We start from the raw sequence: 115,343 nt of genomic DNA, 5'->3' as shown, positions 1-115,343 counted from the left end.
CGCAGCCGCCGGCCCCCGGCGAAGCGCCCAGCTGTGCCGAAATCGGGGTGTTGGGCGTGCTGCCGGGCCTCATTGGCACCATGCAGGCCAACGAAGCGCTGAAAATTATTCTGGAAATAGGGGAGGTGCTGAGCGGCCGGCTGCTGCTGGTGAATGCGCTGGACATGCGGTTCCAAACCATCCGCTTCCGGGCCGTGGCGGCCAACCAGCAGCGCACGGCGCTGGCCTCCGACTACGCCGCCTTCTGCGGCGAAGCGCCGCTGGAAGCCGTGCCCGGCCGCGCCCCCGAAATTTCGGCCGATGAGCTGAAGGCGTGGCAGCGAAGCACCCGGCCCGTGCAGCTACTCGATGTACGCGAGCCGCACGAGCACGCCCGGCGCAGCATCGGCGGGCAGCTGATTCCGCTGGGGCAGCTGGCGGCCCGGCTGGCCGAGGTAGCGCCCGAAGTGCCCGTGGTGGTGCATTGCGCCAGCGGCGTGCGCAGCCAGCAGGCGGCCCGGCTGCTGCTGGCCAACGGCTTTGCGGAGGTGTATTCGCTCCGCAGCGGCCTGGCCGATTACTGAGCGCCGGGCCAATTGGCCAGCCGGGCCCGAATCTGTTCCAGCTGGGCTTGCTTGGGCGCGGCGCGGCGCGCGCGGGCGGTGGCCGTCCAGTAGTGGTGGCTGGTCAGGAAACGCTCCTGTAGCTGAAACCAGGCGTGCTCGTCGGCAATGAGCTGCTGGGCGGTGAGCTCGTGAAACAGGCTGGTGGAAATGGGCTCAAAATCGGGCCGGCCAAGGTAGTCGAGGTCGGCATCGCAGAGAAGCTGGGCGAGGTGGTCGGCGGGCTGCTGCGGGTATTGGGTGGCCATTATGAGGGCACACACCTGCTCTACCTGCGCGGCCGAGTAGCCAAAGCCGGGCAGCGTGGCCCGCACCAGCTCGCTGCCCCGGGCCTCGTGCTGCTGGTAGGTGTAGAGAAAGCCGGCATCGTGGTAGAGGGCGGCGGTGCGCAGCAGGGCCAGGGTTTCGGCGTCGGTCACGCCTTCGGCGGCGGCCAGGCTGCTGGCGGCCAGGGCCACGTCGAGGGTGTGGGCCAGGCCGTGGTAGGTGAGGGCGGGGGCCAGGCCGCGCCGCAGCTCGTTCAGGATAAAGTCTTCGGCGGCTTGCAGGTGCATGGGCGGGAGATGGCCGGTGGGAAAGCCCTGTTTATACGAAAAACCGCCGGCTTCGGACCGAAGATAAGCACAGCGGCTGCCACCCTTTGCAGGCTGGGCCCGGGCGTGCGGCAACCGTTTGCTCAGGCTCGGGGCGCGCGCCATGTTATGGCCAGGTTAAGCGGTTGCAGCGGGCGCGGTGAATTGTTAGCTTTGTAGAAAAAAATCAAAATAAATAAATTTTAGCGGCCTCTTTTTTCAGTTTTCACAATTGCCTGCCCGCAGGCAGCCTTTGCACGAGCCGCTCAGTCATTGGGGCGGGCGTTCGGGGGCCGGAGCCGGGCCGGCAGCAGGCGGTGAAGACGCAAGCGGCCGGCCGGTACCCGTGGTTTCCGGCGAATACTTCAGCTTTTCTACCTCAGAACGCTTTATGCCGCATGCCGTTACATGGTTTCTGCACGGGCCCGGGCCCCGCAGCCAGAGCGGCCAGCCCCGGGTAGAGCCCTCATGGTTGGTTACCAAGCCCGCGCCTTGCCCATGAGATGGATAGTAATGGTGCTGGCTGTCTGGTTGATAAGCGGCACGGCGCAGGCCCGCTCCGGCTATTGGGATGCCGACTACGACTCGCTGACCCGCGCGCTGCCCTTGCAGCGCAGCGACACGGCCCGCCTGCGGCTGGTGCAGCACCTGCTCGACCTGCACCCCACCAACGCCCAGGCCGTGCCCCTGCTCGACCAGCTGCTGGCCCTCAACCAGCGGATGCAGGCCCTGAACGATGCGCCCTACCGCCGCCTGCGCGCCGGAGTGGCCCTCTGGCACCGGGGCGATGCCGATGCCGCCGCCCTCGACAGCATGAAGGCGGCCGTGGCGGCGTTCGACCAAACGGGTCGTCCCATTCCGTGGGTGCTGATTGACCTGGTGACGCTCTACAACCGCCTGAGCCGGATGGATGCCCGCAAGCAGTACTACGACGAAAAGCTGGCCTATTACCGCCTGCACGGCGCCACCGAAAACGTGGCCGCCTGCTACGTGTCGCAGGGCGGCTACTACCGGCGCATGGGCGACCACAACCGCACCCTCAACAGCCTGCTGCGCGCCGCCGACCTGGTGAAGGGCTACGACCAGCGCCTCTACCTGCGCGAGCTGCTGGTGGCCGGCGATGTGTATGCCGAATGGGGCAACCGCGCCAAAGCCATGAAATACCTGCGCCAGGCCCAGCGGCTGCCCGATTTCCGGCGGCTGCAGGGCATGGAGCGCGTGTTTACCTTCCTGGCCCTGTCGCGGCTCTACATGGAAGGCAATAACACCTCCATGGCCCTGCACATGGTCGATTCTGTGCTGCTGGGCCGCGTGAGCGACCCCGCCGAGCAGCAGGTCAGCCAGGCCTATGCGCTGGTGCAGAAGGCCCTGGTGCTGCTGCATACCGGGCAGACAGATGTCGCCGGGCGCTTGCTGGCCCAGGCCCAGGCCCTCGACGACGAGCTGCACATTCCGATGTCGGGCAAGCCCGGCGAATTTGAGCTGGACGCCGCCTGGGCCCGCTACTACACGGCCCGCCAGCAGCCGGCCCGGGCCGAGCAGCATTGGCTGGCGGCCTACCGCAAAGCCACCGCGCTGCGCGTTGACCGGCTGCGCCCCAAATACCTGCGGCAGCTGGCTGAGTTCTACGATGCCCGCCAGCGGCCGGCCGATGCCCAGCGCTACTCCCGCGCCTACATTGCCCTCACCGATACCCTGAACGCGGCGCAGAACACCTTTCACATTGCCCAGTACGAAAGTGAGCGGGTAGAGCAGGCCCAGTACGCCCAGATAGCCGACCTGCGCCAGGCCCAGGCCGTGCAGGCCGTGCGCCTGCGCGCCGGCAACCGGCTGCTGCTCGGGGCCCTGCTGACCGTGCTGCTGGTTTCGGGGCTGGGGGTGTTCATCTACCGGCAGCTGCAGGTGAACCGCCGCAACCTGGCCCGGCTGCGCGAAACGCAGTCGCAGCTGGTGCAGGCCGAGAAAATGGCGTTTCTGGGCGAGCTCACGGCCGGCATTGCCCACGAGCTGCAAAACCCGCTCAACTTCATGAAGAACTTTGCCGAAGTGAGCACTACCCTGGTCGAAGACATGAAGGGCAACGACCGGCCCGCCAACCTGGAGCAGGAAATTCTGGTGGGCCTGAAGCAGAACCTGCAGCAAATCAGCCAGCACGGCCAGCGGGCTTCCTCCATCATCAAAGACATGCTGGAACACTCGCGCACCGGCACCGGCCAGCGCGTGGCCAGCGACCTCAACGCCCTGGCCGAAGAGTCGCTCCACCTGGCCTACCAGTCTTTCTGCACCACCGACAAAGACTTTCGCGCCACGCTGGGCAAGAACCTCGACCCCCAGCTGGGCAGTGTGGCGGTGGTGACGCAGGACATGGGTCGGGTGTTGATAAACCTGTGCACCAATGCCTTGCACGCCGTGCGCGAGCGCCAGCGGGCATTGGCCGGCAACAGCTGCGATGCCGGCCCCTACGAGCCCACCGTGACCGTGAGCACGCACCGGCCCACGGCCCGGACAGTGGAAATCCGGGTGCGTGACAACGGCACGGGGATGCCCGAGCAGGTGAAAAGCCGGATTTTTCAGCCCTTCTTCACCACCAAGCCGGCGGGCGAGGGCACGGGCCTGGGCCTGTCGCTGAGCCACGACATCGTGACCAAGGGCCACGGCGGCACCCTCACCGTGGAAAGCCGAGAGGGCGAAGGAACCGAATTCCTCATCATTCTGTCGGCATAAGCGGTGGAAGTGGCTAAGCGGTTTATGACGTCAATTGCGGCTGAGTGGGGGCCGGCGCTGCGCCGGGCGGCCCTGGTTTGCCTGCTGGGAGGCGGCCTGCCCGCGCTGGTGCGCGCGCAGGCCCACCCGGTCGATAGCCTGCGGCTGGACCTGCGCCGTTACTCCCGGCCCGATACTGCCCGCAACAACCGCCTCAACAACCTGGCCATGGCCCTGCGCAACAACGCGCCCGAAGAGTCGGCGGCCTTGTTTCGGGAAGCCCGGCAGCTGGGGCAGGAGCTGGGGTACGCCGCCGGCGAGGCCGAGGCTTCGCTGGGCCTGGGCTTCTACTACCGCCACCGCAGCGAGTACGGCACGGCCGAGGCCTATTCGGAGCAGGCCCGTCAGGGCTTCGAGCAAACCAGCAACCTGCTGGGCCAGACGCGCAGCCTCTACAACCTGTCGTGCATTTACTCCGAGCAGGGCCTCTACAACAAGTCGCTGCAGGCCAACCTGCGTGGCCTGGCCCTGGCCGAAGCCGCGCGCAACCTGAAGTGGCAGGCTTTTCTCAACACCCAGCTGGGCATCAGCAGCACTTACCTGGGCGAGTATGCCACCGCCACCCGCTACCTCAGCCAGGGCCTGCGTCTGGCCAAGGAATCGGGCGACCCGAACAGCATCGGGCACGCCTACGCGGGCCTGGGGGCCCTGTACCGTATGCAGGGCCGCTGGGCCGACGCGCAGCGCAACTACGAAGCCGACGCCGAAATATCGCGGGCGCTGAACGACGAGCCGGGCGTGCTCTTCGAGGAAATCAACATCGGCGACATGGAGCAGCGCCAGGGCCACGTGCCGCAGGCCTTTGCCAACGGCCGCAGCGGCCTGCGGCGGGCCCTGCGCATGAGGGCCGCCGCCGGCGACGTGCCCCGGGCCCAGCTGGTGCTGGCCCGTACCTTTCTGCACACCGGCCAGCTCGACAGCGCCCTTATCTACGCGCAGCGCAGCCTGCAGGCCACCCAGCGCAGCGGCGCGAAGGAATACAGCCGCGATGCCAGCCAGGTGCTGGCCCAGGCCTCGGCCCGGCTGGGCAACTACGCGGCGGCTTACCGCTACGAGCAGCTGTTCGGAGCCTACCGCGACAGCCTCAATAGCAGCGACCTGAAGCGCAGGGCCGCCGTGCTGGAATACCGCGCCGACCTGGCCCGCAAGCAGGCCCAGATTGTGCAGCTCACCAGCACCGGCCAGCTCATTCAGGCCCAGAACCGGCAGCAGCGCTGGGCCCTGCTCAGCGCCCTGCTCGGGCTGGGCGCGGCCGGGGCGCTGAGCGCGGTGCTCTGGCGCAACAACCGCGAAAAGCAGCGCGCCAACGCCCGCCTCAAGCAGCAGCAGCACGAGCTGCAGGCCGCCCAAAGCCAGCTGGTGGCGGCCGAGAAGTGGGCTTTCGTGGGCGAGCTGTCGGCGGGCATTGCCCACGAGCTCCAGAACCCGCTGGCCTTCATGAAAAACTTTGCCGACGTGAGCGTGGCCCTGCTCGACACCGATGGCGCTACGCCGGCCGGCCCGGCCAGCCTGGAGCAGGAAATAATGGCGGGCCTGAAGCAGAACCTGCAGAAAATCAGCCAGCAGGGCCAGCGGGCGTCGTCCATCATCAACGACATGCTGGCCCACGCCCGCAGCGGCCGCAGCGAGCGCACCCCCACCGACCTCAACGCCCTGGCCGCCGAGGCCCTGCACCTGGCCTACCAGGGCGTGTGCGCCCAGGATAAAACCTTCCATGCCACGCTGGTGCAGGACCTGCCGCCGCGCCAGCCCCTGGTGCCCGTCGCCCCGGCCGATATGACCCGGGTGCTGATAAACCTGTGCACCAACGCCCTGCACGCCGTGCGCGAGCGCCTGCTCGAAGCCGGTACGGCCCCCGGCTACCTGCCCACCGTGACGGTGAGCACCCGCTACCCCGACCCCCACAGCATCGAAATCCGGGTGCGCGACAACGGCACGGGGATGCCCGAGCAGGTGAAAAGCCGGATTTTTCAGCCCTTCTTCACCACCAAGCCGGCGGGCGAGGGCACGGGCCTGGGCCTGTCGCTGAGCCACGACATCGTGACCAAGGGCCACGGCGGCACCCTCACCGTGGAAAGCCGAGAGGGCGAAGGAACCGAATTTGTGGTGACGCTGCCGGTCTGACGGGCGGGGCCGAATAGGCGCGGCGGTAGTACATTTCCGCTCTGCAGTGGAATATCGGTTGGGCTTCGGCCAAAATGAGCAAATTTGCGCTGCGGCTGGCTGCTGTTTCATCCTGAAAGATTCTGCCCCGCTACCCTTTTGCTATGGCTCATTCGGCTGATTACGGACAGCTTTTTGTTTTTGCCCCGATGGCCGTGGGCATTGTGCGGGCCATGAGCAAGTTTCTGGACTTGCCGCAGCGCCTGCCCCGCTGGAGCCGGCTGCTGAATTTCATCTGGGTCCCGGCGGCGGTGATGTTCGGAGCAGCGGCCCTGCTCAGGATAAGGGGCCCGCTGTGGGGCGACTGGTACTGGCTGCTGGTATTGCTGGTGGTACTGGCCGTGCTTTTTGCCGTGCGCGACTACCGCCCGGCCCGGACGCTATTCTTCGCCGCGGCTCCGCTGGTGCTCTACACGGGCGTCGAGCTGGTGCTGGAAGACGCCAGCGGCAAAATGCCCAGGAGCTACGATGCCTTTATGGACTCGGCCCAGGCCTTCGTGCTTATCTGGCTGTTTACGTTTGTCCTGATTGCGCGCAGCCAGAAGAAAACCCTGGAAAAGGAGCGCGTGCTGCGCGAGGAAGAGGCCAAAGCCAAGCGCCTCATCGAAGCCCAGAACCAGCAGCTGGAAAGCCTGGTGGCCGAGCGCACCGCCGCCCTCACCAACCAGGCCGAGGAGCTGCAAGCCACCCTCACCGAACTGCGCACCACCCAGGCCCAGCTGGTGCAGAGCGAGAAAATGGCCAGCCTGGGCGAGCTCACGGCCGGCATTGCCCACGAGATTCAGAACCCGCTCAACTTCGTCAATAACTTCGCCGACGTCTCGGCCGAGCTCATTACCGAGCTGGAGGAGGAGCAGCAGAAGCCCGCGCGCGACCTGGAGCTGGAAGCCGAGCTGCTGGCCGACCTCAAGCAGAACCTGCTCAAAATCAGCCAGCACGGCGGACGGGCGGCCAGCATTGTGCGCGGCATGCTGGAGCACTCGCGCACCAGCTCCGGCGAGCGCACCCTCACCGACCTCAACGCCCTGGCCGACGAATACCTGCGCCTGGCCTACCACGGCCTGCGCGCCAAGGACAAAACCTTCAACGCCACGCTTAAGCCCGATTTCGACCCCAGCCTGCGGCCCGTCGAGGTTATTTCGCAGGACCTGGGCCGGGTGCTGCTCAACCTGCTCAACAACGCCTTCTACGCCGTGCGCCAGCGCCAGCAGAAGGGCGAGGCCGGCTACGCGCCCACCGTGAGCATCAGCACCAGGAATCTGGGGAAGGAAGTGGAGTTGCGCGTGCGCGACAACGGCCTGGGCATTCCGGAGGCCGTGCGGGCCAAAATATTCCAGCCCTTCTTCACCACCAAGCCCACCGGCGAGGGCACCGGCCTGGGCCTGTCGCTGAGCTACGACATCATTACCCAGGGCCACGGCGGCACCCTCAGTGTGCAAAGCGAAGAAGGAAGCGGAACCGAATTTGTGATTAGCTTGCCTCTGAATCAGGCAGGTTAGCTGCCGGGATGGGTGTTCCGGGCGTTGTCCTGGTCAGAAACCCGGGACTTCTTCGCCGTATGCCCGCTATGCTGCCCTGCGCCCCGGCCCCCGCTGGTGCCGACGGGGGCCAGTTGAGGAAAACAACTTAATTTGCCAGCCTCAGGTTTTACGCGGTGCTGATGCCCCTGATTCATTATTTAGCTGTTCGCGTGCCGGGTCGGCTGGTCCTGATAATGGGCTTGCTATGGCTGGCCCTGCCCGCGCGGGCCGACGCGGGCGTTGCCCCCTCCAGCTCGGTGGTGGACAGCCTGCGCCACCTGCTGGCCCTGCCCCAAACCGACTACGACCGGGTGGAGCTGCTCTGCCAGGTGAGCGACCAGCTCTGGACGCAGAACACCGACTCGGCCGCCGTGTATGCCAACAAGGCGCTGCTGCTGGCCCGGCGCGCCCACTACCGCCAGGGCGAGGGCGAGGCCCTCAACCGCCTGGGGGCCGCCCTGCGCGAAAGCAACCTGGCGCGGGCGCTGGAAGTGTTTCAGCAGTCGCTGCGCATTGCCGAAGCCACCCGGGACCAGGCCCTGATGGCCCAGAACCTGCGCAGCATCGGCATTATCCATGTGTACCTGCGCGACAAGCCGGCGGCGATGGCCTACTACTTCCGGGCCCTGAAAATTGGCGAGCAGCTGCACGACGACCGCCGCGTGGTCATCGAGCTCAGCAACATTGGCCTGGCCTACGACCTGTTTGGCCCGCTCGACTCGGCCCAGCTCTATCAGCAGCGCGCCCTCAGGCTGGCCCGCCGCCTGCACACGCCCACCAACTACATTCTCTACGGCCTCGGCAACGCCGCCCGCAAGCGCGGCGAAGTGGCCCGGGCCCGCATTTTCTACCGCGAGAGCATTGCCGAATCGAAGAAGGTGCACCACCTGCGCAGCCTCAACTTTGCCTACGTGGGCCTGGCCCAGCTCTACCAGCAAATCGGCCAGCCCGATTCCAGCATCTACTACGCCCGGCTGGGCTGCCAGGCCGCCCGGGCCAACGGCTTTCTGCGCGGCGTGCTCAACGCCAGCACGCTGCTGACCAAGGACTTTAAAGCCCGCGACAATGCCGATAGCGCCCTTAAGTACCAGAGCCTCATGCTGGTGATGAAGGATACGCTGTTTGGGCAGGAGAAGGTGATGCGCCTGCAAACCCTCAACTACCGTGAGCAGCAGCGCACCCGCGAAATGGCCGCCAGCCAGGCCGCGCTGCGGGCCCGCTACCGCACCTACGCCCTGCTGGCCGGCGTGGTGGGCCTGCTGGTGCTGGCCCTGATTCTGGGCCGCCACGGCCGCCAGCAGGAGCGCGCCAAGGAGGCGCTGGAGCAGTCGCTGGCCGAGCTCAAAACCGCGCAGGACCAGCTGGTGCAGCGCGAGAAAATGGCGTTTCTGGGCGAGCTCACGGCCGGCATTGCCCACGAGCTGCAAAACCCGCTCAACTTCGTGAAGAACTTCGCCGAAGTCAGCACCGACCTTGTGGACGAGATAACCGGCGAGCAGCGCGGCGCGGCCCGCAGCGCCGGCCTGGAGCAGGAAATCCTGGCCGGCCTGAAGCAGAATCTGCAGCAAATCAGCCAGCACGGCCAGCGGGCCACGTCCATCATCAAGGGCATGCTGGAACACTCGCGCACGGGCACCGGCCAGCGCAGCTTGCTCGACCTCAACCACCTGGTCGATGACAGCCTGCGGCTGGCCTACCAAGGGCTGCAAGCCAAGGAAAAAGGCTTCACCGCAGCGCTCACCACCGCCTATGCCCCGGACCTGCCCCGCGTTTCGGTGGTGCAGCTGGACATGGGCCGCGTGCTGATAAACCTGTTTACCAATGCCTTCCATGCCGTGCAGGCCCGCCAGCGCCAGCAGCCCGGCGCCGACTACCGGCCCGAGGTGGCGGTGAGCACGCGGGCCGTGCCGGGCGCGGTCGAAATCCGCATCCGCGACAACGGCACCGGCATGCCGGACGCGGTGAAGGCCCGCATTTTCCAGCCCTTCTTCACCACCAAGGCCGTGGGCGAAGGCACCGGCCTGGGCCTCTCGCTGAGCCACGACGTGGTGACCACCGGCCACGGCGGCACCCTCACCGTGGAAAGCCGCGAGGGCGAAGGCACCGAATTTGTGGTGACCCTGCCCGCCTGAGCCGGCCCGGCGGCTACCTTTGGGCCAATTCATCTTCGAAAAAAATCACCCATGCAAATTCTGGTTGTTGACGACGAAACCGATGTGCGCGACCTGTTTCAGCAGCGCTTCCGCCGCGAAATCCGCAGCGGCGAAATGAGCTTCAGCTTCGCCTTCACGGGCGAGGAAGCGCTGGAATTTCTCCGGGCCCATCATTCCGAAGTCCTCATCATTCTCTCCGACATCAACATGCCCGGCATGAGCGGGCTCGACCTGCTGGGCCACGTCAAGGAGGAATTTGACATGCCGCCCACCACCATGATGATGATTACGGCCTACGGCGACAGCGCCAGCTACCAGGAGGCCATTCGGCTGGGCGCCAGCGACTTTCTGACCAAGCCGGTAGATTTTGGCGTGCTCAAGGAAAAGCTGCAGCACCTGCTGGCATAAGGCCCGGCAGGCCCGGCAGCGTGCAAAAGACTTGGCGTAACGCTTCCGCCCATTTCTGCCGTATTTTCGTCCAACTGACGACCACTGACTTCTATGAAAACCAAAATCCTGGTAGTCGACGACGAAGTCGATTTGGAGCTGCTCATCAAGCAGAAATTCCGCCGCAAAATCCGGGAGAGTGTGTACGAGTTTGTGTTCGCGACCAACGGGCAGGAAGCCCTCGAACGCCTCGCCGAGCACCCGGATACGGCCGTCATCCTCAGCGATATCAACATGCCCGTGATGGACGGCCTCACGCTGCTCACGCGCACCCACACCGAGCAGCCGGGCATGAAAACGGTCATCGTCTCGGCCTACGGCGACCTGGCCAACCTGCGCACGGCCATGAACCGGGGCGCGTTCGACTTCGTGGTGAAGCCCGTCGATTTCAACGACCTGGAGCTGACCATTGAAAAAACCGCCGACCAGGTGCGCCAGCTCCAGCAAACCCTGCGCGCCATTCAGGAAAACAACATCCTGAAGATGTACGTGGACGAAACCGTGCTCAACTTCATGACGCGGCCCGACTTCGAAAACCGCCTCCTGGCCTCCGAAACCGTGCAGGCCACCGTGGTTTTTCTCGACGTGTGCGGCTTCACGGCGCTGTCGGAAAAGCTGCCGGCCACCGATGTGGTGAGCCTGCTCAACACCTACTTCGACCTGGTGGTGAAGGAGTTCATTGCCCAGGGCGGCCACGTCGATAAGTTCATGGGCGACGCCGTGATGGCCGTATTCAGAGGCGAGCACCACCTCGACCGGGCCATCGACGCGGCCCTCTCGGCCCGCACCGCGCTGGAGAAAAGCGAAACCCCGCTGCCCGTTGGGTTCGACTACCGCCCCCGCGTCAGCATCGGCGTCAACACCGGCGAAGTCGTGTCCGGCAACATCGGCTCGGCCTCCCTTAAGCGGCTGGACTACACCGTGATTGGCGACGTGGTGAATATGTCGCAGCGCCTGCAGTCGGCCGCCAAAGCCGGCCAGATTATCATCAGCGAAGCCGTGTACCTGCAGGTGAAAGAGTCCTTTCACTGCGAGTACGTGAGCGAGGTAACGCTCAAGAACAAGGCCCAGCCGGTGAAGATTTACGAGGTGGTGGAGTAGCGCTACCCGGCCAGCTCGTGCATCTTCTCATTTTGCCGCCGAATGCGCTGGCAGAGCATGCGCAGGATGTTGCGCAGCACCTCGGCCCGCTCCTCCATCACGTCGTAGAAATCTTCCTGGTCGATGCGGAAAGCCAGCACCTCGCTCAGGGCCACGGCGGTCGCGGAGCGGGGTTCCGCATCGAGCAAAGCCAGCTCGCCGAAGAAGTCGCCGGCCCCGAAAGTGGCCAACTGCTGGCTGCCCGTGAACACGCCCACTTCGCCATCGTGCACGATGAACAGCGACGTGCCGATGTCGCCCTTGGCAAAGATTTCCTCCCCTTCGTGAAAGGTCACCTCCTTCATAATGGGCACCACGCTACTGAGCACGTTCTCGGGGGTTTGGGCAAATAAGGCGGTGTTTTTCAGCACCTCCACCCGCTCCAGGGCGGAGATGCGGGCTTCGGGCGTGGCGTGCGAATGGCTCATGGCATCAGGCAGTTGCAAAGCGGAAATGGGCTGCCCCAGGTGGGCGGCCAGCGCCGTGGCGGCCAGCCGGGCGCTCTCGCGCAGCAGCAGGTAAGGCGATGTAAGGTAGGGGCGCAGCAGGGCCAGCGCATCGGGCTCGGTGGGCTGCCAGTGGCGCAGGGCCACGCTCAGCGTCCAGGAAGTGAAGGCGATGTGGCCGCGCCGCAGCAGCAGCGCCGGCAAGGGCTCCGGCATGAGCGAAACCGCCGACACCTGCGGAACCGGCGCGGCGGCAAAGCCGGCCGCCGCCGCGTTGCCGGCCGGCACGGTCAGGTGGGGCTGGGCCAGCCCATTGGCCGAAAGGCGGGCAAACAACGCTGCCTTGTCGGTGGCCGGGGTGTCGTCGAGCAGCGCCTGCAGGCCCTGGTAAATAGGACGGGGAATGAGGTTGTCGAGGATTTCGAGGGCGTTGGCCTGGCGCTCGCGGGCGGCGTGGGCCACGTTGCGCTGGGCCGTGGCCACCAGCTCGGCATCGTAAAGCTGGGCCAGCAGGCTGAACACACGCTGATGCAGCAGCGTCAGCTCGTAGTCGAGGGTGGCGGCGAGGGCCGGGCGGCCATCGGCCACCACGCCCTGCAGCAGCTGGGTGGCCAGCACAAATTCTTCGTGCAGCAGGCGCTCAAACAGCGGCCGCTCGGCCGTGCGGGCCGGGAAGCGGCGCAGCGCCCGCAGCGCCACCCCGCGCGAAAACAGGTGCGGGTGCTGCGCCAGCTCCACCAGCACGGCGCGGCTGGCCGTGGTGTCGAGGCGTTCCAGCACGGTGGCCAGCCGCTGGGGATGGGCCGGCTCCGCTTCGCGGAACAGGGCCTCCCGCACCAGCGGCAGCACCGCCGGGCCCAGCTTCACGAGGCTGTCGGCGGCCGTGGCCCAGTGGTGCCTGCTGTCGAGCGCGGTGAGCAGGTGGTGGGCCAGGTGCAAGTGGCCGACCGAGCCTGCAGCCACCAGCGCTGCCTGCACAATGGCCGGGTCGGGGCTGGCCAACTGGCTTTCAACCAGGTGTTTCTGGATGTCGAGCGGGAATAGGCCGAGGAGCTGCAGTGCTGCCAGGCTACTGGCCGGGCTGGTGGCGCGGCCGGCCTTGGGCAGCAGCTGATACAGGCTGGTACGGGCCGCTTCGTGCGGCGTGGCCGTTTCCAGGCTGCCCCGGATGGCGCCCTGGCGGGCGGCCATGTCGGGGCCCGTCAGCAGGGCCGTCACGGCGGGCGCGTCGGGAATGGCGGCGGCCAGCTGGCGGGCGGCGGTTTCCCGCACAGCGGGGGCCGGGTCGCGCAGGGCCAGCGCCTGCAGGGCCTCCACGGGCAGGGGGCGGGCTTCGGGCGTGGCCAGCAGGGCCAGCCGCACCCGCTCATCGGCGTGTTCGAGCAGGGTGGGGGCGTGGACGGCCAGGGTAGCGGGCTCGTGCCGGCGCAGCCAGGCCACGGCGTTCAGCACCTCGGTGGGGTGACGGCTGAGCAGGTGCGCCAGCACCACGTGCCGGGCGGCATCGGGCAGGGCCAGCTCGGCCGTTTCGGTGAAGCGGCGGCCCAGGCCTTCCTTCAATTCGGCCAGATAGCTGAGGTAGGTGCGGCGCAAAAACAGCAGCGCCAGCAGCAGCAGCGCCCCCATCCACAGAAAAGGCAGGCCGCTTTCGAGCAGGCCCGAGTAGCGGAACGCGAAGAACAGCAGGCCCGTCAGGCCCATGCCCAGCGGCTCGTAGAAGCCCTTGGCCAGCGTATGAGCGGCCAGCCGCTGCGGCGGGGCCAGCGGCTGAAACAGCACCAGAAACACGGGGTCGAACACGGTCCGGCGCAGCACTTCCAGCAGCAGGTACAGCCCGCAGTAGAAGGCCAGCTGCTCGGTCTGGGTGTAGCCGTGGGCCACTTTCAGCCCGCCAAACACGGCCAGACTGGCCAGCGCCACCACCGGCAGCAGCCGCAGCGACCACTGCACGCCGTAGCGCTCCAGCGCCTGCCGGCTCACCAGCAGCTTGAAGAAAGTTGCCGCCAAGTAAGTGAAGGCCAGAATCCAGCCCACCGATTTGGTGACGTCCTCCGCCTCGTGAAACTTGTGCTTGACGTGGATGAAAAACATGTACTCCACGCCCGAAATCACGGCCGCAATGGCCACCAGGCTCAGGCACATGGCCAGCACCAACTCGCTGCCGCCAAACAGCTGCCGGGTAAGCTTGCCCGGCGCTTTCTGCACCCGGCGCACCGGCCGGGCCGTGGCCTCCACCGTGTGCGAGCTGAGCGTGGAGCGCAGCGTGAGCAGCGCCCCCAGGTAGGCCACAAACGACACGCCCAGCAGAATGGGCAGCTGCGCATCGCCGTGAATTAGGGCCGCCAGAATGGCCCCCAGGGCCTTGGCCGGCATGTCGCCCGCGCTGATGGTGCTGAACAGCCGCTTGCTCTGCCGCACATCAAATACCACCGCCGACACGCCCCAGAACTCCAGATTCGTCAGCAGGTAAATAACCCGGTAGCCCGCCATGATGGCCACGGCCGCCCCGATGGCCGCCGTTTCCGAATAAGCCGCCACCGCGTGCACCCGCGCCACCAGCACGCCCATCACCACGGTGAGGGCCACCACGGCCAGCAGCACCCGCACCGCCAGCTTGCGCAGCAGCAGATGGTGCTCGAAATGCGTGTACACCTTGCCCACGGCCATCATGGCCAGCGCGCCAAAGATGTAGCCCAGCGGCAGGCTGTGCTCGGGGCTGTGCTCGAGCAGCAGCACGTTGGCGGCCACGTACACCAGCACCGAGCCGATGCCGAGCAGGAAGTTATGCAGCAAAAACAACCCCACGGTGCGGGTTTCGCTGGCCTTGATGCCGAAGAGGTTTTGCAGAGAGGTGGCCGAAATCATGCGAAAAAGAAGCCGGCACCACCGGGCACGGCCGTAGTCAAAGATACACGGGCCGGTTTGTAGCGCGGACTTTTAGTCCGCGCGTGGCTTAGCGGTGTGTAATACAGCCCAGGCAAGGCGCGGACTAAAAGTCCATGCTACAGCGTTATCCGCTCCACTACCGGCTGCAGCGTGGCCGATGCCAGCCCCTTGAACTCGATGTATTTCACATTGGGCACCCAGAACGTGCCGCCCTCGATGCGCAGAAACACCCGCTCCAGCTGAATCTGCTTGCCGCCGATGGTGGTGTACACATGAAACGCCTTGTCTACCGGCGACTTCAGCAGGTAAAACCGCACCTTGTTATAGGCCGCAAACTTCAGCTCATACTTATCGGCCGCCAGCTTCTCCGCCGTGAGCCCGTAGGCAAACTTGCGCTGAATGAAGTTCAGGTCCTTGCGCTCGCCGTGCTCGTCGTAGCGAATCCAGAACACGTTAACGGGCTCGTCCTCATCGAGCTTGCCCGCGCGGTCCACGTTCAATTGGTAAATCACCGTGTTGCTGTTCGGGTCGCGCTGCAGGTAGAACAGCTGATTGGTCACCCCGCTGGGCACCGGAAACGTGGTGGCCGGACGCGTGCCCGGGACTACGAAAAGCAGGCTGAAAAACAGCAGTAAAGCCGTTGCCGACATGTTTAACCAGAAAGTAAAATGAGGCCGCAAAGGTACCGTAGCGTGGACTCTGCGAGTCCGCGCATTGGCAACGCTTAAGGCCGGTTATTGTTCGTCCCAACGCGGACTCGCAAAGTCCACGCTACATTTTACTTCATCATCAAAAACTTCCGCTTCATCACCTCCTGCACGGGCACGTTCGAAATCTTGCTTTCCAGCCAGGAAATAATATCCAGATACAGAAACGGCCGGCTCTCGAACGGATTGGCCGCAATCACCATCAGCTTGTCTTTGAGGGAAATGAACGCCTCGCGCATCTGGTGCGGCGCAATGCTGCCCACGTTGCGCAGAAACCGGAAAATCTCGACCTGCATGGGCTGCTGGTCGTCCATGGTGCCCAGGAAGCGGTACACCGAGCGCACCTGGTACTCCAGGCTGGCGTCGTCGCCGGCCTCGTAGTGCGCAATCAGGTTCAGGATGCGGGCGAAGCACTGCAGGTCCTCGCGCAGACTGAGGTCCTTGTGCTGAATAATCAGGTTCAGGTACTCGATGGCCTTGGCAAACTCGCCGCTGCCGAAGTACAGGCTGGCAATCTTGTAGTAAAACACCAGCGTGCGGTGCATGTCGAGCTGCGGCTTGAAATGCTCCAGCTGCTCCAGCAGCTCCGGGATGATGGCCAGTCCCTCGGTGAAGCGCCCTTCGAGGAAATAAGCGTTGATTTTGTTGGTGTAGATGTACTGGAAAAGCAGAATTTCGGTGTTGGGGCTGCTGCGCCGGTCGGGGCTGGCGGCAAAATCTTCCAGGGTTTTTAATACCTGCATGAATTTACTGTAGTACAGCATATTATACAGCGTAGCCAGCAGGTTGTGCATCCCTTTGATGTAGAGCATGGCCTGCAAATCCTTCATGTGCGGGGCCCGCTCAAACAGGTCCACCCACTTCTGCGCGTAGCGGTAGCTGGCCCGGAAATCCTGGTCGAGCGTGTGGTACCACACGTGCGCCTGGTAGAAATACAGCTTCTCAAAAAAGCCCGCGTTGCGGTCGTCCAGCGCCGGCAGGTTTTCCCGGAAAAACGCCGTAATGCGCTCGTGGTCGGCCCGGTTGCGGGCGTGGCCGGCCTTCAGGTACAGGCCGTAGAGGCGCAGCGAGGCGTTGCTCAGCTCGTGCATGCGGGCCAGGTGCTCCACCGTTTCCACGGCCTCGCTGGTCAGGGTTTCGGCGCGGTCCTTCAGGCTGCGGGTGATGTACTGGCTTTCAATCAGCTTCTCAAAATCGAGGGCCAGCAGCACAATGTGCGGCATTTCGACCTGCCGGGCCTGCTGCTTCACGCGCTCCAGCATGCGCAGGGCCTGCTGGTAGAAGCCTTTATTATACAGCACCCGGGCGTAGTCCAGCTGCTCGTGCAGTTGAATGTCAGGGTTTTGGCCGGCGTGGTACACCCGCAGGCTGGACAGCACCTGCCTGTAGAGGTTGGCCTTCAGGTTGGCCAGCTGCACGCGCTTGATGGTGGGCACCAGCGCCAGAATCTGGTTCTCGTCGTAGCTGTCCAGCGCATCGAGGGCATCGAAAAGCCGCAGGAACTTGAGGTCCTCGGCCGCGCCCGGCCGGCTGGTAAACAGCCGGAAATGGCGCTTTTCCGACCGCGTGAGCGACTTTATGAGCTGAAAAACCGGGTCCTGACTCTTATTTGGCATTGTAAGAAATTATTCGATAAAATACTGACCGGTAATGTGTTGTTATTGTGAATTGTTGGTTTGGAAATAGTAGAAATAACTAAAATCTGGTTTTTGCGCCGCACAGCGGGCCGGTACTTACGCTTCCAATTCAAGAACTAAGTCCGGTTATCCAGCCTATTTCAGCATGGCGCAACAGCAAATCCAAATCTTCGATACCACGCTCCGCGACGGCGAACAGGTGCCGGGCTGCAAGCTAAACAGAGACGAGAAGCTTCTGATTGCCCAGCAGCTCGAATTATTGGGCGTCGATGTGATTGAGGCCGGTTTTCCGGTGTCCAGCCCCGGCGATTTTGCCGCCGTGCAGGCCATTGCCGCCCAAACCAAAACCGCCACCGTCTGCGGCCTCTCGCGGGCCGTCGAAAACGACATCCGCACCGCCGCCGAGGCCCTGCGGCCCGCCCGCTACCCGCGCATCCACACCGGCATCGGCACCTCCGATATCCACGTGCTGCACAAGCTCTGCACCACCCGCGACGACGTAATGGACCGCGCCATCAAGGCCGTGAAGCTGGCCAAGAGCTTCGTGGAAGACGTGGAGTTCTACGCCGAAGACGCCGGCCGCACCGACAACGAATTCCTGGCCCGCGTGTGCGAGGCCGCCATCAAGGCCGGGGCCACCGTGCTCAACATCCCCGATACTACCGGCTACTGCCTGCCCGGCGAGTACGGCGCGAAAATCAAATACCTCTACGAAAACGTGGCGGGCATCCAGAATGTGCGCCTCTCCACGCACTGCCACAACGACTTAGGCCTGGCCACTGCCAACTCCATTGCCGGCGTCATGAACGGTGCGCTGCAAATTGAATGCACCATCAACGGCGTGGGCGAGCGCGCCGGCAACACGGCCCTGGAGGAAGTGGTGATGATTCTGCGCCAGCACCCCTACCTCAACCTGCACACCAACATCAACACCCGTCTGCTGGCCGAAACCTCGGCCATGGTGTCGCACCTCATGACCATGCCCGTGCAGCCCAACAAGGCCATTGTGGGCGCCAATGCCTTCTCGCACAGCAGCGGCATCCACCAGGACGGCATCATCAAGCACCGCGAAACCTACGAAATCATCGACCCCAAGGAAGTCGGCGTCGCCGATTCCTCGATTGTGCTCACGGCCCGCTCCGGCCGCGCCGCCCTGGCCTACCGCCTCCAGAAGCTGGGCTACGACTTCGAGAAGCCCGAGCTGAACAAGGCCTACGCCAGCTTCCTGCAGCTCGCCGACCGCCAGCGCGAAGTGGTGGACCACGACCTGCACCAACTGGTGGAGCAGGAGAAGCTCGTTGCCACCAACTAATTATCCACCAATTATTATCGATTATGAATATCTCCGATGACCGCCAGACCGGCACCCCCGAAAACAACCGCCAGCAGGAGCCGCGCGAAGCCCCCAAGCCGCCGCGACATGCCGACTGGATTAGCTACGCCGTGGCTGTGACGCAGCAGCCGCAAACCGTTTCGCAAAACGCCCGCTGAACGGAGTAGAGACGCGACACTTCGCGTCTCGGCATTGAACAACCGAAACCGCGCCGCACCGCACCGCACAAACTAAACAACATCAGCAACGACGAGACGCGAAGTGTCGCGTCTCTACACCCCGCAAAATGGCTAAGTCATTGTTCGATAAAATCTGGGACGCGCACGTGGTGCAATCCGCGCCGGGCGGCCTGGACATCATGTACATCGACCGGCACCTCATCCACGAGGTGACCAGCCCGCAGGCGTTCGACGAGCTTGAGGCCCGCGACCTGCCGCTGTTTCGCCCCAACCGCATCCTGGCCACGGCCGACCACAACGTGCCCACCCGCAACCAGCACCTGCCCATCGCGGAGCCGCTCAGCCGCTCGCAGGTGGATAAGCTGACCGCCAACTGTGAGAAGTACGGCGTGGAACTCTACGGCCTGGGCCACCAGCGCCAGGGCATCGTGCACGTCATCGGGCCGGAACTGGGCCTCACGCTGCCCGGCACCACCATTGTGTGCGGCGACAGCCACACCTCCACGCACGGCGCGTTTGGCGCGGTGGCCTTCGGCATCGGCACCAGCCAGGTGGCGCAGGTGATGGCCACGCAGTGCCTGCTGCTGAGCCGCCCCCGGCGCATGCGCATCACCGTGGACGGTGAGCTGCGGCCCGGCGTCACGGCCAAAGACCTGATTCTCTACGTGATTGCGCAGCTCGGCACGGGCGGCGCCACCGGCTACTTCGTGGAATACGCCGGCAGCGCCGTGCGCAGCCTCAGCATGGAAGGCCGCATGACGGTCTGCAACATGAGCATTGAGATGGGCGCCCGCGGCGGCCTCATCGCGCCCGACGAAACGACGTTCGCCTACGTGAAAGGCCGCCCCTACGCGCCCAAAGCAGCCGCCTGGGACCAGGCCGTAGCCTACTGGCAAACGCTGTATTCGGACGAAGAAACGGTTTTCGACGCTGAGCACCAGTTCAGCGCTCAGGAAATCACGCCCATGATTACCTACGGCACCAACCCCGGCATGGGCATCGCCCTGAACGGCCACATCCCCAGCGAAGTGCCGGCCAGCGAAGCCGAGAGCTTCGATAAGTCGCTGCAGTACATGGGTTTTCAGCGCGGTGAGTCGCTGCTGGGCAAGGAAATCAATTACGTGTTTATCGGCAGCTGCACCAATTCGCGCATCGAGGATTTGCGGGCCGTGGCGGCCTACGTGCAGGGCAAGCAGAAGGCCGGGCACGTCGAGGCCATCATCGTGCCCGGCTCGAAGCAGGTGGAGCAGCAGGCCATTGCCGAAGGCTTGGATAAGATTTTGGCCGAAGCCGGCTTTGAGCTGCGCGAGCCCGGCTGCAGCGCCTGCCTGGCCATGAACGAGGACAAAATCCCGGCCGGGGCCTACTGCGTGGCCACCTCCAACCGCAACTTCGAGGGGCGGCAGGGGCCGGGCTCGCGCACGCTGCTGGCGAGCCCGCTGGTGGCGGCCATCACGGCGGTGCAGGGCCGGATTGTGGACATCACGCAGTATTTGAACTAAGTTAAATCTGTCATCCTGAGCGCAGCGAAGGACCTTATCACGCCTGATATACTTGAGTTGCCGCACACCGTTCTGACCTGATAAGGTCCTTCGCTGCGCTCAGGATGACAGATGATTATGTTGCACCCCACATGGAAAAATTCCAGACCCTGCATTCCAGCGCCGTGCCGCTGCCCTTCGAGAACATTGATACGGACCAGATTATTCCGGCCCGTTTCCTGAAGGCGACCACGCGCGAAGGCTTCGGCGAAAACCTGTTTTGCGACTGGCGGCGCAATGCCGACGGCTCGCCGAAACCGGATTTCGTGCTGAACGACCCCAAATACAGCGGCCAGATTTTGCTGGCGGGCAAGAATTTCGGTTGCGGCTCGAGCCGCGAGCACGCGGCCTGGGCGCTGTACGACGCCGGTTTTCGGGTGGTGATTTCGAGCTACTTCGCCGATATTTTCCGGGGCAACGCGCTGAATACCGGCCTGCTGCCCCTGCAGGTGACCGATGAGGAGCTGAGCCGCCTTTTCGCGCTGGTGGAGCAGGATGCCGATACGCAATTCGTGGTGAACCTGCCCGAGCAGACGCTGCACGTGCCCGCCACCGGCGAGAGCTTTCACTTCGACATCGACGCCTACAAAAAGGAATGCCTGATTAACGGCTACGACGACATCGACTACCTGGTGAGCCGGAAGCCCGCCATTGAAGCCTACGAACAAAACCGAACCTGGAGCTGGTAAAAATTAGACATGAGTATTGGGTAGCAAGTAGTAAGACAGGATTTTGAGCGACTCTATTTGAGCCGTGTCTTATTACTTACTACCCGATACTTGCTACTCACGCAAGACAATGGTAAGCAAGAAAATAGCCGTGTTGCCCGGCGATGGCATCGGGCCGGAAGTGTGCCGGCAGGCCGTGAAAGTGCTGGAGGCCGTAGCGACCCGCTTCGACCACCATTTCGACCTGCAGCGCCACCTGATGGGCGCCTGCGCCATCGACGCCACCGGCAACCCGCTGCCCGACGAAACCCTCGACGCCTGCCGCGCTGCCGATGCCGTGCTGCTCGGCGCCATCGGCGACCCGAAGTACGACAACGACCCCGGCGCCAAAGTGCGCCCCGAGCAGGGCCTGCTGCGCCTGCGCAAGGAGCTGGGCCTGTTTGCCAACATCCGCCCCGTCACGGCCTACGACATCCTGCTGCCCCATTCGCCCCTCAGAACGGAGCGCATCCAAGGCACCGACATGGTCATTTTCCGCGAGTTGACCGGCGGCATCTACTTCGGCGCCAAGGGCCGCACCGAGGATGGCGAGGGCGCTTACGACCACTGCACCTACAGCCGCCACGAAGTGCGCCGCATTGCGCACCTGGCGTTTCAGGCCGCCGCCGGCCGCCGCCGACACCTCACGCTCGTGGACAAAGCCAACGTGCTGGAAACCTCCCGCCTCTGGCGCGAGGAAATCCGCGAAATGGCCGCCCAATACCCCGAGGTGACCGTGGATTACCTGTTCGTGGACAATGCCGCGATGCAGATGATTCTCAACCCGAAGCAGTTCGACGTGATTCTGACCGAGAACATGTTCGGCGACATTATTTCGGACGAGGCTTCGGTCATTGCCGGCTCCATGGGCCTGCTGCCGTCGGCCTCCATCGGCGAGGCGGTGGCGCTGTTCGAGCCCATTCACGGCTCCTACCCGCAGGCCAGGGGCAAGGGCATTGCCAACCCCATTGCCACCATTCTCTCGGCGGCCATGCTGCTGGAGCACCTGGAACTGTACGCCGAAGCCGCCCTGGTGCGCGAGGCCGTGGACGAGGCCCTGAACAACGGCATTCTGACCCAGGAGCTAAACCCCACCGCGCCCTACACCACCGAGGAAGTGGGCAACTACATCGCCTTCTGGATTGCGGATTCCAGCGAGAAGCAGTGGAATAAAAACAACGTGGAAATAGGCACCAGCACGATTATCTGACGGCTTTGCGGCTAGCTGCAACTACCAGAACGTCATGCTGAGCTTGTCGAAGCATCTCTACCACGCAAGTAATCCAATCGAAAGCAGCGAAGCGGTAGAGATGCTTCGACTCCGCTCAGCAGGACGGTGCTAACCACAGTTCTAATGCTCATGAAAAACCTGTTTACCCTAGTCATTAAGGTCATTACTCCTCGCCCGGCGGGCGTTTAGGAACAGCTTGTTGCACCCTGCAAAAGCCTTTCTAAGCCCCGCGCTCAGAAAGGCTTTTTTTCGATATACCCTTCTCTCTTTCAAGTTTTAACGTTTATGTATTTCAATTCCGACACCCTGGCTTTTGTGGATGGTGAGTTCGTGAAAGCCGACGAGGCCGTGGTGGGCGCTTATGCGCAGTCGCTGCACTATGGCTATGCCGTTTTCGAAGGCATCCGGTCGTACGCCACGCCCGGCGGCACCCAGATTTTCAAGGCCCGCGAGCACTACGAGCGGCTGCACTACTCGTGTAGCAGCATCGGCCTGCCCTTCAACTATTCGGTGGAGGAGCTGACCGACATTACCTACCAGCTGCTGGAGAAAAACGGCCTGGCCGACGCCTACATCCGGCCCTTGGTGTACGCCGCTACGCCCAACATGACCCTGAAGCACGCCACCAGCAGCAACCTGCTCATCGCCGTGTGGGACTGGGGCAAATACCTCGGCGACCAGAGTCTGCGCCTCAGCATCTCGCCCTACCAGCGCCCCAACCCCCGGGCCGTGCCCATCGAGGCCAAAGTGGCCGGCCACTACGTCAACTCCATCATTGCCAGCTCCGAAGCCAAGGGCCGCGGCTTCGACGAAGCCCTGCTGCTCGACATGAACGGCTACGTGGCCGAAGGCCCCGGCGCCAACTTCTTCTTCGAGAAAAACGGCGAGCTGTTCACCGCGCCGCAGGGCAGCATCCTGCGCGGCATCACCCGCAATACGATTATCGACCTGGCCCGCGAAGCCGGCATCAGCGTGACGGAGAAATTCTTCACGCCCGAAGAATTGCAGGGTGCTACCGGCGCTTTCTACACCGGCACGGCGGCCGAAGTGGTGGGCATTGCCGCCATCGATGAACTGGAATTCAGCGTGCCATTCGCCGAGACGCTGGGCGCCCAGCTGGCCGAGCGCTACCGCGCCCTGGTGACCGGCGCGACGGTGGCGCAAAATGCCTGACGCCGGAACCTCACCCCCTGACCCCCTCTCCTTGGGGAGAGGGGGAACCGGTTATGCGCTATTGTCAGGCTCCCCTCTCTTTTGGAGAGGGGCCGGGGGTGAGGTTCCGGCGAGCGCAGTGATATACGATTTCCAATCCCACACTCATGATTCTCAATAAATACAGCCGCATCTACACCCAGGACGACAGCCTGCCGGCCTCGCAGGCCATGCTCATCGGCTCGGGGCTGACGGATGCGGACTTGCGCAAGCCGTTCGTGGGCATCTGCTCCACGGGCTTCGAGGGCAATACCTGCAACATGCACCTCGACGCGCTGGCCGACGGCGTGAAAATCGGGGTGCAGGCCCAGGGGCTGGTGGGGCTGCGCTTCAGCACCATCGGCGTGAGCGACGGCATCACGAACGGCACGCCGGGAATGCGGTTTTCGCTGGTGTCGCGCGAGATTATTGCCGACTCCATCGAGGCCATGGCGGGCGCGCACAACTACGACGCCGTGGCTACTGTGGTGGGTTGCGACAAGAACATGCCCGGCGCTTTGATTGCGATGGCGCGGCTGAACCGGCCGAGCCTGATGGTGTACGGCGGCACCATCAAGGGCGGCACGTTTAAGGGGCAGCAGCTCAGCATTGTATCGTGCTTCGAGGCGTATGGGAAGAAGCTGCAAGGCCAGATTTCGGACGAGGATTACAGCGGCATCATCCACAACGCCTGCCCCGGGCCGGGCGCCTGCGGCGGCATGTACACGGCCAATACCATGGCCGCCGCCATCGAGGCGCTGGGCATGAGCGTGCCGTTTTCCTCGTCGCTGCCCGCCGTGAGCGTGGAGAAAAACCAGGAGTGCCTCGACGCCGGCGCTTACCTGCGCCGGCTGCTGGAACTCGACCTCAAGCCCCGCGACATTTTGGTGCGCGAGGCCTTCGAGAATGCGCTGGTGGTCGTCACGGTGCTGGGCGGCTCCACCAACGCCGTGTTGCACCTCATCGCCATCGCCCACGCGGCCGGTGTGCATTTGACGATGGAAGATTTCCAGGCCGTGAGCAACCGCGTGCCAGTGCTGGCCGACCTCAAGCCCAGCGGCAGGTACCTCATGGAAGACCTCTCGGCCCTGGGCGGCGTGCCCGCCGTGATGCGCACCCTGCTCGATGCCGGCCTGCTGCGCGGCGACCTGCTGACCGTGACCGGCCGCACCCTGGCCGAAAACCTCGCCGACGTGCCGCCGCTGGGCGCGGAGCAGGATTTGCTGCGGCCGTTCGACAACCCCATCAAGGCCGACGGCCACATTCAAATTCTCTACGGCAACCTTGCTCCCAAGGGCGCGGTGGCCAAAATCACGGGCAAGGAAGGCCTGCGCTTCGAAGGTCCGGCCAACGTGTTCGACTCGGAAGAGGCGCTGAACGAGGGCATCATGGCCGGCAAAATCAAGGCCGGCGAGGTGGTCGTGATTCGCTACGTGGGGCCGAAGGGCGGGCCGGGTATGCCCGAAATGCTCAAGCCGACTTCGGCCATCATCGGGGCCGGGCTGGGCGATAAGGTGGCCCTGATTACGGACGGGCGCTTCTCGGGCGGTACTCACGGCTTCGTGGTGGGCCACGTCTGCCCCGAGGCGTATGATGGCGGCGGCATCGCGCTGGTCGAAAACGGCGACTGGATTGTGCTGGATGCGGCGGCCAACACCATCGATATTCAAATTGAACCCGCTTTGCTGGAGCTGCGCCGCAGCCAGTGGCAGCGCCCGCGCCCCAACGCCACCCAAGGCGTACTCCTCAAGTACATCCGCACCGTGAGCGACGCCAGCCACGGCTGCATCACCGATTTGCTGGAGGAGGTCGGCCTCCCCGTCAACCTCACCCCCTGACGTTCACCTCACCCCCTGACCCCCTCACCCGCGGAGAGGGGGCACCGGAAATGCCCCAAAGGAAATCGTTCGAAAATCGTCAGGCTCCCCCTCTCCGCGGGAGAGGGGGCCGGGGGGTGAGGTGGCCCGCCAGCAGAACTTAAGCTCAATCCCATGTTAACCAACGAGCAAACAACCGCCATTGCCGAGCCGGAAACCGCCGTTTCTGCCGCTCCAACAGCTCCGGAAGAAGCTGCCCCCGCGCCCAACTCCACGGGGGCCGAGGCGGTGCTGAACATCCTGCTGGCCGAGGGCGTGGATACCGTGTTTGGCTACCCCGGCGGGGCCATTATCCCGATTTACGATGCGCTCTACGACTTCCACGACCGGCTGAACCATGTGCTGGTGCGCCACGAGCAGGGCGGCATCCACGCGGCGCAGGGGTATGCGCGCAGCTCCGGGCGGGTGGGGGTGGTGTTTGCCACCAGCGGGCCGGGCGCCACCAATCTGGTCACGGGGCTGGCCGATGCGCAGATTGACAGCACGCCGCTGGTCTGCATCACGGGGCAGGTGTTTGCGCACCTGCTGGGCACCGATGCGTTTCAGGAAACGGATATTATCAACATCACCACACCCGTTACGAAGTGGAACTACCAGGTGACCAAGGCCGAGGAAATCCCCGAGGCGCTGGCCAAGGCTTTCTACATCGCGCGCAGCGGCCGGCCCGGCCCGGTGCTGATTGACATCACCAAGAACGCGCAGCTGCAGCCGTTCCATTTCGCGCCGTACGTGCCGTGCACGCACATCCGGAGCTACCGGCCCACGCCCATCGTGCGGCCCGAGTACCTGCGCGAGGCGGCGGCCCTCATCAACCGGGCGCAGCGGCCGTTCGTGCTCTGGGGGCAGGGCGTGATTTTGGGCAAGGCCGAGCAGGAGTTCAAAGCCTTCATCGAAAAAAGCGGCATTCCGGCGGCCTGGACCATCCTCGGCGCGGGCGCGCTGCCCACCGGCCACCCGCTGAACGTGGGCATGCTGGGCATGCACGGCAACTACGGCCCCAACGTGCTCACCAACGAGTGCGACGTGCTCATTGCCATCGGCATGCGCTTCGACGACCGGGTGACCGGCCGCCTCGACAAGTACGCCCGCCAGGCCCAGGTCATTCACCTCGACATCGACCCCACCGAAATCGACAAAAACGTGGCCGCCACCGTGCCCGTGTGGGGCGACTGCCGCGAAACCCTGCCGCTGCTCACGGCCCTCATCGAGCCGAAAACGCACCCCGAATGGCTGCAGCGCTTCCAGGACCACCTGGCCGAGGAAGTGGCCGCCGTGATACACGACGAGCTGCACCCCACCGGCGAGGAGCTGACCATGGGCGAGGTGCTGCAGCAGCTCAACGAGCTGACCCAGGGCGAGGCCATCATCGTGACCGACGTGGGCCAGCACCAGATGGTGGCCTGCCGCTACGCCCGCTTCAACCACACCCGCAGCAACATCACCAGCGGCGGGCTGGGCACCATGGGCTTCGCGCTGCCGGCCGCCATCGGGGCCAAGTTTGGCGCGCCCGAGCGGCCGGTGGTGGCCATCATCGGCGACGGGGGCGTGCAGATGACCATTCAGGAGCTGGGCACCATCATGCAAACCGGGGTCGAGGTGAAAATCATCATCCTGAACAACCGCTACCTGGGCATGGTGCGGCAGTGGCAGGAGCTTTTCCACACCCGCCGCTACTCGTTTGTGGATATCCAGAGCCCTGATTACGTGACCGTAGCGGCCGGCTACCGCATTGCCGGCCGGCGCGTGGAAACCCGCGCCGAGCTGGCCCCGGCGCTGCGGCAGCTGCTGGAGCAGCCCGGCTCCTTCCTGCTGGAGGTGATGGTGGCGAAGGAAAACAACATCTTCCCGATGGTGCCGCAGGGCTGCAGCGTGGCGGAAATCCGGCTGCGGTAGCTGCGCTAATTATGAATTAGAAATTATGAATTATGAACTGACGCCAGAATCGTCCTCGGCTTAAAACCGAATGAGGCGGCAGCTGAAAATTCTAAGTCTCAATTCATAATTTCTAATTCATAATTCATAATTCAAAAAATGACCCGCCAGGAATACAACATCACGGCCTACACCGAAAACCAGGTGGGACTGCTCAACCGCATTGCCATCATTTTCTCGCGCCGCAAAATCAACATCGAGAGCCTCAACGTGTCGCCGTCGGAAATCGAGGGCATTCACCGCTTCAACATCGTCATCACCGAAACCGAGGAGGTGGTGAGCAAGCTGGCCCGCCAGATTGAGAAGCAGGTGGAGGTGCTGAAAGTGTACTACAACACCAACGCCGACGTGATTTGGCAGGAAATGGCCCTCTACAAAGTGCCCACCGACGTGATTGCCGAGCGCGCCTCCGTCGAGCGCCTGCTGCGCGAAAACGGCGCCCGCGCCGTGGTCATCCGCAAGGATTACACGGTGTTTGAAACCACCGGCCACCGCGAGGAAACCGATGCGCTCATCAAGGTGCTGCAGCCCTACGGCCTGATTGAATTTGTGCGCAGCGCCCGCATTGCCATCATCAAAGCCAGCGACGGCTTCAACCACAAGCTGCGCGAGTTCGAGCGCCGCGAGCCGGGCGAGGACGTGGCCGAAAACGAGTTCCTGAACAGCCGCGACGCGGTATTTACCATGTAGCGCGGACTTTCAGTCCGCGAGTAAAACGATATTCTTTTAACCCAGGCGCGGACTAAAAGTCCGCGCTACAACCCAACCCCCAACACCCATGGCACAAATCAATTTCGGCGGCGTAAATGAAACCGTCATCACCCGCGACGAATTCCCGCTCGAAAAGGCGCTGGAATACCTCAAAGACGAAACCATTGCCGTTATCGGCTACGGCGTGCAGGGGCCGGGCCAGGCCCTGAACATGCGCGACAACGGCTTCAATGTCATCGTGGGCCAGCGCCAGGGCACACCGTCGTGGGAACGCGCCATCAAGGACGGCTGGGTGGAGGGCGAAACGCTGTTTTCGCTGGAAGAGGCGGCTGAGCGCGGCACCATCATCTGCAACCTGCTGAGCGACGCCGGCCAGATTGCGCTGTGGCCCCTGCTGAAAAGCAAGCTCACGCCCGGCAAAACGCTGTACTTCTCGCACGGCTTCGGCATCACCTTCAACGACCAGACCGGCATCATTCCGCCCGCCGACGTGGACGTGATTCTGGTGGCGCCCAAGGGCAGCGGCACCAGCCTGCGCCGCCTGTTTGTGGCCGGCGGCGGGTTGAACTCGTCGTTTGCCGTGTACCAGGATGCCTCCGGCCGGGCCTGGGAGAAGGCCATTGCCATGGGCATCGGCGTGGGCTCGGGCTATTTGTTCGAAACCGATTTCAAGAAGGAAGTGTACTCCGACCTCACCGGCGAGCGCGGCGTGCTGATGGGCGCCCTGGCCGGCATCATCGAGGCCCAGTACCAGGTGCTGCGCCAGCGCGGCCACTCGCCCTCCGAGGCCTTCAACGAAACCGTGGAAGAGCTCACCCAGAGCCTGGTGCCGCTGGTGGGCGAAAACGGCATGGACTGGATGTTTGCCAACTGCTCCGTCACGGCCCAGCGCGGCGCCCTCGACTGGAAAGGCAAGTTCCGCGAAGCCACCCTGCCGGTGCTCAATGAGCTGTACGACAGCGTGGCCAGCGGCGAGGAAGCCCGCCGCACCATCGAGCGCGGCAGCACGCCCAACTACCGCCAGGAGCTGGAAGCCGAGCTGCAGGAAGTACGCGAGTCGGAGCTGTGGGCCACCGGCGCCACCGTGCGCCAGCTACGCTCGAAAGCGGCCGAAAAGGTAGAGGCGTAAGCGGCGCCGGGCCACCTCACCCCCGGCCCCCTCTCCCGCAGAGAGGGGGCACCGGTTCTGCCCTTGTAGCACATGCTTTAGCTTGTGCCCGTCAGAAGCCGCTTAACGCCGCACAAGCTAAAGCATGTGCTACAAGTCGTCAGGCTCCCCCTCTCCGCAGGAGAGGGGGCCGGGGGGTGAGGTGCCGGCGTCAGGAGTCCGACAACATGTTCTTTTAATCTAATCCAGCCTCCATGCCCAACGCCACCACCGCCCCGCCCGCCGTGCTGCTCAAAAACGTGGAGCGGGCGGCGCGCAACCTCAGGCACGTCATCTACAAAACGCCGCTGCTGCAAAATCACGGCCTCTCGCGCCTCTACGCGGCCACGGTGCTGCTCAAGCGGGAGGACCTGCAGGTGGTGCGCTCCTACAAGATTCGCGGGGCCTACCACAAGATGAGCACGCTGCCGCCCATCGTGGGCGAGCGCGAGATAGTGTGCGCCAGCGCCGGCAACCACGCCCAGGGCGTGGCCTACGCCTGCCAGCTGCTGGGCCTGAAAGGCTACATCTTCATGCCCGCCCAAACGCCCGCCCAGAAGGTGGACAAGGTGCGACTCTTCGGGAAGGAGTTTGTGGAAGTGGTGCTGACCGGCGCCAGCTTCGACGACTCGTTTCGGGCCGCCAGGGAGTTCAGCGACGCGCGGGGCAGCACCTTCATTCACCCCTTCGATGATATGGCCATTGTGGAAGGGCAGGCCACCGTGGGGCTGGAGATTCTGAAAGCAGCCACCGTGGCTATCGACTACTGCTTCCTGCCCATTGGCGGGGGCGGGCTGGCCTCGGGCGTGGGCAGCGTGTTTCGGCTGCTGAGCCCAGCCACGAAGCTCATTGGCGTGCAGCCGCTGGGGGCGCCTTCGATGCACGACGCCATCCAAAACCAGCGGCACGCGGCGCTGGCCAGCATCGACAGCTTCGTGGACGGCGCGGCGGTGAAGTGCCCCGGCCAGCTCACCTACGCGCTGTGCCGCGAGCTGCTCGACGAGGTGGTGCTGGTGCCCGAAGGCCAGGTCTGCCTCGATTTGCTGAAGATGTACAACGAGGAAGGCATGGTGCTGGAGCCGGCCGGTACGCTCACCATCTCGGCCCTGCACCAGTTTGCGGAGCGCATTGCGGGCAAAACCGTGGTGTGCGTGGTGAGCGGCTCCAACAACGACATCACCCGCATGGAGGACATCAAGGAGCGCGCCGCCAAATACCAGGGCCTGAAGCACTACTTCATGGTGAACTTCCACCAGGCGCCCGGGGCCCTGCGCCGCTTCGTGAACCGTGTGCTGGCCGAGGGCGACGACATCATCCACTTCCAGTACATCAAGAAAAACAACAAGGAAAAAGGCCCCGTTTTCGTCGGCATCGAAGTGAAGCAGCCGCACGACGTGGAAGCCATCAAGGCCCGGATGGGGGAGGAGGGCTTCGGCTTCGAGTACCTCAACGGTCAGCCCGATTTCCTGGCGCTGCTGGTGTAGCAGCGCGCACGATGAGACGCAGGTATGCGCCGCTACACCGTGTGTAAAATCACATAGAGCGACACGCTCGAAATCACGACCCACAGCAGCACACCCAGCAGATACGGCCTGGCGCCCACTGCCCGCAAGGTGCTGGCCGACAGCCCGGCGCCGATAAAAAACAGCGTCACCGTGAGGCCGATTTTGGCCAGCTTCACTGCCAGCGGCCCCAGGGGCTGCAGGGCGGGCACGTAAGTGTTCAGCAGCATGGCCACGATGAAGCCGAGGATGAAATACGGAATCTTGATTTTGACGCCCTTCTGCTTGAAAAGCATCGCCGTGCCGATGCTGACCGGGATAATCCAGAGGGCGCGGGCCAGCTTCACGGTGGTGGCCACCTGCAGGGCCTGGTCGCCGTAAACTTTGGCCGCGCCCACCACCGAAGAGGTATCGTGAATGGCAATGGCGCACCACAGGCCGAACTGCTGCTGCGTCAGGGCCAGCGCGTGGCCGATGGGCGGGAAGGCAAACAGGGCAATGGCATTGAGCACGAACACCGTGCCCAGCGCCACCGACATTTCTTCGTCCCTGGCCTTCAATACCGGCCCCACGGCCGCAATGGCGCTGCCCCCGCAAATGGCAGTGCCGCACGAAATAAGGTGCGTTACCTGCCGCCCCAGGCCCAGCCAGCGCCCCACGAAATAGCCCAGAACAAGGGTGCCGAAAATAGAAGCCACCGTGAACAAAATGCCCTCACGCCCGGCCTGCACCGCCGCCTGCGCATTCATGCCAAAGCCCAGGCCTACCACCGAGTATTGCAGCAGTTTGGCCGTGGCGGCCCTGGTCTGGCTGGCAAATGGGTTGCCCAGCGTTTGAGCCAGCACCAGGCCCAGCGCCAGTGCCACCGGCGGCGAGGCCCACGGCGTGAGGCAGAACACCATCAGCAACCCAAACACCACCTGACGCAGGGTAATGGAGTAGCCTAAAACGCGATGAGGCGTGTGGAAATACCGAAAAACGCCTGCTGCCTCGGGTGCGGCGGCAGGCGTTGGAATGGGTGGGGTGAGGGTGGGGGAGGACATGGTAAGAGGCAGATAACTACCCCAAACCTACGATATTGACCTCTTTTTGTGTAATCGAAAAAGGTTATTCAGAATTACCAAAAGTTATATCAATGCGCCAAATGTGCTTGCGCAAAGCTCAGAAACCGCTGTGCCGCCCGCGCCAGCGGCTGGCCCTGCACCCACACGGCCTCAAATTGCCGCATAAGGTGCAGGCCTTCAATCGGCACAATTTCGAGCTGACCACCGGCCAGCTCCCGGGCCAGCGCCCGGCGCGACACAAACCCCAGCGCCTCCGGCGCAGCCTCCAGGTAGCCCTTGATGGCTTCGGTGTTGTCGAAATAAAAAGCCACGCGCAGTGAGCTGAGCGCAACTTTCCGTTCGCGCAACGCAAACTCCAGCACTTCGAGCGTGCCCGAGCCGCGCTCCCGCAGCACCAGCGGGTGGGTCAGGGCTTCGGCCAGCGGTACTGGCGTGGCGGGCGGGCCGGCGGGCGTGGCGCGGCGCACGGCCACCAGCTCGTCGGGCAGCAGCAGCTCGTAGTGCAGGTCGCGGCTTTTGGAGCGGCCTTCCACAAAGCCCAGGTCCAGCTTGCCGCGCAGCAGAGCCTCGGCAATGTGCTCGGAGTTGGCATTGGCCAGCGTTAGCTGCACGTTGGGGTGGCGGGCCTGGAAGGCGGGCAGCAGGCCCGGCAGCACGTACTGGCAGAGGGTGGTGCTGGCCCCCAGGCGCAGGCGGCCGGCGGCCTCGTCGGGGTCGCGCAGGGCCAGGAGCTGGTCGGCCAGCTGCCGGGTGGAGGCGGCCACGGCCTCGGCATGGCTCTGGAGCAGGCGGCCGGCTTCGGTGAGGGCCACGCGGTTGCCGCGCCGCTCCAGCAGGCGCTGGCCGTAGTGCTTTTCCAGCTCATGAATGTGCTTGGTGACGGCGGGCTGCGTCACAAACAGCTCCTGGGCGGCTTTGGTGAAGCTCAGGTGCCGGGCCACGGCTTCAAACACGCGCAAACGGAAATCAGACATGCCCCAAAGTACGCCTAGGGCTGCACTCCAAACGCACAACGCCCCCGCCGAATCCGGCGGGGGCGTTGGCCTCTGGTAGAGTAAAAACCGCTATTCCACACTTAGCGGGCGGGTCAGGCTCACGCCGTCCACGGTCAGGCGGCAGGTGTAGAGGCCGGGGGCCAGCTTCGCGGCGTTCAGCTCGGCGGTGAACTGGCCGGCGGGGCGGGTTTCGTTGTCCATCACCTGCGCCACGCGGCGGCCCACGTTATCGAACACGGCCAGGCTCACCACGGCGGGCTTTTGCAGGCTGAAGGGCAGCTGCGTGAGGCCCGACGTAGGGTTGGGGTAGGCCGGGGCGAAGGCGGCCGACGTGGTTTGCACGGTGCGGATGGCGGTGGGGATGTAGCCCACCAGGCTCGGGCCGGTCCAGTCGTCGATGTACACGCGCTTGCGGGCGAAGGTGTTGGAGGCAATGAGCAGCACGATTTCGTTCAGGCCGGTATTGGGCGTGGCGCTGGGCGTGTTTACGTAGTTGAAGGTCAGGGTTTCCCAGGCGTTGGTGGCCGTGGTGGTGGCGGTGTATTCGGAGTTGCGGCCGGCCGGGTAGTTGCTGCCGTTGGCCACCGTGGAGTCCTGCAGGGTTATCTGAAACGGAATGCCCGGCGCGGGGCTGAACACCTTCATGGTCATGTGCAGGGTGTTGTTTTTGAAGTTCGTGACATCGGCCAGGGCCGCGCCACGGGGCTGCACCACCAAGGCATCGTACTGGTTGGTCGAGCGGGTGTAGCGCGCCACGCGGGTGCTGTTGTTGAGGGTGCTGGGGGCCGGGTTCAAGGTATCCACCTTCAGCCCGCCCGACGATTTGTAGGCGATGTACTTGATGGCGCGGGTGCCCTGGTAGTTGTCGTAGAGCTGGCTCACGGCCAGCGTCGAAGTCGGCCCGGCAATCAGCTCCGGACCCATAATGTCGTCGAGGTAATACGTGGCGGCGTTGTTGGTGCCGGGCGCTACCAGCAGCACCATCTGGTCCACGTCGGTAGCGGCCACGGTGGGGTCGAAATTGCCCGCGCTGGCGGCGGTGTAGGTGAAGGTCAGCGTTTCCCAGGCGTTGGCCACGGTGGTGGTGGCGTTGAAATCGCCGCCGAACTTGCCGTTGGGGTACTGGTTGGTGTTCGATTTGGTGCTGTTCTGAAGCACGGCCTGCACCACCACGCCCACCGCAGGGCTGCGAAATTTCACCGAAATGCGCTTGGTGCCCGCCGCGTAGGGAGCCACGCTGGCCATCACCGCGTTGTTGGGCTTCACCACAATCACAGCGTACTGCTGGGCCCCGTCGCGGGTGTAGAGGGCGCAGGTGCTGCTGCCGTTCACGGCGTTCATGCCGGGGTTGGCCGTGTTCTGGGTGAAGGTGCCCTGCGTGGTGGGGTAGGCCACAATGCGCGTCGCCTCGAAGTTGTCGTACAGCGTCTGGGCCGAAGCCTGGGTGACGCCGGCCAGCAACACGCCGGCCGTAAGCAGCTTGGTAAAAATGTTCATGTGGGAATTGGAAAAATGTGAAGGAATGAGTTGTGGTTTGGCTTGAAAACAGAAAAAAACGGTCGTGCCGAGCGCCGCCGAGGCATCGCGCGTGCAGCAGTAAACCAATCGATTGAGTCACTAGTACACGCGGAATGCCTCGGCGGCGCTCGGCACGACCAGCCTGCGTTCTTGCGGAAGGCTTAGCCCTTTTTCAGCTCGTAAAACCGCACGTAGTCCACCACCATCTGCTGGGGGAAGGCGGCTTCGTCCACGCCCTTCTGGCCGCCCCACTCGCCGCCCACGGCCACGTTCAGCAGCAGGTGGAAGGGCTTGTCCCAGGGCCAGGTTTCCCAGCCGGTGCCTTCGTTGCGATGAGCGAAATAGATTTCGCCGTCCACGTAGGCCGTGATGGTTTCGGGCGTCCACTCCATCGAATAGACGTGGAAAGCCGACGCATCGGCCAGCTTCGTGATGCCGGTTTTCTGGGTGTTGATGCGGAAGTAGTAGGCCTTGCAGTGCGTGGTGGCGTGCACCACGTTGGGGTCGTAGCCCACGTGCTCCATGATGTCGATTTCGCCGTTATCCGGCCAGCCTTTGTTGCCGTAGGTATTCGCGTCAGGCAGCATCCAGATGGCGGGCCAGGTGCCGCGCCCCATCGGAATCCGGGCCCGAATCTCGAAGCGGCCATACAACTGGCTGCCGCCCTTGCCCCTGGAAACCAAGCGGGCCGAGGTGTAGTCGTTGCCGGCCACCAGGGCTTCCTTGCGGGCCTCCACAATGAGGTTGCCGCCCTCCACGCGGGCGTTTTCGCGGCGCTTTTTGGTGTAGTACTGCAGCTCTTTGTTGCCCCAGCCGTGGCCGCCCACGTCGTAGGTCCACTTCGTGGAATCGGGCAGGCCGGTGTAGTTAAACTCGTCGCTCCAGGCCAGCTTCGGGAAAGTGTAGCGGGGCTTGTCGGCGGGCGGGGCTGGTTTTGGAATGCCCGTAGCAAACGCGTTGCTCAGCAGCAGAAACCCGGAAAGTAGCGTTGAAATCATAGGAAGGAATGGTGTGCAGAAAGGTGCCTGGGTGGTGTGGCGGCCCCATCGGGGGCAGCCACCCCTGGCACTCACAAGCCAGGGGTAGCCGCCGCCCTATCCGGCCGGTATAACTTGTTCCCACCAATTTCCCAGCCGGAATGCCGGGGTTTCGTCGTCAGCTGTCAGCTGCCGGCTGACAGCCTTTGTCCTGTCAGCCAAGGGCTATTTGTACTGGAAAAACTTCACGTAGTCCACCTGCATCTGCTGGGGGAAAACGGTGGAGGCATCGGGGTTGCCGAGGAAATCGCCGCCGACGGCCACGTTCAGAATCATGAAGAACGGGTTGTTGAACGGGTAGGGCGACGCGTCGCTGCTCGTGAAGGTGTAGTAGAGCGTGCCGTCCAGGAAAAACCGCATCTGGTCCTTGCTGCGCACCAGGCTGAAGGTGTGGAAGGCATCGGAAAAGTTGCCGTTGGCCAGCACCTGGTCGGGCGAGCCCTTGTAGCGGTGGTCGTTGGCACCGGTGCCGTAGTGCATGGTTGTCAAGAATTTATTGGGCTGCTGGCCGCGCAGCTCCATCATGTCAATCTCGCCGCACACGGGCCAGTTGTTGGTGTCGATGTCGCTGCCCAGCATCCAGATGGCCGGCCAGATGCCCTGGCCCTGCGGCAGCTTGGCGCGCACGTCAATTCGCCCGAACTGAAAGCTCTGCTTGCCCTTCGTGATGAGGCGGGCCGAGGTGTAGTTGCGGTTGACCATCACCTGGCGGTTGGCCTGAATGACGAGGTTGCCGCCCGTCACGAAAGCATTGTCGGGCGAGTTGGTGTAGTATTCCAGCTCGTTGTTGCCCCAGCCGCCGCCGCCGGTTTCGTAGGCCCACTTGCTCTGGTCGAGGGCCCCGCCATTGAACTCGTCGCTCCACACCAGCTCGGTGTAGAGGTTGTAGTCGCGGGCTTCGGCGTTCACCTCCGTGGTGGTTGGGGGCGTTACGGGCGGCGGCCCCGATTTCTTCTCGGTGCAGCCGGCCAGGCTCAGGGCCAGCACGCAGCCGGCCCCGGTCCAGCGGCGGAAAGGAATAGTGGAAAGCAGATTTTTCATAAAGTAGTTAAGCGAATTTCAGCCGGCGCGGTTCAGTCAGCCGCCGCAATGGCACGCTGGCCGGTGTTATTTAACCACCAGCTTCATGGTGAACACCAGTGGCGCCGTAGAGCTGCCCGCCCGCAATACCATGTGCTGGTTATCAATGGAAAGGATGCGGTACACGCGGTCCGGCGCATCGGTAACGCCGATGAACGGCGCGGGCGTGGCCGGTGCCAGCTCAAACTGCGCAAGGCCCGCGCCGGTAGCCGCCCCAAACGTAAAGGGCGTGGTGACCGAGCGGGCGGCCTGGCAGCCGCCGCCGCCGGCCACGAAGGTTTCGGCCATGGCGTTGTACTGGTAGGAGTTGGTCGAGGTGAAGGTGAATTCGTCATCGGCCTGGCAGGCGGGCAGGCTGCCGGCCAGGCCGCCGGCGTAGTAGCCCGTGGGGTCGGCATCGCTGGGGCCCACCACAATGGTGGCGGCCACGCTGTTGTCCAGCTTCCAGGTGCGGGTCGAGCCGCCGGTCAGGAACTGCTTCACGCGGTCCACGGCCGAAATCTGCGGCATGTAGGTCACCACCGTCTTGGTGCCGTCGGGGCTGGTGCCGCGCAGGCGCAGGCGGGTGGCGGTGGCCTCCAGAATTTCGTAGGTTTTGTTCACCACCGTATCGGTGAGGCCGATAAACGACTTGTTGGTGGTCAGGATAATCTGGCCCAGCGTGCCGGCCACGGGCTTGTAGATGAAGCTGGAACTGCCGGGCTTGGCCGGGCCGCAGGTGCCGTTGGCATAGGTCTGGCCCGCGGCGCCGCCCGCGTCGTAGCCGTAGGCGTAGTTGCTGCCGAAGGTGAACTGGTCGTCGAGCAGGCAGGCGGGCAGCTGGGTGCCGGTGGCCGGCAGGGAGCTGAGCACCGTGGTGCCGTTCGAGGCGTACCGGATGATGGCCCCGGGCTGGTCCGAAATGGTCCAGGAAGCGGCTCCGCTGCCGCCGCACGCGGTCAGGAACGAGAAGCCGGCATTGTCGCAGGCCGACGGAATCACCACGGCCTTCTGCCGGCCGGGGCTGGTGCCGCCCCGCCCGGCGGCCGTGAGCAGCACCTGGTAGGTGCCGGGGCGCTGGTAGGTGTGCGTCACATCGGTGCCCGAGCCCAGGGCGGAGTTGTCACCAAAGTTCCACTGGTAAATGAAGCCGTCCTGGCTATTGTTTTTGAAGCTGACCCGCACCGGAAACTGCGAGGCATCGACGGTGGCCGCAAAATCGGCGGTTGGCACGGGGCCTTCCAGAGTATTGTCGTCGCCGGCCTTTTTGCAGGAAGCCAGCAGCAGCGGGACCGTGAGCAGGCCCAGGGTGGTGGCGCGTACTATATTTTTCATGGGAATTCTGAAGGGAAATGATGGGACGGTTTGGGGCTGCTTTAGGTCTTTTGTCATCCTGAGCGCAGCCAAGGACCTGCTCACGTCAAAACGGTTTGTAGCAAGTCATTTTGAGCAAGCGTGAGCAGGTCCTTGGCTGCGTTCCGGATGACAGCCCGGCTGCATTCCCGAACCACATTAATAGCCCGGGTTCTGGGAGAGGTTGGGGTTCACGTCGCGCTCCGACTGCGGAATGGGCAGCACCACGTTGAACGGCTTCACGCCTTTGGCAATGAGCTGGGGCGAGGTGAGCAGCTCGCCGGTGCGCTTCATGTCGAACCAGCGGTCCATCTCGAAGGCCAGCTCGTACTTGCGCTCGCGCCACACCGCCGTTTTAAAATTGGCGGCCGAGATGCCGGCCGGAATGTCGTGCGAGCCGGGCGTGTCCAGGGCCTCGCCAAAGGCACGGCGCCGCACCCGGTTGATGGCGGTCAGGCCCTCGGCGGTCGGCCCCACGGCTTCGGCCAGAATGAGGTAGGCCTCGGCCAGGCGCATCACGGCAATGTTCAGCGGCGAATCCCAGATGTTCGACAACGACTTGTCGGTGTAGAACTTGCGCACGTTGTAGCCGTTGGGCGAGCCGGGCAGCGAAGCCGGCTGCGTGCGGCCGTCGGGGTACACGTCGCCGGGCTTCCAGATGGTGGCATCGCGGCGCAGGTCGCCGGTTTCGTAGCCGGCCACGAAGTCGGGCTCGGGCACGTTGAAGCCGTAGCCGCCCTGGGGCGTGATGCCCATGCCGCGCGGGCCCATAAACTCGTTGCCGCTCCAGCCCGGGCCGTCCTGGCTCCACTGGTTGCGGCCGGCAATGAAGCCCACCTCAAACAGCGACTCCTTGCCGTGCTCGTTGCTCACCTTGAAGTTGTCGGCGTAGCTGGCCCACAGGTCGCGGCCGCTGGCCGGCGTGCCGCCCACGCTGCCGCTGGCGGATACCACCAGGGCGCGGGCCTGAGTGGCGGCTTCGGTCATCTTGTTCTCGGTGAGGTACACTTTGGCCAGCAGGCCCGTGGCGGCCCACTTGGTGGCCCGGCCCAGGTTGTCGCCGGTGTAGGAGGGCGGCAGCTTGGTGATGGCATCGCGCAGGTCGCTCTCAATCAGCGGATAGATTTGAGCCACCGGGGTGCGTGGGATGTTCACCTCGGCCAGCGTGGTGGGCGGCACCGTTATCAGCGGCACGTCGCCGTAGGCCCGCACCAGGTCGAAGTAGAACTTGGCCCGCAGGAACTCGGCCTCGCCGATGCAGCGATTTTTCAGGGCCGGGTCGATGGTCATGTTCGGCACCTTCTGGAGCACGATGTTAGCCGTGCCGATGCCCACGTAGCAGCTGCCCCACAGGCGGCTGGTGAGGGGGTTGGTGGCCGGAATGTTGAAGTTGTCGAGCTGCTGCTGCTCAATGCCGTCGCCGCCGCCGCCGCCGCCGGTGGTGCTCAGGTCCGAGCCAATGTCGCCAATGCCCCACAGCGCCGAGTTGTACTGGCCCAGCGTGGCCAGCTGGCTATACACCGCGTTGGTGGCCTGAATGGCGTCGGTTTCGGTTTTGTAAAAGTTAGCGTCCGTCACCTGGTCGGTCGGGCTTTCGTCCAGAAACGTCTTGCCGCAGCCCGAAAGCAGGGTGAGGGAAAGCAGCGCCGCGCCGCAGGTATATTTCGTGATGGTCAACATCTTCTTAGTCTTAGAGAATGAGGAGATTAAAAGCCGATGTTCAGGCCGGCCAGGAATACCCGGGGCTGCGGGTAAATGCCCAAATCCACGCCACGCGAGCCCACTTCGGGGTCGAAGCCGGAGTATTTGGTGAGCGTGAGCAGGTTTTGGGCGCTCACGTACACGCGCAGCTGCTTGGTGTAGATGCGGTCCATAATGGCCTTGGGCAGGGTGTAGCCCAGCGTCAGGGTTTTGATGCGCAGGTAGGAGCCGTCTTCCATGTAATAGGTGCTCACGCGCAGGTTCTGGTTGGGGTCGCCGGCAATGGCGCGGGGCACGTCGTTGCTGGTGCCGGGGCCGGTCCAGCGGGCCAGCACGCGGGTGCTGCCGCTGCTGTTGCCGTACAGGGCGCTTTCGAGCAGGTAGCGGTTCTGGTTGTAAATCTTGTTGCCCTGCGAGCCCTGCACAAACACGTTCAGGTCGAAGCCCTTCCAGGTCACGGTGTTGTTGAAGCCGTAGGTGAACGAGGGGTTGGGGTTGCCGATAAACGTGCGGTCGTCGGCGTTGATAACGCCGTCGTTGTTCAAATCCTTGAAGCGGATATCGCCGGGAGCCGTGCCGTTTTGCTGGAAGGCGTGGTTTTTCACGTCCTCCGGCGTCTGGAACAGGCCATCGGCCACGAAGCCGTAGAACGAGCCGAAGGGCTGGCCCTGGTCGTAGCGCACAATCACGCCGCTCAGGGCCGTCAGGCCGTTGTAGGGCCGCCCAATCCCGAGCGACTCAAGCCGGGTTTTGTAGGCCGACACGTTCAGGTTGGTGGTCCAGTTGAAGTCGGCGGTCTGCACGTTGTGCGAAGTCAGCGACAGGTCGATGCCCCGGTTGTAGGCCGAGGCCGCGTTGCGGTTCACGCTCTCATACGTGCCCGATACCAGCGACGGCGGCACCGGCGCAATCAGGTTGGGCGAGGTGCGGTTGTACAGGTCGATGGTGGCCTCGAAGCGGTTGTCCATGAAGCCCAAGTCGATGCCGAAGTTTGCCTGGTTGTTGGTTTCCCAGCGCAGCTCGGAGTTGGCCTGGCGCGTGGGGGCCGCGCCGGTTTGCAGCACGCCGCCGCCGGTGGCGGTAGTGCCGAAGGGCACCAGAATGCCCGAGTTCACGGCGTAGAGGTAGGCGAAGCGGCCGGCATTGTTGGGGTTGCCCACTTTGCCGTAGCCCGCCCGGATTTTCAGGTTGCTGATAACCCGGTTGCCCTTCAGGAATTCCTCCTCCGACACGCGCCAGCCCGCCGACACGCCGGGGAAGAAGCCGAACTGCTCGCCGGGCGGGAAGTTGCCCGAGCCGTCGTAGCGGGCAATGGCCGAAAACAGATACTTGCCGCCGAACTCGTAGTTGAGGCGGGCAAAGTAGCTGGCCAGGTGCGAGGGCGGGTTGATGGTGCCCGCGTTGGCCAGCGACGTATTAATCGGGCCGGAATTGGTCGTTTGCAGGTCGTTGCGCAGGTAGCCCGTGCGGTAGGCTTCCACGTTGCTGTAGTTGAACTCCTGGGCCGACTGCCCGGCCAGCAGCGTTACCTGGTGCTTGTCGCCAAACAGGTGGTCGTAGGTGATGGTGTTCTCAATCAGGTAGCTTGGCGTGTAGCCCGACGTGGCCGACGAGCCCGCCGTGAGCTGGGTGTAGCGCGTGTTATACACCTCGGTGCCCACGCGCAGCTCCGGCACGCCGGGCCGGAAGGCGTTGTAATTATCAAAAATGAGGTCGGCGCCCACGTTGGTGCGGAAGCGCAGCCCTTTCAGCGGCTCCAGCTCGGCATAAAACGTGGTCAGCATCCGGTTCCGCACAAACTTCTGGTTGGTGATGGTGGCCGAGGCCAGCGGGTTCTCCTCAATGAAGTTGTCGGAAGTCCGGGGCTCGTAGTAGTAACCATCGGGCCGGTACACCGGCAGGAAGGCCGGAATGCGCAGCATCTGCTGCACCGTGCCGTATTCGCCGCTGTTCGACGTAATCTGGCGGTCCTGCAAGTGCGTGAGCGAAATGCTGTTGCCGATTTTAAAGATTTTATTCAGCTGAATGTCCCCGTTGGCCCGCAGCGTAAACCGCTCGAAGTGCGACCCGATGATGGTGCCATCCTGCTGGAAGTAGGTGCCCGACACCGCGTATTTGGCCTTATCGCTGCCGCCCGTGGCCGAGAGCGAGTAGTTCTGAATGGCTGCCCGGCGGAACACCTCGTCCTGCCAGTTGGTGCCCTCCCCCAACGACTTGGGGTCCCGCAGCTTATCCACCACAATGGCGTCGCCGTTGGCAATGCGGTTTTCGTTGTTGATAACGGCATATTCCTCGGCATTCAGCAGGCTCAGCTTGCGCCACACCTGCTGCACGCCCCGGTAGGCATCCACGTTCACCGTCGAAACCCCCGCCTTGCCGCGCTTCGTGGTAATGATGACCACACCGTTAGCGGCCCGCAGGCCGTAGATGGCCGTGGCCGAAGCATCTTTCAGAATGTCAATGCTTTCGATGTCGTTCGGGCTGATGGCGTTCAGCTGGTTCTCGCTGCCGTTGTCGGGCAGCGGGAAGCCGTCCACCACGTACAGCGGGTTGTTATTGCCCGCCGACGTGATGCCGCGCACCCGAATGGACGTGCCGGCCGCGCCGCCTGGTGCCCCGCCGTTCGACGTCACCGTGACGCCTGCCGCCCGGCCCTGAATGGCCTGGGTGGCATCGGCCACCGGCTGCGAGGCAATCTCGCGCGACGATACCGACGACACCGCCCCCGTCACGCTGCCGCGCTGCTGGGTGCCGTAGCCCACCACCACAATCTCGTTCAGCTTCTGGGTGTCTTCCTTCAGGCTGATGCTGATAGGGCCGCTGGCCGACACCGTAGCCGTCTGCGTGGTGTAGCCAACAAAGCTGAAGACCAGAGTGCTGCCTTCCGGCGCAGTCAGGTTGAACGCGCCGTCGGCATTGGTGCTGGTGCCCAGCGTAGTGCCGCGTACCAGCACCGTCACGCCGGGCAGGCCCGAGCCATCGGGCCCGGTCACGCGGCCCGATACGGGCACGTCGGCCGCAGGCCGAACGAGCCGAATGGCAGCCGTGGCAGGAGCTGCTGCCGCCACTGCGGGAAGCCCACAGGCCAGCAGCACCGCCGAACGGCGCACCAGTGCAATAAGGTAAATGTTTCGCTTCATGGTGGGAGTTTTAAAAGTGAGTCAGCGAATGGGTGAGAAAAAAGGTGAATGGATGTAGAAGCCCGAAAATGAGCTATTTATTCGGCGTGGCTTCGGCCGTAGCGGCCCCGGGCCGCAACCGGCCATTGCTTGGGCGTACCGCTCCTGTCGAGCCCTCGGGCCGGCCGGCATTGCGGGCCACCGGCCCACCCGCGTAGCGGAACCGGGCCGACTGCGAGCCCACGCGCAGGGTGTACCAGCCATTTTCCAGCTGCGGACGGCCCTGACCGTCGGGGTAGCTCAGGTCGCGCAGCGGGTCGATGTCGAAGGTCAGCTCCCGGCTTTGGCCGGCAGCAAACGCCTGCTTGTCAAAGTGCTTCAGCATTCGCACCGGGCGGGCCACGCGGCCCACCTCATCGGTCAGGAACCAGAGGGCCGTTTCCTGGCCGGCGCGCGCGCCCGTGTTGGCCACCCGCACCGTGGCCCGCAGCCGGGCAGCCGGGCCGTTCAGCACCGAGTCGCTCAGTGCCAGGCTGGTGTAGGCGTAGGTCGTATAGCTCAGGCCTTCGCCAAACTCGGTGAGCATGGAGCTCTTGTACTTGGGAGCCCGCTGCTCGAATCCGGCGCCGAAGTCGCTCAGGTCGAGGCTGTTCTCGTTGTTGTCGTGATGGTAGTTGGTGATGTGGCCGGCAAACTGCGGGTAGGTGAAAGGCAGCTTGCCGCTGGGGTTGGTCTTCCCGCTGATGATTTCGGCCAGCGCCGTGCCGCCGCCGTAGCCCGGCAGCCCCGCCCAGATAATGGCCGCCGACCCCTCCGCCACGCTCCGAATGATGTTTGGCCGTCCGCCAATCATCACCACCACGGTGGGTTTGCCGCTGGCCTGCGCCGTGCGCGCCAGCTGCTGCTGGTCGTCGGGCAGGGTCAGGTCGGAGGTGTTGCCCATGCCCTCGGCGTAGGGCCGCTCGCCCAGGGCCAGCACCACAGCATCGGCCTGCTTCGCGGCGGCGGCAATAGCGGGCAGCATTGTTTTACCCGTCTTGTCGCGGTACGGAATCATCTCCACCGTGGCCTGCGGGTATTCCTGGCGCAGGGCTTCCAGCAGCGTGGGCACATCGGTGGGGTAGGCGTCCTCGGGGCGGCCCTGCCAGGCCAGCGTCCAGCCGCCGCACAGGTTGGCCCGGGAGTTGGCCGACGGGCCAACCACCAGCAGTCGTTTCACCCGGGCCGGAGCTATGGGCAGGGTACTGCGCTCATTCTTAAGCAGCACCACCGACTCGCGAGCCGCCGCCACGGCCTGGGCCCGGAAAGCGGGGTCGCCAATGCGATTCAGCCGGTCGGCCCGGGGCATGGGGTTTTCAAAAAGCCCGATTTCGTCTTTCATCTGCAGCACGCGCCCCGCCGAGAGGTCGATGCGGGCCGGCGTGAGGCGGCCTTCCTGCACCAGCTCCTTCACTATGCGGCAGAAGTTGGTGTTGTAGGGCGTCATGGCCATGTCCACGCCCGCGTCGATGGCCATCCAGGTGGCTTCCTTCTCGTTGGCGGCCGTTTTCTGAATGCGTACCAGCCGGATAATGTCTTCCCAATCGGTCACGGCCACGCCCTTGAAACCCATCTGCCGGCGCAGCAGGTCGGTCAGAATGGCCTTGGAGGCGTGCACCGGCTCCCCGTTTATTTCGCCGGAGTTAATCATGACCGATTTCAATCCGGAATCGATTGCGGCTTGAAACGAAGGACGAAAGAACTCCTGCAGCCGCTGGTCGGGAATCAGGGCGTTGGTGCGGTCCCAGCCGTTGCGCGGGTCGGAGTAGCCCAGAAAGTGCTTGCCGCAAGCTGCGATTTTGTAAGGGGCTACTTCCGTATTGTTCTGGATTTCACGCACAAACGCTGCGCCCAGCGTAGCCGCTACCAGCGGGTCTTCGCCATACGTTTCATAAAAGCGGGGCCAGTAGGCATTCACGCCCAAGTCCAGTACCGGCGCAAAAACCCAGTGGTGGCCCAGGTCGGCCGATTCCAGAATAGTGGCACGGGCCGTTTGCCGGGCCAGCTCGGGGTTGAAGCTGGCCGCCAGGCTGATGTTGTGAGGGAAAATGGTGGTGCCGCTCACGTAGCTGGCCCCGTGCATGTGGTCGATGCCGTACACCATAGGGATGTGCAGCCGCGACTCGCGCAGGGCAATGCGCTGGAGCGCGGCCGAGTAGCGCAGCCACTGTGCGGCTGGCACGGCCTCGCCGTTCAGGAAGGACCCAATATGAAAATCCCGCACCAGCCCGGCCGCTTTGGCCGAGTCCAGGGTGACGTCGCCGTTGGTGCCAGTATGATTTATTGCCGACAGGTTGAGCTGGGTCATCTGTCCGATTTTTTCCTCCAGCGTCATCTGGGCCAGCAGCTGCTGCACCCGTGGGCTAAACGCCGCCGCGGGTAGCTCTGCCGGGGCGGTTACCGGGCTGGCCACAGCCGCCGGTGCCCCCGTAGTAGCAGGCACAGTAGCACGCTGGCAGGCCGCCAGTAGCGGCAGCATCAGCGCCAGGTTTTTCCAGGATGCCCGGCTTGCCGGCAGTGGGGCAAGCGTGGGTTTGCCAGAAGCCAGAAACTGGCCAAGTTTAGTAAGAAGAGCCGTCATTTGAACAGGTGGGAATGGTCAAATGTATGGGCGTGTGTTTGGCAAATGCAAGCCCATAAATGCCCTAATCAGCCCATTTAACGCATTTTTCGGGCTATTGCAGCTAAAGTTTATACGCTTGCTGCACACGCGACAATTCCGGTTTTCTACCCCTGCTCGCCCACTATCCCCTTTTGCCTCACTCAGCCGTCGGGCTAAAAAACAATGAAAAAAAATGCCCTTTCAGCAAAAAAAAATGCCGATTGGGAAACAGGCCCAACCGGCATTCCGGAAAATTGCTCCCAATGCCAGGAAATGCTGAAATGCGGCCGAGGCATTTTCGCAATCGTTGCCGGTCGGGTTACGAGGCTTTTTCGGTGGCTTCCGCCAGCTCCTCGGCAGTGATTTCCGCATCCGTGCCAGCATCGAGTAGCACATGCGTCCAGGGTTCACCGTCTTCATAGTCGGGGGCCAGGCGGCGGCGCTGCAGGGCGGCAATTACTTTCTGGGCAAAGGCCCAGCTGGTGGCCTGGCGCAGCTCCAGCACCCGGGCCAGCTCCGACGGTGAATAATTGCCGCGATGCGCGTGCAGGAGAAAAACTGCATATAGCGCCTTCACGATGGAGAACTTGCACTTTTGGAGGAGAGTGCCCGCCGTGGCCGACTCTACGTAGCGGCAGCGGGTGCAGCGGCGGGCGTGGGGCTCGCGGGCCTCGCAGCTCTTTTCGTGGCCGCACTTGCGGCAGCGGTAGCCGCCGTGCTCCCACTTCAGGTTAGCCAGGTAGCGCAGGCAGGCGTCCTTGTCCGGGTAAATCTGGCTGAACTCGCCAAAGTCAACCTCCCGGGCTTCGATGCGGGCTGCCTTCTCGGCGTGAAGGTCGCGGCTCAGCTCGTTGTTCAGCTGTTCGATAGCGGCCGATTGTAGCGCCAGCAAGCCATTGGCTTCCAGTAGCTCACGATTTTGCGCCGCTACGGTGTCGTTTTGACGGCGCAGCTCGAAAGTGCGCTGGGCCACCAAGGCTTCCAACTCGGTGTTGAGGCGGTCTTTCAGCTCCTGGTTTTCGCGCATCTGCTCCACCAGCCGGTCCTGGGCCTGGTGCTTTTTGCGAAGCTGCTTGAGCAGGCGGTGCTGCGTCAGCAGCGTGGTATCCATCAGGCCCTTAAGCTTTTCGCCCAGCGCATAGCTCAGAATTACTACTTCGAGCACAAAGGCGGCGTTGAGGCTATACACCGTGTAGGCATTGTTATAAAAGTCGATGCCCAGCTTCCGCATGATGAGGAATGTGAGGCTGCTGGCCACCAGTGCCTGCGCCAGCAGCAGGTAGCGCGCCGGCTTAAGGCCGTTGTGATAAGCCTGAATGCCAATGTAGTATAGCAGGCCGTAGGGTAGCAGATAGAGCCAGAAGCTAAAACCGGAGTGTACAACGGCAGCGTCTATGACAAGCAGCGCGGTGCTCACGCCCACCACCCAGCGGCCGGCACGGTACAGCCCCGGCAGCCGCGAGGCGGTATCCAGAAAGCCGTTGGCGTAGATGGCAAACGTGACCAGCAGCAGCACCGGGGCTGCTGCGCCGATGAAGTGGTTAAAGCTGGGCCCGCCCGGCCACAGGTACTGAAAGCCCAGCCCGTCTTCGGTGAGGAACAGCAGTGCCCCGCTGAGCACGTACAAAACGTACGACAGGTAGGTCTGCTCTTTCAGAAAGAAGAATAGAATCAGGTTGTAGAGCACCATGATGGCCAGCACGCCGTAGAAAACGCCCAGCAGCCAGTATTGCAGCGACAGCTCCGGAATGAGGCCGGAACCGCTGTGAAGCATGGCCCGAAAGCTGGTGCGTGTATCGGAGCGCAGGCGCAGGTAGTAGGTAAGCGTTTGGCCGGGCCGGGGCGGCAGGTCGAACAGGAAGTTCTTGTACGGGTGCGGACGGGTGGCAAAGGGCAATGTAGCCCCGGTCGCCACGCTGTCGTAACCCGAAGCGCTGCCCGGTAGAGGCCGATAGAAAACAGCCCGGCCGATGTGCGAATCGTACAGCTCCAGGTACCAGGCAGCTGTTTCGGCGGGCGCGTGGCGCACGGTGAGGCGCAGCCAATACGTGCTGCGCGGGTGCTGAATGTTGGGCGGATGCCCCGACCCCCGCATTACCATAAAGCGGCGGCTCCAGGCAGGGGACTGGAGGTCGGCAATGGTCAGCCGGCCGGTGGGGTCCTCCAGCATGCTGTAGTAGTTCTCATCGAGGTAATGCTCGGGCTGGGCCGGGTTGGTTATCAGCGTGTCTTCGGGGGCCGCACGGGCCCAGGCCGGCACAAGCAGGCCAGTGAGCAGGAGCAGATGGCGCAGGCTGCGCCACACGCAGCGCAACCGATGGATAGCGTCGGCTAATTGAGTAAGGACGAGCATAGCGGAGCCTAACTTACGAACAATTGAGCTAGTCGGGAAAAAGGGAGAAGTGAGCCTTTACTCACTAACCTATGGTACGGGGCTGTTTGTTTGGACCGTGAAAACGCTTTGTGCCTCAGCCGCTAAATGGGCCACGCCCGGCCGTGCGGTCGCACAACCGGGCGTGGCCCATTTAAACAGCCAAGCAGGAAGAATCAGAGGCGGAACTGCGCGCCTATCTTAACACCAAAGTTGCTGGTGCCGGGCGTGTCGCGGTAGGTGAGGCGATGAATGAAATCGACCCGCACAAATTTGAAGATGTTCTCAACCCCGTAGCCAACCTCCACATACGGCGTGGAGATGGGGCCGGGCAGGTCGGGGCTGTCGCCGTTGATGCGCCGCGTGCGGTCCGAGAGCTTGCCGTAGAGCACGTTGCCGGTGGCTACCAAGCGCCAGTTGAGCGCCCGCAAGCCTGGAATGGAGTTGATGAACAGCCCTTCGAAATGGTGGTCGAGGCGCAGCGTTGCTGAGCGGTCGGTAATGAACTCGAAGTAGTTCATCAGGTTGAACGCGTTGGCGTTATAGAAAGGCGTCTGGTTGCCCAGCGGGGTTTTCAGAATGAAGTAGGGGAGCGCCGTGGGAATGTAGTTGCCTTCGGCCCGGTAGGTGAGCCGGCCCAGCTGGCCCACCGACACGCTGTGCATAATCGACAGGTTGAACTTGTGGTACATGAAATTGCCCTGCGTCCAGTCGATGGCCCCCAGCGTGTAGCGGAAGCCGAATACGGGCAGGCGTTTCAGGCCCACGGCGCGGCGGCGGTTTTCGCTCTGCACCATGTTTTCATCGGGGGCGTAGCGCGATTCCGACACCAGTTCGCTCAGGTGAAGGACGTTGGAGGCGGGCTCATCGTCTACCGGCGGCATGTTGGGGCCGGGCCGGCGATGGATTTCAAAGAGCGGGTTGATGTTCTGGTAGCGCAGCGTCAGGGTCTGGGTGAAGCCGTGAAACAGGTCGCGCTGCACGCTCAGGGCCGTGAGGTCGCGCAGCACGGGCTTGCCCTGCTTGAAGCGGCCCCAGCGCGAAGCCGCCAGGAAAAGGTTGTTGTTGTCGATGAAATCATTATCAAGCAGCGCCGCCTGTTCCACGTCGTGCTTAAACTCGCCCGTAAAAACCGTCCAGTGGCGGCGCTCGGCAATGTAGCTGGTGCGGGCCCCGTATTTAAAACGGCCATCAAGCGTACCGTAGGCCACGTAAGCCTGCGTCACCCAGTTGCGGCTGATTTCAGGGGTGGTGCGGAAGCCGAAACGGAAGCGGTTGCCCTCGTAGTCGTTGTGCGCGTACACGTTAGCAATGGGGCCCAGGTCAAATTTCCCCACACGCTTGTAGCCGTTCACAAACAAGTCAACCCAGTCGAGCAGGTTGCGCACCGATGGCAGCTGCTTGGCCGAATCGAGGACCGCAAAAACCTGGCGCTCGCTCAGGCTCAGCGTATCGGGCCGGTGCTGGTCGAAGTACCCGCCCGCGCTGGCGGCATCGGGATTGGCAATCAGCTTGCTGGCAAGGCCCTCGTCGCTGGGCTCCATCAACGATGAAACGATGGGCTGGTCGTAGAAGCCCGTTTCCTCATGCAGTTGGTTGCGCACGAAATTCGTGTTCACCGTGGTGAAGCGCACCAGCATAGCGGCCTGCTTTTCGTAGGGCCGCACGCTGATTAGCAGCTTGGTACGTGCTACCAGGCCCGGGCCATCGGCCGGAGGCGTGAGGTCCTGCGAAATGCGCAGGTCATTCACGAAGTTGATGTTGGCATCGGGGCTGGCCACCAGGTCCACGCGCCGCAGGGCATACCCCTGGGCCGTAATCCAGACGGTGCCCTTAAAGGCCAGGTCGTGGCTGCGCTTGGGCGTGACGGCAATCTTATAGCACCAGTCTTTGCCCACAAAAACCGAATCCTGCAGCTCGTACTCGTAGGTGAGGCGGCCGCCTTCGGCAATGGGCGAGATGAAATCCTTGCCCAGAATATTCTGCCAGTTGGGGTAAAAGTCGAAGTTCTGGAAATTCGAGCCCAGCATCTGCGACAGCACCGAGCCTTCGCGGGGGCCTGCGCCGCGCATCTGCTTGTGCAGCAGGTCTTCGCGGCGACGCAGAGGCGAGAACTTCTGATACACCCGCGAACCAACCTCGGAGGCGAAAATGGGTAGCGGCGCGTCGGTATCGGAAGCGGCGGCGGCGCCCTGGCGCACGGCCAGGGCCCGAATATCCTTGATAACCTTGCGGTTGGACAGGGCCTTGGGCAGGTCCATGAGACTGGTTTCGATGCGGTTATACGAATCGAACTCCACTGCTTTCATGGCGCTGCGCTCGTTCTCAGGCTTGTGCTTCTGCACCTCGCGCAGGATGCGGAAGGCCGGGTTTTCCGGCTTCCGCGACGAAACCACTACTTCGGCCAGGGCCACGCCCCCGGCTTTCAGGCGGAAGAGTACGTTTTGGGTGGCCGCGTCGGAAAGCTTCCGCCGCTGGGTGGCAAAGCCCATGGCCGAAGCCGCGATGGAATCGGGAGCGCCCGATACGGCCAGCTTAAACTTGCCATCGGCATCGGCAGTAATGCCGGCGCTGGTTTTGGGAATGAAAATGGATGCGAAGGGCACCGGCTCACCATTCGTAGCCTCCACTACCTGACCACTGATAACGATACGCTGGGCTGCGGCTGGCAATGCGAAGAGGCATACCAGGAGCAACGGAGCAAGAAATTTCATAGAGAGTAGTGAAGAGCCAAATGCGAGAATTAGCAGCAGTCCCGCAATTTACGCAAAGCGTCAGTGGCTCCCAAGTAGTTCCGCGCCAAATAGACTAAATTTTCGGGCAAATGGTTAAACCTGCTGGCTGAATTGTTGTCGTGGCCCTGTAAAGCTGATTTGCGATATAGTAAGTGGACACTAACTTGTGGTGGAGAGGGCCGGAGGGCGTGCCCTCCGCAGGCCGGCTTTGCTATGGAATCCTGGCGGAGAATTGGCATCGTCTAACTACTGCATGGAATTGTGCAGCCATATTTCGGTGCCAGGCAGCAGCATTACCGGGCCATTCAGGTCCAGCAGCAGGGCCCGTACCGGCGCACCAGCTTCGTCGGGGCGCGCAACTTCCTCTACCGTGGCCGTGCCGCTATGGCGCTCGCCCCCGGGCCCAATGGATACCACGGCCAGCGCGGTATGCAGGGCGTAGGGCAGGAGGTGAGGCGTGGGCCCATCGGGCAGGGCCAGCAGGCCCAGGCCGGGCAGCGGCCAGCTGGCGGCAGCCCGTAGCAGAAGAATGGGCATGGCAGAACTGGTCAGGAAGGCGTGGCAACCGGCTCCGGACCGGGAGCCGGCTCGGTCTTTTTATGACGGGGCGCGGGCCGTAAAAAGTTGGCTGCGTTGGAGATAACGAAGACAGTGGATACGAAGCCGGCAATTTTCTCCAGCAGCAGCAGCACCTGCGTGGAGCCGGCCGTGGCCGTTACGCTGCCGCCCGAGTTGCTGATGAGCGTGCCCACGCTCTGGTAAAAAAGCTGGCCAAAAATGTCCAGCTCGGTTCCCGGGCGCAAGCCCTGGAAGGCATGGTCGTTGACCCGGTACAGGCAATAGAAATCGAGGGCAAACGACAGCGCAATCATACCCAGGTTGAGCGATACCAGCAGCACAAACTGCTGAAAAGCCTGTCGTAGGGCGGCCAGAGCGCGAAAATTGTGCAGCAGGAAGTAGCCGGTTTTGCCGCCGGCCGCCAGCAGCAAAACGCCCGTAATGACATCCGGCGGCAGGCCTTCGTATTTGTCAACCAAGTACAGGCCCAACCCCAGCAGCAGCAGCAGGCCGTGCTGCCAGAGCAACTGGTAGAGCTGGTTATGCGGCAGGAACGAGCGTTTCATGGTAGTGCGAAGAAAACTGCCGCCGCGTGTGCGCGGGGTGAAATGGCCCGCAATCAACGACGAAACCGCCACTCCGGCCGACGTTCCGGGGGTATTGGCGGCTATACCTCCACCTTTAGCGTTGCGGGCGCTTTGGTCACCTCGAACAGCTCGCCGTGCGGCACGATGGTAATCTGGCCGTACTCCTGCAGCAGCATCTTGTAGGCATCGGCCACAGGCCGGGGCCGCCGGTCAAGGTCGAAGAGGCCGCAGGGATTCACGGTGCCCACTTTGCGCTCCAGGCCCTTGTCCCAGTCCACCTGGTCGATGAGCGAATACCAGGTGAAGCCCAGTACGGGTACGCCTTCCTTGCGCATCCTCAGAATGTTGACCCACTGTTTCCAGAGCCAGGTAGGGGCTTCTTTGGCTTCGAGCACGTTGGTTTCGGTGTGCATCACCGGCTTTTTGTAGCGCAGGTAGTAGTCGCGGGTGATGTTGTACCAGCCCAGCACGTCCATGCTGGTCTGTATGGAGCCGTCGGGCAGCATAATCTTCTCGTTGCGGCCGTAGTAGTCGTTGCCCATTATCTGGTAGCCGGGCGGCTCGCCGGCCATAAACCAGTCGTATTCCCGCCGGGTCAGGCCGTTGTCGTAGAGATAGTTGAGCACGTCGCCCTCGGGGTGGTGGCCGTAGAGCAGGTCGAGGGAGGCAAAGCGCAGCTTGTTCTGCATCTGCACTTCGTAGGTGTGCTCGGCGCGTAGCTCGTGCGTAAACTCGGCCGACTCGCTCTGCACAATCACGCAGTCGGGCCGGTGCTTGGCAATGCGCTGCGTTCCCATGATGCTGGCCGCCACCAGGTGCTTCAGCGCCGTCACAAAGGCTTTGTCCGATTTCAGCTGCTCGTTCCAGATGCCGTCCTTGGCGCTCATCTTGGCCGTCACGTAAATCTCATTCACCGGCGTGTAGAAGCGCACCCAGGGGTAGCGTTTGGCCACCTCCTCGCAGTAGGCCGCGAAATGCACGGGCAATTCCGGGTTCTGAAAATTGCCAATGAAATCGGGCACGCCGAAGTGCATCAAATCGAGGATGGGGGTGATGCCCAGGCGCTGGATTTCGGCCATGGCCAGGTCGGCAAACTCCCAGTCGTACTTCGTGGGGCTGAGCTGAATCTTGTAGTACGGCAGGCCGTAGCGCAGCACTTTCAAGCCCATTTCCTTCACCAGGCCCAGGTCTTCCTTGTAGCGGTTGTAGTGGTCGCACTCGGCCAGCAGGTCGCGGCGGGTTTTGCCGCCATCAATGGTCGGGTAGCTGCACTCGATGCCCGTGGCGAACATAAAGTTGTTGGGCAGGCCAGTGGGCAGCCCATTGCCGTTGTGCCCGCGTGCGCCGCCAAACTCGTCGCCCTCGTAGTCGCCGCTGCCAAAATGGTCGTGAATTTCTGTGAGAAAGGACTTCATGTGTAGAGGGTCTTGGGTACTTAGGGGCTTGGTCGAGCGACGTAGGGGCGGGGCTTGCCCCCGCCCGTCGTCAGGTGGAAATCGTTCAACGACGGGCGGGGGCAAGCCCCGCGCATATGTCGCTCAACTGTCCCGGCGCTGCTGCTGCTCCAGAAACTTGTCGGCCGTGCGCAGGCTCAGGGCCATAATGGTCAGGGCCGGGTTCACACTCAGGGCGCTGGGGAAGGTCGAGTTGTCGGAGATGTAGAGGTTGGGCACGTCGAAGGCGCGGCCGTTGGCATCCACCACGGCGTCGTCGCCACTCTTGCCCATCCGGGCCGTGCCGATGACGTGCGCGTAGCGCTGAAACGCCCAGATATCGGTAGCGCCGGCCGCTTCCCAGATGGCGCGCATCATTTTCTCGGCGTGGGCGTTCATGCGCTGCTCGTTTTCCTGGGCCGTGAAGTGCAGGCGCGGCTTGGGCAGGCCCCGGGCATCTTTTTCTTCCGATAATTCCAGGAAGTTGTCGGCGTGGGGCAGGCAGTCGCCCAGGATGTTAATGCCGGCAATATGGTTGTAGTTGCGCATGTAGTCGCGCAGGGGCTGGCCCCAGAGCTTGCGGCCCCGCACTACCTGCCCCGCAAACGTCACCGGCATCACCCCAATGCTTTGCAGCAGGTAACCGCCAATGAAGTTCACATCCTTCGGCCGGTGCGTGTCCTGCGAAATCAGCCCGCCGGGAATGCCCTTGTTGGGCCGCACCTCATCGGCAAACGTCCCCCACACTTGCAGGCCGGGGTGGGCCATCAGGTTTTTGCCAACCTGCCCGCTGGTGAGGGCCAGCTCGTTGAGCAGCAGCAGGCGCGGCGTTTCCACCGAGCCGGCGCAGATGAACAGGTGGCGGCAGCGCTGGCGCTGCTCCACGCCATTCCGGGTATATACCACGCCCGTCACGTAGCCCCGCGCATCGCGCTCAATCTCCGTCACGAAGCTGTTGGGCCGGATGTCGGCGCCGTGCTTTACGGCTAGCGGAATAAACGTCACGTCCATGCTGGCCTTGGCGCCATTGGAACAGCCGGCCTGGCAGAAGCCCCGGTTGGTACAGGCCTCGCGCCAGCCAATTCCTTCCTGGTAATACCGCGCCGAAAGCGCCGCATTGGCCGCCGGCGCGGTCCGAATGCCCACCTTCTCCGCACCGCGCACCATGAGCTGGGCGGCGCTGTTCAGGGGCAGCGGCGGCAGCGCGTAGCCCTTGCGGCGGGCCGGGCCCCAGGGGTAGGGGGTAGGGCCCGAAATCCCCAGAAACTGCTCTACCTCTTCGTAGTAGGGCTCCAGCTCTGCGTAGCTCACCGGCCAGTCCTCACCCTGCCCGAAATCGCGCCGCACGTGCAGGTCATCGGGCAGCGGGCGGGGCGTGTAGGCGGTGTAGTGCAGCGTGCTGCCGCCCACGCCGGTGCCGGAATTGTTCTTGCCCATGGCCAGCGGGTCGTGGCCGGCGGCCAGCCGCTCGTCGTTCCAGAAGAGGAAGTCCTGGGCTTTTTCGTCGGTAGCGAAGTCCTTTTCGGGGTTGTGCCAGGGGCCGGCCTCCAGGGCCACCACCTTCAGGCCGGCCATGGCTAGGCGGGCCAGCAGCGGCGCACCGCCCGCGCCCAGCCCAATCACCACGCAGTCAACCTCGTCGGCTTCAGGCGCGATGGCTTGCGGCTGCTCTTTAGGAGTATCTGCGGCTACGGGTTCCTCGGCCAGCAGCGAGCGCAGCAGCGGGTCCTGAATCTCGGGCTGAACAGGGTTGAGAACACCTTCTTCAATGATTTCTTCGTCAGGCATGGGAGCAATGGGTGAGTGAGTGAATGGGTGCACGGGTGAATGGAGCGGCCGGATGAAAGAGCACTGACGCAAGCGTCATCCACTCATTCACCCATTCGCTTACTCACCCATTGGCACCTCCCGGTCCTCTTTTTCGTTCAGACCGATTTTCGTCCAGGCAGGCAGGTCGGCCATGCCCACGTAGCCGATTTCCTCCTGCGCCAGCGGGTGCGAGTAATACGCTTCGGTAAGCTCGGCCAGCATTTCTTCGAAGAAGCGGCTGGCATCCAGCGTGGCCCAGGTGGCGCCGGGCGGCCTGCCGCCGGCCAGCGCCTGAATCACCGCATCCTGCTGCCCGGTGGCCAGGGCCGTAAAATCGGTCTGAAACAGTGCCTGCGCTGTTTCCTGCACGCCGCCAAGGCCCAGGCGCCAGGCTTCGCGGTCGGGCGGCAGGGCGTCGTAGCGCCAGCCATCGGCACGGCCTTCAGCGAGGCGCTGGTCGACGGCGGGCGCGAGCGGGATGGGGGCGTCGGGCCGGTCGGGCTGGGGGAAGAGGCGGGCGGCGACGGCCACGAGCAGAGCAAAAGTTTCGGGGGCCAGGAACTGCGGCGAGTAAGCGGCCGGCGCATCGAGGCGGGCCTGCAGCGCAGCGCGCGTGGCTTCGGAAACGTGCGGCGTGGCCAGCAGGGCGCGTACGGTGCCGCCGGGGTACGTGGGAACGGGCATAAGCAGGGATTGGATGGCTGGGCACCGTATTATTCCAAACGGTCCAGCTAATAACAGCATACGGACAAAACCGACTCAACGGTGGAAGTTTTCAGGGGTTTTTCTTCAACAAAATCCCTAAAAAAAGCAGCCGGCTCTGCGCCGGCTGCTTTAGAAGTTTGCGTTGGAAAGCCGGGCTTACTTAAACAGGGCCAGGGCCTTGATGAAAGTTTGCGACACGCCCCAGGCCAGGGGCAGGCCCACCACCAGCCAGGCCAGCACCACCGAGCCGCCTGCGCCGGCGTCGGCATGGGTGGGCGAGGCAGAAGAATTGGGTTGCGGATTCATATCGAAGTCGGGTTAGAAGTTGAAAGACTGGGCTTTAATGCGCTCCGGGCTCTATCGTGACCGGGCCTTTTTCGTAGTACCGCTCGTTCACGGCATGCACCATGATGTTGGCCAGGAAGCCCACCACCAGCAGGCCGGCCATGGTATAAAACACCGTTTGGTAGGCCGCCGCGCCGGCAAAGCCTTGGGCCCTGCGGCTGTCGGAGAGGTAGTGCACGATGAGCGGGCCCAGCACCCCGGCCGTGCTCCAGGCCGTGAGCAGGCGGCCGTGAATAGCACCCACCTGAAACTTGCCAAACAGGTCGGACAGGTAGGCCGGGGCCGTGGCAAAACCACCGCCATACATGCTGATAATCACGCAGGCCACGGCCACAAACAGCGTCAGTTGCAGGTTGTGGCCCAGCGTGGGAATGAGGGCGTAGAGCACGATGCCCAGCCCGAAATAAATGGCGTAGGCCACTTTCCGGCCCAGCTTATCCGATGCCGACGACCAGAAAAACCGCCCCAGCAGGTTGAACAAGCTGAGCAGGCCCACAAAGCCGGCGGCGGCGGCGGCCGTCACGCCCTTGCCCGCGCCCATGGCCGTGTCCGAAAATGTTTCCTGAATGAGCGGCGAAGCCGTTTCGAGCACGCCGATGCCGGCCGTCACGTTGCAGAGCAGCACCACCCACAGCATCCAGAACTGCGGCGTTTTGATGGCGTTGTCGGCCGACACGTTGGCCGTGGTAATCATGTCGTTGTGCTCGGTGCTGGGCACGTAGCCGGCGGGCTTCCAGTCGTCGGCCGGCACACGAATGGTCCACACGCCGAACTGCATAAAAATCAGGTAGATGATGCCCATCACAATGAAGGTGGGCGCCACGCCCATCGGGGCCGAGGCTTTGAAGTGCGTCATCAGGTTGTTGGCCAGCGGCGAGCCAATCATGGCCCCGCCGCCAAAGCCCATGATGGCCATGCCCGTGGCCACGCCCTTGCGGTCCGGAAACCACTTAATCAGCGTGCTCACCGGCGAAATGTAGCCGATGCCCAGCCCGATGCCGCCCACGAAGCCGTAGCCGAAATACAGCAGCCAGATGCTGTGCAGGTGCACGCCCAGCGCCGCAATCAGAAAGCCGCCGCCAAAGCACAGCGACGATGCCAGCATGGCCTTGCGCGGCCCCACGCGCTCCAGCCACTTCCCAAAAATGGCCGCCGACAGGCCCAGCAGCACAATGGCGATGGAAAACGTGATGCCGATTTGCAGCGGCGTCCAGTCGTCGGGCGCGGGCTTGGCCACGTCGCCGCTGATGAGCGCGCCCAGCGGCTTGTTGAACACACTGAAGGCGTAGGCCTGCCCGATGGCCAGGTGAATGGCCAGCGCTGCCGGCGGCACCAGCCAGCGGTTGTAGCCCGGGCCCGCCACGGTACGGGCGCGGTCGAGCAAGGAAGAAGTATCGGCCATGAACGAATGGGAGTTTGGGATGAGAAGGAGCGACGCGTTGGCCGTCGTTGCCCGGCTTATTCGTCGCTGCTGAGCTTGCCGCCCGTCACATGCACCAGGCTGCCGGTCATGAATGAGCCGTCCTGCGAGGCCAGCAGCACGTAGGCGGGCGCCAGCTCTTCGGGCTGGCCGGGGCGCTTGAGCGCCACTTCGTGGCCGAACTTGGCTACTTCATTGCGCGGCATGGTGCCGGGAATGTTGGGCGTCCAGACCGGGCCGGGCACTACGCAGTTCACCCGAATGCCCTTTTCGCCCAGGTACAGCGCCAGCGACTTGGTCAGGGCATGAATGCCCGCCTTCGAGCAGGCGTAATCGACCAGCAGTGGAATGCCCACAATGCCCACAATGCTGCCCGTGTTGATGATGCAGTCGTCCTTTTTGAGGTGCGGAATCACCGCCTGTGCCATCCAGATGTAGCCCAGAATATTGGTGTCGAAGGTGCGGCGAATCTGCTCCTCCGGAATGTCCTCGAACTTCTCCTGCGCCATTTGAAAGGCCGCGTTGTTCACCAGAATGTTCAGCCCGCCCAGCTCGGCCAGCGTGCGGCGCACGGCCTGCTTGCACTGCTCCGGGTCGCGCACATCGAGCTGCAACAGCAGGCACTTGCGCTTCTCTTTTTCCACCAGACGCCTGGTTTCTTCGGCGTCTTCCAGGTTTTCGTTGAAGACGACGGCCACGTGGGCTCCTTCCTTGGCAAAAGCAATGGCCACGGCCCGGCCAATGCCCGAATCGGCCCCGGTGATGATGGCCACTTTGTCTTTGAGCTTGCCGGCGGCTTTGTAGTTGGCCAGGTCCGAGTCGGGCTGCAGCTTCATATCGGCCTGTTTGGCCGGGTAGGGCAGCTTCTGGGCAGCGGCTTTCATGTCTTTGGCCGTGGGGCGGCGTTCGGCTTTGGGCCTGGCAGCGGCCTTGGCAGCAGGTTTCGGGGCGGCGGGCGTAGCCGCAGGCTTCTTTTTGGTGGGCATAGCAGCGTTCGAAAGTGTGGACTGCTGCTTACGCGAAAAAAAGCGGAACGGCTACCGTTTGAGGCCGTTCGCCGGCCGAGGCACTACAGCCGGCGCAGCACCACGCGGCGGTTGCGGGGGCGCTGGGCGGGGTCGGCATTGTCGGCCACGGGCTGGGTGCCGCCGTAGCCTTTGGGCTGAAGCTGGGCCGTGCCCACGCCGTGGGCCGTGAGGTAGAGGCACACCACCTCGGCGCGCTGCTGCGAGAGCTGGCGGTTCAGTTCGGCATTGCCCACATTGTCGGTGTGGCCCTGTACCTCGAAGCGCAGCTCCGGACGGGTGCGCAGCCCGGCGGCCAGCGCATCCAGGGCGGTGCGCACGGGCGGCAGCAGCACGGCTTTGCCCTGGTCGAAATACAGGTCGGGCAAGGTCACGGTGCTGCCCACGGCCAGCGCCGAGAGCGAGGCCGTGGCAGCGGAGTCAGCCAGCCGCACCGTCGGTGCTGAGGACGGTAGAACCGCTGCCGGGGCCGCCACGGCCCTTGTAACAACCACTGGTTTCGGCGCGGGCGTCGGGCGGCGCGTGGGTATGGGGGCCACTGCTGCCGGGCGGCTGGGTGCCACGGCCGGCGGCGCAGCAGCGGCCCGGTCCGGCGCCGGCGGCTGAACTGGAACTACCGCGCTGGTGGCAGCCGGGGGTGGGGTGCGGCTATATAAAAAGTCGCTGGGAATTGGCCCTGCTTTAGGCGTCTCGGCCATTTTGCCCCAGAAATTATGCCACGAGGAAGGCGGTGGTTTCACCGGCACATCGGGCCGCTCCCAAGTAATGAAAATGCGGGTGTCCAGGCCGTATTGGCAGTAGTCAACCCGCAGGTGGTAGGGCTCGCCGGCCCGCAGCTCAGCCGTGGCAGTGTATTCGCTCAGGGGTTGCCCGCGCCACTCGTTCAGCAGCATGCGGTCGTTCAGCCACAGCCGAACCCCGTCGTCGACGGTCACATGGAAAATGTATTTGCCGCTGGCCGGCGGCACCAGCCAGCCCGTCCAGCGCACCGAAAACGCTTCGGCCGGCATGCCCGGCGCGGGTGGCTGGTGGCCCCAGTTAAAATTGATGGTGGCGTCGCGCCGGGTCAGGACATACTTGTCGAAATCCGTTCCTTCGTAGTAGTCGCCCCGGATGCCATCACCCGTGGGCAGAGGGGCCTGTGCCCGCGCAGGCATCCCCGGCCGCAGCACCCCTATAAGCAAGAGCAGCACCCCAAAACGCCGATTATACATGTCAGCCATGTTGCAGTAACGGCAAGCCCAGTGCTTTTGGTATTGGCTTTCGGTAACTGTAATCCGGTGCCCCACCGCCTACTTAAACTCGTTGCCGCAATGAAAGCAGTGATACCGGTTGCCACGTACCGGAAACCGCAGCAGCACCGACAGCAAAGACTCCCAGAAACCGTAGGTGTTGCGCGTGGCCGCCCCATACGCCACATTTGAAGAGCCGCAACGGGGGCAGCGCGGCGTCACCGGGTCGGGCGCATCGGCGGCGAAGGACGCGATATCGGGCCCGGTGGCCAGCGGCACGGGCTCGTCGTGCAGTATTTCGAGCGCCAGCTCCGCGTCGCTTCGGCGCACGTACAGGCGCACCCCACCCGTGATGGGGCTGTAGAGCGGCAGCAGCGACACCAGATTCTCGTTGCTCAGAAAGCACGGAATACCTGCCGCCTCCAGTCGGGTGCGCGCCAGATTGGCCGCCATCGGCTCGTAAAACGATTCGAGGAAAACGATGGAATCAGAACCGGCCACGGAAAGCAATTATCAATTAAAAACCATGCGTTATGAATTGGCAGGGAAACAAGCTGGTGGCGCAAATGCAAAGCACGGCCACCAGTTCATAACTCATACTTTTTTAATTCATAATTCTATTTCGGCTGCTTCCTGGTCGCGGCATCGATGCCCTTCACCGCGCGGCCCGCCTGCAGGCTCACAAACTCAGCCTGGCGGGCGCGCACGCGCACTTCATCGCGGGCGGGCATGTCGAGGCGCACCTGCTTCAGCTGGTCGTTCAGGCGCTGGTACACGGCGCGGGCGTAGTCCCAGTCGCGGTCGGTCCAGGTGGCGCGCTGGGTGCGGGTTTCGCGCACCAACTGGCCGTAGGCGGCCGGCAGGTCCTGCGGCGTGAGGGAGTTGATTTGGCCATTATACGGGCCCATCAGCCTGGCTTCCATGGCCAGCTCCTGGCGCGGGTCGAGGGGCCGGGCGCGGCGGGCGCGGTTGCTGGCGTTGTAGGTAGCGGCACCTTTGCCAATCCGGGCCAACTTGCGGGTGGCGGTGCGGGCGGCGCTGTCCAGCTCGTGGCCGGCTTTGCGGGCCACGGCCCGGCGCTCGTTAGGCGTGGAATCACAGGCGGTGAGCAGCAGAGAAACGGCCAGCAATGCGCTGCCGAAGGGCTTCAGGCCCAGCCCGGGGTTATTGAGTACACCTTTCATGGCACAAAGCAGTTAGGAGGCCGCAAAGTACGCCCGGCCGTTGCGGCTCTGTACTATTGCGCCAGCCGAAAGGTTAGCGTCAGCTCATATTCCACGGCCACGTCCTTGCCGCCAATCTGGGCCGGAATCCACTCGTCGGGAATGGTTTTGGCCACGCGCAGCGCCTCCTGGTCGCAGCCGCCCCCAATGCTGCGCAGCACCCGGTGCGCACTGGCCTTGCCCTGCTTATCAACCACAAAGCCAATGGTTACCTGGCCCTGAATGTTGCGCTCCTGGGCCAGCTGCGGGTACTGCAGCTGCGTGGTGTAAGCGGCCAGCGCGGCATCGCCGCCAATGAACAGCGGCGGACGGTCCACGGCGTGGCGCTGCCACTGGCCGGGCGTCAGCTCGGTGCTGTAGAGCGCATCGTTGCCGGGCCGATAGTACACCAATTGCCTGGCCGTGTGGTCGTAGCGCTGCACAACCACCATTTCCTTCGACGGCGTAATGCCGTAGTATTCCCACACGCCCACTTTGGTGCGCCGGTCGAGCATGCCGCTTTCCCATTTGGTGGTGTGCATCTTCTGCGCCCGGGTGCTGAGCGCAAACCCCAGCAATAGCATTAGCTGAAAAAATCGATAAGTAGAACTATTCATAGCGGGATAGGGGGTGTAAGATAGAACGGTTAGCTCATTTGGGCTTCCCAAACGTTTGGGAGGTCGAAGGTAGTAAAAGTTCTATTTCCGTTCAACACCCGCGCCCGGTTTCTATTCTGCGCTAGCCTGCCCGCGCAGGCAGTCATGCTACGGGTATAAGTTTATTTTTCAACCATAAAATGTTTATTATAAGAATTTTGATGATAATATTCGGCAATCGGAATGAATAAATTTCGGGTGATAATATCATGAGCCTGGTCCGGCCAAATGGGTAAGCACTCTGCGTAGCGTTTTATTTTGCCCGGTGAGCGGCACGGCCCTCAATACGCGGGTTACGGGCCCGGATAAGCTGGCTCCGGAGGCTGAAAACCCTGACTGCTAATTGAATTATAGTGATAGGCAGCGGCGACGACGGCGCTGCCATAGCTATTGCCGGAGCTGCGGAAACAGCCTGAAATAAGCCCGGCCGGCGGCGCGCCAGTGGCGGTCGCACTGCGGCGCAAGGCGCTGGCTGCCTGCGTGGTAGTGCAACCGCCGTGGCGCGCCGCCGGCCGGGCGTTTCGGGTCGGCAAATGCCTTAAAACAGCTCGGCGGCCACCCGCCGGATGCTCTCCGACTTGCCCATGCTGTAGTAGTGCAGGCAGGGCACGCCGTGAGCCATCAGCTCGCGGCTCTGGTTGAGGCACCACTCGATGCCCACGGCACGGGCCGCCTCGTTGTCGCGGCACTGGCTGATGGCTTCCACCAGCGGCTCGGGCAGGTTGAGGAAGAAGGCCCGTGGCAGCATGGTGAGCTGGCTTTTGGTGGTGAGCGGCTTCAGGCCGGGGATGATGGGCACGGTAATGCCCGCGTCGCGGCACTTCTGCTCAAACTTGAAAAATTCCTCGTTGTCGAAGAACATCTGCGTCACGATGTAGTCGGCGCCCCGGTCCACCTTGTGCTTGAGGTAGCGGATATCGGAGGCGTAGTTGGGCGCCTCGAAGTGCTTCTCGGGGTAGCCGGCCGTGCCGATGCAGAAGTTGGTGGCCCAGGTATCGTCCTGTTCCTCATCCAGATACTCGCCCTTGTTCAGGTTGGCCACCTGGCCGATGAGGTCGCAGGCGTAGGCGTGCCCGTCGGGCTCGGCCTTGAACACGCCTTCTGATTTAATCGGGTCGCCGCGCAGGGCCAGAATGGAATCGATGCCCAGGAAATGCAGGTCAATCAGCGCGTTCTCCGTTTCCTCCTTGGTGAAGCCGCCGCAGATGAGGTGGGGCACGGTGTCCACGTCGAAGCGGTTTTTGATGGCCGCGCAGATGCCCACGGTGCCGGGGCGGCGGCGCACGGTTTTCTTCTCCAGCAGGCCGTTGGGGTGGTGGCGGTACACGTACTCCTCGCGGTGGTAGGTCACGTCGATAAACGGCGGCTTGAACTCCATCAGCGGCTCAATGTTTGAGAACAGCGTGTGGATGTTTTCGCCCTTTTTGGGCGGCAGCACCTCGAAGGAGAAGAGAGTTTTGCCGTTGGCGCGGGCGAGGTGGTCGGTAACTTTCATGTGAGGATGTAGGGACGCGCCATGGCGCGTTCGGGGCTTTGGACAGTTGGTGGTGGGCGGCACGGTTGGTGGGCACGCGCCCGAACGCGCCATGGCGCGTTCCTACGGTTTGGGCTCGTAGTTCAGGTTGGGCATCAGCCAGCGCTCCAGCTCAGCCAGGGGCATATGCTTGCGCCGGGCGATGTCGGCCACCTGGTCCACGCCAATGCGGCCGAGGCCGAAATAGCGCGAATCCGGATGCGCGTAGTACATGCCGCTCACCGACGAGGCCGGGTACATGGCCAGATTTTCGGTGAGCGAGATGCCGGTTTTGCCTTCCGCATCGAGGAGCTGAAACAGGGTGATTTTCTCGGTGTGGTCGGGGCAGCCGGGGTAGCCGGGGGCGGGGCGCACGCCGCGGTATTTCTCCTGCACGAGGTCTTCGTTGGTGAGGTGCTCGTCGGGCGCGTAGCCCCAGAACTCGCGGCGCACCCGCTCGTGCAGGCGCTCGGCAAAGGCTTCGGCCAGACGGTCGGCCAGGGCCTTCACCATGATGCTGGAGTAGTCGTCGTGGTCAGCCTCGTATTGCTCGATGAGCTTTTCGATGCCGATGCCGGCCGTTACGGCGAAGCCGCCCAGGTAGTCGGCGCGGCCCGATTCTTTCGGGGCCAGGAAGTCGGAGAAGGCAATGTTGGGTATGGTTGGCCCTTTCTCGCCCTGCTGGCGCAGCGTGAAAAACTCGGTGGCTACGGTTTCGCGCGAGTCGTCGGCGTAGATTTCGATGGTGTCGTAATCCTTCGTATTCGCCGGCCAGAAGCCCAGCACGGCGCGGGCCGTGAGCAGCTTCTCGTCGATGATGCGCGTGAGCATGGCTTGCGCATCGGCGAAGAGCTTGGTGGCGGCTTCGCCCAGCGTTTCATCCTCCAGAATGCGCGGATAGCGGCCCTTCAGTTCCCAGGTGTGGAAGAAGGGTGTCCAGTCTATGTATTGGGCTAACTCGGCGAGGTCGTAGTCTTCGAGCACCCTGGTGCCGAGGAAGCTGGGCTTGGTAATCGAAACCGTGTTCCAATCCGACTTAAAGCCGTTGGCGCGGGCGGCTTCGATGCTGAGGTAGCTTTTGTCGCGCTGGCGGCTGGCGTAGTCGGCGCGGAGGGCGGCGTAGTCGTCGGCCACGGTCTGGGCGTAGGCGCGCTCCCCCGAGCCGAGCAGACCGGCCGCCACGCCCACCGAGCGCGAGGCATCGTTGACGTGCACCACCGCGCCGCTGTAGGAGGGCGCAATTTTCACGGCTGTGTGCAGGCGCGAGGTGGTAGCGCCGCCGATGAGCAGGGGCACTTTCATGCCGCGCTTTTCCATGGCCTGGGCCACGTACACCATCTCATCGAGGCTGGGCGTGATGAGGCCGGAGAGGCCGATAACGTCCACCTGCTGCTTCTGCGCTTCGTCGAGAATCTTTTCGAGCGGCACCATCACGCCGAGGTCCACGATGTCGAAGTTGTTGCAGGCCAGCACCACGCCCACGATGTTCTTGCCGATGTCGTGCACGTCGCCCTTCACCGTGGCCATCAGGATTTTGCCGGCCGTCTGGCGGTCCGAGCCCTGCTTGTCGGCCAGCAGGTACGGCTCCAGGTAAGCCACGGCCTTCTTCATCACGCGGGCTGATTTCACCACCTGCGGCAGGAACATCTTGCCGGCCCCGAACAGGTCGCCCACCACGTTCATGCCGGCCATCAGCGGGCCTTCGATGACTTCCAGCGGCCGGCCTACCTGCTGGCGCACTTCCTCGGTATCCTCGTCGATAAATTCGGTAATGCCCTTTACCAGCGCGTGTTGCAGGCGTTCCTGCACCGGCAGGCTGCGCCACTCGTCGGCTTTCACCTCGGTCTTGTCCTTCTGCTTCACCGTGTCGGCAAATTCCACGAGGCGCTCGGTGGCGTCGGCGCGGCGGTTGAGCAGCACGTCTTCGACCAGCTCCAGCAAATGGGGCTCGATTTCGTCGTACACGCCCAGCTGGCCGGGGTTCACGATGCCCATGTCCAGGCCGGCTTTGATGGCGTGAAACAGGAAGGCCGTGTGCATGGCCTCGCGCACCACGTCGTTGCCGCGGAAGGAGAAGCTGATGTTCGAAATGCCGCCGCTGGTGAGCGCGCCGGGCAGGTTGCCCTTAATCCAGCGCACGGCCTCAATGAAGTCGAGGGCGTAGTTGCGGTGCTCGTCCATGCCCGTGCCCACGGTCAGGATGTTGGGGTCGAAAATGATGTCGGACGGGTCGAAGCCCACTTCCTTCACCAGGATGTCGTAGCTGCGCTGGCAGATTTCGATGCGGCGTTCCAGCGAGTCGGCCTGGCCGTTCTCGTCGAAGGCCATGACCACCACGGCCGCGCCGTACTGGCGCACCGTGTGGGCGCGCTCGCGGAAGGCGGCTTCGCCTTCCTTCAGCGAAATCGAGTTCACGATGCTTTTGCCCTGCACGCATTTCAGGCCGGCCTCCAGCACGCTCCACTTCGAGGAGTCAATCATCACCGGCACCCGCGCAATGTCGGGCTCCGAGGCGATGAGGTGCAGGAAGGTCGTCATCACCTGCTCCGAATCGAGCATGCCCTCGTCCATGTTGATGTCGAGTACCTGCGCGCCTTCCTCCACTTGCAGGCGGGCCACGGCCAGGGCTTCCTCGTAGGCGCCGGTGCGGATGAGGCGGGCGAAAGCACGCGAGCCGGTCACGTTGCAGCGCTCACCCACGTTCACGAAGAGGCTGTCGGACGTGATGTTGAAGGGCTCGAGGCCGCTCAGACGGGTGGCGTTTGAATGAGGAATGAGGAATGAAGAATGAGGAATTGCCCCATCCGTCAATTCTTCATTCTTCATTCTTAATTCTTCATTGCCGAATTGTCGAAGCTGACGCGGCGCGTAGCGAAGCGCCAGCTTCGACAATTCGGCAATGTGCTGGGGCGTGGTGCCACAGCAGCCACCCACCACCGTCACGATGCCTTCCTTCAGGTATTCTTCCACCAGGGCGGCGAATTCCTGGGCCGACTCGTCGTAGCCGCCGAAGGCGTTGGGCAGGCCGGCGTTGGGGTAGGCCGAGATGTGCACGTCGGAAATGCGGCTCAACTCCTGCACGTACTGGCGGAGCTGGTCGGCGCCGAGGGCGCAGTTCAGGCCCACGCTCAGCAGGGGCAGGTGGCGGATGCTGTTCCAGAACGCCTCCACTGTCTGGCCCGAAAGCGTGCGACCCGAGGCGTCGGTGATGGTGCCCGAAATCATGACCGGCACCACCCGTCCGCCTTCGTCGAAGAACTTCTGCACGGCGTAGAGGGCCGCTTTGGCGTTCAGGGTGTCGAAGATGGTTTCGATGAGCAGCGTGTCCACGCCGCCATCCACGAGGCCGCGCACCTGCTCGAGGTAGGCGGTGGCCAGCTCATCGAAGGTCACGGCGCGGAAGCCGGGCCGGTTCACGTCGGGCGAGAGCGAGGCGGTGCGGTTGGTGGGGCCCACGGCCCCGGCCACGAAGCGCGGGCGCTCGGGCGTGCTGTACTCGTCGGCGGCCTCGCGGGCCAGGCGGGCCGACTCGTAGTTCAGCTCATATACAATGTGCTCGAGGCCGTAGTCGGCCTGCGCGATGGTAGTCCCGCTGAAGGTGTTGGTTTCCACCATGTCGGCCCCGGCGGCGAAGTATTCGGCGTGGATGCCCTTGATGATATCGGGGCGCGTAATGCTCAGCAGGTCGTTGTTGCCGCGCAGGGGCTTGGGGTGGTCGGCAAAGCGCGCGCCGCGGAAATCCTCCTCCGTGAGCGGATGGCGCTGAATCATAGTGCCCATGGCACCGTCGAGAATCAGCAGGCGCTGGCGAAGCAGCTCGGGGAGGCTGTAGCGCGAATTTTGTAGCTCGCGCTCCGGGGCAATGGTGGGCGGGTTGGGGGCGGAAACGGACATTTCTTTCTGGTCGAATAGCTGCGTAAGCGCGTATCCAGAAAGAAACCCGTGCGCAGGCGCTCGGTTCCGGCTGTCATCTTCTTTCACCAAAACAGCGGTGAAACGGGAGTTGGCACCTACTCGCGGTAGGTTGCCAAGACGTCATCGGGCCCGGTCCCTCGGTCTTTCTGGATAGCAGCGCAAGGCGAAGATACAACGCTGCGCTTAATGAGGAATGAAGAATGAGGAATTGGAATCTGGAAAGTGCTTTCGAAATTCCTCATTCCTCATTCCTCATTCCTCATTCCTCATTCCTCATTCCTCATTCCTCATTCCTCATTCCTCATTAAGCCGAAGGCGTTACAGCGCCCAGGCCGGCCACACGCTGCCCGCCGCAAACACGGCCGGCTCCGGCGGCAGCTCCAGAAAGGCATCGGCCCCCACCAGCCCCATCATGTCGCCGGAGCCGCCTACGCGGAGCGGGGTGGCTAAGCGGCGTCCCTCCGCGTCCACGGCCAGGCGCACGGGCACGAAGTGGGTGAGTTGGGGCTTGAAGTGAATATCCACGGTGAGCACGGCTGGTGCAAGGGCTTCAATAGTCGCTGTTTCGGCCGCGCCTTCGGGCTGCTGCACGGCGCGCAGCCAAGGCCGCACGTAGCGGCCGGCCGTGATGAACGTGGACACCGGGTTGCCGGGCAGCCCGAACACCACCGGCCCGCCGGCCCGGGCCCCAAACCACAGCGGCTTGCCGGGGCGCTGCTGCACCTCGTGGAAAATTTCCACCACGTGCAGCTCGCGCAGCAGGCCGGGCAGGTGGTCGGCGCGGCCCTTGCTCACGGCTCCGCTCAGCACCACGGCATCGAAGCCGGCCCCGAGGATTTTGGTAAGCCCATCGCGCAGCTCTTCCAGCGCATCGGGCAGGTGAAAGAGCGAAACATCGGCCCCGTCCTGCGTCAGAAGCGCTTGCAGGGCATACGCGTTGGAACGCCGAATCTGGTGCGCCAGGGGCGTTTCGGTAATGCCCACCAGCTCGTCGCCGGTGCTCACCACGGCCACGCGGGCGGGGCGCGTCACGCGCAGTTCGGCCGCGCCCACGGTGGCGGCCACGGCCAGCTCGGCGGGCCCCAGGCGGGTGCCGGGCAGCAGCAGGACGTCGCCGGCGCGGCGGTCGGCGGCCTGGTGATGGATGTTGACGCCGGGCGTTTCAGGCGGCGGAATCTGGATGGCGGCGCGGCCGTCATGCAGCAGAATATCCTCGTAGCGCACCACCACGTCGGTGCCGGCGGGCAGCACGGCGCCGGTCATCACCTCCACGGCCTGCTGCGGATTGAGCAGCGGGCGGGACGGGGCGCCGGCATACTGCGCGTGCTGGATTTCGAATTCCGTCTGCCCGCCGGCCCAGGCGGCGTGGGCCACCGCAATGCCGTCCATCGCCACGCGGTTGAAGGGCGGGAAGTCGCGGTCGGCCGTGAGGGTTTCGGCCAGGATGCGGCCGGCGGCGTGGGGCAGCGGCACCGTTTCGGGCGCGAGGGGGCGGGCGGTGGCGAGGACGCGGGCAGTGGCTTCGGCAGGGGAGAGCATGGGCGGGCAGTGTGGTAACGACGCATATTTGCGTCACTCGTTGGGCAAGGGGACGGCCTGCATAGCGAGCTATTGCAGTGGCAGTCAAACAATCGGCGGCTGGAGTTAGCTATTAGCAACGCCACAATGGCCGATTAGCGGCTTCGCCATTTCCAACGATTCGGCGCAAATATGCGTCTCTACGTCCTATGCTGACCAAGAACTTTACCCACGTCAACGCCGCCAACCAGCCCACGATGGTCGATGTCGGCCAGAAAACGCCTACCCGCCGCGTGGCCCGCGCCCACTGCCGCGTGGTGCTGGGCGCGGAGCTGCTGAGCCGCGTGCAGGCCGGCGAAATGCCCTCGCACAAGGGGCCGGTGATTCACACGGCCATCCTGGCGGGCATCATGGGAGCCAAAAAAACGGCCGACCTCATCCCGCTCTGCCACCCGCTGGGACTCGATGACTGCAGCATCACCATCGAGCCCGAGGGGGCCGATGCCCTGCGCGTGGTGTGCACCGCCGTGGTCACGGGCCGCACCGGCGTGGAGATGGAGGCCCTGACCGGGGCCACCGTGGCCGCCCTCACCATCTACGACATGTGCAAGGCCTTTTCGCACGATATTACGATTGATAATGTGCAGCTTATCGCCAAAACCGGCGGCAAGAAGGATTTTAATCGGTTCGAAAATTCGTAAATTCCCCCATGGATAGTCTGCCCAGCTCAAACGTAAAACGCTTCAAACACGCTGCCCTCACCCGCCCCGACGTGGGCGAGTTTGGCCGCCACGAACTCGCCATGCTCGGGGCACCCTGCGGCGAAATTCAGGCGCTGGTGGCCCGGCTGCTGCCGCTGCTGGCCCCGGCGCTGCGCGTGGCCTACGTGGATGCCGACCACGCCGCCGGTGATGCCGCCACCGAAGATGCTGGTGCTGCGCTAGCCCAATCCATGCCCTACGTGGCCGAAAACGGCCTCTCGGCCGAGCTGGTCGATAAAATTACCCACCGCCAGCTCAACCTGACGCGGACCCTGGACCGCTTCACCCAGCCCGAGTTGCTGGCCCACGAAAGCGTGGTGCTGGTGAACGGCAACCACTTCCGCGCCCGCCAGCAGGTCGTCATCGTGGACCCGCGCAAGCCGCTGGACAAGAAGCTCGACCGCCTCACCGACGTGCGCCTGATTCTGCTGGCCGAGGGCCAGACGGAGCTGCCCGCCGTGCTGGCCGGGCACCTCAGCGCCGCCCCGCTGCCGCCCGTGCTGCGCCTGGCCGAAACGGAAAAAATAGCCGCCTTCATCCGGCAGTGGTATGCCCAGGCGGTGCCGGTGCTGCGCGGCCTCGTGCTGGCCGGCGGGCGCAGCGAGCGCATGCAAACCGACAAGGGCGCGCTGCACTACCACGGCCTCGACCAGCGCCAGCACACCGCCGCGCTGCTCAGCGAGTTCTGCCCCGATGTGCGCGTATCGGTGCGCCCCGACCAGGCCGGTGCGCTGCCCGCCGGCCTCACCGCGTTGCCCGATACGTTTCTGGGCCTCGGCCCGCTGGGGGGCATCCTCTCCGCCTTCCAGGCCGACCCGAACGCGGCGTGGCTGGTGCTGGCCTGCGACCTGCCCTTCCTCACCCGCAACACGCTGGAGCACCTGGTAAGCAACCGGCAGCCGGCGCGCATGGCCACGTCGTTCCGTAGTCCGTGGGATGCGTTTCCGGAGCCGCTCATCAGCATCTGGGAGCCGCGCAGCTACGGGCAGCTGCTGCGGTTTCTGAGCCTAGGCTACTCCTGCCCGCGCAAGGCCCTGATTAACTCCGACATCGAGTTGCTGGCCCCGCCCGCGCCCGAGGAGCTGCGCAACGTGAACACGCCGGAGGAGCGGGCCGCGGCCGAGCAGGAGCTGACTCGCTAGTGATAGCGCATTTGTCATCCTGAGCGCAGCGAAGGACCTTCTCACACGTGAATAAATCGCTCAGGCGTGAGAAGGTCCTTCGCTGCGCTCAGGATGACCGGTGGACTTAGCCTGAGGCAGGTTCCTACGCCATCATGGCCTCCCGCTCCCTGATGCGCAGGTCGTTGTTCACGGCCGTGGGCACCACCGTCACCACCACGTATTTCGAGGTGGGCGTGTTGCTCACTTTGGCCACGCTGCCGATGGGAACCAGCGGGTTAGCCTCCGGGAAATAGGCGCAGACGTTACCTTTCGGAATGTCATACGGCACGGCCACGAACTTCTCCACGCGGCGCTCCTCGCCCTGAAAGTGGCTGGTAATGTCGATGAGGTCTTTGGCTTTAATGCCGCGCGCGGCCATGTCGGCGGGGTTCATAAACAGCACGCGGCGCTCGCCGTGGATGCCCCGGTACCGGTCGTTATACTCGTAGATGGTGGTGTTGAACTGGTCGTGCGAGCGTACCGTCATCAGCACCAGCTGGTCGGGCTCCAGGGCGTACTTCTCCAGCGTGGTTTTGGTGAAATGGGCCTTGCCGTCGGGCGTGGTGAACTTGCGCTCGCGCGGGCCGTTGGGCAGGTAGAAGCCGCCGGGCCGGCGCAGCTTCTGGTTGAAATCCTCGAAGCCGGGGATGACGCGGGCAATGTGGTCGCGGATGACGTCGTAATTCTCCGTCATGGCCACCCAGTCGGCAATGTTGGTTCTCTCGCCCAGCGTGGCAATGGCCATGCCGCTGATGATGGCCACTTCGCTGAGCTGTTCGCCGGCCAGCGGCGTCAGAATGCCCTTGTTCTGGCTCACCACGCCCATCGAATTTTCACACGAAGTCATCTGGTGGCCCGACTTCTGTCTGTCGATATCGACGTGGGCGAAGGTGGGCAGCAGCAGGCTGGTTTCGCCGGTGGTGAGGTGGCCGCGGTTGAGCTTGGTGCCCACAAACACGGTCAGCTTCTGCTTGCGCATGGCTTCGGCAATGACTTCGGTGTCGGGGCCGGCGGCCAGCAGGTTGCCGCCCAGGCCGAAGTACACCTTGGTGTGGCCCAGGCGCATGGCCTTGATGGACTCCACCACGTCGAAGCCGTCCTTGGTGGGCGGCGTGAAGTTGAACTCCTTCTGCAGCGAATCCAGAAAGGTTTTCGGCATGCGCTCCCAGATGCCCATCGTGCGGTCGCCCTGCACGTTGGAGTGGCCGCGCACCGGGCAGGTGCCCGCGCCGGGCTTGCCGATGGCGCCCTTCAGGAGCTGCAGGTTCACGATTTCCTGAATGGTCTGCACGCCCTGGCGCTGCTGCGTCACGCCCATGGCCCAGCAGGTGATGATTTTCTGCTTGGTGGCAATGAGGTTGGCCGCTTCCAGCAGCTGCGCCCGCGAGATGCCGCTGATTTCCTCAATTTCCTCCCAGCTGGTGGTGCGGATGTTCTGCTCAAAATCGGCAAAGCCGACCGTGAATTCATCCACAAATTTGCGGTCCACCACCTGGCCGGGGTTCCGGTCCTCGGCCTCCAGCAGGTGCTTCATGATGCCGCGCAGCAGGGCCATGTCGCCGTCCACCTTCACCTGCAGAAACACGTCGGTAATCTGCGTGCCGTCGCCCATGAGCGCGCCCAGCGCCTTCAGCGGATTCATGAAATCCTGCGGGTTGCGGAAGTGGTTGAGGCCGGCCTCGATGAGCGGATTCACGGCAATGATTTTGGCCCCGTTCTTCTTGGCAATCTGCAGGGCCGTGAGCATGCGCGGGTGGTTGGTGCCGGGGTTCTGGCCGATGATGAGGATGACCTCGGCCTCGTGCAAATCGTTGAGCGTCACCGAGCCTTTGCCCAGGCCCAGCGTGGGGCTCAGGGCCGAGCCGCTGCTTTCGTGGCACATGTTGGAGCAGTCGGGCAGGTTGTTGGTGCCGAACTGCCGGGCGAAAAGCTGGAACAGAAACGCCGGCTCATTGGGCACCTTGCCCGAAGTGTAGAACACGGCTTCGTTGGGCGAGTCCAGGGCGTTCAGCTCCCGGGCGATGAGGTCGAACGCATCGGGCCAGGCAATGGGGGAGTAGTGGTTGTCGCCGGGGCGCTTCACCATCGGGTGGGTGAGGCGGCCGGCGTTGTTCTGGTCGCGGTCGGTCATGCGCGAGAGCTCGGCCAGGCTGTGCCGGGCGAAAAACTCCGGCCCGGCGGCCCGGTCGTCGGCATCCGAGGCCGTGGCCTTCGCGCCGTTCTCGCAGAACTCGGCTACGGAGCGGTGCTCGTCGGGGTCGGGCCAGGCGCAGCTCGAGCAGTCGAAGCCGTCCTTCTGGTTCAGGCCCAGCAGGGCCTTGGTGCCGCGCCCCACGCCGCCCTCCGTCCAGCTGAACTGCATGGATTTGATGACGGCCGTGACGCCGGCCGCTACTTTCTCACGGGCTTCGAGCCGCAGGCCGGTCAGGGCTTCGGGCGGCTGGGCCAGAATGGGGTGCTCGTACTTGGCGTTGGCAACGTCGGGGGCGGGGATGTGGGCGTGCACGTGAGTATCCTGGGGTTCGGTGCGGTAATGGTCGGGCGCGGGGGCGCTGCCCTGGTTGGGGCGCTCGCCGCTTTTGGGGGCGTTTTCGGCCTTTTGCTCGTGGGCCTTGCCGGCCTGGCCGGGGTCAGATTTGGGAGAATCTTCCATTGTTTTAATTATGAATTATAAATTATGAGTTATGAATTTGTTGAGGAATGCGATGAGTTGTTTTGGTGCGAGCTGGAACCGATTTGCAGGCATGCATTCGCCATAGGCTCAATTCATAACGCATAATTCGAAATTCATAATTGGCACTAGTGCCGGCAGTCCAGGTCCTTCTCAACCAGAATGCGGAGATGCTGGTTTTCAGCCAGTGGCAGGGTGTGCGAGAAGCCATTCTGGTCGGTTTCGACCCATTCTTTGGCCATCGCAAACGGCACCAGCACGGTGAGCGCGCCCGGCTCGTAGTGTACCTGCACGGGCTCTTCGTTGGGGAGGGTCTGGGCGGGCTCGGAGCCGCGTTCCAGGGCGTAGGTCAGGCGCTGCCCGGGGCTGAGGCCGAAATGCACGGCCCCTTCGACGCGGCCGGTTGCGGCAAATTCATCCAGCTCACCCTGGGATAAGCGCAGGCGTAGCGTGTCGTCTTCGATGCGGAGTTTCATGGGGCGGGATTTTGGGTAAAAGTTAAACGGTGAGGATGGAAAGCAGTTACCCGGCGGTGCGTATTTTCTGGCGGCGCGAAGTACAGTTACCGCCGAGGACGCAGAGGTTTTCGCGGAGGTTCGCAAAGCTGTTGCGGCGCGACTCAGCGTGCCTCCGCGCCCTCGGCGGTAACCTCCGCCTGTAGCCGCCAGCCGTGGCTGTAGATGTTGAACCGCTCGTCGCGCACGAAGCCCAGCACCGTCATGCCGAAGCTCTCGGCCGCCTGAATGGCGAGGCTGCTCGGTGCGCCCACGGCCGCCAGCACGCCGATGCCGGCCGCCGCCGCCTTCTGCACCAGCTCGAAGCTGACCCGGCCGCTCACCAGCAGCAGGTGCTGGTGCAGCGGCAGCCACCCGGCCAGCAGCGCGGCCCCAATCACCTTGTCCAGGGCATTGTGCCGGCCCACGTCTTCGCGCAGCAGCAGCAGCTCGCCCGCCGGCGAAAACAGCGCCGACGCGTGCTGCCCGCCCGTCTGCTCGAAGCCGGCCTGAGCGGCGCGCAGCTTTGCGGGCAGCTGGTGCACCGTTTCGTAGCGCAGCTGCGGCCCGGCGGCGGGCAGCACCGGGCAGCTGGCGGTTCGCACGGCGTCGATGCTGGTTTTGCCGCACACGCCGCAGCTGGAGCTGGTGTAGAAATGCCGCTCCAGGGCTGCGAAATCGACATTAACATGCGCCGCCAGCTCGGCGCGCACCACGTTGCCGGCTTCTTCGGCCTTCTGCACGTCGGGGCAGGGAATGACGCCCAGCAGGTCGGCTTTGCGGTGGATGAGGCCTTCGGTGAGCAGGAAGCCGGCGGCCAGCTCCTCGTCGTGGCCGGGCGTGCGCATGGTCACCGACAAGGTGCGGTGCAGGCGCTGGCCCTGGGCTTCGTAGCCCACGCGGATTTCCAGCGGCTCCTCGGCGGCCAGCTGGTCGGAGGCGGGCACGGGCGGGCCGCTGCCGCTCACTTTTTCGATGGTGGCGAATGCGTAGCTGGCGGCGGGAAGCAGAATGGCGGGGTCCATGGGTGGGCAGGATGCTTTGGTGAGGTAGAAAAGTAGAACGTCATGCAGCGCGCAGCGAAGCATCTTGCCCGCAGTCAGTAAACCAATCGTCAAATGAAAAGGATTAGTAGCGGTGGGCAAGATGCTTCGCTGCGCGCTGCATGACGTTCTTTTTCGTGTGCCGTTCTTGTGGCCCAATCCTGCCCCTGCCCGCCGCCTATGAAACTTCGCAATCTCACCCGCAACCTTACGCTTTGGGTGCTGCTGGCCATTGTGGCCGGGGCGCTGCTGGGCCACTTCCGGCCCGCTACGGCGGTGGCGATGAAGCCGCTGGGCGAGAAGTTCATCGAGGTGGTGAAGCTGTTTATCAACCCCATTATCTTTCTCACCATCACGCTGGGCATCAGTACGATGGGCGATTTGAAGAAAGTGGGGCGCATCGGCGGCAAGGCCTTGCTGTACTTCGAAATCGTGACCACGCTGGCGCTGCTCATTGGGGTGGGCGTGGCGGCGCTGGTGCGGCCGGGCGCGGGCGTGAGCACGGGCCGGCTCGATACCGGGAAGGTGGGCGAGTACACCAAAAAAGCCACGGAGTTCTCGTGGGGCCACTTCCTGGCCGATAACCTGACCTTGCAGGTGCTCATCGTGGCCATTGTGCTGGGCATTGTGCTGAGCAAGTATGCCGGCCGCAAGCCCATCATCCATTTCCTGAAGGAGTGTTCGAAATACGTGTTTCGCGGGCTGCACCTGGTGATGCTGCTGGCGCCCATCGGCGCGTTTGGCGGCATGGCCTTCACCATTGGTAAGTACGGCATTGCCACGCTGCTGCCGCTGGGCAAGCTCATGGCCACGGTTTATCTGACCATGGGCATGTTCGTTTTCCTGGTGCTGGGGGCCATTCTGCGCTACTGCGGCATTGGCATGTGGTCGTTTCTCAAGTACATCAAGGCCGAGCTGCTGATTGTGCTGGGCACGTCCTCGTCCGAAGCCGGCCTGCCGGGCCTTATGGAAAAGCTGGAAGGCATGGGCTGCGCCCAGCCGGTGGTGGGGCTGGTGGTGCCCACGGGCTACTCCTTCAATCTCGACGGCACCACGATTTACCTCTCGCTCTCGACCCTTTTTCTGGCCCAGGTGTTTCACGTCGATTTATCGGCGGGCCAGATTCTGACCATGATGGGCATCCTGATGGTGACCTCGAAGGGCGCGGCCGGGGTAGCGGGCAGCGGCTTTGTGGTGCTGGCCAGCACGCTCACGGCCATGAAGGTGATTCCGGTGGAGGGCCTGGCGCTGCTGCTGGGCGTGGATAGGTTTATGAGCGAAGCCCGCTCCATCACCAACTTTATCGGCAACGGCGTGGCCACCATTTTCCTGGCCCACACCGAAGACGCCCTCGACCACGAAACGGCCGTAGAAGCGCTGGGCAAGCGCCTGCCGCCGCTGCGCCTGCGCCGCCGCAAGGGCCTCACCAGCGGCGAGTACCTGGGCGAAGTAGCCGAGGAAGCCGCCAGCCCCGGTCCGACGGCGCAGCCGTCCGACCGGTTGTCATCAGAACGATAGCCGCACCAGCCGGCACCGGCAGCTAGGTGGCGCGGCTTCCTGAACTTACACCCAATGAACACCCTCACCCAAACTCAGCCCACGCCGCCTGCCCCCACGCGCCCGCCCATCCGCTTCGACCGCAACGAGGTGGCTGGCGCGTTCGGCGACCTCGGCACCGATTTGCCGCTGCTCATCGGCGTCATCGCCGCCTCGCGCGTCGACAGCGCGAGCGTCCTGATTCTGTTCGGGCTGATGCAGGTGTTCACCGGGCTGTGGTACCGCATGCCCATGCCCGTGCAGCCGCTCAAGGCATTCGCGGCGCTGGTCATTGCCCAGAAAATTCCCGGCCGGGTCATTTTCGGCGGCGGGCTGGCCATTGGCATCAGCATGTTTTTCCTGTCGATAACCGGGCTGATTGATGCGCTGGCGCGGCTGGTGCCCAAGGCCGTGGTGCGCGGCATTCAGTTTGGGCTGGCCCTGCAGCTGGCCACGCTGGCCCTCACCAAATACGTGGGCGCCGATGGCGCGGCCGGCTACGCGCTGGCGGCGGCGGCCTTCACGGTCACGGTGGTGCTGTTTGGCAACCGGCGCTGGCCGGCGGCGCTCATCGTCATTGCCCTGGGGGCGGCGTATGCGCTGCTTTTTAAGCTCGATTTTGCCACGGCCCAAAAGGCGGTGGGCCTGCACCTGCCCGCCTGGTACCTGCCCCAAACGGCCGATATTCTCACCGGCGCGGTGCTGCTGGCCCTGCCCCAGATTCCACTTTCGCTCGGCAATTCCATCCTGGCCACCAAGCAGGTGGCGCACGATTTATTCCCTGAGCGCCCGCCGCTCACCATCCGCAAAATCAGCTTCACCTACGCGCTGATGAATCTGGTGAACCCGTTTTTCGGGGGCTTTCCGGTGTGCCACGGCTCGGGCGGCATGGTGGGGCACTATGCGTTTGGGGCGCGCACGGGCGGCTCGGTGGTCATCTACGGCAGCATTTTCCTGGTGATGGGGCTGTTCTTCAGCCAGGGCTTTGCCGACGTGGTGCAGATTTTTCCGCTGCCGGTGCTGGGCGTGCTGCTGCTGTTCGAGGCCCTGTCGCTGGCCACGCTGCTGCGCGACATCAGCGGCCAGCGGAGTGACCTGCTGGTGGCGCTGCTGGTGGGCCTGCTCTGCGCCGGGCTGCCGTATGGCTACCTGGTGGGGCTGGTGGTGGGCACGGCCATCTACTACGCCATGCAACGCGGCTGGGTGGGGCTGGGCAAGAGCTTGTAGCACCTGCTTCAGCCTGTGCCCGCCCTCACGATGCACAGGCTGAAGCAGGTGCTACAAGGGGCTACACGCTCAGAATCGGCACGGGCTGCTTGTGCTCGTCCACGGCCACGAAGGTGAACAGGCCGGTGACGGCCTTGTGGCGCTCTTCGGAGTACATCTGCTCCACGAACAGCTCGACGCGCACTTTCAGGCTGGTGCGGCCCACGTACTCGATGTTGGCCACCAGCTCCACCAGCGAGCCGCCGGGAATGGGGTGCGTGAAATCGACCCGCTCGGAAGAAACCGTCACCATTTTCAGGCGCGAAAACCGGGTGGCGGCAATGAAGGCCACCTCGTCCATGAGCAGCAGCGTGGTGCCGCCAAACAGGGTGTCGTAGTGGTTGGTGGTGTTGGGGAAAACGGCTTTGAAGATGCGCGTTTCGGCGCGGGCAATGCGGTCGGCAAGGAGCATGGGCAACGGGGAAAAAAGGAGAAAAACGGCCTCCGCTTGCATCTCAGCCCTTGTTGCGATAAACTGACCACCGGCCGCACGCCACCCCGGCCGCGCCCCGGGCGCGGCGGTACGGCACCGCCGATGCCAGCCCCAAAGCGCGAGGGCAGCATCACTCGGCGGCCGGCAGGTCTCCTGACTTGTTTCGGATGGGCCCCGCCCTTCTCGGCCCGGTTTCGGCGGGCCAATGGGCACTGATGGGGCCACCGGCTCCGGCCCGTGGGGGCCGGGAAACTCACAGTAGCGCGTCTGTTCGGGAGTTGCACCCGATTCCCTTTTAATTTCCGCCGGCGCCTGGGCCCCGGCCGAAAACCGTCCGCTGATTGAAGGAAATCAAACCGAGAACCAACGCCGCAAAGGTACGCGCCCGAACCCGCGCACCGGCAGAAGCAGCCCGCCGGGCCGCGCCAGCCGGTGCGCGGGGCAATTTTTTCGATGCAAACCAAGCGGGCTGCGCCGCTGCGTCTTTACTTTGTGGTGATGGAAGTAAAGACATTCCCCATAGAGGGCCTGATTGAGTTTGTCCCCCGCATATTTGGCGACGACCGGGGCGTGTTTTTCGAAACCTTCAGCGCCCGCCTCATGGCCCAGGCCGGGGCCGACGCCCCGTGGGTGCAGGACAACCAGTCGAACTCCAAAAAAGGCGTGCTGCGCGGGCTGCATTTCCAGCGCCCGCCCCACGCCCAGGCCAAGCTGGTGCGTGTAGGCCAGGGCCGTGCCCTCGACGTGGCCGTCGATTTGCGGCAGGCCTCGCCCACCTACGGCCAGCACGTCCTGGTAGAGCTCACAGCCGAGCGGGGCAACATGCTCTACATCCCCGTCGGCTTTGCCCACGGCTTCATGGCGCTGGAAGACAACACGATTTTCCTCTACAAGTGCTCCGACTACTACGCCCCCGCCACCGAAGGCGGCCTGCGCTGGGACGATGCCGACCTGGGCATCAGCTGGGGCACCGAAGTAGCTCCGCTGGTATCGGGCAAAGACAATGAGCTGCCCGGCTTCAGGGATTTTGTGAGCCCGTTTTAGGCAGACAGCATTTAGCAGCTGTCCATCAACCGTTAGCCGCCGTTCGACCAGGTTCTTGCGGACCTGCTGAACGGCGGCTAACGGTTGATGGACAGCTGCCGACTGAAATCAGAGCAGCTCCACCAGGGTTTCCAGGGCCATGCCGCGGCTGCCTTTCACCAGAACCTGCCGGCCCGTCGTGGGGTGTTGGCGCAGCCAGTCGGCCGCTTCGGCTTTGGTGGCAAAGTGCCGGGCCGTGGCAGCCTGCGCGGCTGCGCCGGCCATTTCCGGCCCAATGAGCAGCACCTGCGGCAAGCGCAGCTCGGCCAGCAACTGGCCCAGGAGGCGGTGCTCGGCCGGGCTGTCGTCGCCCAGCTCAAACATGTCGCCCAGAATAGCCAGCTTGGTGTGGCCCGGCGATACCGGCCGGGCCGCGAAGCTGCGCAGCGCGGCGGCCATGCTGCTGGGGTTGGCGTTGTAAGCATCGAGCACCAGCTCGTTGCCGACGGCGGTGCGCACCAGCTGCGAGCGGTTGTTTTGGGGGTTGTAGCTGGCCAGGGCGGTGGCCACTTTGTGGGCCGGAATGCCGAAATGCAGGCCCACGGCGGCGGCGGCGGCCAGGTTGGGGAAGTTGTAGTCGCCGGTGAGCTGGGCGGCCACGTCGGTGCCATCGGCCAGGCGCAGGGCCACGGCGGGGTCGGCGGCCAGCAGGGTGGCGGGGTAGGTATCGACTAAATTGGGGTAGCTGACGCGCACGGGCACCTGTGCCGCCAGCGACGGCAGGCGGGCATCGAGCGTGTTGACGAAGGCCGTGCCGCCGGTGCGCGTCAGGAAATCGAACAGCTCGCCCTTGCCCAGGGCCACGCCCTCGGCCCCGCCAAAGCCTTCGAGGTGGGCCTTGCCGATGTTGGTGATGAGGCCGTGGGTAGGCTGCGCGATTTCGCACAGCGCCGCGATTTCGCCCCGGTGGTTGGCGCCCATCTCAATCACGGCAAAGTTGTGCTCGCCGGCCCGCAGGCGCAGCAGCGTGAGCGGCACCCCAATGTGGTTGTTGAGGTTGCCGATGGTGGCCAGCACCTGAAATTGCTGGGCCAGCACGGCCGTGAGCAGCTCTTTGGTTGTGGTTTTGCCGTTGGAGCCCGTGATGGCCAGCACCGGGATGCGGAACTGCTGGCGGTGCTGGCGGGCCAGCTCCTGAAGGGCGCGCAGCGGGTCGGGGGCGTAGGTGTAGCGGCCGGGGTCGGAGGCGGCCAGCACCACATCGTCGACCACGGCGTGGGCCGCCCCTTTTTCCAGCGCGGCAGCCGCAAAGGCCGCACCCCGGAAGTTGGGGCCGTTGAGGGCGAAAAACAGCGTGCCGGGCTGCGGCTGGCGCGAATCGGTGCTGACCTGGCCGCCGGCGGCCAGGTAGTGGGAGTAAAGCGGCGTGGGCATGAACGGAAAAGGCTTACCGGATGTAACTTGGTGCAAAGGTGGGCGCGATTTTTGTAGTTCGCGCCAACGGTCTATTTCAACTTTCCACCTCATCACCTTCCTATGCTTCGTTCTTACGCGTTGTTGCTGGCACTGCTGGCGTTTTCTCTCGCCGCCAGTGCCCAGGGCACCTTCGGGTTTCAATACCAGCCCGTGGCCAAAGTGGTGCACGGCACCGACACCCTGCGCAATGCCTGGGCCGGTGGCCTCAACACCCCCCAGTTCAGCCACATCGACCTGAATGGCGACGGGCAGCAGGACCTGTTTGCCTTCGACCACGAAACCAGCCGCTGCTACACGTTTCTGAGCGTGGCGGCTGCGGGAGCTGCCAACGGCCGCCGCTGGCAGTACGCCCCGGAATACGAAAGTGCTTTTCCGACCGACCTGCAAAGCTGGGTGCTGCTGCGCGACTACGACTGCGACGGCCGCGCCGACATCTTCACCTACATCAACGGCGGCGAAATCCGGGTTTTTCGGAATACGCTGGTCAATGGCCGGCCCAGCTTCACGCTGGCCACCAACCAGATTCGCTTTTCCGGTAACTTCTCGGGCACGGCCAACCTGACCATTGGCGGCTACAACCTGCCCGCCATTCAGGACGTGAACGGCGACGGCAAGCTCGATATCATGACCTACGATTTCATCAGCGCGTCCTACATCGAGCAGTACATCAACACCAGCCCCGGCACCTGCGGCGGGGCCCTCACCTTCACGATGACCACCAGCAACTGGGGCGGCATTGAGGCCTGCTCGGGCTGCGCGGGGTATATGTTCAACGGCCAGCAGTGCTTCACGGCCAAGCCCACCCACACGGGCGGCCACAGCATTCTGATGGTGGACCTGGATGGCGACGGCGACCAGGACATGCTCGACGGCCGCGACAACTGCCCGGAGCTGACGCGCCTGCTCAACCAGGGCACCACCACGGCACCGGTGCTCACGCAGGGCGGCGTTTCCGCCAGTTTCCCCTCGGCTGCCACGCCGGTATCGGTGCCGGTTTTTCCGGCCGGCTATTCCATCGATGCCAACTTTGATGGCCGCCCTGACCTGGTGGTGGCCCCCAACATGGTGAACAACCTGGCCGATATGGTGAGCATGAGCCATCAGATTCAGCTGTTTACGAACAGCGCCGCCAGCGGTGCGCCGGCGTATGCCTACCAGGCCGCCGGCTTTCTGCAAAACGACATGATTGACGTGAGCGAAGGTGCCGCGCCCACCTTCGGCGACATCGACGGCGATGGGTTGATGGACATGCTCATCGGCAACCAGGCCGACCGTGTGAACGGTGCGTACCGGGCCACGCTCACGTATTACCGCAACGTGGGCACCCGCACCCGGCCCATTTTCAAGCTGATGAACAGCGACTACCTGGGCCTTGCCACCCAGGCGCTGCTGGGCATCAAGCCGGTGCTGGTGGACCTGAACCGCGACAATGCCCTCGACTTGGCCTACAGCGTGTGGGACCGGGGCACCAACGTGCTGTACTACATTCTGAACACGGCTGCCGCTGGCCGGCCCGTGGCGTTCGACGCAGTGAATGCCGTTGATTTCAAGCGCCAGGGACCCGTGGGCGCTACCTATCCCAACCCCACCATTACCTCGGGGGTGCTGCCCTACGAACGGGGCAGCATGCCCTGCTTCACCGATGTGGACAACGACGGTTTCGTGGATTTGCTCATCGGCACCAACGAGCAGCGCGAGCCGGGCATGGCGCTGCGCTACTTCCGCAACCGGGGCCGGGGGCCGCTCGACAGCGCTTTCGTGCTGGTGAACAATGACTTTGGCCAGATTCGCGATGCCGCCGGCCAGCGCCCCGTCAACCTGAGCCCCACGGTGGCCGACTTCGACGGCGACGGCTTTCCCGACTTGCTGGTGGCCGACGATGCCGGCATTCTGCGCTACTATTCCAACTACCGGGCGATGGGCAGCCTGTTTTCGGAACGCAACGACGTGCTCTACAACCCCGTCAGCAGCCAGTACGAAACCAACCGCCTGGGCAAGGATGCCTACGCCCACTACGGCCTGGCCGCTGCCGATGTGAACGGCGACGGCGCCCCCGAGCTCTTCGTCGGCACCGAGTCGGGCGGCATCATCAGCTACAGCACCCGCAACCGGGGCACCGCCACGGCCACGCACACCGAAGCTGCCCGCGCCCTGGCCCTGAGCGTGTACCCGAACCCCGCCACGGCCTCAGCCACGGTCGAAACCGCCACGCCCACCCGCCTCACCGTGTTCGACCTCACCGGCCGCGTGGTGCTGACCGATGCCACGGCCCAGCGCCGCCACGCCTTGCGCCTCACCGGCCTGGCCCCCGGCGTGTACCTGGTGCGCGCCACCGGCCCCGATGGCGCCGCCGCCGTGCAGCGCCTGGCCGTGCAGTAAAAGGCCGCCTGTCATCGCGAGCGGAGCGCAGCGAAACGCAGCAAAACGCAGGCAACCGAGGCCAGCGTAGCTCATCCGGCCTCTTGATGCGACCTGCCTGAACAATGTGAAAAGCCCCGGCTCTGGATAGAGTCGGGGCTTTCTGTGGTAGAAAGGCTTTGTCACAACCCTGAGCTAGTCGCATTGGGACGACGGATGAGCTACGTTGACCTTTGGTTGCCGCGCTCCGCTTGCAATGACAGCTAGCCGCGCAGCTCAAACGCGTCGCCGTCGTTCAGCGCGGTGAAGCGGGTGCGGAATTCATCCAGCTCATCGCGCTTCAGGGTCTGGGTGAAAATGCCCGCTTCCGAGTGCGCTTCTACCAGGTAATTGCCCTTGGCATCCAGCAGGGCCGAGTCGCCGGAGTAGTCGTGGCTGAGGGCATCCTGCCCGATGCGGTTCACGCCCAGGGCGCAGGCCACGTTCTCGATGGCGCGGGCGCGGAGCAGCGTCATCCAGGCGGTGCGGCGCACGGCGGGCCAGTTGGCCACGTACAGCAGCAGGTCGTAGGGCTCAATCGGCTGGTTGCGGCTCCACACGGGGAAGCGCAGGTCGTAGCACACCAGCGGGCAGATGCGCCAGCCGCGCCAGTCCTCCACTAGGCGGGCCTGGCCGGGCGTGTAGGTGTGCTGCTCGCCGGCCAGCGTGAAGAGGTGGCGCTTGTCGTAGTGGCGCAGGCTGCCATCGGGCCGCACCCACAGCAGGCGGTTGAAATACGCCCCGTTTTCCTCAATGATAACGCTGCCGGTCACCACGGCATCGTGGGCGGCGGCCTGCTCGCGGAGCCAGGCCACGGTGGGGCCGCTCATGGGCTCGGCCTGGCCGGCGGCATCCATGCTGAAGCCGGTGGTGAACATCTCGGGCAGCACAATGAGGTCGGTGGGCCGGGTGAGGCCGGCCAGCTGCCGGCCAATGGCGGCGCGGTTAGCGGCGGCATCGTGCCAGTGCAGTGCGGTTTGAACGAAGGAAACGGTGAGGTCGGACATAAAGAAATTAAAATACCAGGCGGAGCCTTTTATTCGTATTGCGCCCGGTAAAACTGGTGCCTGGCATCAAGCTTCAGCTGATTATTCTTGAACCACTGCAGGAAAGCTTTCCACTTCTCCGGGTTATCTTTTTCCCACTGCGAAAAGCCTGCCTCGTCGCCGGCCAGCAGCAGCCAGTGGTTGTAGGCTTCGAGGTGGCCCGCCTGTTTGATTTGGCGCTGATAGTCAAACATCACATTGGGAATGTTCTTGCTTGCCGGCAGGCGGTAATAGTTTTCCACAAAGTTGGTCCGAATGCGGTCCAGAGCGTTCAGGTCCACGCCTTTCTCGCCGATTACTGACATCAGCATCACCGGCTCATAGACCATGCCGCCATATGGCAGCTTCAGCTTTTGGCCCTTCACCGGCACAATGACGTTGCTCTTGCTAAAGCTCACTTCTACAGTATCGGCGCCGGCAAATTTAATCTCGCTTTTGTAGGTGTCGTACAGCAGCTTGCTGATTTCAAAGGTGCGCTGGCTGTTGGGTTCCAGGTTGATGAACAGTTCGCCGTAAATCATGCCCCACACTTCTTCCGACGAATTGCAGAAGAGCTTGGAAGCCCAGTAATAATTAGAGGAAAACTCTGGCGCTATCCGAATACCACGCTCGAAATAGCCGATGGCTTTGTCGAAATCCTTCCGCCCCATGTACACGATGCCCAACTCCAGCGGCAGCCGCCCCGAAGTCGGAAATTTGCGCATACCGGCTTCATAAACCTCAATGGCTTGCGGAGAATTGCCGTTGCTATCATAGGCATTGCCCAGCAGTTCAAACGTGCGGTCGCTGGCATCGGAGAGCTTTATCAGGGGTTCGAGCATCTCCAGCGCCTGGGCGTATTTCTTCTGCTGATAGTACGCCAGGCCGAGTTCGTAGGGGTAAGCCGAGCGGGCCGGGTCGAGCTTATGCGCCTCCTGGAGCAGGCCGATGGCTTCATCGAGCTTGCCTTCGTCCATGAGGCGGATGGCATTCAGGCCTTTGGTTTCAGCATCTTGCTTGGCTGTTTGGCCAAGGGAGGCCAGGCTGGTGCTGAGGGCCAGCGCAAGGCCGGCAAAGCGTAAGCGTTTCGACATAATGGAAAGGAATATGAGGAGGGCAAAGTACCGCGAAGCGGCCTCAGGCACCCGTTTTGAGCTGAGGCCTGTCAGAAAGTCAACATTCGACCAGCCTGACGCTGGCCCGGCAGTTGCCGCTTCCAGCATTGCACTGCACGGGAAAGATGCTTCGCTGCGGCGTTATGCACACAATGTCTTGCACGAGGCTTTGGAAATCTTGGCCTACCGCAGCCGTTGCGCCGCCGCATCCAGCGTGGCGGCTTCCTTCGCGAAGCAAAACCGAATCAGCCCATCATCAAAGCCATCGTGGTAAAAGGCCGATACCGGCACCACGGCCACGCCCTTTTCGCGGGCCAGAAACTCGGCAAATGCCACGTCGCTGGCGGGCGAGAAGGCGTCGTAGCGGGCCAGCTGGAAGTAGCCGCCGGGCACGGGCAGCAGCTCCCAGCCCGCGCCGGCCAGCAGGCGCCGAAACTGGTCGCGCTTCGCCTGGTAAAACGGGGCCAGGCCCCGGGCGTGGGCATCGGCCGGGTCGGCTTCCAGGGCATCGGCCAAGGCGTGCTGGGTGGGCGTGCTCACGGCGAAGGTGAGGAACTGGTGCACCCGGCGCACCTCGGTGGTGAGGGCGGGCGGCGCAATGCAGTAGCCCACTTTCCAGCCGGTGGCGTGGTAGGTTTTGCCAAACGACGAGAGCACGAAGCTGCGCTCGCGCAGGGCCGGGTGCTGGCGCGCGCTCATGCGCGGAGCGCCGTCGAACACCAGGTGCTCGTACACTTCATCGCTCAGCACCAGGGCATCGGTCCCCTCGAGCAGGCGGGCCAGCTCGTGCCAGTCGTTGGCCGTGAAAACGGCCCCGCTGGGGTTGTGGGGCGTGTTCACCATCACCAGGCGGGTGCGGGCCGTGAGCACCCGGCGCACGGCATCCCAGTCGGGCCGGAAGTGCGGCGCGGGCAGGCGCACGTAGCGCGGCACGCCGCCCTGCAGCCGGATGGCCGGCCCGTAGAGGTCGTACGCGGGCTCAAACACCAGCACCTCATCGCCGGGGCGCACCACGGCGGCCAGCACGGCATACAGCGCCTCGGTGGCCCCGGCCGTGATGGTGATTTCGGTGGCCGGGTCGGGCGCGGGGGCATCGGCCTGCAGGCGGGCTACCTGGGCGGCAATGGCGGCCCGCAGGCGCGGCAGGCCGGGCATGGGCGCGTACTGGTGGTGGCCGGGCGTGCGGGCGTGGCGGGCCAGGGCTTCGAGCAGCTCCTGCGGCGGGTCGTAGTCGGGAAAGCCCTGGGCGAGGTTGATGGCCCCGGTTTCCTGGGCCAGCAGGGTCATTTGGGTAAAGATGCTGACGCCAACATCGGGAAGCTTGGAGTGGAGCACGGGGTGATGGAAATAGGGCGGCGAAACGGTTCTGTGGTGCTGAGCGCGCCGCCAGAAACCTCATCCATGCAGGAGAAGGCCCTCGGCTAGCTTCAGCACGGCAAATAAGCGCAGGAGCGGGGCCGGAAACCTACAAATAAATCCGAAACGTGGTGCCTGCATCCACGGCACTGCTCACGTCCAGGCGGCCACCGTGGTTCTGCACAATGCGATTGACCAGGTACAGGCCCATGCCCGTGCCCTCGACGTGGGCGTGGAAGCGCCGGAACAGCTGAAACAGCTGCGGCCCGAACCGCTCCAAGTCGATGCCCAGGCCGTTGTCTTCCACGGTCAGCACGGGGCGGCCGGTCACGGCATCGGGGCTGGCGCTGAGGCGGATGCGCGGCGGCCGGCCCGGCGCGGCGTACTTGATGGAGTTGCTGATGAGGTTGAAAAACACGCTCTGCAGGTTGGGGCGCACAAACGTCACGGCCGGGCAGGTGGCAACGTCCAGCTCGAACACGGCGTGGGACAGCGCCACCTGGTCTTGCAGGCTGGCAATGACTTCGGCCACCAGCGGGGCCAGCGCCACCGTTTCGGCGGGCAGCTCCTGCTGCTGGCGCTGCACCTGCACAATGGCGCTCAGGTCGTCGATGGTGGCATAAATCCGGGCCAGGGCGCGCTCAAAATAATCGATGAGCTTGACGGCATCGGGGTCGCGGAAATAGGCCGTACGGGTCAGCTCCTCAAAAATGCCGGCCATGTTGTTGATGGGCTGCTTGAGGTCGTGGCTGGCGGTGTAGATGAAGTTGTCGAGGTCTTCGTTGGTGCGGACCAAGCGGGCGTTTTTCTCCTCCAGCTGCTGCTGCGCCTGCTTAAAGTCGTGAATGTCGGTATTGGCCCCCACCCACAGCACCACCGCGCCGCTACTGTCGTGCAGGGCTTCGGCGCGGGTCAGAAACCAGCGGTAGTGGCCCTGGCGGTTGCGCCAGCGGTGCTCGGTTTCGAGCGACTCGCCAGTGGCCAGGCTGTGGTGCCAGCGGGCGTTGGCGAGCGCCAGGTCGTCGGGGTGGATGAAGTGCTCCCAGCCCCAGTCCTGCAGCTCGGCAAAGGTGCCGCCCGTGAAGTCGTACCAGCGCTGGTTGTAGTAGTTGAGGCGGCCGTCGGGCCGGGCCGTCCAGGCCATCTGGGGCAGGGTTTCGAGCAGCTGCTTGAAGCGGGCCTGGCTGGCCAGCACCTGCTCCTGCAGCACGCGCAGCTGGTGCACGTCGGTGTTGGTGCCGTACCACTTCAGGAGCTGGCCGCCGGGCGCGCGGCGGGCCTGGGCCTGGCCCAGAAACCAGCGGTACTGCCCGTCGTAGCGGCGCAGGCGGAACTCGGCCTCGTAGTAGCGCTGGGTGGCAATGGCGTGCTCCCAGCGCTCCTGCATGTGGCGCTGGTCGTCCGGGTGCACAAAGCTGAGCCAGTGCGCGGCCCCGTTCTGGTCCATGGCCACGCCCAGGTAGGCCGCCGTGCGGTGGTTGTAAAAATCCACCGTGCCATCGGGCCGGGCCGTCCATACCTGCTGCGGAATGCTCTCGACCTGAATGCGCTGCTCCTCCTCGCTGTCGCGGAGCTGGTCCTGCAGGCGGCGCAACTCGGTCACGTCGGTATTGGTGCCAAACCAGCGCACGGCTCCGGTTGCTTCGTCGCGAATGGGGCGCGCCCGGCTCAGAAACCAGCGGTACTCGCCATCGTGCCGCCGCAGCGGAAACGTGTCTTCCCAGGGCTCGCCGCTCCGAATGCTGGCCAGGTAGCGCTCGGCCACGCCCGCCAGCCGGGCGGGGTCGTGCACGGCCCGCCAGCCATCGCCCCGCATGGTGGCCAGGTCCGAGCCGGTGTAGTGGTACCACTGCTGGTTATACCAGAAAATATAGCCCGTGTCGTCGGCCATCCAGGCCAGCTGGGCCATGTTATCGGCCAGGGTGGCAAAGTCGGCGCGGCTGCGGGCCAGCTCCTCGTCGCGGCGGGTTACTTCGGCAGCCAGGTCCTCGGCCTCGCGGCGGGCCAGCACACGCTTGGTCACGTCCACGATGAAGGCCAGAATGCCGGTGGTCTGGCCCTGCTCGTTGCGCAGGGCCTGGTAGGTAAAGTCCAGGTAAGCCAGCCGGCCGGGCCCCGGGGCCGAGTCCTGAAACACAATCGGGGTGTCGGTGCCAATGAAGGGCCGGCCCGTGCGGTACACCTCATCGAGCAGGCTGATAAACCCCTGTTCCTCCAGCTCCGGCAGGCACTCGGCCGCGCGGTGGCCCAGCCGGGCGCGGTGGCCCACCAGCGCATCATAGTTCGGATTGGTGAAGGTGAACCGGTGGTCCGGGCCTTCGAGGGTGGCAATGAGGGCCGGGCTCTGGCTCAGAATCTGGCTGAGCTGCCGGTCTTTGGCTTCGAGGCGCTGCCGGGCCTCGCGTAGCTCATGAATCTCAAAATCAGAGCAAAACCACTGGCGGGGCCGGCCGGCCGCCTCGGCATCGACCAGCGGCTCGGGCACGCCCTGGCTCACAAACCACCGGTATTGGCCATCGTGCCGGCGTAGCCGCAGCTCGTAGCGCCACGGGGCCCCGGCAGCCAGGGCCGCCGCATACTCCCCGGCAATGCGGGCATTATCGTCCGGGTGCAGGCAGTCCATCCACACCTCGGCCAGGTCGGCCGTCAAATGGGTGCCGGTATAGGCATACCACTGCGGGCTGAGGTAGAGCACCCGCCCGTGCTGGTCGCTGATAAAGGTGATGGAAGGCAGGCTTTCGGCCATCAGCCGGAACTGCTGGCGCTCCTGGGCCAGGGTCTGCTGGCTGCGCAGCTCCGCCGTCACGTCGAGCATTCGCAGCAGCACGTACTGAGCGCCGGTGGCCGGCACAGACTGGAGCGTGGCCTGCCAGTAGCGCAGCGCCGGGCCGCCGGCTTCGTCCAGCGTGGGCATCAGCCGCTGCGTGGCACCGGCCTGGGCGGTGGCCAGGCCCGCCGCCCAGGCCGGCGCCGGGGCCACCACCGACCCGGTACGCGCCAGTGCGGCCAGCAGCGTTGGCAGGGGCTGGCCAATCAGCGCCGGACCCGGCACATCGGCGGGCAGCAAAGCTGCCAGGGCCTGGTTCAGCTGCAGCACCGTGCCGTCGGGCGTGAGCACGCCGTGCGGCACGGGCAATAGCGAGAAAATCAGTTCGAAGTCCAGAACGGGCGGGGCAGAGGGGAGCATAATCGGAGCATTCGAACGCAAAGCGACCGGCCGGCTGCTTTTTCGTTTTCAAAGATAGGTTCCCGCCACGCCGTGGGTAAGGCCGGGCGCAAAAAGCCCCGGACCTGACGCAGGCCCGGGGCTTTTTGCGCCCGGCTGAAGCCCGCCCTACAGCGGATTCTTCAGCTCCTTCGGAAACAGTTTCTGCACGTGCTCCACCTTGTGGGCCGACACGTGGGCGATGTACGGATTTTCGGGGTGCAGGCGGTAGTAGCCCTGGTGGTAGGCCTCCGCCGGCCAGAACTTCTGAAACGGCACCACCTGCGTCACAATCTTGCCGTCGTATTCCTTCGAAGCGTTGACTTTGGCGATGGTGGCCTCCAGAATCTTCTTTTCCTCCGGCGTGCGGTAAAACGCGGCCGAGCGGTATTCCGGCCCTGTGTCGGGCCCCTGGCGGTTGAGCTGCGTGGGGTCGTGCGAGGCGGTGAAGAAAATGTCGGCCAGCGTCTGGTAGCTGATGACTTTGGGGTCGTAGTAAATCTGCACGGTTTCGGTATGGCCGGTGTTCTGGCCGGCCACCTCCTCGTAGGTCGGGTTGGCCTTGGTGCCGCCGGCGTAGCCGCTCACCACCTGCTTCACGCCTTTCAGCTGCTCAAACGCCTCCTCCTGCGCCCAGAAGCAGCCGCCGGCAAACGTGGCCTCGGCCAGGCCGGTGAGGTTGGCGGGAGCAAAGCCGGCCGTGGAGCGGGGCGGGTTCTGGGCATCGGCCGGCTGCTGGGTGCCGCAGGCAAACGTGAAGGCCAGCACGCTCAGGCCAGCCAGGGATTTCAATCGGTTTTTCATGGGAAAAAGAAAGACGGAGAAAGGCCGTAGCCGGCCGGTACACAACGATAGACGCCCGCCCGCGGCCCACCTTACAGCGGTTGGCCGCCCCGCGCTGCCGGAAGCTATACGAAAGCCGGCTGCTCCCGGCTTGCGCCGGCTGGCGGCGGCTGGGTGCGCTCCCACGCAGGTGGCTGCCGGCACAGAGGCGGGAAAGCTGAGTCTACGTATTTATAACGATTACTGGTGCCGGAAGGCATCGAATGCAGCCATTTTTTCAGTGAAAAACAAAGGAATATGAAGGGATTGTGTAGTGGATAACATCCTTCTTGCGTATTTGCCGTAGTAGGGCCACTGCTCTTGTCATTGCTATGTCCCTACAAACTTTACTCGAAGATTCCCATATTATTATCAGTTACGACCACCTGAATGAATGGCTGGTAGCCGACTGGCGCGGCGACCAAAACCTGGCCAGCGTGCAGCGCGGCGGGGCCGAAATCCTGCGGCTGCTCCGGCAGCAGCAGTGCCACAAAGTGCTGAACGACAACACCGGCGTGACCAATATGTGGAGCGAGGCCGCCGAATGGGCCGGCAAGGACTGGTTTCCGGCCATGACGGCGGCCGGGCTGCGCTACTTCGCCTGGGTGTATTCGCCCAATACCTACAGCCGCCTTTCCACCGACCTCACGCTGCAGTTCACCGGCACCCCGCCCGTGGTGGCTACTTTCGACGACGTGGCCACCGCTACCGCCTGGCTCCGGCAGATGTAACCTTGCGGCCCGTGGGCCGGTAAATACCGCTTCGCCTGTTGCTCAAGCTTCGTGAAAACTGCCGACATCCTCACGTTTCGCCGCCCCGACGGCCACATCTTCCTCACGGCCACCCGCGACCGCGCCAACGGCTGGATTCATGCCCAATGGACTGGAATCCAGACCCTGGAAACCATCCGGGCCGGCGGGCTGGCCTACATCGACATGCTGAAGCAGGAGCCCTGCCCCAAGCTGCTGAACGACCACCGCGAGCTGATAGGCCGCTTCACCGAGGCCAACCAGTGGATTGCCGAGGTCTGGACGCCGCGCATCATGCAGGCCGGCCTGCGCTATTTTGCGCAGGTGCTCGCCCCCGGCGTGTTCGGCCAGATGTCGATGCAGGACCTGCACCTGCGCATCAGCGACCAGTTCGAGATTAAGATGTTTGACCAGCTAGCCGAGGCCGAAGCCTGGCTCAACAGCCTGCCCTGACCCGACGCTGGCCGCACGCAAGCTGAACCAATTTGCCGTATTTTTGTCTGAAAGCCCAGGCGCGCTACCAATTGCTGCGCCCGCTTTTCGCTTCTTTATGGCCCAAGCTCCCTCTGCGTTCACGGTTGCCACCGCACCCGAGCCGCACCGCATCCGCACCCGCCAAATCATCAAGGCCCACCCCGAGGTGAAGCAGCTGATGACCCGCAACCCCGCTACCTTCCTCATCGGCTTGGGCTGCGTGGCGGCCCAGGTGGCCCTGGCCTACTTCCTGCGCAACCAGGCCTGGTACTGGACCATTCCGGTGGCCTACCTGGTGGGCGCGTTTTTCTCGCACACGCTGTTTGTGGTCATTCACGAGGCCGCTCACAACCTGGTGTTCAAGAAGCTGTGGCAAAACGTGGCCACCGGCATTCTGGCCAATTTCCCGTCGGTGTTTCCCACGGCCATCAGCTTCAAGAATTTCCACATCAAGCACCACGTCTTTCAGGGCGTGCACGAGCTGGACGCCGACCTGCCCGACTGGTACGAGGCCAAGCTGATTCATAACTACAGCATTGGCAAGGCCATCTGGCTGTTTTTCTTCCCGGTGTTCCAAGTGATTCGCACGGCGCGCTGCCGCGAGGTGGCAACCATCGACCGCTACGTAGCCGCCAATATCATTGCTCAGGTAGCCTTCGATGTGGCCATCGTTTACTTCTTTGGCTGGACGGCGCTGCTGTACCTGTTCCTGAGCTTCTGGTTCTCGGTGGGCCTGCACCCGCTGGGCGCCCGCTGGATTCAGGAGCACTACCTCACCCTCAGCCCCGAGCAGGAAACCTATTCCTACTACGGCCGCCTCAACGGCATCAACCTGAACGTGGGCTTCCACAACGAGCACCACGACATGCCCAGCATTCCGTGGAACAACCTGCCCAAAATCAAGGCCATTGCGCCCGAGTTCTACGAGCCGCTGCTGGCCCACACCAGCTACACCAAGCTGTTCTTTAAATTTCTGTTCGACCAGGAAATCAGCCTCTACTCGCGCATCACGCGCCGGGAGCGCGGCACCGCCACGCTGAAGGACCAAAGCGTGCCGGATAAGGAATTGCTGTCGGCATAAGCCCCGGCGAGCGCACAAAAAAGGCGGCCCCGACGGGCCGCCTTTTTTGTGCGCAGAAACCAGACGGGCGCTTAATTGCGGCGAACGGAATCGCAGGACACCGTCGAGATGTTGCCGAGCGTCACGAACGGAACGGGGGTTGTGGTGCCATCGGCCGCCAGGCATGCCATGCCGGTCCCCGCCGAGGCGTTGGTGTAGGTAAAGTGCAGGCGCTGGCCCGGCTGGTTCAGGCGGCCCAGACTGGCGGAGTTGGCCACGGCCACCACGTTGCTGCCCAGAAACCGGCCGCCGTACACCGAAACGGCCCGTGCGCCAATGGGATACGCCGGGTCAACATCAACCAGCACGCCCAGCATGCAGGTGGTGGCCACTACCGTGCCGCTGTAGCAGGAAGGGTAGGGCGGGCAGTCTTTTTTGCAACCCAGGAGCGAGCCGGCCAACAGCGCGGCCAGGCAGAAAGGAGACGTGATGCGCAACATAGCAAACGGGCGGAAAAGGTGGATTAATGGAAATCATACCCCTGACCGCCGGCTGCCGTGCCGCGTTGCACGGACATAAAAAAACGGGCCGCTCCAACCGGAGCGGCCCGTCTCAGGGCTTGGCCGCCAGCAATTACGCCTGCTTGGCAAACTGCACGTTGGCAATCAGCTTCACATCGTCGCCGAGCACAATGGCGCCGGCCTCGGTGATGCCGCCCCAGGTGAGGCCGAACTCTTTGCGGTTGATTTTGCCGGTCACTTCGAAACCGGCCTTGGTGTTGCCGTAGAAGTCAACGGCCGTGCCGCCGTACTCGGCTTCCAGGGTCACGGGCTTGGTCACGTCTTTCATCGTGAGGTTGCCGGTCACTTTGTAGCCGTCGCCGTCTTTCACAAACGAAGTCGACTCGAACTTGATGGTCGGGAACTTGGCAGCGTCAAAAAACTCCTCGCTCTTCAGGTGGCCGTCGCGCTGCTCCTGGTTGGTGTCGATGCTGTCAACGTTGAGCGAAAACTCAACCTGAGCATTCTCAAACGTGTTGCCGTCCGACTGCATCGAACCCTCGAAGGATTTGAACGAGCCAGTGACGGTGGAAATAACCAGGTGCTTGATTTTGAACTGCACTTCGGAGTGCGTGGGGTCAAGCGTCCATTTGGTGGCGGTGGCGGTGGTTTCAGACATGGCGTTGGGAGTTGAAAAGGTGAATTGAGGATACAAAGATAATCAATGTTGCTACATTTGATGTAACTACATGAATTATTTTTTTGTGTCCTAACGCCACCGTTTCCAAAAAGTTCAGAAGTCCCGCAAAGTGCGCGCAGCATCCGTTCTTTATGGCGCATATTTTTCGCAAAAGCTGCTACTCATGCGTTGTTTGTTGCTGCCGGGGCTGCTGGGCCTGCTTGCTACTGTTCCGGCCCGCGCCCAGAGCCTGCCCATCCTTTCCCAGAATCCGCCCGGCCTGCGCTGGCGCGAGGTACGCACGCCGCATTTCCGGGTGCTGTACGCGGGCGGAATCGACACGGCCGCGCAGCGCACGGCCGCCCGGCTCGAGCAGCTCCACGGCCCCGATGTGGCCACGCTGGGCGTGAGCCCGCGCCCCATTGCGGTGGTGCTGCAGAACCAGACCACCATCAGCAACGGCTTTGTGACGTTTTTGCCGCGCCACGCCGAATTTTTCACCACGCCGCAGCAGGGCTTCGGGTTGGGCACCGTGGACTGGCTCGATGGCCTGGCGGTGCACGAGTTTCGGCACGTCGGGCAATTCGAGAAGGCCCGGCAGGGCATCGGCCGCGTGCTGAGCCCGCTGCTGGGCGACGGCGGCCTGGGCGTGGCGGCCGTGGGCGTGCCGCAGTGGTTCTTCGAGGGCGATGCCGTGGGCACCGAAACCGCCCTCACGCGCAGCGGCCGCGGGCGCATCCCCAGCTTCAACGTGGGCCTGCGGGCCAACCTGCACAGCGGCCTCACCTACGGCTACCAGAAGGCCGTGAATGGCTCGCTGCGCGACAACGTGCCCGACTGGTACGTGCTGGGCTACTTCATGACCTCGTACCTGAAAGCGCATTACGGCCCCGACGTGTGGGCACGGGTGCTGGACAACTACTACCGCTTTCCCTTCTACCCGTTCTCGTTTTCCAACGGCATCCGGCGCACCACCGGCCTGCGGGTGGAACAGCTGTATGCGCGCAGCATGGCCGAAATCGACTCGCTGTGGTGGGTGCAGCAGCGCGGGCAGCCCGCCACCACGCCGGTGCGCGAGCTGCGGCAGGCGGGCGTGAAAAATATCTTTACCCAATACCAATACCCGCAGTACGTGAACGACAGCACGGTGCTGGCCCTGAAAACCGGTCTGGCCGTCATCCCCAGCTTCGTGCTGCTGAGCCGGCACGGGGCCGAGCGAAAAATCCTCACGCCGGGCCAGCTCAACATGCCCGAGATGCTGTCGGTGGGCGGCGGCAAGGCCGTGTGGCCGGAATTTCAGCAGCACGCCCGCTGGGGCCAGCGCATTGCCTCCGAGCTGAAGGTACTGGACCTGACTACCGGCCGGCTCACGCGCATTGGGCGAGGGCAGCGCTACTCGGCCGCGGCCCTCTCGCCCGACGGGCAGCGGCTGGTGGCCGTGCGGGAAGATGCCAATTACCACCATGCGCTGGTGATTCTTGATGCCCGGACCGGGGCCGAAATCCAGGTTCTGCCCAACCCGCACAACGACCTCTACCTCCAGCCCCGCTGGCACCCCGACGGCCGCCACCTGGTAGCCGTGACGCTGAGCGCCGCCGGCAAAACCATGCTCATGGTGGACCCCGCTGCCGGCGCGGCCAGGTCCCTGCTGCCGGTGGCCAATGTCAACTTGGCCAATCCGCAGCCCTGGCGCGATTTCGTGCTCTACAATTCTTCGCAAAACGGCATCGACAATCTGTATGCCGTGAGCGCCCGCACCGGACAGAGCTACCGCCTCACGGCCCGGCCGTTTGGGGCGTACCACGCGGCTGTGTCGCCGGATGGCCGCACGCTGGCTTTCCACGATTACCGTGCCACCGGGGCACGGGTGGTCGAGATGCCGCTCGACACCACCGCCTGGGTGCCCGTGCCCACGGCCACGGCCGATGTTCCCGGTCCCTACGCCGATGCCCTCACGGCCCGGGAGCCGGCCGGCCAGCGGGTGGCGCGCCTGCTGGCCACGCCCCCCGATTCGGCCCTGCGCTACGGCGTGCGGCGCTATTCGCCCCTGAAACATGCCTTCAACCTGTTCAGCTACGGCGTGGTGCAAAGCCCCAGCGGCAACGCCGTGAGCGTGGGCCTGCGCTCCCAGGATTATCTGAATACGACGCAGGTATTTGCCGGCCTGGGCTACGACCAGGTGGAGCGTACCTTCAGCGGCACCGGGGCCTTCAGCTACCAGGGCCGGTTCCCGGTGCTGGATGCCGACGTGACCTACGGCGGGCGCGATGCCGCCATCATTTACCAGGGCAAAACCTACCGCGACCAGTGGCAGTACGCCCGCTTCACGGCCGGCCTGCGCCTGCCGCTCAACCTCACGCATTCCCGGTTTCTGGAAGCGCTTTCGCTGGGCACCTACTTCCTGCACGAGCAGGTGTACAACTACGACCTGCCCGCCCGCCGCATCACCGAAACCGGCCCTGACCGGCCCATAAATGCCCTGCAAACCACCCTCAGCTACGTGAAGCAGCGCAAGGCCCCGGCGCGAGGCATCGCGCCCACGCTGGGCTACACCTTTCTGGGAACGTGGCGCACCACGCCCTTCGGCACCGGGCTGCTGGCGCGGCAGCTGGCGGCGCAGGGCAGCGTATTGTTGCCCGGGCTGTGGCGACACCACGCCGTGCGGGTGCGCGCCGGCTACCAGTGGCAGGACCAGGCGCAGTACCGGTTTGCGCCCGCCATTTCGTTTCCGCGCGGCGAAGGCTACACCAGTTTCGACCGCCTTGGGGTGGCCAGCCTCGACTACAACCTGCCGCTGGCCTACACCCACTGGGCTGTGGGCCGGCTGCTCTACGTGCAGCGCCTGCGCGCCGACGTGTTTGCCGACGTAGCCGCCAGCGAGTTCTACGGCCGCACCGTGCCGCTGGCTTACCGCAACGTGGGCGTGGACGCGCTGGCCCTGTTCAACGTGCTGCGCCTGCGCACGCCCATCGAGGCCGGGGTGCGGGTGGTGTACCGGGGCGCAGTGGAGGCCTGGGTGGTAGAGCCGCTGGCGTTCAGCCTGCGGCTTTGAGCGACAGACCCCGCCGCTGGGTGCGGGAGCCGTTTTGCGCGTGCTGGAAACTCAGAAATTTATCGACCGCAGCCAGGGTTTGCTCGGGGGCCGTGAGGTGGGGGCAGTGGCCGAGGGTGTCGATGATGGCAATGCAGCTATCCATCAGGTTGTCGTGGAGGTACTGGCCCACGGCCAGCGGCGTAATGGCATCGTGGGCCGCCTGAATGATGAGCGTGGGCGTGGTGAGGCGCGGCAAATCGTCGCGCACATCGGCCATAAACACTACGCGGGTCAGGTGGCGCACCACCGTGGGGTTGGCGCGCACAAAGCTGTTGGTGAAGTTCATGAGCAGGTCGGGGCGGTCGGCCACGCCCACCACGGCGGGCACAAACGCGTCGGTCCAGCCCATAAAATCGGCTTCCATGGCATTCAGCAGCTCTTCCACATCGCCGCGCTCGTAGCCGCCGTGGTAGTCGTGGCTATTGAGAAAGCGGGGCGAGGGCGCAATCAGCACCATGCTGGCAAAGCGGTTGGGCTCCTCAATGGCCGCCAGCATCCCAATAATGGCTCCCACGGAATGGCCCATGAACACCACATTGTGCAGGTTCAGGGCCCGCAGCACGCCAAGCAGGTCCTGCACGTGGCCGGTCAGCGTGCCGTGCCGCTCGGTGCTGTAGGCCGTCGCATCCGAGTCGCCGCAGCCCACCAAATCGAGCCGCACCACCCGGTAGCGCTTTTCCAGCGCTGGCAGCAGCGGCTGCCACATGCCCTGGTGGCCGCCCAGGCCGTGCAGCAGCACCATGGCCTGGCTGCCCTCACCGCTTTGGTGAACATTGCTGCGCGTAAGCGCATCGAAAGATGACGTGATTTTCATACGGGTAGCGTTGGAAGGAACGGGGAAAAAGAAAAAAGGACAAAGGCTTATCTTGGTCTGGCCGCCAGCATCACCGGCCACGAGTAAGCTCCACCATGTAGAATAATTTCCGGATTTGGGATTGAAAAGTGCCGGCTGATTGCCATAGCATTTTTGGGGAGCGACAGGTAATGGTTTGATTCAGCGAGGATAAGGAATGCCGGGAGGCGAATGGCACGGCGGCCGACTACCAGCCGCCGGGTAAAAAATCAAAAACCCAACCAAAGCTGCTACCCCCCGTCCGGCAGCAAAAAGCCCCTCCGCAAACCAGGTGGTTTGCGGAGGGGCCGAATGGTGCGGGCGCGGGTGGCGGCTAGCCCAGCCGTGTTTCGTGGTGCAGGAAATTATCCATCGCCCCGATGGTTTTCTGGGGGGCGCTGAGGTGGGGGCAGTGGCCACCGGTTTCGATAACGACCATGCGGCTATCGGCCAGCTGCTCGTTGATGTAATGGCCCACGGCCAGGGGCGCGATGATGTCGTGCGCCGACTGAATAATGAGCGTTGGGATGGTCAGAAAGCCCAGCTCGGCGCGGGTATCGGAGAAGAAGGTGACGCGGGCGAAGTGCTTCACGATTTCGGGATTGGTACGCACGAAGCTGTTGGTAAGCCCCATCACCAGCTCCGGCGACTCGTTCTGGCCCATCATCACGGGGGCAAAGCCGTGCGACCAGCCGTTGTAGTCGGCTTCCATGGCGGCCAGCAGCTCGTTGATGTCCTTCTGCTCGAAGCCGCCGGCGTAGCCTTTCTCGTTGATGAAGCGGGGCGAGGGCGACACCAGCACCATTTTGGCAAAGCGGTCGGGCTCGCGCACGGCGGCAATCACGCCAATCATGGCCGCTACCGAGTGGCCCACGAATACCACATCGTGCAGGGCCATGGCGCTCAGCACGTCGAGCAGGTCGGACGCGTGGCCGTTCAGGGTGCCGTGGGTTTCGTGGCTGTAGGCGCTGAGGTCGGATTTGCCGGCCCCAATCAGGTCGAGCAGCACCACCTGGTACTGGTCCTCGAAGGCCGGGGCCACCAGGCGCCAGTCGTTCTGGTCACCGCCGAGGCCGTGCAGAAACACGATGGTTTGAGTATTGGGGCCGGATGCGCCCGATATCGTAACGTTGCTACGTTCCAGAATTGAAGTATTCGATGGTGTCATAAAAAGCTAGTAAAGTCGGAAGACAAATTGGGGTGGGAAAAAGACTAACGCAAATGTCAGGATTATGGATTTAATTAACAATGAATAGCGCACTAAATTGTATTATAAGTAAGTTTTTGACGGAATTTTACCGCAAATAATCAACTTGTTAATAAAATTCATGGATGAGGTATGACTTACTTAAGTGTGCTTTATTTATTATAATTATTTAATGATAAAATATTATCGTTGGATGGTGTGAGCCCAACGGCTGAGCTGGTGCAGCGCCTGGACTTCGGCAGATTTACCTGGCTGAATGGGAGGTCGTTTGTGGACTGATAAGGAAAAACGACGCGGTGGAGGCGGATAAGCTGAGCCATAACTTTTGCCTGACTACGGGGGTAAACCGGATGCTTTATTTCCTCTCACCCTTATGTTTTTTCCATGAAATATTCTCTTTACTGGGCGGTGCTGCTGCTGTGGCTTGGTGCCTGCTCTCCCGCCGTAACCGTCGAGCAGCAGCCCGGCGTCAATTTCAATAAGTACCACACCTTTGCCTGGGCCGACACGGAAGTGAAAACCCAGGGCGACCAGAACCCGCTGCTGCGCAGCCCCATTGCGCAAGACCGCATCAGGCAGGCCATTGCCGGTGAGCTCAGCCAGCGCGGCATCCGGGAAGTACAGAGCAACCCCGATTTCTACCTCACCACGCACCTCTACGTGGAGCAGGCCGAGCGCACCGTGACCAACCCGCCGCCCGCCGGCTTTGCCTACCCCTACGCCGTAAGCTACCGGGGGGCGCTGCTGCCCGTGAACTACGGCTACTGGTACTCGCCAGCCTACTACCAGACCACCCACACCGAGCAGTACCGCGAAGGCACGCTGGTGCTCGATTTCATCGACGCGAAAACCAACAACCTGGTGTGGCGCGGCTCGATGGCCGACCCCGTGGACGACCCGGCCCGCCTGGGTAAGCAATTCTCGGAGTCGGCCAAGGACATTCTGGACAAGTTTCCGAAGGAGAAAACGGGCTCATAAGCAGCCGAGCCTGGAAACTCAGCATAGAAACGGAAGCTGTTCAGAAGGCGTTTTGTGCGTGTCTGCCATCGGGCGCATTCTGCGATTTAGGCGGAATGCGCCCGGTGTCTATTCTGCTTCCAGCAGATATGCCGTTTCCTCCGCCACATCGGCCACGGCGAGGCGCGACTCGCGGATGAGCAGCAGGCTGGCATAAAGCAGCAGCCCGGTCCCCAGCACGCTGAGGGCCGATACGAGCCAGGTGGCGGCGCTGTGGGTGAGCTCGAATACCCCGATGCTGAGGATGCTGGCGATGAATACGCCCAGCGTGAGGTGCAGCACCGTCATGGCCTGCTGGAGCAGGCGGGCCCGGCGGGCAGCAAACGAGAGTTGAAGCTTCAGGTGGGCCTGCTCGCCGGGGGAGGGCGCGGGGGCGTGGCGCTTGTGGTGGCGCAGGCTGTGGGCCACGGCGCGCTGCCGGTCGAGGCTGCGGCTCAGGCGCTGCGAGGTGGTGAGAATGAGCGAGCCGCAGGCCGACACCAGCACCGCCGGCGCAAACATATCGGAGAGAATGCTGAGGGTGCCGGCGGGGAGGGGCATCTTTTTAATGATTAACGGGTAGTGCTTAATGATTAAGGGCACTCAGGCAGAGATGGGTTTTATTAATCATTAAGCACCAACCGTTCATCATTAAACAATGGCCTTCTCCTCCATGTCCTGCTCCACCAGCGGGGCTTTGGTTTTGCCGATGATGTAGCGCAGGCCCTTGTCCTGCGTGAAATAATTCCAGGCCCAGGTGAAGAACACGGCGATGCGGTTGCGAAAGCTGACCAGGGAAATGACGTGGATAAAGCTCCAAGCCAGCCAGGCAATAAAGCCGTCGAGGTGAATTTCGCGGCCGAAAAGCTTGATGTCGGCCACGGCGTGGTTGCGCCCGATGGTGGCCATCGCGCCCTTGTCGGCATACACGAAGTGCTCCATGAGCCGGCCGCTGAGCTGGCGATGGATGTTTTCGCCCAGCTGCCGGCCCTGCTGCAGGGCGGGCTGGGCCACCATGGGGTGGCCGTCGGGGTACTGCCCGGTTTTCATCAGCGCGATGTCGCCGATGGCAAATACGTTGTCGTAGCCGTGCACGCGGCTGTACTCATCCACCAGGTAGCGGTTGCCCGACACCAGGCAGTCGTCGTTGAGGCCGGGAATGGGCGCGCCCGTCACGCCCGCCGCCCAGATGAGGGTGCGGGCCACCAGCTTCTGGCCGTTGTTCAGCGTCACGGTGTAGCCGTCGTAGGACTTCACCCGCGTATCGAGCCACACCTGCACGCCCAGCTTTTCGAGGTATTGCAGCGACTTGGCCGAGGCGTTGGCCGACATGCCTTTCAGCAGCACCGGCCCGCTCTGCACCACGTGGATGTCCATTTCCTTGAAGTCGATTTCGCGGTAGTCCTTCGGAAACACATGGGTGCGCAGCTCGCTCAGCGCCCCCGCAATTTCGACGCCCGTGGGGCCGCCGCCCACAATCACGAAATCCAGCATGCTGTTCAGCTGCTCGTAGTCGCCGAGCTGAAGGGCCTGCTCGAAGTTCGACAGCACCGTATTGCGCAGCTCCAGGGCATCTTCCACGCTCTTGATGGCGATGGCGTTTTTGGCCATCAGCTCATCGCCGAAGTAGTTGGTGGTAGCGCCGGTGGCCAGCACCAGGTAGTCGTAGCGCAGCAGGCCGATGCTGGTTTCCACCACCTGCGCCACCGCGTCGACGCTGGTGACTTCGGCCAGCCGGAAGTAAAAATTTTCCTGGTTGTTGAGGATTTTGCGAAACGGCGACACAATATCGCCTTCATCCAGCCCGGCCGTGGCCACCTGGTAGAGCAGCGGCTGGAAGGCGTGGTAGTTCTGCTTGTCGATGAGCACCACCTGCACCGGCGCATCGGCCAGGGCCTTGGCCAGCTCCAGGCCGCCGAAGCCGCCGCCCACAATCACCACGCGCGGCTTGCCGAGGTCGTCTATTTTCGTTAACCCTTCCATGCAGTAAAGATGCGCGGCCGGATGGCGGCCCGCAACGTGCCTGCTTACCGGAATTGGGGGCGGGAGGTTGCTTTATGAAGGCCGGGTGTAGGCGGCCCGCGCCCGCCTACTGCCCCGCCCGCCGAAACACCAGCCGCGGCGTGGCCGTGGTGGCATCGAACAGCCGCAGCTCGCCGCCGCCGATTTCGTAGCGGCTGGTCAGGGCCAGATTGGCGAGGTAGCTGGTTTCGAGGGCCTGCACGGGGCAGGTGGCGCGGGTCGGAATCTGGGCCGAGATGCTCAGATGCCCGCCGCTGCCCAGGCTGAAGCGCCCGCTGAAATTATTGCACGGCCCCAGGCCCACGGTGCACTTGCCCAAGGCCACGAATTCGAGAAAAGACTTGCCGGTTTCCGAATAGCCGGACGCTTCCACCGGAAAGTCATCGACGCGGGCCAGCTGCCAGCGCGTGTCGAGCAGCGGGGCTTCGGTGGGCGCGGCCACTTCTTCCTTCTCGCAGCTGGCCAGGGCGAAAGCGGTAAGAAAAGCCAGGGGAAGCAGGGAGCGGGTAGTCATCTGAAAAGGGTTGAGCGTGAGGCGGTAATAATAGCGAGAAAAAACGAAGATGTCGCCCGCCCGCCGGGCGCCTTGCGCCCGAATAAACGGCACCGCAGCCATTGGGTTTGCCGCAAACCCGGTTGTTTTCGAACTCTTCCCGTAAGCAGAGGCGTTGGGCTCCTACTTCCCGCTATTTGTCACGTAATCAATAATTCCGCTTATGAATGTGTTGTCGCTTTGCTCGTTGTTGATTGGTAGCAGTGTTTTAGGTGCCGCCGTGCCGGCCGCGCCACCCGCCGAAACGGCCTCCGTCACGGTCACGGTTTCCGCGCTGGTATCTACCACGGCCGCCGTGCGGCTCTATTTCTACAACACCCGCGAGGGGTTCCTGAAAAGCGGCAAGTGGGCCTTCTCCAAATCGGTGAAGCCCGGCGGCAAAAGCGAGTTTTCCATTCCTGTCGACCTGCCCAAAGGCGAATGGGCCGTGGCTATCACGCAGGACATGAACAACAACGACAAAATCGACAAGAACTTTCTCGGCATTCCCACCGAGCCCTACGCTTTTTCCAACAACATTCGCCCCACCGTGGCCGCTCCCGGTTTCGACGAGTGCAAGTTTGTGGTCGATGGGCCGGGCAAAGTCGTCAGCATCGTGCTGAAGGATTAATTCAGCCTCGTGCTGAAGAAGTAGTTCGGTCATCCTGAGCGCAGCGAAGGACCTTCTCACGGCAGCATAGGCGTTGTGCTGCCGTGAGAAGGTCCTTCGCTGCGCTCAGGATGACCGTTAATGCTCAGTCGCCCCGAAACGGGTGCAGGCCCCGCGCGAGATTCTCGGTGAGCTTCACGGCGCGGCGAATGCGGGTTTCGCACTGCCGGGCCTCGTCCACCAGCCGCGCCATGGCGCGGCGGTGCGAGCCGCTGTACTTGTTGAACGCCGCTTCGGCCTCGGGCCAGGCGGCGAAGGCTTCGGCCAGTTCCTCGGGTAGCTCCACGTAGTCGGGGTTGGGGTCGGGCTCGATGGCGACTTCCAGCTCGTCGCCCAGCGCGATGCCCACTTCCCGGCAGATGTCTTTGTTCAGCATGAGGTAGCGCCCGCCGCCTTCCAGCAGCAGCAGGCCCAGCCGCAGCGCGTGCCCCCGAATGGTGACGATAACGCGCTTGGCCTTTTTGCCGCCGAGGGCGGCCAGGATTTCGGCCGGCACCACAATGGTCTGGGTGGGCATGAAGCTGGGGCCACCCGGCTCCAGCACGGCGCGGAAAGTGAGGTGAGTGGGCATGGGGCGGTGAAATTAGGCGTTCCGGACTTGCCCGGTGCCGCGCACCTGCCATTTGTAGCTGGTCAGCTCCTCCAGGCCCATCGGCCCGCGGGCGTGCAGCTTCTGCGTGCTGATGCCAATCTCGGCCCCCAGCCCAAACTGCGCCCCGTCGGTGAACGCCGTGGAGGCGTTGGCATAGACTGCTGCCGCATCCACGGCGTTCAGGAACGTCTCGACGTTCGCGGCATCTTCCGAAATAATGGCTTCGCTATGCTTCGAGCCGAACCGGGCAATGTGGTCCAGCGCTTCGGCCAATGACGCCACCGTTTTCACGGCCAGGCGCAGCGACAGAAACTCCGTGCCGAAATGTTCCTCCGCAGCGGGGGCCAGCAACCCGGCCGGGTAGTGCCCCGTGAGGGCCGCCCGCGCCGGGGCATCGGCAAAGAGCTGCACGCCGGCGGCGGCCAATGGCGCGGCCAGCACCGGCAGCTCGGCCAGCCGGCTTTCGTGCACTAGCAGGCAGTCGAGGGAGTTGCACACGCTCACGCGGCGGGTTTTGGCATTGGCAATGATGGCCGCGCCGGTGGCCAGGTCGCCGGTTGCGTCGAAGAAGGTATGCACCACGCCGGCCCCGGTTTCGATGACGGGCACCTGTGCATGTTCCCGCACATAGTTGATGAGCGACTGGCTGCCGCGCGGAATCAGCACATCGACGTAGCCCACCGCCGCCAGCAGCGCGGCCGTGGCGGCGCGGTCGGGCGGCAGCAGGGTGGCCACGGCCGGGCTCAGCCCGTGGCGCAGGAGCACCGGCCGGGCCACGGCCAGCAGCGCGGCGTTGGAGAAAGCCGCGTCGGAGCCGCCTTTCAGCAGGCAGGCGTTGCCGGTTTTCAGGCACAGCGCGAGGCTGTCGAACGTCACGTTGGGCCGGGCCTCGTAGATGATGCCGACCACGCCCAGCGGCACCCGCACCTTGCGCAGCCGCAGGCCGTTCGGCCGCTCGCTTTCGCTCATCACCTGGCCCAGCGGCGAGGGCAGCGCGGCCACGTTGCGCAGGTCGGCGGCCATGCCCGCGAGGCGCTCGGCGGTGAGGCGCAGGCGGTCGTGGTTGGGGTTGGTTTCGGGCATCAGGGCCAGGTCGCGGGCATTTTCGGCCAGCAGAAAACCGGTTTCGGCCACGGTGGCATCGGCCAGGTCGCGCAGCAGCGCATCGGTAGCGGCGGGCCCGAAGGCGGCCAGCTCGCGGCTGGCCTGCCGGGCGGCGGCGAAAAGGGCGGAGTAGTCAGGCGTCATCGGGCAGCAGGTAAGCGGGCTGCAAAGAACGGGGCTGGTGCCCGAAGCGCCCACGCGCGGCGCTGGCTACCAGGCAATGCCGTGGCGCAGCAGCCGGAAGCCCACGGCCAGCGCCACGGTGGCGGCTACGGCCAGCCACTGCAGCGGCACGAGGCTGCTGACGGCGGCGGGTAGCCCGGCCGTGGGCAGCATGGTTTGGGCGTTGGCGTAGGCGCGGCGCAGCACCATCGGGCTCATAAACATATTGGCCACCACGGCCGGATGCGGCGCGGGCAGCGCCAGCAGCACCAGCACCACCGAGCCCACCAGCCAGGGCCACCCGATGAGGCCGCGCAGGCCGGCGGTGCGGGCGGTGGCATCGGCCTGCCATTCGGTGGGCAGCAGCCCGGCAAACAGCGCCCCCGTGCTCCCGATGAGACGAATGAGCACCACCAGCGCCAGCAGGGCCGTGGCCCAGGTCAGCCAGGCCGGCGCGTGCAGCAGGGCCGCAATCTGGCCGGTGTCGCCGCCCTTGGCCAGCGGCGCAATCATCAGGTAGCCAAAGAAATTGATGATGCCAAATACGCCCATGTATAGCCAGAACAGGTAGCCCGCGCCGCGCGCCGCGCTGCGCCGTACCAGCCCCAGCATCAGCCCGCCCAGCCCCAGGCTCAGCACGGGGCCGGCGGCGGCAATGAGCACCCGGGCCGTGACCGAAAGGGCTTTATTGGTGTTCTCGACGGAAGTATTGTAGAGCACCGGCCGGCCGCCCAGCAGCCACGACATGGTGGCGTGCCCCAGCTCGTGCAGAATGATGGTGAGCAGATAGGCCGCCACGTAGAGGCAGATGGCGTTGACGACGAAGGAGCGGACAGTGGGGCGCATGGTGTGGGGCCGGGAGTGAATGGTTGCCCAAACCTAGCCCCGCCCCGCCCCGAAGCCCCCAAAACGATGCCCAGCCCTCATTTTCAAGGGATGAAACCCGGAACAGCGCGGACGAGCCGGGCGCGGCTCAGCCCTCCGGGTTCAGAAACAGGTAATCGTAGTGCACCAGCGGGCGCTGATGCTGCTGGCCCAGCCGCTCCAGGGCTTTTTCCGCGCCATATTCGGCAATGCCGAGGCCCAGCGGCTGGCCGGCTTCGTCGGTAATCTGCACGATGTCGCCCTTCTGGAACTGGCCTTCCACCTTCAGCACGCCCACCGGCAGCAGGCTCACGGCCTTGCCGGGCGTGCTGAGGGCAGCGCGGGCCCCGGCGTTTACCTGCACGGTGGCTTTCACGGCGCTCTGGGCATGGGCCAGCCATTTCTTCTTGCCAGAGGCCGTTTTGCTGGGCCGAAACCAGGTGTGCGCCGCCGTTTCGGCCAGCACGGCGGGCAGAATGTCGGGAGCCTTGCCGTTGGCAATGTGCACGCCGATGCCCAGCTTGGCCACCTTGTGGGCCATGTGGCACTTGGTGAGCATGCCGCCGCGCCCAAACTGCGAGCGCTGCGCGGTGATGAACGTGTCGAACCCCCGGTCGGTGGGCGCAATCTCCCGAATCAGCTCCGACTCCGGCAGGCGCGGGTCGCCGGTGAAAATGCCGTCCACGTTGGTCAGAATGATGAGCGCATCGGCATCAAGCTGGGCCGCAATGAGGCTGGCCAGCTCGTCGTTGTCGGTAAACATCAGCTCCGTGACGGAGATGACATCGTTCTCATTCACAATAGGAATGACTTCCTGCTGCAGCAGCTCCTGAAAGCAGTTTTTCATGTTCAGGTAGTGCTGCCGGTCGCGGAAATCCTCCTTGGTTACCAGCACCTGGGCGCAGAGCAGCTGGTGCCGGGCCAGCAGCTCGGCGTAGGTGCTCAGCAGCTTCACCTGGCCCACGGCGGCCAGCAGCTGGCGGCTGCGCACGGCATCGGCCTGGGCGGGCACGGTGATGAGGCTGCGCCCCGCCGCCACCGCGCCCGACGACACCACGATGACCTCCCGGCCCTGGGCTTTGAGCTGCACAATCTGGTCCACCAGGTGGGCCATGCGGGCGAGGTCGGGCAGGCCGTTGTCCTGGGTGAGAACGTTGGAGCCGATTTTAACAACGAGGCGGCGATAGGGGAGGGGCATGGCTGGCAGGCGCGAAAAAGGCGCTGCCAAAGCTAGCAGCGCCCACTGGGTTTTCGTGCAGCACAAAAAAAGCCCGTCGTGCCTCGGCTGCGCTCGGCACGTCGTTCCAACAGACTGGTTTTACACCGCCGCCGCTTCCAGCTCGCGCAATTGCTTATTAATGAAGTCCACCTCCTCAAACGTGAGCTGGAAATCCATCGCCTTCGCGTTTTGCACGGCCTGCTCGGGGTTGCGGGCGCCCACCAGCGCCACCGTGATGCCGGGCTGCGCCAGCGTCCAGCGTAGCACCAGCTGGCCGAGGGTGGCGTTTTTGGTTTCGGCCAGCGGGCGGATTTTGTTGAGCAGGGCATTCACGCGCTTCACGTTTTCGGGCGTGAACAGGCGGTGGCCCCGGCGCAGGTCGCCTTCGGCAAACTCCTGGCCGGGCCTGATTTTGCCGGTGAGCAAACCCAGCTGCAGCGGGCTGTAAACCAGAATGGCCTTGTTGTGCTCAATGCAGTACGGCACCACATCTTTCTCGATGTCACGGCGCACCATGCTGTAAGGCACCTGGTTGGAGGCGAGGCTGATGGTTTTTTCGGCCTCCTGCAGCTGGGGCACCGAGTAGTTGCTCACGCCGCCGGCCCGCACCTTGCCCTGCTCGATGAGGCGGCTCAGGGCTTCCATCGTTTCGTCAATCGGGGTGGTCACGTCGGGCCAGTGCTGCTGGTAGAGGTCGATGTAGTCGGTGCCGAGGCGGCGCAGGCTGTCCTCGCATTCCCGGATGATGCTGTCGCGGCCGGCGTACTTGTACACGTCGAGGTCGTGGCCCTGGTTGTCCCTGGTTTTCATGGCGAAGTCGCCCTTGACCTCGTCCCAGCGCATGCCGAATTTGGTCAGAATCTGCACCTTGTCGCGGGGCAGGGTTTTGATGGCTTCGCCCACGATTTCCTCGCTGAAGCCCATGCCGTAGATGGGCGCGGTGTCGATGCTGGTCACGCCCAAATCGTAGCTGGCGTGGATGGCGCCCACGGCGTCGTTCTGCTCGGTGCCGCCCCACATCCAGCCGCCGGCCGCCCAGCTGCCAAAGGTGATGCGCGAAACGGAAACGTCGGAGGAGCCTAATTTTTGAAATTCCATGAGAGAAGGTGGTCTGGTGAATGCGAAGTTGGTTAACCGGGGTTTTGAGGCGAAGGTTGTGGGAGAGTGGTAGGCGCTTGTCATCCTGAGCGCAGCGAAGGACCTTCTCACGCCCACACTGCTTGAGCTACTGCCAACCGTTCAGCGGTCATAAGGTCCTTCGCTGCGCTCAGGATGACAGACGACTCTCTAATTCGCCCAAACCCAGTTGCCGAAACTTTTCCCCGCCTCCGCTTCTTGTAGCCACTTCCGTAGCCTCCCAAATTCCTCACGACATGAAAGTTGAAATCTGGTCCGATGTGGTGTGCCCGTTCTGCTACATCGGCAAGCGCAAGTTTGAGAAAGCCCTCGCCGGCTTTGCCCACCGCGACGAGGTGGAAGTCGTCTGGCACAGCTACCAGCTCGATGCCAACTCCCAGCCCACGCCCGGCGAAAGCATTCACGAAATCCTGGCCCGCAAGAAAGGCGTGTCCACCGCCGAAGCCCGCAGCATGGGCGACTACGTGACCAAAGCCGCGGCCGAAATCGGCCTGCACTACGACTTCGACCGCGTTATTCCGGCCAATACTTTCCTGGCCCACCAGCTCATCCACCTCGGCGCGCACCACGGCCGGCAGGATGCCACCAAGGAGCGCCTCATGGCCGCCTACTACCTCGAAGGCCAGAACGTGGGCGACCTCGAAACCCTGGTAAAGCTCGGCACCGAAGTGGGCCTCGACGCCGCCGAAAGCCGCGAAGCCCTGCTGGCCGGCACCTACGCCAACGCCGTGCGCCTCGACGAGTACCAGGCCCAGCAGATTGGCGTGCGCGGCGTGCCCTTCTTCGTGTTTGAGGACAAGTACGCCGTATCGGGCGCGCAGCAGCCCGAGCTTTTCGCCGAAGTGCTGGAAAAGGTGTACGACGAATTCAAGCCAAAGCTCACGATGGTGGCCGATGGCGCGGCCTGCGGCCCCGACGGCTGCGACGTGTAGTCCGGTAAGAAGCCCGCAAAGAGACGTCCTGCCGGGCGCAGCCGAGATGCTTCGGCTGCGCCCGGCAGGACGTCTCTTTTCACTCATTCTATGCCTCCTCCGCTCCCGGCGCGCCGGCGCGCAGCTGGGCCGCGAGCTCTTCGGCCTGCTGGCGGGCAAGCACCCGCTCCGTCACATCGATGATGAAGGCCAGCACGCCCAGCGTCTGGCCCTGCTCGCTGAGCAGCGGCTGGTAAATGAAGTCAACGTAGCGAGGCTCGGGCCGGCCCGTAGCGGGGTCGAACAGCTGGGCCGGCGTTTCGCGGCCCTTGAAGGGCACGCCCGTGGCATAAACCTGGTCAAGCAGCTCGATGAAGCCCTGCTCCACCACTTCCGGAAATACTTCCGCTACGGTAAGCCCCAGCTGCGTGCGGCCCCCGGACAGCTCCTGGTAGTGCTCGTTGAAGAACGAGTACCGGTGCTCCGGCCCGCTGAGCGTGGCAATGCTGGCCGGCACCTGCCCCAGAATCTGCCCCAGCAGGCGCTGCTGCTGGGCGGCGTTGGCGCGCTGCAGCTCGGCTTCGGCCAGAGCATGGCGCAGCTGCCGGGTGCGCTCGGCCACGTTGCCTTCAAGAAGCTGCTGTACTTTCAGCACTTCTTCCTGGTTGGTCAGCAGCTCGGCATTGCTTTCCTGCAGGGCCTGGTTCACGGCGGCCAGCTGGTGGTTCAGGTCCTGAATCTGCTGGCGGGCCTGCACCTGTGCCGTCACTTCCGTGGCCACCACCATGGCCCCCGTGATGGTGCCGTCGTCTTCGCGCAGCGGCAGGTACACGAAGTCCCAGTACACCGACTCGGGCTGGCCGTTGCGTACAATGGTGGAAAGCATTTCCTTGGCCACATGGTTTTCGCCGGTGGCCATCACATGGTTGAGCAGGTCGTCGAAACCCTGGCCCGTGATTTCGGGCAGCAGCTCAAACAGCGGGGTGCCAATGGCCTGCTCCGGCGTGCGGTCCCAGAGCTTCAGCACCAGCGGGTTGGCCAGCTCAATCACGAACCGGGGCCCCCGATAGGTAGCAATGGCTACCGGCGCCTGCTCAAAAATGCGGGCCAGCTCGCTGCGCTGCCAGTCGGCGGCTTCGCGGGCGGCCTGCTCACGCACCTGCGCATCGTGCACCTGCTGGGCCTCACGGGTTTGAGCCGTGATGTCGACTACGGTGTGGATGAGGTGCGTCACGCGGCCCTGCTCGTCCAGCACCGGCACGTTGCGGGCCTGCCAGTAGCGCTCGATGAACCGGCCCGGCTGTGCCGGGTCGGGCGTGTCGTAGGGCTGCACGGGCAAGTCGTGCGGCTGCCCGGTGGCAATTGCCTGCTGCATCGAAGCGCGTACGTTGCGCACGCTGTGCACTTCCGGGGTGCTGGGGTTGTCGGGAAATACGTCAAATACGTACTTCCCGGCCAGGTCGGCAAGCTTCGTGTCGGTAGCTGTCAGGTAGGCGTCGCTGGCCGCTTCAATCACTAGGTCGGGCGAAAGCAGCAGGCTGGCGCTGGGCAGGGCGCTGAAAATGGATAGCAGGTCGGGCGAAATGGCAGGCATACGGAGTTCGGAAAGACAGCAACGGATTGCGAAATACGCAGATTTTGCGAAAATGGACTACACCAGCCGCCGCATCGGAATGTGCGGAATGCCGTCCTCCACGTACATCGGCCCGCACTGCTCGTACCCGAACTCGTTGTAAAACGCCTCCAGGTGCTGCTGGGCCCCAATCTTGTTGGCCTGCGGCCCAAACAGCGCCTCCGAGTGCGCCAGCGCCTGCCGCATCAGCTCGCGGCCCAGGCCATACTGCCGAAACGCCGGCGCCACGATGACGCGCCCGATGCTGGCTTCCGCGTAGCACTTGCCGGCATCGAAGAGGCGGGCGTAGGCGGCCAGCTCGCCGGCTTCGTTGTAGCCCAGCAGGTGAAACGCGTCGGGGTCCTGGCGGTCAATGTCCTGGTACACGCAGTTTTGCTCCACCACGAATACTTCGGAGCGCAGGCGCAATACATCGTAGAGAATGAGGGGCGGAAAGGATTCGAAGGGAATGCAGTGCCAGCGGATGGTCATAAGGAAACGTTAGTTTTTGGGCATTTTGGCTACCTCTTGCAAGGTCACCACGCGGTAGGGAATGCCCATAATGGCCGCATTCTGCTCCACGGTATTGGTAAAGCCGGCCTTCTGGCGGCGCGCATTCACTCCGGCCGCATCCCGAATGGGCCAGATGAACGGGCGCTGGCCCTCGCGGCGGCCGGTGGCGGGGTTCAGCACGTTGTAGCCCATGGCCTGCGTGCCGTAAAGCTGCTCCCGGCCCTCGCGCATGAGCTGGCGGTCCAGCATCTGGGCGTAGAGGTAGAAGGGCAATTCGCCCTTGCTGGCGGCTTTTTTGATGAGCGGCAGGTACTTGCCGATGTCTTCCGAATGCTGGATGACGTACCACGCGGCCTCGTTGGTGGGCTCGCCCACCAGGGTTTTGCCGGGGTAGCCGTACTGCTTCAGAATCGTGCGGATGCGCAGAATATTCAGCGAGTCCGTGCGCAGCAGCTGGCGCGGAATGTAGGTGGGCAGGCTCTCGCGCGTCACGCCCAGCGCCCGGGCCAGGGAATCGGGCCGGAAGCGCCGGCGCGGGTCAAACAGCATGCTGCGCCACTTCTGGTCCACGGCGTAAATGCTGTCCAGCTCCTGCTTCAGGCGCGGGTTTCCAGGCGTTGCCTGAGCGGCGGCCATCAGCGGCAGCAGGCCGAGCAGTAGCAGCGTGAGGAGTAATGGCAGAAGGCGTTTCATTTTTATTATTTACAATGCACAGGGCGAAGATTCAGAACCGTTCAAACGCTAAACATGGCAACGCATTTTAATTCTATCTTTCGCATTCATCTGCCGCCGCCCATGGAACCTGCCATCAAATCTATTCGCCCTTTTCTCGGCGCGCGCGATTTCGCCGTTTCGCGCAAGTTTTACGCCGCGCTGGGCTTTCAGGAAATCATATTGTCTCCCACCCTGTCGCTGCTCCAGAAAGGCGAATTCGGATTCTACCTGCAGGATGCCTACGTGCGCGACTGGGTCGATAACACCATGGTTTTTCTCGAAGTAGCCGACGTGGACCACTACTGGCAGCAGCTCGCCGCCCTCGACCTGCCCGCCCGCTACCCCGGCGTGAAGCTGCTACCGGTCAAAAGCCTCGACTGGGGCAAAGAATGCTTCCTGCACGACCCTTCGGGCATCCTCTGGCACATCGGGCAGTTCGCCGGATAAGGCTCTGGAGCATGCGCGGCATGACGGCCGTTTGTCGTCGAATGGTTACGCCGTCACGGCTTCCTCGCTGCCCAGCTCGCTCAGCACGCGCTTGGCCTGCTGAATGGAGCGCACTTCCTCAAACGTCACGATGAGCTGCTCCTTGTGCTCCTTCAGCTTGGCCGTGCGCGGGTGCGTCTGCACGTAGTTCAGGATGGTGCCGAACTGCTCGCCCTGGAAGTAGGCCTTGTGGTCGTCGTCGGCCGCCAGGTAGCCTTTCAGCGTGTCGCGCTTGAGCGTGATTTTGGTGAAGCCCACCTTGCAGGCCTGCCAGCGCAGCCGCACGATGTCGGCCAGCTGCTCCACCTCGGGCGGCAGCGGCCCGAAGCGGTCCACCATGCTGGCCAGCAGCTTGCGCAGCTCCTCCGGCTTCTGGGCGCGGTCGAGCTTGGCGTAGAGCTGCAGGCGCTCCGACACGTTGCTCACGTACTTCTCCGGAATGAGCACCTGCTGGTCCGTCTCCACGTTGCAGTCCTGCTTGCGGCCCGCGCCGGCCGCCATTTGCAGGCGCTGGTTGGAGTCGCCGAGGAATAAGTCGCGGAATTCGGTTTCCTTCAACTCGGTCACGGCCTCGTCCAGAATCTGGTGGTAGGTTTCGTAGCCCAGGTCGTTGATGAAGCCCGACTGCTCGCCGCCCAGCAGGTTGCCCGCCCCGCGAATGTCGAGGTCGCGCATGGCCACGTTGAAGCCCGCGCCCAGGTCCGAAAACTCCTCCAGCGTGCTCAGGCGCTTGCGGGCGTCGGAGGGCAGGTTGGCCACCGGCGGCGTGAGCAGGTAGCAGTAGGCCTTGCGGTTGGAGCGGCCCACGCGGCCGCGCATCTGGTGCAGGTCGCTCAGGCCGTGCAGGTGGGCGCGGTTGATGATGATGGTGTTGGCGTTCGGGATGTCGAGGCCCGACTCAATCAGGTTGGTGCTCACCAGCACGTCGTACTCGCCTTCCACGAATTTCATCATGCGCTTTTCCAGCATGTCGCCCTCCATCTGCCCGTGAATGGTGGTGATGCGGGCGTCGGGCACCATGCGCAGTATCATGGCGGCCTGCTCGTCGAGGTCTTTCACGCGGTTGTGCACGAAAAACACCTGCCCGCCGCGCTTCAGCTCCCGCGCCACCGCGTCGCGAATCAGAATCTCGTCGAACACGTGCAGCTCGGTGTTCACCGGCTGGCGGTTGGGCGGCGGCGTGGCAATCACGCTCAGGTCGCGCGCGCCCATCAGCGAGAAGTGCAGCGTGCGCGGAATGGGCGTGGCCGAGAGCGTGAGCGTGTCCACGTTCACCTTCAGCTCCTTCAGCTTGTCCTTGGTTTTCACCCCGAACTTCTGCTCTTCGTCAATCACCAGCAGACCCAGGTCCTTGAACTTAATATCCTTGTTGGTCAGCCGGTGCGTGCCGATGAGGATGTCCGTCTTGCCCTCGGCCACGCGGCCCAGGGTTTCCTTAATCTGCTTGGTGGTTTTGAAGCGGTTGATGTATTCCACCGTCACGGGCAGCGTGGCCAGCCGGTCGCGGAAGGTCTTGTAGTGCTGCATGGCCAGAATGGTGGTGGGCACCAGCACGGCCGCCTGCTTGCCATCGGCCACGGCCTTGAAGGCCGCCCGAATGGCCACTTCCGTCTTGCCGAAGCCCACGTCGCCGCAGACAAGCCGGTCCATGGGGTGGGGCTGCTGCATGTCGTTTTTCACGTCCTCGGTGGCCTTGGCCTGGTCGGGCGTGTCCTCGTAGATGAAGCTCGATTCCAGCTCGGCCTGCAGGAAGCCATCCACCGAAAAGGCGAAGCCGGGTGCCGTTTTCCGCTTGGCATACAGCCGGATAAGGTCGGCCGCAATGTCCTTCACCTTCTTCTTCACCGACTTCTTCTTGTTCTCCCACTCCGGCGAGCCCAGCTTGCTCATGGTCGGCGGCGAGCCTTCGGCCCCGCTGTATTTGGCAATCTTGTGCAGGGCGTGAATGCTCACCGTCAGCACGTCGTCGTCGCGGTACACCAGCCGGATGGCCTCCTGCGTCTGCCCGTTGATGTCCACCTGCGTCAGCCCCGCAAACCGCGCAATGCCGTAGTCCTGGTGCGTCACGTAGTCGCCGGGCTGCAGCGTTTTCAGCTCGCGCAAAGTCAGGGCCTTTTTCTTCGAGAACTTCCGGGTTTCCTGCGCCCGGTAGTAGCGCTCAAACAGCTGGTGGTCGGTATACACGGCCAGCTCCAGCTGCTCGTCCACGTAGCCCTCGCGCAGGGCCAGCAGCAGGTGCTGAAACTGCACGTTGTTGTCCAGCTCGTCGAAAATCGTGCGCAGCCGGTCGGCCTGCCGCACGGTGTCGGAGGCAATGATGGTGGTGAAATTTCGCAGCTGGTTTTCGCGCAGGTTCTTGGCCATGCGCTCGAATTCCTTGTTGAAGCTGGGCTGCGGCTTGGCCGAAAACTGGAACGTTTCGGCATTTTTGAAATGGAAGCGCTTCCCAAATTCCACCACCGCAAATCCATCGAGCAGCTTCTTGAAATTCTTGCCCGACTCAAATAAATCGGCCGGCTTGCTCACAATCTGCATGCCGTGCGCCTCGGCCAGCATCTGCTGGAAGTTGGCCTCGGCCTTCTCGTACAGTTCGCTCACCACGTCCAGCGTCTGCCGCACGTCCTTCACCCAAACGCAGGCCGTCTGGGGCAGAAAATCGAAGAAAGCCTCCCGCGTTTCGTGCAGCATCTTGGTCTGCACGTTCGGGATAATGCTGATGCTGGGCCGTGCCTCCACCGACAGCTGCGTCTCGGGATTAAACGTCCGAATGCTCTCAATCTCGTCGCCAAACAGCTCCAGCCGGAACGGCAGCTCATTGGCGTAGCTGAACACGTCCACAATGCCGCCGCGCACGGCGTACTGCCCCGCCTCGTACACGAAATCCGTCTTCTCAAAGTCGTACTCGCCCAGCAGCTCGCCCAGGAAATTCACGTCCAGCTTGTCGCCCACTTTCGCATTAAAGGTGTTCTTTACCAGGCTCTGTCGGTTGATAACCTTCTCCGTCAGCGCCTCCGGGTAGGTCACGATGAACACGCTGTTGCCCGTCGTGGCCGCCCGCGTGGTGTTCAGCCGGTTCAGGGCCTCGGCGCGCATCAGCACGTTGGCGTTTTCCGTTTCATCAAACTGGTAGGCTCGCTTGTAGGAGCTTGGAAACAGCAGCACCTCAGGCCCCTCCGGCAACAGGTGCTGCAAGTCGGACAGGAAATAGGCCGCTTCCTCCTTGTCGTGCAGAATGAACAGATGCGGGTGCTGCGGCTGGGCCACGGCCGCCGCCACCACGGCATCCTGGCTGCCCACCAGGCCGCGCAGGTGCAGGCGCGGCCGGCCCTCCGCAGCGGCAGGCTTGCTGGCCTCGCGCAGGCGCGCGGCCAGCGTTTGCAGCTCGGGAGATAGGCGATAGAGGCGAAGAAAGTCGGCTACTTGCACAAAAAATCAGGCTAGGGGAGCAAATGAACTAGAGCGTGAGGACAATTATCAGCGGAGCCAATCGAGGGCGGCGGCCACATGCCAAAAAGCGAGAAAGGACACGA

The 115,343-nt window shown here is 63.7% G+C and carries 88 protein-coding genes and 2 riboswitches (1 of these 90 running past the window's edge); of the genes, 32 read left to right on the top strand and 56 right to left on the bottom strand.

All coding sequences use genetic code 11. The features are described 5' to 3' along the window. Positions 1-563: the 3' portion of a molybdopterin-synthase adenylyltransferase MoeB gene (moeB, locus tag ACYVHT_RS13705; protein ID WP_460552637.1), read on the top strand. Its footprint begins 541 nt before the window's first position; only the last 563 of its 1,104 coding nucleotides appear in the window; its start codon lies off the left edge, out of view; the stop codon is at positions 561-563. On the opposite strand, the gene ACYVHT_RS13700 is transcribed toward moeB, so the two are convergent. Then, entirely contained in the window at positions 557-1,156 is a 600-nt protein-coding gene (locus tag ACYVHT_RS13700) for an HD domain-containing protein (protein ID WP_460552634.1), read from the bottom strand. The two genes, moeB and ACYVHT_RS13700, sit on opposite strands and share 7 nt — an antisense overlap. A gap of 516 nt (positions 1,157-1,672) precedes the next feature. Between ACYVHT_RS13700 and ACYVHT_RS13695 the strand changes: the two genes are divergently transcribed. From ACYVHT_RS13695 to ACYVHT_RS13670, 6 genes are all read left to right on the top strand, one after another. Further along, entirely contained in the window at positions 1,673-3,898 is a 2,226-nt protein-coding gene (locus ACYVHT_RS13695; protein WP_460552631.1) for an ATP-binding protein, read from the top strand. Positions 3,899-3,922: 24 nt separating this feature from the next. Beyond that, on the top strand, positions 3,923-6,061 hold the full coding sequence (locus ACYVHT_RS13690; RefSeq protein ID WP_460552628.1) for an ATP-binding protein: 2,139 nt from the start codon (positions 3,923-3,925) through the stop codon (positions 6,059-6,061). 143 nt (positions 6,062-6,204) lie between these two features. Then, on the top strand, positions 6,205-7,599 hold the full coding sequence (locus ACYVHT_RS13685; protein WP_460552625.1) for a sensor histidine kinase: 1,395 nt from the start codon (positions 6,205-6,207) through the stop codon (positions 7,597-7,599). A 161-nt stretch (positions 7,600-7,760) separates the two neighbouring features. After that, entirely contained in the window at positions 7,761-9,752 is a 1,992-nt protein-coding gene (locus tag ACYVHT_RS13680; RefSeq protein ID WP_460552622.1) for a tetratricopeptide repeat-containing sensor histidine kinase, read from the top strand. A gap of 51 nt (positions 9,753-9,803) precedes the next feature. After that, positions 9,804-10,181, top strand: coding sequence for a DNA-binding transcriptional response regulator (locus ACYVHT_RS13675; protein ID WP_460552619.1), 378 nt, complete (start codon positions 9,804-9,806; stop codon positions 10,179-10,181). A gap of 93 nt (positions 10,182-10,274) precedes the next feature. Continuing rightward, complete coding sequence (locus ACYVHT_RS13670; protein ID WP_460552616.1) at positions 10,275-11,321, top strand: adenylate/guanylate cyclase domain-containing protein; 1,047 nt, start codon at positions 10,275-10,277, stop codon at positions 11,319-11,321. Positions 11,322-11,323: 2 nt separating this feature from the next. Here ACYVHT_RS13670 and ACYVHT_RS13665 read toward each other — a convergent pair whose 3' ends face one another. From ACYVHT_RS13665 to ACYVHT_RS13655, 3 genes are all read right to left on the bottom strand, one after another. Further along, complete coding sequence (locus ACYVHT_RS13665) at positions 11,324-14,671, bottom strand: cyclic nucleotide-binding domain-containing protein (protein WP_460552613.1); 3,348 nt, start codon at positions 14,669-14,671, stop codon at positions 11,324-11,326. A gap of 137 nt (positions 14,672-14,808) precedes the next feature. Next, positions 14,809-15,342 carry a DUF4833 domain-containing protein gene (locus tag ACYVHT_RS13660; protein ID WP_460552610.1) on the bottom strand — a complete coding sequence of 178 codons (534 nt, stop codon included), beginning with the start codon at positions 15,340-15,342 and terminating at the stop codon, positions 14,809-14,811. A gap of 128 nt (positions 15,343-15,470) precedes the next feature. After that, positions 15,471-17,015: a hypothetical protein gene (locus ACYVHT_RS13655; protein WP_460552607.1), complete on the bottom strand. Its 1,545-nt coding sequence runs from the start codon at positions 17,013-17,015 to the stop codon at positions 15,471-15,473. A gap of 166 nt (positions 17,016-17,181) precedes the next feature. On the opposite strand from ACYVHT_RS13655, the gene ACYVHT_RS13650 reads away from it, so the two are divergent. From ACYVHT_RS13650 to ilvA, 11 genes are all read left to right on the top strand, one after another. Beyond that, the gene (locus tag ACYVHT_RS13650; RefSeq protein ID WP_460552604.1) at positions 17,182-18,348 is read left to right on the top strand and encodes a 2-isopropylmalate synthase; all 1,167 of its coding nucleotides are present in this window, start codon (positions 17,182-17,184) and stop codon (positions 18,346-18,348) included. Between the two features lie 23 nt (positions 18,349-18,371). Further along, positions 18,372-18,527 carry a hypothetical protein gene (locus tag ACYVHT_RS13645; RefSeq protein WP_460552601.1) on the top strand — a complete coding sequence of 52 codons (156 nt, stop codon included), beginning with the start codon at positions 18,372-18,374 and terminating at the stop codon, positions 18,525-18,527. Positions 18,528-18,655: 128 nt separating this feature from the next. After that, entirely contained in the window at positions 18,656-20,050 is a 1,395-nt protein-coding gene (gene leuC, locus ACYVHT_RS13640) for a 3-isopropylmalate dehydratase large subunit (protein WP_460552598.1), read from the top strand. A 131-nt stretch (positions 20,051-20,181) separates the two neighbouring features. Beyond that, positions 20,182-20,778 carry a 3-isopropylmalate dehydratase small subunit gene (gene leuD / locus ACYVHT_RS13635; protein ID WP_460552595.1) on the top strand — a complete coding sequence of 199 codons (597 nt, stop codon included), beginning with the start codon at positions 20,182-20,184 and terminating at the stop codon, positions 20,776-20,778. A 109-nt stretch (positions 20,779-20,887) separates the two neighbouring features. Then, positions 20,888-22,006 carry a 3-isopropylmalate dehydrogenase gene (gene leuB / locus ACYVHT_RS13630; protein WP_460552593.1) on the top strand — a complete coding sequence of 373 codons (1,119 nt, stop codon included), beginning with the start codon at positions 20,888-20,890 and terminating at the stop codon, positions 22,004-22,006. A gap of 306 nt (positions 22,007-22,312) precedes the next feature. Continuing rightward, complete coding sequence (locus tag ACYVHT_RS13625; protein ID WP_460552590.1) at positions 22,313-23,200, top strand: aminotransferase class IV; 888 nt, start codon at positions 22,313-22,315, stop codon at positions 23,198-23,200. 146 nt (positions 23,201-23,346) lie between these two features. Next, the gene (gene ilvD, locus ACYVHT_RS13620) at positions 23,347-25,056 is read left to right on the top strand and encodes a dihydroxy-acid dehydratase (protein WP_460552587.1); all 1,710 of its coding nucleotides are present in this window, start codon (positions 23,347-23,349) and stop codon (positions 25,054-25,056) included. Positions 25,057-25,209: 153 nt separating this feature from the next. Continuing rightward, a complete protein-coding gene (ilvB, locus tag ACYVHT_RS13615) occupies positions 25,210-26,988 on the top strand; it encodes a thiamine pyrophosphate-binding protein (RefSeq protein ID WP_460552584.1) in 1,779 nt (592 codons plus the stop codon). Positions 26,989-27,126: 138 nt separating this feature from the next. Continuing rightward, positions 27,127-27,717: an acetolactate synthase small subunit gene (gene ilvN / locus ACYVHT_RS13610; RefSeq protein ID WP_460552581.1), complete on the top strand. Its 591-nt coding sequence runs from the start codon at positions 27,127-27,129 to the stop codon at positions 27,715-27,717. 88 nt (positions 27,718-27,805) lie between these two features. Then, the gene (ilvC, locus tag ACYVHT_RS13605) at positions 27,806-28,867 is read left to right on the top strand and encodes a ketol-acid reductoisomerase (protein ID WP_460552578.1); all 1,062 of its coding nucleotides are present in this window, start codon (positions 27,806-27,808) and stop codon (positions 28,865-28,867) included. A gap of 233 nt (positions 28,868-29,100) precedes the next feature. Beyond that, a complete protein-coding gene (ilvA, locus tag ACYVHT_RS13600) occupies positions 29,101-30,369 on the top strand; it encodes a threonine ammonia-lyase (protein ID WP_460552573.1) in 1,269 nt (422 codons plus the stop codon). Between the two features lie 32 nt (positions 30,370-30,401). Here ilvA and ACYVHT_RS13595 read toward each other — a convergent pair whose 3' ends face one another. The 26 genes from ACYVHT_RS13595 to ACYVHT_RS13470 all read right to left on the bottom strand — a co-directional run bounded on the left by ACYVHT_RS13595 (position 30,402) and on the right by ACYVHT_RS13470 (position 67,919). After that, a complete protein-coding gene (locus ACYVHT_RS13595; RefSeq protein WP_460552570.1) occupies positions 30,402-31,430 on the bottom strand; it encodes a YeiH family protein in 1,029 nt (342 codons plus the stop codon). An 89-nt stretch (positions 31,431-31,519) separates the two neighbouring features. Beyond that, positions 31,520-32,425, bottom strand: a complete 906-nt coding sequence (locus ACYVHT_RS13590) for a LysR substrate-binding domain-containing protein (RefSeq protein WP_460552567.1) — start codon at positions 32,423-32,425, stop codon at positions 31,520-31,522. 90 nt (positions 32,426-32,515) lie between these two features. After that, a complete protein-coding gene (locus tag ACYVHT_RS13585) occupies positions 32,516-33,943 on the bottom strand; it encodes a T9SS type A sorting domain-containing protein (protein WP_460552564.1) in 1,428 nt (475 codons plus the stop codon). A 182-nt stretch (positions 33,944-34,125) separates the two neighbouring features. Further along, positions 34,126-34,962 carry a glycoside hydrolase family 16 protein gene (locus ACYVHT_RS13580; protein ID WP_460552561.1) on the bottom strand — a complete coding sequence of 279 codons (837 nt, stop codon included), beginning with the start codon at positions 34,960-34,962 and terminating at the stop codon, positions 34,126-34,128. A 204-nt stretch (positions 34,963-35,166) separates the two neighbouring features. After that, positions 35,167-36,042 (bottom strand): glycoside hydrolase family 16 protein, encoded by an 876-nt coding sequence (locus ACYVHT_RS13575; protein WP_460552558.1) that lies wholly within the window; start codon positions 36,040-36,042, stop codon positions 35,167-35,169. A gap of 66 nt (positions 36,043-36,108) precedes the next feature. Continuing rightward, entirely contained in the window at positions 36,109-37,395 is a 1,287-nt protein-coding gene (locus ACYVHT_RS13570) for a PKD domain-containing protein (protein ID WP_460552555.1), read from the bottom strand. A gap of 177 nt (positions 37,396-37,572) precedes the next feature. Next, positions 37,573-39,093: a RagB/SusD family nutrient uptake outer membrane protein gene (locus ACYVHT_RS13565; RefSeq protein WP_460552553.1), complete on the bottom strand. Its 1,521-nt coding sequence runs from the start codon at positions 39,091-39,093 to the stop codon at positions 37,573-37,575. Between the two features lie 26 nt (positions 39,094-39,119). Then, on the bottom strand, positions 39,120-42,254 hold the full coding sequence (locus ACYVHT_RS13560) for a SusC/RagA family TonB-linked outer membrane protein (RefSeq protein ID WP_460552550.1): 3,135 nt from the start codon (positions 42,252-42,254) through the stop codon (positions 39,120-39,122). Between the two features lie 73 nt (positions 42,255-42,327). Then, positions 42,328-44,853: a glycoside hydrolase family 3 N-terminal domain-containing protein gene (locus ACYVHT_RS13555; protein WP_460552547.1), complete on the bottom strand. Its 2,526-nt coding sequence runs from the start codon at positions 44,851-44,853 to the stop codon at positions 42,328-42,330. Positions 44,854-45,193: 340 nt separating this feature from the next. Further along, positions 45,194-47,227, bottom strand: coding sequence for a 7TM diverse intracellular signaling domain-containing protein (locus tag ACYVHT_RS13550; protein WP_460552544.1), 2,034 nt, complete (start codon positions 47,225-47,227; stop codon positions 45,194-45,196). Between the two features lie 194 nt (positions 47,228-47,421). Continuing rightward, a complete protein-coding gene (locus ACYVHT_RS13545) occupies positions 47,422-49,959 on the bottom strand; it encodes a DUF5686 and carboxypeptidase-like regulatory domain-containing protein (protein ID WP_460552542.1) in 2,538 nt (845 codons plus the stop codon). Positions 49,960-50,226: 267 nt separating this feature from the next. Then, the gene (locus tag ACYVHT_RS13540; protein ID WP_460552539.1) at positions 50,227-50,517 is read right to left on the bottom strand and encodes a hypothetical protein; all 291 of its coding nucleotides are present in this window, start codon (positions 50,515-50,517) and stop codon (positions 50,227-50,229) included. Positions 50,518-50,528: 11 nt separating this feature from the next. Next, the gene (locus tag ACYVHT_RS13535; RefSeq protein WP_460552536.1) at positions 50,529-51,104 is read right to left on the bottom strand and encodes a hypothetical protein; all 576 of its coding nucleotides are present in this window, start codon (positions 51,102-51,104) and stop codon (positions 50,529-50,531) included. A 101-nt stretch (positions 51,105-51,205) separates the two neighbouring features. Then, complete coding sequence (locus ACYVHT_RS13530; protein WP_460552534.1) at positions 51,206-52,540, bottom strand: glycoside hydrolase family 1 protein; 1,335 nt, start codon at positions 52,538-52,540, stop codon at positions 51,206-51,208. Positions 52,541-52,663: 123 nt separating this feature from the next. After that, entirely contained in the window at positions 52,664-54,346 is a 1,683-nt protein-coding gene (locus tag ACYVHT_RS13525) for a GMC family oxidoreductase (RefSeq protein WP_460552531.1), read from the bottom strand. A gap of 99 nt (positions 54,347-54,445) precedes the next feature. Next, positions 54,446-55,051, bottom strand: a complete 606-nt coding sequence (locus ACYVHT_RS13520) for a gluconate 2-dehydrogenase subunit 3 family protein (protein ID WP_460552528.1) — start codon at positions 55,049-55,051, stop codon at positions 54,446-54,448. Between the two features lie 177 nt (positions 55,052-55,228). Continuing rightward, positions 55,229-55,378, bottom strand: coding sequence for an MFS transporter small subunit (locus ACYVHT_RS13515; protein WP_460552526.1), 150 nt, complete (start codon positions 55,376-55,378; stop codon positions 55,229-55,231). A gap of 34 nt (positions 55,379-55,412) precedes the next feature. Then, the gene (locus tag ACYVHT_RS13510) at positions 55,413-56,819 is read right to left on the bottom strand and encodes an OFA family MFS transporter (RefSeq protein WP_460552523.1); all 1,407 of its coding nucleotides are present in this window, start codon (positions 56,817-56,819) and stop codon (positions 55,413-55,415) included. A 56-nt stretch (positions 56,820-56,875) separates the two neighbouring features. Next, positions 56,876-57,721: an SDR family oxidoreductase gene (locus ACYVHT_RS13505; protein WP_460552815.1), complete on the bottom strand. Its 846-nt coding sequence runs from the start codon at positions 57,719-57,721 to the stop codon at positions 56,876-56,878. A 185-nt stretch (positions 57,722-57,906) separates the two neighbouring features. After that, positions 57,907-59,076: a PA14 domain-containing protein gene (locus ACYVHT_RS13500; RefSeq protein WP_460552520.1), complete on the bottom strand. Its 1,170-nt coding sequence runs from the start codon at positions 59,074-59,076 to the stop codon at positions 57,907-57,909. 78 nt (positions 59,077-59,154) lie between these two features. Next, the gene (locus ACYVHT_RS13495) at positions 59,155-59,595 is read right to left on the bottom strand and encodes a putative signal transducing protein (protein WP_460552517.1); all 441 of its coding nucleotides are present in this window, start codon (positions 59,593-59,595) and stop codon (positions 59,155-59,157) included. A gap of 116 nt (positions 59,596-59,711) precedes the next feature. Continuing rightward, on the bottom strand, positions 59,712-60,278 hold the full coding sequence (locus ACYVHT_RS13490; RefSeq protein WP_460552514.1) for a hypothetical protein: 567 nt from the start codon (positions 60,276-60,278) through the stop codon (positions 59,712-59,714). Positions 60,279-60,331: 53 nt separating this feature from the next. Continuing rightward, entirely contained in the window at positions 60,332-60,913 is a 582-nt protein-coding gene (locus ACYVHT_RS13485; protein WP_460552512.1) for an energy transducer TonB, read from the bottom strand. A gap of 577 nt (positions 60,914-61,490) precedes the next feature. Continuing rightward, positions 61,491-62,447: a methylenetetrahydrofolate reductase gene (gene metF / locus ACYVHT_RS13480; RefSeq protein ID WP_460552509.1), complete on the bottom strand. Its 957-nt coding sequence runs from the start codon at positions 62,445-62,447 to the stop codon at positions 61,491-61,493. Positions 62,448-62,549: 102 nt separating this feature from the next. Then, on the bottom strand, positions 62,550-66,359 hold the full coding sequence (gene metH / locus ACYVHT_RS13475) for a methionine synthase (RefSeq protein ID WP_460552506.1): 3,810 nt from the start codon (positions 66,357-66,359) through the stop codon (positions 62,550-62,552). 70 nt (positions 66,360-66,429) lie between these two features. Beyond that, positions 66,430-66,537, bottom strand: a riboswitch (SAM riboswitch). Positions 66,538-66,698: 161 nt separating this feature from the next. Continuing rightward, positions 66,699-67,919: a molybdopterin molybdotransferase MoeA gene (locus ACYVHT_RS13470; protein ID WP_460552503.1), complete on the bottom strand. Its 1,221-nt coding sequence runs from the start codon at positions 67,917-67,919 to the stop codon at positions 66,699-66,701. Between the two features lie 188 nt (positions 67,920-68,107). On the opposite strand from ACYVHT_RS13470, the gene moaC reads away from it, so the two are divergent. Continuing rightward, complete coding sequence (moaC, locus tag ACYVHT_RS13465; RefSeq protein ID WP_460552500.1) at positions 68,108-68,599, top strand: cyclic pyranopterin monophosphate synthase; 492 nt, start codon at positions 68,108-68,110, stop codon at positions 68,597-68,599. An 8-nt stretch (positions 68,600-68,607) separates the two neighbouring features. Next, entirely contained in the window at positions 68,608-69,801 is a 1,194-nt protein-coding gene (locus ACYVHT_RS13460) for an NTP transferase domain-containing protein (RefSeq protein WP_460552497.1), read from the top strand. Positions 69,802-69,925: 124 nt separating this feature from the next. On the opposite strand, the gene ACYVHT_RS13455 is transcribed toward ACYVHT_RS13460, so the two are convergent. The 3 genes from ACYVHT_RS13455 to fdhD form a co-directional block, all read right to left on the bottom strand. After that, positions 69,926-72,475 (bottom strand): FdhF/YdeP family oxidoreductase, encoded by a 2,550-nt coding sequence (locus tag ACYVHT_RS13455; protein ID WP_460552494.1) that lies wholly within the window; start codon positions 72,473-72,475, stop codon positions 69,926-69,928. Positions 72,476-72,621: 146 nt separating this feature from the next. Continuing rightward, complete coding sequence (locus tag ACYVHT_RS13450) at positions 72,622-72,969, bottom strand: DUF7009 family protein (protein ID WP_460552491.1); 348 nt, start codon at positions 72,967-72,969, stop codon at positions 72,622-72,624. 143 nt (positions 72,970-73,112) lie between these two features. Then, the gene (gene fdhD / locus ACYVHT_RS13445; protein ID WP_460552488.1) at positions 73,113-74,012 is read right to left on the bottom strand and encodes a formate dehydrogenase accessory sulfurtransferase FdhD; all 900 of its coding nucleotides are present in this window, start codon (positions 74,010-74,012) and stop codon (positions 73,113-73,115) included. Positions 74,013-74,210: 198 nt separating this feature from the next. On the opposite strand from fdhD, the gene ACYVHT_RS13440 reads away from it, so the two are divergent. Together ACYVHT_RS13440 and ACYVHT_RS13435 are read left to right on the top strand one after the other, a co-directional pair. Beyond that, a complete protein-coding gene (locus tag ACYVHT_RS13440) occupies positions 74,211-75,548 on the top strand; it encodes a cation:dicarboxylase symporter family transporter (RefSeq protein ID WP_460552485.1) in 1,338 nt (445 codons plus the stop codon). A gap of 54 nt (positions 75,549-75,602) precedes the next feature. After that, on the top strand, positions 75,603-76,793 hold the full coding sequence (locus ACYVHT_RS13435) for a putative sulfate/molybdate transporter (protein ID WP_460552482.1): 1,191 nt from the start codon (positions 75,603-75,605) through the stop codon (positions 76,791-76,793). 61 nt (positions 76,794-76,854) lie between these two features. On the opposite strand, the gene ACYVHT_RS13430 is transcribed toward ACYVHT_RS13435, so the two are convergent. After that, positions 76,855-77,244 carry an acyl-CoA thioesterase gene (locus tag ACYVHT_RS13430; protein WP_460552479.1) on the bottom strand — a complete coding sequence of 130 codons (390 nt, stop codon included), beginning with the start codon at positions 77,242-77,244 and terminating at the stop codon, positions 76,855-76,857. 147 nt (positions 77,245-77,391) lie between these two features. Next, positions 77,392-77,615, bottom strand: a riboswitch (cobalamin riboswitch). 103 nt (positions 77,616-77,718) lie between these two features. On the opposite strand from ACYVHT_RS13430, the gene rfbC reads away from it, so the two are divergent. Further along, a complete protein-coding gene (rfbC, locus tag ACYVHT_RS13425; protein ID WP_460552476.1) occupies positions 77,719-78,309 on the top strand; it encodes a dTDP-4-dehydrorhamnose 3,5-epimerase family protein in 591 nt (196 codons plus the stop codon). A gap of 108 nt (positions 78,310-78,417) precedes the next feature. Here the strand turns inward: rfbC and ACYVHT_RS13420 are convergent, their stop codons facing one another. Further along, positions 78,418-79,722: a UDP-N-acetylmuramoyl-tripeptide--D-alanyl-D-alanine ligase gene (locus ACYVHT_RS13420; RefSeq protein WP_460552473.1), complete on the bottom strand. Its 1,305-nt coding sequence runs from the start codon at positions 79,720-79,722 to the stop codon at positions 78,418-78,420. A gap of 102 nt (positions 79,723-79,824) precedes the next feature. Here ACYVHT_RS13420 and ACYVHT_RS13415 point away from each other — a divergent pair, with 102 nt between their 5' ends. Beyond that, positions 79,825-82,143 (top strand): T9SS type A sorting domain-containing protein, encoded by a 2,319-nt coding sequence (locus ACYVHT_RS13415; protein WP_460552470.1) that lies wholly within the window; start codon positions 79,825-79,827, stop codon positions 82,141-82,143. A gap of 242 nt (positions 82,144-82,385) precedes the next feature. On the opposite strand, the gene ACYVHT_RS13410 is transcribed toward ACYVHT_RS13415, so the two are convergent. The 5 genes from ACYVHT_RS13410 to msrA all read right to left on the bottom strand — a co-directional run bounded on the left by ACYVHT_RS13410 (position 82,386) and on the right by msrA (position 89,666). Continuing rightward, positions 82,386-83,168, bottom strand: a complete 783-nt coding sequence (locus ACYVHT_RS13410; RefSeq protein WP_460552467.1) for a nitrilase family protein — start codon at positions 83,166-83,168, stop codon at positions 82,386-82,388. A gap of 29 nt (positions 83,169-83,197) precedes the next feature. Continuing rightward, on the bottom strand, positions 83,198-84,280 hold the full coding sequence (locus ACYVHT_RS13405) for a tetratricopeptide repeat protein (protein ID WP_460552464.1): 1,083 nt from the start codon (positions 84,278-84,280) through the stop codon (positions 83,198-83,200). A 204-nt stretch (positions 84,281-84,484) separates the two neighbouring features. Then, complete coding sequence (locus ACYVHT_RS13400; RefSeq protein ID WP_460552461.1) at positions 84,485-85,636, bottom strand: methionine aminotransferase; 1,152 nt, start codon at positions 85,634-85,636, stop codon at positions 84,485-84,487. Positions 85,637-85,766: 130 nt separating this feature from the next. After that, positions 85,767-88,844, bottom strand: coding sequence for a PAS domain-containing protein (locus ACYVHT_RS13395; protein ID WP_460552458.1), 3,078 nt, complete (start codon positions 88,842-88,844; stop codon positions 85,767-85,769). Between the two features lie 147 nt (positions 88,845-88,991). Beyond that, positions 88,992-89,666 carry a peptide-methionine (S)-S-oxide reductase gene (gene msrA, locus ACYVHT_RS13390; protein ID WP_460552455.1) on the bottom strand — a complete coding sequence of 225 codons (675 nt, stop codon included), beginning with the start codon at positions 89,664-89,666 and terminating at the stop codon, positions 88,992-88,994. Positions 89,667-90,016: 350 nt separating this feature from the next. On the opposite strand from msrA, the gene ACYVHT_RS13385 reads away from it, so the two are divergent. The 3 genes from ACYVHT_RS13385 to ACYVHT_RS13375 all read left to right on the top strand — a co-directional run bounded on the left by ACYVHT_RS13385 (position 90,017) and on the right by ACYVHT_RS13375 (position 91,988). Continuing rightward, positions 90,017-90,415, top strand: coding sequence for a hypothetical protein (locus tag ACYVHT_RS13385; protein ID WP_460552452.1), 399 nt, complete (start codon positions 90,017-90,019; stop codon positions 90,413-90,415). A 51-nt stretch (positions 90,416-90,466) separates the two neighbouring features. Beyond that, the gene (locus tag ACYVHT_RS13380; RefSeq protein WP_460552449.1) at positions 90,467-90,886 is read left to right on the top strand and encodes a hypothetical protein; all 420 of its coding nucleotides are present in this window, start codon (positions 90,467-90,469) and stop codon (positions 90,884-90,886) included. Positions 90,887-90,983: 97 nt separating this feature from the next. Next, complete coding sequence (locus tag ACYVHT_RS13375; RefSeq protein ID WP_460552446.1) at positions 90,984-91,988, top strand: fatty acid desaturase family protein; 1,005 nt, start codon at positions 90,984-90,986, stop codon at positions 91,986-91,988. A 71-nt stretch (positions 91,989-92,059) separates the two neighbouring features. Here ACYVHT_RS13375 and ACYVHT_RS13370 read toward each other — a convergent pair whose 3' ends face one another. Both ACYVHT_RS13370 and ACYVHT_RS13365 read right to left on the bottom strand, forming a co-directional pair. Beyond that, on the bottom strand, positions 92,060-92,467 hold the full coding sequence (locus ACYVHT_RS13370; RefSeq protein WP_460552443.1) for a hypothetical protein: 408 nt from the start codon (positions 92,465-92,467) through the stop codon (positions 92,060-92,062). A gap of 133 nt (positions 92,468-92,600) precedes the next feature. Continuing rightward, positions 92,601-93,146, bottom strand: a complete 546-nt coding sequence (locus tag ACYVHT_RS13365) for a YceI family protein (RefSeq protein WP_460552440.1) — start codon at positions 93,144-93,146, stop codon at positions 92,601-92,603. 184 nt (positions 93,147-93,330) lie between these two features. Between ACYVHT_RS13365 and ACYVHT_RS13360 the strand changes: the two genes are divergently transcribed. Next, positions 93,331-96,198: a TolB family protein gene (locus ACYVHT_RS13360; protein WP_460552437.1), complete on the top strand. Its 2,868-nt coding sequence runs from the start codon at positions 93,331-93,333 to the stop codon at positions 96,196-96,198. On the opposite strand, the gene ACYVHT_RS13355 is transcribed toward ACYVHT_RS13360, so the two are convergent. Beyond that, the gene (locus ACYVHT_RS13355; protein ID WP_460552434.1) at positions 96,182-97,054 is read right to left on the bottom strand and encodes an alpha/beta fold hydrolase; all 873 of its coding nucleotides are present in this window, start codon (positions 97,052-97,054) and stop codon (positions 96,182-96,184) included. The two genes, ACYVHT_RS13360 and ACYVHT_RS13355, sit on opposite strands and share 17 nt — an antisense overlap. A gap of 352 nt (positions 97,055-97,406) precedes the next feature. Next, the gene (locus ACYVHT_RS13350; RefSeq protein ID WP_460552431.1) at positions 97,407-98,240 is read right to left on the bottom strand and encodes an alpha/beta fold hydrolase; all 834 of its coding nucleotides are present in this window, start codon (positions 98,238-98,240) and stop codon (positions 97,407-97,409) included. A gap of 423 nt (positions 98,241-98,663) precedes the next feature. Between ACYVHT_RS13350 and ACYVHT_RS13345 the strand changes: the two genes are divergently transcribed. Beyond that, the gene (locus ACYVHT_RS13345; protein ID WP_460552428.1) at positions 98,664-99,257 is read left to right on the top strand and encodes a DUF4136 domain-containing protein; all 594 of its coding nucleotides are present in this window, start codon (positions 98,664-98,666) and stop codon (positions 99,255-99,257) included. Positions 99,258-99,365: 108 nt separating this feature from the next. Here ACYVHT_RS13345 and ACYVHT_RS13340 read toward each other — a convergent pair whose 3' ends face one another. The 3 genes from ACYVHT_RS13340 to ACYVHT_RS13330 form a co-directional block, all read right to left on the bottom strand. Beyond that, on the bottom strand, positions 99,366-99,836 hold the full coding sequence (locus ACYVHT_RS13340; RefSeq protein WP_460552425.1) for a DUF2721 domain-containing protein: 471 nt from the start codon (positions 99,834-99,836) through the stop codon (positions 99,366-99,368). Positions 99,837-99,926: 90 nt separating this feature from the next. Then, a complete protein-coding gene (locus tag ACYVHT_RS13335) occupies positions 99,927-101,258 on the bottom strand; it encodes an NAD(P)/FAD-dependent oxidoreductase (RefSeq protein ID WP_460552422.1) in 1,332 nt (443 codons plus the stop codon). Between the two features lie 106 nt (positions 101,259-101,364). Then, positions 101,365-101,811 carry an META domain-containing protein gene (locus ACYVHT_RS13330; protein ID WP_460552419.1) on the bottom strand — a complete coding sequence of 149 codons (447 nt, stop codon included), beginning with the start codon at positions 101,809-101,811 and terminating at the stop codon, positions 101,365-101,367. Between the two features lie 202 nt (positions 101,812-102,013). On the opposite strand from ACYVHT_RS13330, the gene ACYVHT_RS13325 reads away from it, so the two are divergent. Further along, positions 102,014-102,460 (top strand): DUF2141 domain-containing protein, encoded by a 447-nt coding sequence (locus tag ACYVHT_RS13325; protein ID WP_460552416.1) that lies wholly within the window; start codon positions 102,014-102,016, stop codon positions 102,458-102,460. Between the two features lie 124 nt (positions 102,461-102,584). Here ACYVHT_RS13325 and ACYVHT_RS13320 read toward each other — a convergent pair whose 3' ends face one another. The 5 genes from ACYVHT_RS13320 to ACYVHT_RS13300 form a co-directional block, all read right to left on the bottom strand. After that, positions 102,585-103,070 (bottom strand): YdeI/OmpD-associated family protein, encoded by a 486-nt coding sequence (locus ACYVHT_RS13320; protein ID WP_460552413.1) that lies wholly within the window; start codon positions 103,068-103,070, stop codon positions 102,585-102,587. Between the two features lie 12 nt (positions 103,071-103,082). Next, positions 103,083-104,339 (bottom strand): glutamate-5-semialdehyde dehydrogenase, encoded by a 1,257-nt coding sequence (locus ACYVHT_RS13315; RefSeq protein ID WP_460552410.1) that lies wholly within the window; start codon positions 104,337-104,339, stop codon positions 103,083-103,085. Positions 104,340-104,405: 66 nt separating this feature from the next. Further along, a complete protein-coding gene (locus ACYVHT_RS13310; RefSeq protein ID WP_460552408.1) occupies positions 104,406-105,203 on the bottom strand; it encodes a hypothetical protein in 798 nt (265 codons plus the stop codon). A gap of 127 nt (positions 105,204-105,330) precedes the next feature. Next, positions 105,331-106,419 (bottom strand): glutamate 5-kinase, encoded by a 1,089-nt coding sequence (proB, locus tag ACYVHT_RS13305; protein ID WP_460552405.1) that lies wholly within the window; start codon positions 106,417-106,419, stop codon positions 105,331-105,333. A 120-nt stretch (positions 106,420-106,539) separates the two neighbouring features. After that, positions 106,540-107,538: an aldo/keto reductase gene (locus ACYVHT_RS13300; RefSeq protein ID WP_460552402.1), complete on the bottom strand. Its 999-nt coding sequence runs from the start codon at positions 107,536-107,538 to the stop codon at positions 106,540-106,542. A gap of 275 nt (positions 107,539-107,813) precedes the next feature. On the opposite strand from ACYVHT_RS13300, the gene ACYVHT_RS13295 reads away from it, so the two are divergent. Next, positions 107,814-108,509, top strand: coding sequence for a DsbA family oxidoreductase (locus tag ACYVHT_RS13295; RefSeq protein WP_460552399.1), 696 nt, complete (start codon positions 107,814-107,816; stop codon positions 108,507-108,509). A gap of 88 nt (positions 108,510-108,597) precedes the next feature. Here ACYVHT_RS13295 and ACYVHT_RS13290 read toward each other — a convergent pair whose 3' ends face one another. From ACYVHT_RS13290 to ACYVHT_RS13280, 3 genes are read right to left on the bottom strand one after another with little or no spacing between them, the layout of a single operon-like run. After that, the gene (locus tag ACYVHT_RS13290; protein ID WP_460552396.1) at positions 108,598-110,082 is read right to left on the bottom strand and encodes a PAS domain-containing protein; all 1,485 of its coding nucleotides are present in this window, start codon (positions 110,080-110,082) and stop codon (positions 108,598-108,600) included. A 57-nt stretch (positions 110,083-110,139) separates the two neighbouring features. Next, a complete protein-coding gene (locus tag ACYVHT_RS13285) occupies positions 110,140-110,592 on the bottom strand; it encodes a GNAT family N-acetyltransferase (RefSeq protein ID WP_460552393.1) in 453 nt (150 codons plus the stop codon). 9 nt (positions 110,593-110,601) lie between these two features. Continuing rightward, on the bottom strand, positions 110,602-111,306 hold the full coding sequence (locus tag ACYVHT_RS13280) for a DUF6624 domain-containing protein (RefSeq protein WP_460552390.1): 705 nt from the start codon (positions 111,304-111,306) through the stop codon (positions 110,602-110,604). A gap of 102 nt (positions 111,307-111,408) precedes the next feature. On the opposite strand from ACYVHT_RS13280, the gene ACYVHT_RS13275 reads away from it, so the two are divergent. Then, positions 111,409-111,774 carry a VOC family protein gene (locus tag ACYVHT_RS13275; protein WP_460552387.1) on the top strand — a complete coding sequence of 122 codons (366 nt, stop codon included), beginning with the start codon at positions 111,409-111,411 and terminating at the stop codon, positions 111,772-111,774. A 45-nt stretch (positions 111,775-111,819) separates the two neighbouring features. Here ACYVHT_RS13275 and mfd read toward each other — a convergent pair whose 3' ends face one another. After that, positions 111,820-115,239: a transcription-repair coupling factor gene (gene mfd / locus ACYVHT_RS13270; RefSeq protein WP_460552384.1), complete on the bottom strand. Its 3,420-nt coding sequence runs from the start codon at positions 115,237-115,239 to the stop codon at positions 111,820-111,822. Positions 115,240-115,343: the final 104 nt, after the last annotated feature.

This window comes from Hymenobacter daeguensis (assembly GCF_054780555.1).
The sequence above is the reverse complement of the archived record's forward strand: the minus strand, read 5'-3'. Positions and strand labels throughout refer to the sequence as shown.

Bases quoted from the DNA above. Each gene is read 5' to 3' on its own strand.
- ACYVHT_RS13450 (WP_460552491.1), bottom strand. From the start codon at position 72,969: ATGAAACTCCGCATCGAAGACGACACGCTACGCCTGCGCTTATCCCAG.
- ACYVHT_RS13525 (WP_460552531.1), bottom strand. From the start codon at position 54,346: ATGCCTGACGAAGAAATCATTGAAGAAGGTGTTCTCAACCCTGTTCAG.
- ACYVHT_RS13455 (WP_460552494.1), bottom strand. From the start codon at position 72,475: ATGGAAGATTCTCCCAAATCTGACCCCGGCCAGGCCGGCAAGGCCCAC.
- ACYVHT_RS13535 (WP_460552536.1), bottom strand. From the start codon at position 51,104: ATGAAACGCTCGTTCCTGCCGCATAACCAGCTCTACCAGTTGCTCTGG.
- ACYVHT_RS13500 (WP_460552520.1), bottom strand. From the start codon at position 59,076: ATGTATAATCGGCGTTTTGGGGTGCTGCTCTTGCTTATAGGGGTGCTG.
- ACYVHT_RS13690 (WP_460552628.1), top strand. From the start codon at position 3,923: ATGACGTCAATTGCGGCTGAGTGGGGGCCGGCGCTGCGCCGGGCGGCC.
- ACYVHT_RS13365 (WP_460552440.1), bottom strand. From the start codon at position 93,146: ATGTCTGAAACCACCGCCACCGCCACCAAATGGACGCTTGACCCCACG.
- ACYVHT_RS13575 (WP_460552558.1), bottom strand. From the start codon at position 36,042: ATGAAAAATCTGCTTTCCACTATTCCTTTCCGCCGCTGGACCGGGGCC.
- ACYVHT_RS13680 (WP_460552622.1), top strand. From the start codon at position 7,761: ATGCCCCTGATTCATTATTTAGCTGTTCGCGTGCCGGGTCGGCTGGTC.
- ACYVHT_RS13565 (WP_460552553.1), bottom strand. From the start codon at position 39,093: ATGTTGACCATCACGAAATATACCTGCGGCGCGGCGCTGCTTTCCCTC.
- ACYVHT_RS13325 (WP_460552416.1), top strand. From the start codon at position 102,014: ATGAATGTGTTGTCGCTTTGCTCGTTGTTGATTGGTAGCAGTGTTTTA.
- ACYVHT_RS13410 (WP_460552467.1), bottom strand. From the start codon at position 83,168: ATGTCCGACCTCACCGTTTCCTTCGTTCAAACCGCACTGCACTGGCAC.
- ACYVHT_RS13505 (WP_460552815.1), bottom strand. From the start codon at position 57,721: ATGAAAGCCGCTGCCCAGAAGCTGCCCTACCCGGCCAAACAGGCCGAT.
- ACYVHT_RS13355 (WP_460552434.1), bottom strand. From the start codon at position 97,054: ATGAAAATCACGTCATCTTTCGATGCGCTTACGCGCAGCAATGTTCAC.
- ACYVHT_RS13290 (WP_460552396.1), bottom strand. From the start codon at position 110,082: ATGCCTGCCATTTCGCCCGACCTGCTATCCATTTTCAGCGCCCTGCCC.
- ACYVHT_RS13570 (WP_460552555.1), bottom strand. From the start codon at position 37,395: ATGAAAAATATAGTACGCGCCACCACCCTGGGCCTGCTCACGGTCCCG.
- rfbC (WP_460552476.1), top strand. From the start codon at position 77,719: ATGCAAACCAAGCGGGCTGCGCCGCTGCGTCTTTACTTTGTGGTGATG.
- ACYVHT_RS13490 (WP_460552514.1), bottom strand. From the start codon at position 60,278: ATGAAAGGTGTACTCAATAACCCCGGGCTGGGCCTGAAGCCCTTCGGC.
- ilvA (WP_460552573.1), top strand. From the start codon at position 29,101: ATGCCCAACGCCACCACCGCCCCGCCCGCCGTGCTGCTCAAAAACGTG.
- ACYVHT_RS13405 (WP_460552464.1), bottom strand. From the start codon at position 84,280: ATGTCGAAACGCTTACGCTTTGCCGGCCTTGCGCTGGCCCTCAGCACC.
- ACYVHT_RS13555 (WP_460552547.1), bottom strand. From the start codon at position 44,853: ATGACGGCTCTTCTTACTAAACTTGGCCAGTTTCTGGCTTCTGGCAAA.
- ACYVHT_RS13510 (WP_460552523.1), bottom strand. From the start codon at position 56,819: ATGGCCGATACTTCTTCCTTGCTCGACCGCGCCCGTACCGTGGCGGGC.
- ACYVHT_RS13295 (WP_460552399.1), top strand. From the start codon at position 107,814: ATGAAAGTTGAAATCTGGTCCGATGTGGTGTGCCCGTTCTGCTACATC.
- ilvD (WP_460552587.1), top strand. From the start codon at position 23,347: ATGATTCTCAATAAATACAGCCGCATCTACACCCAGGACGACAGCCTG.
- ACYVHT_RS13485 (WP_460552512.1), bottom strand. From the start codon at position 60,913: ATGAATAGTTCTACTTATCGATTTTTTCAGCTAATGCTATTGCTGGGG.
- leuC (WP_460552598.1), top strand. From the start codon at position 18,656: ATGGCTAAGTCATTGTTCGATAAAATCTGGGACGCGCACGTGGTGCAA.
- ACYVHT_RS13695 (WP_460552631.1), top strand. From the start codon at position 1,673: ATGAGATGGATAGTAATGGTGCTGGCTGTCTGGTTGATAAGCGGCACG.
- ilvN (WP_460552581.1), top strand. From the start codon at position 27,127: ATGACCCGCCAGGAATACAACATCACGGCCTACACCGAAAACCAGGTG.
- ACYVHT_RS13625 (WP_460552590.1), top strand. From the start codon at position 22,313: ATGTATTTCAATTCCGACACCCTGGCTTTTGTGGATGGTGAGTTCGTG.
- ACYVHT_RS13420 (WP_460552473.1), bottom strand. From the start codon at position 79,722: ATGCCCACGCCGCTTTACTCCCACTACCTGGCCGCCGGCGGCCAGGTC.
- ACYVHT_RS13550 (WP_460552544.1), bottom strand. From the start codon at position 47,227: ATGCTCGTCCTTACTCAATTAGCCGACGCTATCCATCGGTTGCGCTGC.
- ACYVHT_RS13530 (WP_460552534.1), bottom strand. From the start codon at position 52,540: ATGAAGTCCTTTCTCACAGAAATTCACGACCATTTTGGCAGCGGCGAC.
- ACYVHT_RS13375 (WP_460552446.1), top strand. From the start codon at position 90,984: ATGGCCCAAGCTCCCTCTGCGTTCACGGTTGCCACCGCACCCGAGCCG.
- ACYVHT_RS13315 (WP_460552410.1), bottom strand. From the start codon at position 104,339: ATGACGCCTGACTACTCCGCCCTTTTCGCCGCCGCCCGGCAGGCCAGC.
- ACYVHT_RS13665 (WP_460552613.1), bottom strand. From the start codon at position 14,671: ATGATTTCGGCCACCTCTCTGCAAAACCTCTTCGGCATCAAGGCCAGC.
- ACYVHT_RS13440 (WP_460552485.1), top strand. From the start codon at position 74,211: ATGAAACTTCGCAATCTCACCCGCAACCTTACGCTTTGGGTGCTGCTG.
- ACYVHT_RS13585 (WP_460552564.1), bottom strand. From the start codon at position 33,943: ATGAACATTTTTACCAAGCTGCTTACGGCCGGCGTGTTGCTGGCCGGC.
- ACYVHT_RS13310 (WP_460552408.1), bottom strand. From the start codon at position 105,203: ATGCGCCCCACTGTCCGCTCCTTCGTCGTCAACGCCATCTGCCTCTAC.
- ACYVHT_RS13385 (WP_460552452.1), top strand. From the start codon at position 90,017: ATGTCCCTACAAACTTTACTCGAAGATTCCCATATTATTATCAGTTAC.
- ACYVHT_RS13435 (WP_460552482.1), top strand. From the start codon at position 75,603: ATGAACACCCTCACCCAAACTCAGCCCACGCCGCCTGCCCCCACGCGC.
- ACYVHT_RS13345 (WP_460552428.1), top strand. From the start codon at position 98,664: ATGAAATATTCTCTTTACTGGGCGGTGCTGCTGCTGTGGCTTGGTGCC.
- moaC (WP_460552500.1), top strand. From the start codon at position 68,108: ATGCTGACCAAGAACTTTACCCACGTCAACGCCGCCAACCAGCCCACG.
- ACYVHT_RS13395 (WP_460552458.1), bottom strand. From the start codon at position 88,844: ATGCTCCCCTCTGCCCCGCCCGTTCTGGACTTCGAACTGATTTTCTCG.
- ACYVHT_RS13340 (WP_460552425.1), bottom strand. From the start codon at position 99,836: ATGCCCCTCCCCGCCGGCACCCTCAGCATTCTCTCCGATATGTTTGCG.
- ACYVHT_RS13655 (WP_460552607.1), bottom strand. From the start codon at position 17,015: ATGCCAAATAAGAGTCAGGACCCGGTTTTTCAGCTCATAAAGTCGCTC.
- metH (WP_460552506.1), bottom strand. From the start codon at position 66,359: ATGTCCGTTTCCGCCCCCAACCCGCCCACCATTGCCCCGGAGCGCGAG.
- ACYVHT_RS13430 (WP_460552479.1), bottom strand. From the start codon at position 77,244: ATGCTCCTTGCCGACCGCATTGCCCGCGCCGAAACGCGCATCTTCAAA.
- ACYVHT_RS13560 (WP_460552550.1), bottom strand. From the start codon at position 42,254: ATGAAGCGAAACATTTACCTTATTGCACTGGTGCGCCGTTCGGCGGTG.
- ACYVHT_RS13275 (WP_460552387.1), top strand. From the start codon at position 111,409: ATGGAACCTGCCATCAAATCTATTCGCCCTTTTCTCGGCGCGCGCGAT.
- ACYVHT_RS13515 (WP_460552526.1), bottom strand. From the start codon at position 55,378: ATGAATCCGCAACCCAATTCTTCTGCCTCGCCCACCCATGCCGACGCC.
- ACYVHT_RS13370 (WP_460552443.1), bottom strand. From the start codon at position 92,467: ATGTTGCGCATCACGTCTCCTTTCTGCCTGGCCGCGCTGTTGGCCGGC.
- ACYVHT_RS13545 (WP_460552542.1), bottom strand. From the start codon at position 49,959: ATGAAATTTCTTGCTCCGTTGCTCCTGGTATGCCTCTTCGCATTGCCA.
- ACYVHT_RS13540 (WP_460552539.1), bottom strand. From the start codon at position 50,517: ATGCCCATTCTTCTGCTACGGGCTGCCGCCAGCTGGCCGCTGCCCGGC.
- msrA (WP_460552455.1), bottom strand. From the start codon at position 89,666: ATGAAAAACCGATTGAAATCCCTGGCTGGCCTGAGCGTGCTGGCCTTC.
- ACYVHT_RS13650 (WP_460552604.1), top strand. From the start codon at position 17,182: ATGGCGCAACAGCAAATCCAAATCTTCGATACCACGCTCCGCGACGGC.
- ACYVHT_RS13660 (WP_460552610.1), bottom strand. From the start codon at position 15,342: ATGTCGGCAACGGCTTTACTGCTGTTTTTCAGCCTGCTTTTCGTAGTC.
- ACYVHT_RS13415 (WP_460552470.1), top strand. From the start codon at position 79,825: ATGCTTCGTTCTTACGCGTTGTTGCTGGCACTGCTGGCGTTTTCTCTC.
- ACYVHT_RS13590 (WP_460552567.1), bottom strand. From the start codon at position 32,425: ATGTCTGATTTCCGTTTGCGCGTGTTTGAAGCCGTGGCCCGGCACCTG.
- leuB (WP_460552593.1), top strand. From the start codon at position 20,888: ATGGTAAGCAAGAAAATAGCCGTGTTGCCCGGCGATGGCATCGGGCCG.
- ACYVHT_RS13300 (WP_460552402.1), bottom strand. From the start codon at position 107,538: ATGGAATTTCAAAAATTAGGCTCCTCCGACGTTTCCGTTTCGCGCATC.
- ACYVHT_RS13285 (WP_460552393.1), bottom strand. From the start codon at position 110,592: ATGACCATCCGCTGGCACTGCATTCCCTTCGAATCCTTTCCGCCCCTC.
- metF (WP_460552509.1), bottom strand. From the start codon at position 62,447: ATGAAAGTTACCGACCACCTCGCCCGCGCCAACGGCAAAACTCTCTTC.
- ACYVHT_RS13520 (WP_460552528.1), bottom strand. From the start codon at position 55,051: ATGCCCGTTCCCACGTACCCCGGCGGCACCGTACGCGCCCTGCTGGCC.
- leuD (WP_460552595.1), top strand. From the start codon at position 20,182: ATGGAAAAATTCCAGACCCTGCATTCCAGCGCCGTGCCGCTGCCCTTC.
- ACYVHT_RS13360 (WP_460552437.1), top strand. From the start codon at position 93,331: ATGCGTTGTTTGTTGCTGCCGGGGCTGCTGGGCCTGCTTGCTACTGTT.
- ACYVHT_RS13330 (WP_460552419.1), bottom strand. From the start codon at position 101,811: ATGACTACCCGCTCCCTGCTTCCCCTGGCTTTTCTTACCGCTTTCGCC.
- ACYVHT_RS13670 (WP_460552616.1), top strand. From the start codon at position 10,275: ATGAAAACCAAAATCCTGGTAGTCGACGACGAAGTCGATTTGGAGCTG.
- ACYVHT_RS13335 (WP_460552422.1), bottom strand. From the start codon at position 101,258: ATGGAAGGGTTAACGAAAATAGACGACCTCGGCAAGCCGCGCGTGGTG.
- ACYVHT_RS13675 (WP_460552619.1), top strand. From the start codon at position 9,804: ATGCAAATTCTGGTTGTTGACGACGAAACCGATGTGCGCGACCTGTTT.
- ACYVHT_RS13320 (WP_460552413.1), bottom strand. From the start codon at position 103,070: ATGCCCACTCACCTCACTTTCCGCGCCGTGCTGGAGCCGGGTGGCCCC.
- ACYVHT_RS13460 (WP_460552497.1), top strand. From the start codon at position 68,608: ATGGATAGTCTGCCCAGCTCAAACGTAAAACGCTTCAAACACGCTGCC.
- ACYVHT_RS13700 (WP_460552634.1), bottom strand. From the start codon at position 1,156: ATGCACCTGCAAGCCGCCGAAGACTTTATCCTGAACGAGCTGCGGCGC.
- ilvB (WP_460552584.1), top strand. From the start codon at position 25,210: ATGTTAACCAACGAGCAAACAACCGCCATTGCCGAGCCGGAAACCGCC.
- ACYVHT_RS13595 (WP_460552570.1), bottom strand. From the start codon at position 31,430: ATGTCCTCCCCCACCCTCACCCCACCCATTCCAACGCCTGCCGCCGCA.
- ACYVHT_RS13645 (WP_460552601.1), top strand. From the start codon at position 18,372: ATGAATATCTCCGATGACCGCCAGACCGGCACCCCCGAAAACAACCGC.
- fdhD (WP_460552488.1), bottom strand. From the start codon at position 74,012: ATGGACCCCGCCATTCTGCTTCCCGCCGCCAGCTACGCATTCGCCACC.
- ACYVHT_RS13280 (WP_460552390.1), bottom strand. From the start codon at position 111,306: ATGAAACGCCTTCTGCCATTACTCCTCACGCTGCTACTGCTCGGCCTG.
- ACYVHT_RS13350 (WP_460552431.1), bottom strand. From the start codon at position 98,240: ATGACACCATCGAATACTTCAATTCTGGAACGTAGCAACGTTACGATA.
- ACYVHT_RS13470 (WP_460552503.1), bottom strand. From the start codon at position 67,919: ATGCTCTCCCCTGCCGAAGCCACTGCCCGCGTCCTCGCCACCGCCCGC.
- ilvC (WP_460552578.1), top strand. From the start codon at position 27,806: ATGGCACAAATCAATTTCGGCGGCGTAAATGAAACCGTCATCACCCGC.
- proB (WP_460552405.1), bottom strand. From the start codon at position 106,419: ATGCCCCTCCCCTATCGCCGCCTCGTTGTTAAAATCGGCTCCAACGTT.
- ACYVHT_RS13685 (WP_460552625.1), top strand. From the start codon at position 6,205: ATGGCTCATTCGGCTGATTACGGACAGCTTTTTGTTTTTGCCCCGATG.
- ACYVHT_RS13580 (WP_460552561.1), bottom strand. From the start codon at position 34,962: ATGATTTCAACGCTACTTTCCGGGTTTCTGCTGCTGAGCAACGCGTTT.